The organism is Phaeobacter sp. HS011, from assembly GCF_018101215.1.
GTDB classification, from domain to species: Bacteria; Pseudomonadota; Alphaproteobacteria; order Rhodobacterales; family Rhodobacteraceae; genus Phaeobacter; species Phaeobacter inhibens.
This window is the reverse complement of record NZ_JAGEUF010000002.1, coordinates 343,083-457,422: the sequence shown is the minus strand read 5'-3', so window position 1 is coordinate 457,422 and position 114,340 is coordinate 343,083. Positions and strand designations below refer to the sequence as shown.

The 114,340-nt window shown below is 58.9% G+C and carries 106 protein-coding genes and 3 tRNA genes (2 of these 109 only partly in view); 51 read left to right on the top strand and 58 right to left on the bottom strand.

The features are described 5' to 3' along the window. From J4721_RS05665 to J4721_RS05655, 3 genes are all read left to right on the top strand, one after another. Positions 1-745, top strand: the 3' portion of a protein-coding gene (locus J4721_RS05665; protein ID WP_014874723.1) for a TAXI family TRAP transporter solute-binding subunit. It extends 221 nt beyond the left edge of the window; the window shows 745 of its 966 coding nt (coding positions 222-966); its start codon lies beyond the left edge, outside the window; its stop codon occupies positions 743-745. A gap of 178 nt (positions 746-923) precedes the next feature. Then, positions 924-3,533 carry a TRAP transporter permease gene (locus J4721_RS05660; RefSeq protein WP_102883460.1) on the top strand — a complete coding sequence of 870 codons (2,610 nt, stop codon included), beginning with the start codon at positions 924-926 and terminating at the stop codon, positions 3,531-3,533. Then, positions 3,530-3,961: a universal stress protein gene (locus J4721_RS05655; protein WP_014874721.1), complete on the top strand. Its 432-nt coding sequence runs from the start codon at positions 3,530-3,532 to the stop codon at positions 3,959-3,961. The genes J4721_RS05660 and J4721_RS05655 overlap by 4 nt, the downstream gene beginning before the upstream one ends. Before the next feature lie 91 nt (positions 3,962-4,052). Here the strand turns inward: J4721_RS05655 and J4721_RS05650 are convergent, their stop codons facing one another. From J4721_RS05650 to J4721_RS05640, 3 genes are read right to left on the bottom strand one after another with little or no spacing between them, the layout of a single operon-like run. Further along, a complete protein-coding gene (locus J4721_RS05650; RefSeq protein WP_211002257.1) occupies positions 4,053-5,159 on the bottom strand; it encodes a lipocalin-like domain-containing protein in 1,107 nt (368 codons plus the stop codon). After that, complete coding sequence (locus tag J4721_RS05645; protein ID WP_211002256.1) at positions 5,149-7,608, bottom strand: FtsX-like permease family protein; 2,460 nt, start codon at positions 7,606-7,608, stop codon at positions 5,149-5,151. The genes J4721_RS05650 and J4721_RS05645 overlap by 11 nt, the downstream gene beginning before the upstream one ends. After that, complete coding sequence (locus tag J4721_RS05640; protein WP_211002298.1) at positions 7,605-8,315, bottom strand: ABC transporter ATP-binding protein; 711 nt, start codon at positions 8,313-8,315, stop codon at positions 7,605-7,607. Before J4721_RS05640 ends, J4721_RS05645 begins: the two co-directional genes overlap by 4 nt. A 188-nt stretch (positions 8,316-8,503) precedes the next feature. Here J4721_RS05640 and J4721_RS05635 point away from each other — a divergent pair, with 188 nt between their 5' ends. Then, positions 8,504-8,884: a hypothetical protein gene (locus J4721_RS05635; protein ID WP_211002255.1), complete on the top strand. Its 381-nt coding sequence runs from the start codon at positions 8,504-8,506 to the stop codon at positions 8,882-8,884. A gap of 96 nt (positions 8,885-8,980) precedes the next feature. Then, positions 8,981-9,430: a potassium channel family protein gene (locus J4721_RS05630; RefSeq protein ID WP_014874716.1), complete on the top strand. Its 450-nt coding sequence runs from the start codon at positions 8,981-8,983 to the stop codon at positions 9,428-9,430. Positions 9,431-9,447: 17 nt separating this feature from the next. Here J4721_RS05630 and cls read toward each other — a convergent pair whose 3' ends face one another. Next, positions 9,448-10,866 carry a cardiolipin synthase gene (cls, locus tag J4721_RS05625; RefSeq protein ID WP_211002254.1) on the bottom strand — a complete coding sequence of 473 codons (1,419 nt, stop codon included), beginning with the start codon at positions 10,864-10,866 and terminating at the stop codon, positions 9,448-9,450. Positions 10,867-10,980: 114 nt separating this feature from the next. On the opposite strand from cls, the gene J4721_RS05620 reads away from it, so the two are divergent. Then, complete coding sequence (locus J4721_RS05620) at positions 10,981-11,844, top strand: YihY/virulence factor BrkB family protein (RefSeq protein ID WP_014874714.1); 864 nt, start codon at positions 10,981-10,983, stop codon at positions 11,842-11,844. A 409-nt stretch (positions 11,845-12,253) separates the two neighbouring features. On the opposite strand, the gene J4721_RS05615 is transcribed toward J4721_RS05620, so the two are convergent. Both J4721_RS05615 and J4721_RS05610 read right to left on the bottom strand, forming a co-directional pair. Further along, positions 12,254-13,009 carry an RlmE family RNA methyltransferase gene (locus J4721_RS05615; RefSeq protein ID WP_014880028.1) on the bottom strand — a complete coding sequence of 252 codons (756 nt, stop codon included), beginning with the start codon at positions 13,007-13,009 and terminating at the stop codon, positions 12,254-12,256. 70 nt (positions 13,010-13,079) lie between these two features. Then, positions 13,080-14,192, bottom strand: a complete 1,113-nt coding sequence (locus J4721_RS05610) for a Ppx/GppA phosphatase family protein (protein ID WP_014874712.1) — start codon at positions 14,190-14,192, stop codon at positions 13,080-13,082. A gap of 324 nt (positions 14,193-14,516) precedes the next feature. Between J4721_RS05610 and J4721_RS05605 the strand changes: the two genes are divergently transcribed. Genes J4721_RS05605 through J4721_RS05595 form a run of 3 tightly spaced genes read left to right on the top strand, consistent with a single transcriptional unit; the run spans position 14,517 to position 16,837 of the window. Beyond that, positions 14,517-14,813, top strand: coding sequence for a virulence factor (locus tag J4721_RS05605; protein ID WP_014874711.1), 297 nt, complete (start codon positions 14,517-14,519; stop codon positions 14,811-14,813). A 26-nt stretch (positions 14,814-14,839) separates the two neighbouring features. Beyond that, positions 14,840-15,772, top strand: coding sequence for a methylenetetrahydrofolate reductase (locus tag J4721_RS05600; RefSeq protein ID WP_211002253.1), 933 nt, complete (start codon positions 14,840-14,842; stop codon positions 15,770-15,772). 3 nt (positions 15,773-15,775) lie between these two features. Continuing rightward, positions 15,776-16,837, top strand: a complete 1,062-nt coding sequence (locus J4721_RS05595; protein ID WP_014874709.1) for a methyltetrahydrofolate cobalamin methyltransferase — start codon at positions 15,776-15,778, stop codon at positions 16,835-16,837. 330 nt (positions 16,838-17,167) lie between these two features. On the opposite strand, the gene J4721_RS05590 is transcribed toward J4721_RS05595, so the two are convergent. Next, positions 17,168-17,244, bottom strand: a tRNA-Arg gene (locus tag J4721_RS05590). 241 nt (positions 17,245-17,485) lie between these two features. Then, positions 17,486-18,055, bottom strand: coding sequence for a DUF882 domain-containing protein (locus J4721_RS05585; protein ID WP_027247302.1), 570 nt, complete (start codon positions 18,053-18,055; stop codon positions 17,486-17,488). Positions 18,056-18,428: 373 nt separating this feature from the next. Between J4721_RS05585 and J4721_RS05580 the strand changes: the two genes are divergently transcribed. Genes J4721_RS05580 through J4721_RS05565 form a run of 4 tightly spaced genes read left to right on the top strand, consistent with a single transcriptional unit; the run spans position 18,429 to position 22,715 of the window. Then, complete coding sequence (locus J4721_RS05580) at positions 18,429-20,063, top strand: murein L,D-transpeptidase (protein ID WP_102858554.1); 1,635 nt, start codon at positions 18,429-18,431, stop codon at positions 20,061-20,063. A gap of 38 nt (positions 20,064-20,101) precedes the next feature. Next, entirely contained in the window at positions 20,102-21,175 is a 1,074-nt protein-coding gene (gene lpxD / locus J4721_RS05575; protein WP_211002252.1) for a UDP-3-O-(3-hydroxymyristoyl)glucosamine N-acyltransferase, read from the top strand. A gap of 48 nt (positions 21,176-21,223) precedes the next feature. After that, on the top strand, positions 21,224-21,478 hold the full coding sequence (locus J4721_RS05570) for an acyl carrier protein (protein ID WP_014874705.1): 255 nt from the start codon (positions 21,224-21,226) through the stop codon (positions 21,476-21,478). A 28-nt stretch (positions 21,479-21,506) separates the two neighbouring features. Beyond that, positions 21,507-22,715: a beta-ketoacyl synthase gene (locus J4721_RS05565; RefSeq protein ID WP_211002251.1), complete on the top strand. Its 1,209-nt coding sequence runs from the start codon at positions 21,507-21,509 to the stop codon at positions 22,713-22,715. Between the two features lie 98 nt (positions 22,716-22,813). Here the strand turns inward: J4721_RS05565 and J4721_RS05560 are convergent, their stop codons facing one another. Next, a complete protein-coding gene (locus tag J4721_RS05560; RefSeq protein ID WP_211002250.1) occupies positions 22,814-23,455 on the bottom strand; it encodes an invasion associated locus B family protein in 642 nt (213 codons plus the stop codon). A gap of 545 nt (positions 23,456-24,000) precedes the next feature. Here J4721_RS05560 and J4721_RS05555 point away from each other — a divergent pair. Further along, on the top strand, positions 24,001-25,545 hold the full coding sequence (locus tag J4721_RS05555; protein ID WP_211002249.1) for a helicase HerA-like domain-containing protein: 1,545 nt from the start codon (positions 24,001-24,003) through the stop codon (positions 25,543-25,545). Between the two features lie 108 nt (positions 25,546-25,653). Here the strand turns inward: J4721_RS05555 and J4721_RS05550 are convergent, their stop codons facing one another. From J4721_RS05550 to J4721_RS05530, 5 genes are all read right to left on the bottom strand, one after another. Next, on the bottom strand, positions 25,654-26,976 hold the full coding sequence (locus J4721_RS05550) for a branched-chain amino acid ABC transporter permease (protein ID WP_102874293.1): 1,323 nt from the start codon (positions 26,974-26,976) through the stop codon (positions 25,654-25,656). Further along, complete coding sequence (locus J4721_RS05545) at positions 26,973-27,983, bottom strand: branched-chain amino acid ABC transporter permease (RefSeq protein WP_040169148.1); 1,011 nt, start codon at positions 27,981-27,983, stop codon at positions 26,973-26,975. The genes J4721_RS05550 and J4721_RS05545 overlap by 4 nt, the downstream gene beginning before the upstream one ends. A 3-nt stretch (positions 27,984-27,986) precedes the next feature. Next, positions 27,987-28,817, bottom strand: a complete 831-nt coding sequence (locus J4721_RS05540; RefSeq protein WP_014874699.1) for an ABC transporter ATP-binding protein — start codon at positions 28,815-28,817, stop codon at positions 27,987-27,989. Continuing rightward, positions 28,814-29,602 (bottom strand): ABC transporter ATP-binding protein, encoded by a 789-nt coding sequence (locus J4721_RS05535; RefSeq protein WP_014874698.1) that lies wholly within the window; start codon positions 29,600-29,602, stop codon positions 28,814-28,816. Before J4721_RS05535 ends, J4721_RS05540 begins: the two co-directional genes overlap by 4 nt. Before the next feature lie 99 nt (positions 29,603-29,701). Beyond that, the gene (locus tag J4721_RS05530; protein ID WP_014874697.1) at positions 29,702-30,895 is read right to left on the bottom strand and encodes an ABC transporter substrate-binding protein; all 1,194 of its coding nucleotides are present in this window, start codon (positions 30,893-30,895) and stop codon (positions 29,702-29,704) included. Positions 30,896-31,376: 481 nt separating this feature from the next. Between J4721_RS05530 and J4721_RS05525 the strand changes: the two genes are divergently transcribed. Continuing rightward, complete coding sequence (locus tag J4721_RS05525) at positions 31,377-32,480, top strand: PQQ-dependent sugar dehydrogenase (RefSeq protein ID WP_211002248.1); 1,104 nt, start codon at positions 31,377-31,379, stop codon at positions 32,478-32,480. Positions 32,481-32,508: 28 nt separating this feature from the next. Here the strand turns inward: J4721_RS05525 and J4721_RS05520 are convergent, their stop codons facing one another. Beyond that, positions 32,509-33,513 (bottom strand): GlxA family transcriptional regulator, encoded by a 1,005-nt coding sequence (locus tag J4721_RS05520; protein WP_014874695.1) that lies wholly within the window; start codon positions 33,511-33,513, stop codon positions 32,509-32,511. 180 nt (positions 33,514-33,693) lie between these two features. Here J4721_RS05520 and J4721_RS05515 point away from each other — a divergent pair, with 180 nt between their 5' ends. Further along, positions 33,694-35,064: a class II 3-deoxy-7-phosphoheptulonate synthase gene (locus J4721_RS05515; RefSeq protein ID WP_211002247.1), complete on the top strand. Its 1,371-nt coding sequence runs from the start codon at positions 33,694-33,696 to the stop codon at positions 35,062-35,064. A 281-nt stretch (positions 35,065-35,345) separates the two neighbouring features. Here J4721_RS05515 and J4721_RS05510 read toward each other — a convergent pair whose 3' ends face one another. Next, the gene (locus J4721_RS05510; protein ID WP_027247308.1) at positions 35,346-36,203 is read right to left on the bottom strand and encodes a PAS domain-containing protein; all 858 of its coding nucleotides are present in this window, start codon (positions 36,201-36,203) and stop codon (positions 35,346-35,348) included. A 245-nt stretch (positions 36,204-36,448) separates the two neighbouring features. Here J4721_RS05510 and J4721_RS05505 point away from each other — a divergent pair, with 245 nt between their 5' ends. From J4721_RS05505 to phoB, 11 genes are all read left to right on the top strand, one after another. Further along, positions 36,449-37,345, top strand: a complete 897-nt coding sequence (locus J4721_RS05505) for a YicC/YloC family endoribonuclease (RefSeq protein ID WP_211002246.1) — start codon at positions 36,449-36,451, stop codon at positions 37,343-37,345. A 42-nt stretch (positions 37,346-37,387) separates the two neighbouring features. Then, positions 37,388-38,029 (top strand): guanylate kinase, encoded by a 642-nt coding sequence (gene gmk / locus J4721_RS05500; RefSeq protein WP_014874691.1) that lies wholly within the window; start codon positions 37,388-37,390, stop codon positions 38,027-38,029. Beyond that, positions 38,026-38,547, top strand: a complete 522-nt coding sequence (locus tag J4721_RS05495; RefSeq protein ID WP_014874690.1) for a gamma carbonic anhydrase family protein — start codon at positions 38,026-38,028, stop codon at positions 38,545-38,547. Before gmk ends, J4721_RS05495 begins: the two co-directional genes overlap by 4 nt. Positions 38,548-38,574: 27 nt before the next feature. Next, a complete protein-coding gene (locus J4721_RS05490; RefSeq protein ID WP_102915052.1) occupies positions 38,575-39,732 on the top strand; it encodes a PLP-dependent aspartate aminotransferase family protein in 1,158 nt (385 codons plus the stop codon). Positions 39,733-39,781: 49 nt separating this feature from the next. After that, positions 39,782-40,822 (top strand): cell wall metabolism sensor histidine kinase WalK, encoded by a 1,041-nt coding sequence (locus J4721_RS05485; protein WP_102876650.1) that lies wholly within the window; start codon positions 39,782-39,784, stop codon positions 40,820-40,822. A gap of 243 nt (positions 40,823-41,065) precedes the next feature. Next, positions 41,066-42,121: a substrate-binding domain-containing protein gene (locus J4721_RS05480; RefSeq protein ID WP_027247312.1), complete on the top strand. Its 1,056-nt coding sequence runs from the start codon at positions 41,066-41,068 to the stop codon at positions 42,119-42,121. Between the two features lie 145 nt (positions 42,122-42,266). Then, the gene (gene pstC, locus J4721_RS05475) at positions 42,267-43,745 is read left to right on the top strand and encodes a phosphate ABC transporter permease subunit PstC (RefSeq protein WP_211002245.1); all 1,479 of its coding nucleotides are present in this window, start codon (positions 42,267-42,269) and stop codon (positions 43,743-43,745) included. After that, the gene (gene pstA, locus J4721_RS05470) at positions 43,745-45,115 is read left to right on the top strand and encodes a phosphate ABC transporter permease PstA (RefSeq protein WP_102874300.1); all 1,371 of its coding nucleotides are present in this window, start codon (positions 43,745-43,747) and stop codon (positions 45,113-45,115) included. Before pstC ends, pstA begins: the two co-directional genes overlap by 1 nt. A 12-nt stretch (positions 45,116-45,127) precedes the next feature. Next, positions 45,128-45,925 (top strand): phosphate ABC transporter ATP-binding protein PstB, encoded by a 798-nt coding sequence (gene pstB / locus J4721_RS05465; protein WP_076615293.1) that lies wholly within the window; start codon positions 45,128-45,130, stop codon positions 45,923-45,925. 14 nt (positions 45,926-45,939) lie between these two features. Then, a complete protein-coding gene (phoU, locus tag J4721_RS05460) occupies positions 45,940-46,650 on the top strand; it encodes a phosphate signaling complex protein PhoU (RefSeq protein ID WP_076615290.1) in 711 nt (236 codons plus the stop codon). Positions 46,651-46,652: 2 nt separating this feature from the next. Further along, positions 46,653-47,342 carry a phosphate regulon transcriptional regulator PhoB gene (gene phoB / locus J4721_RS05455; RefSeq protein WP_014874682.1) on the top strand — a complete coding sequence of 230 codons (690 nt, stop codon included), beginning with the start codon at positions 46,653-46,655 and terminating at the stop codon, positions 47,340-47,342. A 62-nt stretch (positions 47,343-47,404) separates the two neighbouring features. Here the strand turns inward: phoB and J4721_RS05450 are convergent, their stop codons facing one another. Then, positions 47,405-48,316 (bottom strand): LysR family transcriptional regulator, encoded by a 912-nt coding sequence (locus J4721_RS05450; protein ID WP_211002244.1) that lies wholly within the window; start codon positions 48,314-48,316, stop codon positions 47,405-47,407. A gap of 102 nt (positions 48,317-48,418) precedes the next feature. On the opposite strand from J4721_RS05450, the gene J4721_RS05445 reads away from it, so the two are divergent. Together J4721_RS05445 and J4721_RS05440 are read left to right on the top strand one after the other, a co-directional pair. Then, positions 48,419-49,639 (top strand): acyl-CoA dehydrogenase, encoded by a 1,221-nt coding sequence (locus J4721_RS05445; protein ID WP_014874680.1) that lies wholly within the window; start codon positions 48,419-48,421, stop codon positions 49,637-49,639. A 756-nt stretch (positions 49,640-50,395) separates the two neighbouring features. Continuing rightward, on the top strand, positions 50,396-51,169 hold the full coding sequence (locus J4721_RS05440; protein ID WP_211002243.1) for an SDR family oxidoreductase: 774 nt from the start codon (positions 50,396-50,398) through the stop codon (positions 51,167-51,169). A 41-nt stretch (positions 51,170-51,210) separates the two neighbouring features. Here the strand turns inward: J4721_RS05440 and J4721_RS05435 are convergent, their stop codons facing one another. The 6 genes from J4721_RS05435 to J4721_RS05410 all read right to left on the bottom strand — a co-directional run bounded on the left by J4721_RS05435 (position 51,211) and on the right by J4721_RS05410 (position 57,208). Beyond that, entirely contained in the window at positions 51,211-52,077 is an 867-nt protein-coding gene (locus J4721_RS05435; RefSeq protein ID WP_102874303.1) for an acyl-CoA thioesterase II, read from the bottom strand. A gap of 77 nt (positions 52,078-52,154) precedes the next feature. Further along, on the bottom strand, positions 52,155-53,366 hold the full coding sequence (locus J4721_RS05430; RefSeq protein ID WP_211002242.1) for a serine hydrolase: 1,212 nt from the start codon (positions 53,364-53,366) through the stop codon (positions 52,155-52,157). A 30-nt stretch (positions 53,367-53,396) separates the two neighbouring features. Then, entirely contained in the window at positions 53,397-54,149 is a 753-nt protein-coding gene (locus J4721_RS05425) for an enoyl-CoA hydratase/isomerase family protein (RefSeq protein WP_102858538.1), read from the bottom strand. Positions 54,150-54,290: 141 nt separating this feature from the next. Beyond that, positions 54,291-55,085 (bottom strand): IclR family transcriptional regulator, encoded by a 795-nt coding sequence (locus tag J4721_RS05420; protein WP_014874675.1) that lies wholly within the window; start codon positions 55,083-55,085, stop codon positions 54,291-54,293. Positions 55,086-55,109: 24 nt separating this feature from the next. Further along, positions 55,110-56,186: a phosphotransferase family protein gene (locus tag J4721_RS05415; protein WP_211002241.1), complete on the bottom strand. Its 1,077-nt coding sequence runs from the start codon at positions 56,184-56,186 to the stop codon at positions 55,110-55,112. Next, the gene (locus J4721_RS05410) at positions 56,186-57,208 is read right to left on the bottom strand and encodes a nitronate monooxygenase family protein (RefSeq protein WP_211002240.1); all 1,023 of its coding nucleotides are present in this window, start codon (positions 57,206-57,208) and stop codon (positions 56,186-56,188) included. The genes J4721_RS05415 and J4721_RS05410 overlap by 1 nt, the downstream gene beginning before the upstream one ends. Positions 57,209-57,371: 163 nt before the next feature. Here J4721_RS05410 and J4721_RS05405 point away from each other — a divergent pair, with 163 nt between their 5' ends. From J4721_RS05405 to J4721_RS05395, 3 genes are all read left to right on the top strand, one after another. Beyond that, positions 57,372-58,373, top strand: coding sequence for an NADPH:quinone oxidoreductase family protein (locus J4721_RS05405; protein ID WP_211002239.1), 1,002 nt, complete (start codon positions 57,372-57,374; stop codon positions 58,371-58,373). A 203-nt stretch (positions 58,374-58,576) separates the two neighbouring features. Further along, a complete protein-coding gene (gene aroQ / locus J4721_RS05400; RefSeq protein ID WP_014879997.1) occupies positions 58,577-59,026 on the top strand; it encodes a type II 3-dehydroquinate dehydratase in 450 nt (149 codons plus the stop codon). After that, entirely contained in the window at positions 59,023-59,778 is a 756-nt protein-coding gene (locus J4721_RS05395) for a LuxR family transcriptional regulator (protein ID WP_014874670.1), read from the top strand. The genes aroQ and J4721_RS05395 overlap by 4 nt, the downstream gene beginning before the upstream one ends. A gap of 455 nt (positions 59,779-60,233) precedes the next feature. Here J4721_RS05395 and tsf read toward each other — a convergent pair whose 3' ends face one another. From tsf to J4721_RS05370, 5 genes are all read right to left on the bottom strand, one after another. Then, a complete protein-coding gene (gene tsf / locus J4721_RS05390) occupies positions 60,234-61,109 on the bottom strand; it encodes a translation elongation factor Ts (RefSeq protein WP_014874669.1) in 876 nt (291 codons plus the stop codon). A 79-nt stretch (positions 61,110-61,188) separates the two neighbouring features. After that, positions 61,189-61,962 (bottom strand): 30S ribosomal protein S2, encoded by a 774-nt coding sequence (gene rpsB / locus J4721_RS05385; RefSeq protein WP_014874668.1) that lies wholly within the window; start codon positions 61,960-61,962, stop codon positions 61,189-61,191. A gap of 185 nt (positions 61,963-62,147) precedes the next feature. Beyond that, positions 62,148-63,011, bottom strand: a complete 864-nt coding sequence (locus J4721_RS05380; protein ID WP_211002238.1) for a 1-acyl-sn-glycerol-3-phosphate acyltransferase — start codon at positions 63,009-63,011, stop codon at positions 62,148-62,150. After that, positions 63,008-63,769, bottom strand: coding sequence for a GNAT family N-acetyltransferase (locus tag J4721_RS05375; protein ID WP_211002297.1), 762 nt, complete (start codon positions 63,767-63,769; stop codon positions 63,008-63,010). The genes J4721_RS05380 and J4721_RS05375 overlap by 4 nt, the downstream gene beginning before the upstream one ends. A gap of 105 nt (positions 63,770-63,874) precedes the next feature. Further along, complete coding sequence (locus tag J4721_RS05370) at positions 63,875-64,060, bottom strand: DUF3553 domain-containing protein (RefSeq protein ID WP_014879994.1); 186 nt, start codon at positions 64,058-64,060, stop codon at positions 63,875-63,877. A gap of 29 nt (positions 64,061-64,089) precedes the next feature. Between J4721_RS05370 and J4721_RS05365 the strand changes: the two genes are divergently transcribed. Continuing rightward, positions 64,090-64,686 carry a histidine phosphotransferase family protein gene (locus J4721_RS05365; RefSeq protein WP_211002237.1) on the top strand — a complete coding sequence of 199 codons (597 nt, stop codon included), beginning with the start codon at positions 64,090-64,092 and terminating at the stop codon, positions 64,684-64,686. Between the two features lie 94 nt (positions 64,687-64,780). Here the strand turns inward: J4721_RS05365 and J4721_RS05360 are convergent, their stop codons facing one another. The 7 genes from J4721_RS05360 to J4721_RS05330 form a co-directional block, all read right to left on the bottom strand. After that, on the bottom strand, positions 64,781-66,046 hold the full coding sequence (locus tag J4721_RS05360) for a glutamate-5-semialdehyde dehydrogenase (protein WP_211002236.1): 1,266 nt from the start codon (positions 66,044-66,046) through the stop codon (positions 64,781-64,783). Positions 66,047-66,119: 73 nt separating this feature from the next. Beyond that, complete coding sequence (proB, locus tag J4721_RS05355; protein WP_014879991.1) at positions 66,120-67,226, bottom strand: glutamate 5-kinase; 1,107 nt, start codon at positions 67,224-67,226, stop codon at positions 66,120-66,122. After that, positions 67,214-68,248, bottom strand: a complete 1,035-nt coding sequence (obgE, locus tag J4721_RS05350; protein WP_014874661.1) for a GTPase ObgE — start codon at positions 68,246-68,248, stop codon at positions 67,214-67,216. The genes proB and obgE overlap by 13 nt, the downstream gene beginning before the upstream one ends. Before the next feature lie 110 nt (positions 68,249-68,358). Next, entirely contained in the window at positions 68,359-68,898 is a 540-nt protein-coding gene (locus J4721_RS05345; RefSeq protein WP_014874660.1) for a GNAT family N-acetyltransferase, read from the bottom strand. 204 nt (positions 68,899-69,102) lie between these two features. Further along, on the bottom strand, positions 69,103-69,372 hold the full coding sequence (gene rpmA / locus J4721_RS05340) for a 50S ribosomal protein L27 (RefSeq protein WP_014874659.1): 270 nt from the start codon (positions 69,370-69,372) through the stop codon (positions 69,103-69,105). Between the two features lie 11 nt (positions 69,373-69,383). Further along, positions 69,384-69,977, bottom strand: a complete 594-nt coding sequence (locus tag J4721_RS05335) for a 50S ribosomal protein L21 (RefSeq protein ID WP_014874658.1) — start codon at positions 69,975-69,977, stop codon at positions 69,384-69,386. 252 nt (positions 69,978-70,229) lie between these two features. Further along, positions 70,230-71,081 carry a DUF2059 domain-containing protein gene (locus J4721_RS05330; protein WP_211002235.1) on the bottom strand — a complete coding sequence of 284 codons (852 nt, stop codon included), beginning with the start codon at positions 71,079-71,081 and terminating at the stop codon, positions 70,230-70,232. Between the two features lie 119 nt (positions 71,082-71,200). On the opposite strand from J4721_RS05330, the gene J4721_RS05325 reads away from it, so the two are divergent. Further along, positions 71,201-71,290 (top strand) — tRNA-Ser (locus tag J4721_RS05325). 233 nt (positions 71,291-71,523) lie between these two features. Further along, positions 71,524-73,122, top strand: a complete 1,599-nt coding sequence (locus tag J4721_RS05320; RefSeq protein WP_247655874.1) for a UDP-N-acetylglucosamine-peptide N-acetylglucosaminyltransferase — start codon at positions 71,524-71,526, stop codon at positions 73,120-73,122. Between the two features lie 170 nt (positions 73,123-73,292). Here J4721_RS05320 and J4721_RS05315 read toward each other — a convergent pair whose 3' ends face one another. The 10 genes from J4721_RS05315 to J4721_RS05270 form a co-directional block, all read right to left on the bottom strand. Continuing rightward, the gene (locus J4721_RS05315; protein WP_102874314.1) at positions 73,293-74,513 is read right to left on the bottom strand and encodes a cysteine desulfurase; all 1,221 of its coding nucleotides are present in this window, start codon (positions 74,511-74,513) and stop codon (positions 73,293-73,295) included. Beyond that, positions 74,506-75,087, bottom strand: a complete 582-nt coding sequence (locus J4721_RS05310; protein ID WP_014874654.1) for a YIP1 family protein — start codon at positions 75,085-75,087, stop codon at positions 74,506-74,508. The genes J4721_RS05315 and J4721_RS05310 overlap by 8 nt, the downstream gene beginning before the upstream one ends. Next, the gene (locus tag J4721_RS05305) at positions 75,084-75,569 is read right to left on the bottom strand and encodes a hypothetical protein (RefSeq protein WP_014879984.1); all 486 of its coding nucleotides are present in this window, start codon (positions 75,567-75,569) and stop codon (positions 75,084-75,086) included. Before J4721_RS05305 ends, J4721_RS05310 begins: the two co-directional genes overlap by 4 nt. Continuing rightward, positions 75,569-76,849: a SufD family Fe-S cluster assembly protein gene (locus J4721_RS05300; RefSeq protein ID WP_211002233.1), complete on the bottom strand. Its 1,281-nt coding sequence runs from the start codon at positions 76,847-76,849 to the stop codon at positions 75,569-75,571. The genes J4721_RS05305 and J4721_RS05300 overlap by 1 nt, the downstream gene beginning before the upstream one ends. Continuing rightward, on the bottom strand, positions 76,850-77,605 hold the full coding sequence (sufC, locus tag J4721_RS05295) for a Fe-S cluster assembly ATPase SufC (protein WP_211002232.1): 756 nt from the start codon (positions 77,603-77,605) through the stop codon (positions 76,850-76,852). A 68-nt stretch (positions 77,606-77,673) separates the two neighbouring features. Further along, a complete protein-coding gene (locus J4721_RS05290; protein WP_014874650.1) occupies positions 77,674-77,988 on the bottom strand; it encodes a heavy metal-binding domain-containing protein in 315 nt (104 codons plus the stop codon). Further along, positions 77,985-78,254, bottom strand: a complete 270-nt coding sequence (locus J4721_RS05285; protein WP_211002231.1) for a hypothetical protein — start codon at positions 78,252-78,254, stop codon at positions 77,985-77,987. Before J4721_RS05285 ends, J4721_RS05290 begins: the two co-directional genes overlap by 4 nt. A gap of 3 nt (positions 78,255-78,257) precedes the next feature. Then, positions 78,258-79,781, bottom strand: a complete 1,524-nt coding sequence (sufB, locus tag J4721_RS05280) for a Fe-S cluster assembly protein SufB (protein ID WP_014874649.1) — start codon at positions 79,779-79,781, stop codon at positions 78,258-78,260. Positions 79,782-79,796: 15 nt separating this feature from the next. Beyond that, on the bottom strand, positions 79,797-80,840 hold the full coding sequence (locus J4721_RS05275) for a cysteine desulfurase family protein (RefSeq protein ID WP_014874648.1): 1,044 nt from the start codon (positions 80,838-80,840) through the stop codon (positions 79,797-79,799). Between the two features lie 118 nt (positions 80,841-80,958). After that, positions 80,959-81,417: an Rrf2 family transcriptional regulator gene (locus J4721_RS05270; protein ID WP_014874647.1), complete on the bottom strand. Its 459-nt coding sequence runs from the start codon at positions 81,415-81,417 to the stop codon at positions 80,959-80,961. Positions 81,418-81,605: 188 nt separating this feature from the next. On the opposite strand from J4721_RS05270, the gene J4721_RS05265 reads away from it, so the two are divergent. The 6 genes from J4721_RS05265 to J4721_RS05240 all read left to right on the top strand — a co-directional run bounded on the left by J4721_RS05265 (position 81,606) and on the right by J4721_RS05240 (position 86,731). Beyond that, a complete protein-coding gene (locus J4721_RS05265; protein ID WP_014874646.1) occupies positions 81,606-82,259 on the top strand; it encodes an alpha/beta hydrolase in 654 nt (217 codons plus the stop codon). Continuing rightward, complete coding sequence (locus J4721_RS05260) at positions 82,259-82,507, top strand: hypothetical protein (RefSeq protein WP_076615216.1); 249 nt, start codon at positions 82,259-82,261, stop codon at positions 82,505-82,507. The genes J4721_RS05265 and J4721_RS05260 overlap by 1 nt, the downstream gene beginning before the upstream one ends. Continuing rightward, positions 82,500-83,672 (top strand): HD family hydrolase, encoded by a 1,173-nt coding sequence (locus J4721_RS05255; protein WP_211002230.1) that lies wholly within the window; start codon positions 82,500-82,502, stop codon positions 83,670-83,672. The genes J4721_RS05260 and J4721_RS05255 overlap by 8 nt, the downstream gene beginning before the upstream one ends. 57 nt (positions 83,673-83,729) lie before the next feature. After that, entirely contained in the window at positions 83,730-84,065 is a 336-nt protein-coding gene (locus J4721_RS05250; RefSeq protein WP_014874643.1) for a multidrug efflux SMR transporter, read from the top strand. A 148-nt stretch (positions 84,066-84,213) separates the two neighbouring features. Then, positions 84,214-86,034: a translational GTPase TypA gene (gene typA, locus J4721_RS05245; protein WP_014874642.1), complete on the top strand. Its 1,821-nt coding sequence runs from the start codon at positions 84,214-84,216 to the stop codon at positions 86,032-86,034. Between the two features lie 115 nt (positions 86,035-86,149). After that, entirely contained in the window at positions 86,150-86,731 is a 582-nt protein-coding gene (locus tag J4721_RS05240) for a VOC family protein (RefSeq protein ID WP_211002229.1), read from the top strand. A 79-nt stretch (positions 86,732-86,810) separates the two neighbouring features. On the opposite strand, the gene J4721_RS05235 is transcribed toward J4721_RS05240, so the two are convergent. The 3 genes from J4721_RS05235 to recA all read right to left on the bottom strand — a co-directional run bounded on the left by J4721_RS05235 (position 86,811) and on the right by recA (position 91,040). Then, entirely contained in the window at positions 86,811-87,098 is a 288-nt protein-coding gene (locus J4721_RS05235) for a DUF1330 domain-containing protein (protein WP_014874640.1), read from the bottom strand. A 3-nt stretch (positions 87,099-87,101) separates the two neighbouring features. After that, complete coding sequence (gene alaS / locus J4721_RS05230) at positions 87,102-89,762, bottom strand: alanine--tRNA ligase (RefSeq protein WP_247655872.1); 2,661 nt, start codon at positions 89,760-89,762, stop codon at positions 87,102-87,104. A 210-nt stretch (positions 89,763-89,972) separates the two neighbouring features. After that, on the bottom strand, positions 89,973-91,040 hold the full coding sequence (gene recA, locus J4721_RS05225) for a recombinase RecA (protein ID WP_102874321.1): 1,068 nt from the start codon (positions 91,038-91,040) through the stop codon (positions 89,973-89,975). Positions 91,041-91,244: 204 nt separating this feature from the next. Here recA and J4721_RS05220 point away from each other — a divergent pair, with 204 nt between their 5' ends. After that, positions 91,245-91,838 carry a hypothetical protein gene (locus J4721_RS05220; protein WP_027247334.1) on the top strand — a complete coding sequence of 198 codons (594 nt, stop codon included), beginning with the start codon at positions 91,245-91,247 and terminating at the stop codon, positions 91,836-91,838. Positions 91,839-91,902: 64 nt separating this feature from the next. Here J4721_RS05220 and J4721_RS05215 read toward each other — a convergent pair whose 3' ends face one another. The 3 genes from J4721_RS05215 to guaB all read right to left on the bottom strand — a co-directional run bounded on the left by J4721_RS05215 (position 91,903) and on the right by guaB (position 97,022). After that, on the bottom strand, positions 91,903-94,218 hold the full coding sequence (locus J4721_RS05215) for an ATP-binding protein (protein WP_014874636.1): 2,316 nt from the start codon (positions 94,216-94,218) through the stop codon (positions 91,903-91,905). Positions 94,219-94,311: 93 nt separating this feature from the next. Then, positions 94,312-95,523 carry an RsmB/NOP family class I SAM-dependent RNA methyltransferase gene (locus J4721_RS05210; protein ID WP_211002228.1) on the bottom strand — a complete coding sequence of 404 codons (1,212 nt, stop codon included), beginning with the start codon at positions 95,521-95,523 and terminating at the stop codon, positions 94,312-94,314. Between the two features lie 50 nt (positions 95,524-95,573). Further along, on the bottom strand, positions 95,574-97,022 hold the full coding sequence (gene guaB, locus J4721_RS05205) for an IMP dehydrogenase (RefSeq protein WP_014874634.1): 1,449 nt from the start codon (positions 97,020-97,022) through the stop codon (positions 95,574-95,576). Positions 97,023-97,286: 264 nt separating this feature from the next. Between guaB and J4721_RS05200 the strand changes: the two genes are divergently transcribed. The 4 genes from J4721_RS05200 to J4721_RS05185 all read left to right on the top strand — a co-directional run bounded on the left by J4721_RS05200 (position 97,287) and on the right by J4721_RS05185 (position 101,494). Next, entirely contained in the window at positions 97,287-98,462 is a 1,176-nt protein-coding gene (locus J4721_RS05200) for a CaiB/BaiF CoA-transferase family protein (protein WP_211002227.1), read from the top strand. A 161-nt stretch (positions 98,463-98,623) separates the two neighbouring features. Beyond that, positions 98,624-100,720 (top strand): ASKHA domain-containing protein, encoded by a 2,097-nt coding sequence (locus tag J4721_RS05195; protein ID WP_211002226.1) that lies wholly within the window; start codon positions 98,624-98,626, stop codon positions 100,718-100,720. 75 nt (positions 100,721-100,795) lie between these two features. Continuing rightward, positions 100,796-100,869 (top strand) — tRNA-Gly (locus tag J4721_RS05190). A gap of 112 nt (positions 100,870-100,981) precedes the next feature. Beyond that, positions 100,982-101,494 carry an acyl-CoA thioesterase gene (locus J4721_RS05185; RefSeq protein WP_371816058.1) on the top strand — a complete coding sequence of 171 codons (513 nt, stop codon included), beginning with the start codon at positions 100,982-100,984 and terminating at the stop codon, positions 101,492-101,494. Positions 101,495-101,528: 34 nt separating this feature from the next. On the opposite strand, the gene pgl is transcribed toward J4721_RS05185, so the two are convergent. The 3 genes from pgl to J4721_RS05170 all read right to left on the bottom strand — a co-directional run bounded on the left by pgl (position 101,529) and on the right by J4721_RS05170 (position 104,219). Continuing rightward, positions 101,529-102,200, bottom strand: a complete 672-nt coding sequence (gene pgl, locus J4721_RS05180) for a 6-phosphogluconolactonase (RefSeq protein ID WP_211002224.1) — start codon at positions 102,198-102,200, stop codon at positions 101,529-101,531. Further along, entirely contained in the window at positions 102,197-103,684 is a 1,488-nt protein-coding gene (gene zwf, locus J4721_RS05175; protein WP_211002223.1) for a glucose-6-phosphate dehydrogenase, read from the bottom strand. Before zwf ends, pgl begins: the two co-directional genes overlap by 4 nt. A gap of 265 nt (positions 103,685-103,949) precedes the next feature. Continuing rightward, the gene (locus J4721_RS05170; protein WP_102854597.1) at positions 103,950-104,219 is read right to left on the bottom strand and encodes an usg protein; all 270 of its coding nucleotides are present in this window, start codon (positions 104,217-104,219) and stop codon (positions 103,950-103,952) included. 194 nt (positions 104,220-104,413) lie between these two features. On the opposite strand from J4721_RS05170, the gene gyrA reads away from it, so the two are divergent. Together gyrA and J4721_RS05160 are read left to right on the top strand one after the other, a co-directional pair. Then, complete coding sequence (gene gyrA / locus J4721_RS05165) at positions 104,414-107,170, top strand: DNA gyrase subunit A (RefSeq protein WP_027247343.1); 2,757 nt, start codon at positions 104,414-104,416, stop codon at positions 107,168-107,170. Positions 107,171-107,300: 130 nt separating this feature from the next. Beyond that, positions 107,301-107,651, top strand: a complete 351-nt coding sequence (locus J4721_RS05160) for a DUF6614 family protein (protein WP_014874626.1) — start codon at positions 107,301-107,303, stop codon at positions 107,649-107,651. 97 nt (positions 107,652-107,748) lie between these two features. Here the strand turns inward: J4721_RS05160 and J4721_RS05155 are convergent, their stop codons facing one another. From J4721_RS05155 to J4721_RS05145, 3 genes are all read right to left on the bottom strand, one after another. After that, positions 107,749-109,218 carry a carboxypeptidase M32 gene (locus tag J4721_RS05155; protein ID WP_211002222.1) on the bottom strand — a complete coding sequence of 490 codons (1,470 nt, stop codon included), beginning with the start codon at positions 109,216-109,218 and terminating at the stop codon, positions 107,749-107,751. Positions 109,219-109,220: 2 nt separating this feature from the next. Next, complete coding sequence (gene ctaA, locus J4721_RS05150; RefSeq protein ID WP_027247345.1) at positions 109,221-110,369, bottom strand: heme A synthase; 1,149 nt, start codon at positions 110,367-110,369, stop codon at positions 109,221-109,223. Positions 110,370-110,460: 91 nt separating this feature from the next. After that, entirely contained in the window at positions 110,461-111,207 is a 747-nt protein-coding gene (locus tag J4721_RS05145; protein WP_014874623.1) for an RNA methyltransferase, read from the bottom strand. Between the two features lie 207 nt (positions 111,208-111,414). Between J4721_RS05145 and J4721_RS05140 the strand changes: the two genes are divergently transcribed. Further along, a complete protein-coding gene (locus J4721_RS05140; RefSeq protein WP_102854592.1) occupies positions 111,415-112,050 on the top strand; it encodes a thiamine phosphate synthase in 636 nt (211 codons plus the stop codon). A 67-nt stretch (positions 112,051-112,117) separates the two neighbouring features. On the opposite strand, the gene J4721_RS05135 is transcribed toward J4721_RS05140, so the two are convergent. Continuing rightward, positions 112,118-113,326 carry a HupE/UreJ family protein gene (locus tag J4721_RS05135; protein ID WP_211002221.1) on the bottom strand — a complete coding sequence of 403 codons (1,209 nt, stop codon included), beginning with the start codon at positions 113,324-113,326 and terminating at the stop codon, positions 112,118-112,120. On the opposite strand from J4721_RS05135, the gene J4721_RS05130 reads away from it, so the two are divergent. Further along, complete coding sequence (locus J4721_RS05130) at positions 113,325-114,170, top strand: DUF4198 domain-containing protein (RefSeq protein WP_211002220.1); 846 nt, start codon at positions 113,325-113,327, stop codon at positions 114,168-114,170. The genes J4721_RS05135 and J4721_RS05130 overlap by 2 nt on opposite strands. A 48-nt stretch (positions 114,171-114,218) precedes the next feature. Next, positions 114,219-114,340 carry the start of a PfkB family carbohydrate kinase gene (locus J4721_RS05125; RefSeq protein WP_014879962.1) on the top strand. It continues 838 nt past the right edge of the window, so the window shows 122 of its 960 coding nt (coding positions 1-122); it begins with the start codon at positions 114,219-114,221; its stop codon lies beyond the right edge, outside the window.

Here is a 114,340-nt window from a genome sequence, read left to right as displayed (position 1 = left end):
CATCCGCGAAGGCGAGCTGGAATTTGGTGTGGCACAGTCCGACTGGCAGTACCACGCCTACAACGGCACCTCCAAATTTGAAGAGCAGGGCGCCTTTGAAGGTCTGCGCGCGGTGTTCTCCGTGCATCCCGAGCCCTTCACCGTTGTGGCCCGCGCCGATGCCGGCGTGACCAGCTTTGACGACCTCAAAGGCAAGCGCGTCAACATCGGCAACCCTGGTTCCGGCCAGCGTGGCACCATGGAAGTGCTGCTGGAAGCCAAAGGCTGGGGCATGGATGCCTTCGCTCTGGCGACCGAGCTGAAAGCGGCCGAACAATCCGCAGCGCTCTGTGACAACCAGATCGACGCGATGGTCTACACCGTTGGCCACCCTTCGGGTTCCATTCAGGAAGCCACCACCGCCTGTGACTCCGTTCTGGTGACCGTTGATGGCGAAGCCGTTGAAAAGCTGATCGCCGACAACTCCTTCTACCGGACTGCAACCATCCCCGGTGGCATGTACCGTGGCTCTGACGCAGATGTAGGTACGTTCGGTGTGGGCGCAACTTTCGTCACCTCTGATCAGGTCTCCGACGAGGCGGTCTATACCGTAGTGAAAGCGGTCTTCGAAAACTTCGATGACTTCAAAAAACTGCACCCTGCATTCGCCAACCTCAAGCCCGAGGAAATGGCAACCGCAGGCCTTTCCGCGCCGCTGCATCCCGGTGCCGCGAAATACTACAAGGAGCAGGGCTGGGTAGAATAACCCATCTCTGATGATTGCAGCGGGGCGCCAATTGGTGCCCCGTTTTGCCCTTGCCGTGAAGGCTTTGCCCTTTGCCATGAGGCGCTGAAACTCCATCAGGGAGCAGGGCGCGTCGGGGCCAAGGGCAACACCCAAGAATAACCGGCCGCAGTGTCTGACGGCCTCAGGGGGATACTCCATGACATCCGATGTTCAAGGAAATCGACCGCTTACCGAAGAAGAGCTACAGGACCTCGTCGCATCCTCAGATGCCGGCGCGCGCAACCCGGTTGGGTCGGTTGGGCTGTTCTTGGCGATTGTAGCGGTAATATGGTCCGTCTTTCAGGTTGTGCTGGCCTCGCCAGTTTCAAATCTTTTGTTGCCTGGCAGCGTGGTCAACAACTCGCGCCAAATCCATTTGGCCTTTGCGATCTTCCTGGCTTTTGCGGCGTATCCCGCGCTGAAATCCAGCCCACGCAACTACATTCCGATTCAGGATTGGATCATGTCAATCGTCGGAGCAGCGATCGCGCTCTATGGTTACATTTTCTACCAGAAAATCGTGAATTCCGGCGGGCTTGCCGATGATACGGACAAATGGGTGGCCCTAATCGGGTTGCTGTTGTTGTTCGAAGCGGCACGCCGCGCGCTGGGGCCGGCGATGGCAATTATTGCCTGTATTTTTCTTGCCTATGTGTTCTTTGGCTCCTCCGACTGGGTGCCGGAAGTCATCCGCTGGAAAGGCGCGAGCCTGAAAAAGGCGATGAGCCATATGTGGATCACCTCTGAAGGGGTCTTTGGCATTGCGCTGGGTGTCTCCACCAAATTCGTGTTCCTCTTCGTGCTGTTCGGCGCGCTCCTGGATAAGGCAGGGGCCGGCAATTACTTCATCAAGATGGCCTTTGGTGCGCTGGGGCATCTGCGCGGTGGGCCGGCCAAGGCCGCTGTTGTTGGCTCGGCCGCCACCGGTCTGATTTCCGGCTCGTCCATCGCCAATGTGGTGACAACCGGCACCTTCACCATTCCGCTGATGAAGCGGGTGGGTTTCAGTTCGGAGCAGGCCGGTTCGGTCGAAGTTGCCTCTTCGGTGAATGGCCAGATCATGCCGCCCGTCATGGGGGCTGCTGCGTTCCTGATGGTGGAATATGTCGGCATTTCCTATGTCGAAGTGATCACCCATGCCTTCCTGCCGGCCGCGATTTCCTATATCGCGCTGGTCTATATCGTCCATCTTGAGGCGGTTAAGCGGAACATGCCCACGCTGGGCAACCGCGTGGTGTCTATGGGACGGACCATCGGCGGCATGGCCGCGTTTTTCGTTGGCTTCGCGGCACTTTGCTACGGCATTCAATATCCCATTAAGGCGATCACCGCCGCGATCCCCGGCGCCTCTGGCCTTGTGCTGTCGCTATCCGTGGTTGCAGCCTATCTGGGACTATTGTGGTTGGCGGCCGGGACCGATGATCTGGTGCCGGATGATCCCAATGCGGCTGAGGTCGAGCTGCCAGTGGTAGGAGAAATCTACAAGGCGGGCCTGCACTATCTGCTGCCGATCATCGTCTTGGTTTATTTCCTGATGATTGAGCAGAAATCGCCGGGCCTGTCCGCCTTCTGGGCAACTGCGCTACTGTTTGTGATCCTGCTGACGCAAAAACCACTGAAGGCGCTGTTCCGGGGGCAAAGCACTCTGGCGCACAGCTTCCTTGATGGGGTGCATGACCTGTGGAACGGGCTGATTGACGGCGCCCGCAACATGATCGGCATTGCCTTGGCCACCGCCACCGCAGGCGTCATTGTTGGGACTGTGACGCTGACCGGCGTTGGTCAGGTGATGTCGGAACTGGTGGAGTTGATGTCCGGTGGCAACCTGATCCTTATGCTGATCATGGTCGGTCTGCTGTCGCTGGTACTGGGCATGGGACTGCCGACCACGGCCAACTACATCGTGGTGTCCTCTCTGATGGCCGGCGTTGTGGTCGAACTTGGCGCGCAGTCGGGGCTGGTGGTGCCGCTGATTGCCGTACATCTCTTTGTGTTCTACTTCGGCATCATGGCGGATGTGACACCGCCAGTGGGTCTGGCCAGCTTTGCCGCCGCTGCGGTGTCGGGGGGCGATGCCATTCGCACCGGCTTTGTGGCGTTTTTCTACAGCCTGCGCACCGTGGCGCTGCCCTTTGTCTTCATCTTCAACACGGATCTGTTGTTGATTGATGTGACCTGGGTGCAGGGCATTTTGGTAGCGATTTCTGCGACCATCGCCATTCTGGCCTTCACCGCCGGTACGATGAACTACTTCCTGACTCGCAACCGCATCTATGAAAGCGTGTTGCTGGTACTGGTCGCCTTTGCCCTGTTCCGCCCGGACTTCTTCATGAACCGGTTGATGCCTCCGTTCGCCAGCACGGATCCAGCCGCATTGGTGGAAACCGTGGCCACGGCCCCAGCCGGTAGCGAGCTACGGATCACCGTGGAAGGGCCGGATTTCGACACCGGTGAGCAGAAGACCACAACGCTGATCCTGCCTGTCGCTGATGGTGGCGATGGTCAGGCGCAGGTTGATGCCTTTGGCCTGATGCTTCTGCCTGAGGATGGTGTGGTCAAGCTGGACGAGCCGATGTTCGGCACGCCCGCGCAGTCTGGCATGGACAGCTTCGACTTCTACGGTGACGAGCCTGTCCGCCTGCTGAGTGTGCAAGCACCGGCAGACCAGCTGCCCAAGGAATTGATCTTCATCCCGGCGCTGCTGCTACTGGCGATGATCGCCTTCCTGCAGCGCGCACGGGCCAGCAAGGAAGGAGTCCCGGCATGAGCAAATCTGTTCTCTGCGCATTGGAGCTGAGCGACAAAACCATTGACGCCAAGGTGTTGCGCGAAGCGGCACGGCTGGCGGATCTGGATCAGGCACAGCTGGATGTGGTCAATGTCCTGCCCGATTTTGGCGAAAGCTGGGTCTCGGGGTTCTTCGAGGATCATCACCATGACCGCGCGGTCAAGGAAACCGCAGATCACTTGGGTAAACTCTGTGAGGAGATCCTGGGGGCGGAGCGCAACGCCAAGGTGCGCCATGTGGTTGCCACCGGCAAAGCCTATCAGGAGATCCTGAAAGTCGCCGATAAGGCGGGGACCGATCTGATCGTGATTGGCGCGCATAAGCCGGAGCTGTCGGATTACCTGCTTGGCCCCAATGCGGCACGGGTGATCCGGCATTCGACCTGTTCTGTCTATGTGGTGCGCTGACCAACTGATCCGCAACCACTTCTAACCCATGTGAAAGGGGCGCTACAAAGGGCGCCCTTTTTGCTTCTGTGTGAGATGCTCTGGTCGCCCGCTAATCCGCCGGAGCGCCGTAGCCGGTCATCTCAAGATACCCCTTGCCAAGGTGGCTGCCGCTGAGGCGCACCGGCCCCTCCCAATAGGGAAAAGACATCGCCATCCATGCCTGCGGGTTGATAGCTGTAACACGGACATCCAAATCACGCGACGGCAGTCGCAGCTGCCACTCCGTCGGCACCTTACGACCGGCAACCAGAGTGAGCGTGACAGGGGTTGCCTGCAGACTGCCCGGCTCAAGCGGAGTTGGGGTTCCGTTGGCTGCAATCCATGTACCGGAGGTGAACAGGCTGGCACCGCGCAACTGGAATCCCATCAGCTTCTCACCACTGTCAAACCGCAGCGAAAACCAGTCCCAGCCGCTTTGATCTTCTGACAGGGGCTGACTGGACCACTCACGATCAAGCCAACCGTCACCCGTCACCGCCACCGGCCCATCCGGCAGATCCAGCGTACCGGCCACCTGATAATGCGGCTGGGAATAATAGTAGCTCGCCTGCCCATCCGCCGATTTCACCGAATAGCCCCCATCGCCCTGCATCACCAGCGGGCCATTGGCGCTCAGCGACAGGTCGTAGCGGAAGCTTTCACCGGTTGCGCGCAGGGACAGCTCCCGCAGGCTTTGGGCGCTGCTGCGCATATGCCAGTCGTCTATATAGGCCTCAAACGGCGCTGCGGCGACGCCAGCCTGACCGATGCCGCCGCGGGCCAGCCGCTCCGCGGAATAATGGGCGTTCGGCGTCGTTAGGCCAGCGTGCCCCATCCAGATCTGCGGATCTGTCCAGACTGAAGCCGTGTCAGCCTGCCTGTTGCCATCGGGGCGCAGAGCTGAGCGGAACAGCGTCCATTGCACGCCGTAGTCGCGCCCATCATCACCGGTCAGGTTGGCGGTCAGATACCACCATTCAATCCGGTAATCCGGATGGGCGGCGTGATCGCGCGGAAACACCAGTGGGCGACCCGGAACCGGCACGGCAAAGCCATCCGCCTCGGTTCCCAATCCGGCGTAGCCCTGTGCGGCAGCGGGAGCAGCAAGCGGCGCCAGCAATGTTACGGCCAGGGTGAATTTGCTGACAACTGCGGCAAGGGTGCGTTTAACGTTCATTTGCAAAGACCCTCAACAGATCGGCGGGTTTCAACTTCGACAGCCGACGGGCGGGCAGAGCAGCGGCCAGCGCTGCCGCAATCAGCGCCATCAGCAGCAACTGCAGCCAATCCAGCGGGAACAGGGACATCGGCAAACGCCAGCCAAAGGCCTCGACGTTGACGACGGCCAGAAGCGCCCAGCCCAGCAGCAACCCCAAGGGCAGCGCCAGCAATGCGGTCAGCCCCGCAAGGATCACACTGCGCAGGATTTCATACCGGGCCAGTTGTCCACGTGTCAGCCCCATGGCCCAGATCGGCGCCAGTTGCGGAAGGCGCTGGCTCCAGAGTGTCAGCAGGCTGGTGAGCATGGCAAATCCCGCTACACCAAAGGTCAGAAGGTTCAGCGCGCCCGTCACCACAAAGGTCCGGTCAAAAATCGCCAGCGATTGCGCCTTGAGCGCGCTCTGGTCGATAAACGCGCTGCGCGGCAAACCAAACTCACGTTGCAGCACCGCGCGGACCTCCGCGACATCGGCAGGCGGCAGCCGCAGACCAAACCGGCGGTTTTCAATCGACGGGCGATGCAGCAGCAGCGTCTCAAGCCCCACAATCGCCTGCGGGTTGGGGTTTCCGTAGTCGGAATAAACACCGGCAATCCGCATCCGCCAGTCCGGCGCGATCATCAGCGTATCTCCGGAACCGAGATCCGCGCGCCGCGCCAGCTGTTCGTTGATCAGCGCGCCACGTCCCTCGGCCAGCTGCTGCCAGACCGTCGGCTCAGCCTGCAACAGTGGCCAGTTATCGCGATAGGTGGCATCGTCCACCACACCGTAGACCTCCATCGGTGCGCCGGTTCCCTCCGTTCCCACATACCGCTCATCACTGTGGCGGATCGGCAGGGCGCGAATGCCCCTGTCGGCGAGCCACGGCAGCACGTCGTGTGCCATGTCCTCCTGCGGCAGCGTCATATACAGTTCTGACGCCAATCGCTGATCCAGCCAGCCCAGAAAGGTGAGGCGGAAGCTGGACACCATTGTTCCAACGCCGATATTCGTCGCCAACGCCAGGAGCAATGCCATCAGCGCCAGCGAAAGACCGGGCAATTGCGCCCGCATATCCGCCCAGAGCCATAGCGTTACCGGCCGGCGCGCCAGCTGCACACCAACCGACGCCAACCGGGACAGGGCCAAGGGCAGCAGTAGCGCGGCCCCCAGCATCAGCCCAGCGAGAAAGGCAAACCCCGCAAGCAGCCCGTCGAACAGTGCAGGCATCGCGGCCGCGCCCAATACAAGAAGGGCGCCGGACAAAGCCGAGAGACGATGCCCGCGCAGGGCCTGCTGACCGCGTGCCGCCGCAGCCGGAGCCGCCAGAATGGGCAGGCGCGACAGGCTGACCCAGCTCTGCGCCCCGGCAAGTGCCATTCCCGCCAGCGCCATTGCCAGGCCGGAAAACACCCAGCCGAGCCGCAGTTGCAGGCTGCCATCCAGCGATGCGCCATAGAGGCCTGATAGCGTCGCCCCAACGCCGGGGAGTAAGGCCGCAGCAATCAGGTAGCCCAGGAACAAGCCAAGCAGCGCCGCCAGTATTGTAATCACCAGAAGTTCTGCAAAAATAAGCCCAACCAGCGTATTAAGCGGCACACCTAAACTGCGCAGCGTGCGAAACAGGCCGCGTCGCTGCTCAATCCCCAGCGCGATCGTACCCTGTACGATGAATAGGCCCACCGCAAAGGACAACAGTCCAAAAGCCGTGAGATTGAGATGAAAACTCCGGGTCAACTGCGCAGTGTCCGCGCCAGTGGATGCAGTTTGCAGGCGCAGATGAGGGGCCAGTTCTGACAGTGGGCGCAGGCCGATCGGTTGTTCGTCAAGCACCACCAACCGGCTGATCAGAAATGGTTTTCCCAGAAGACGCGCGACAGTTGCGATATCGCCGACCACCACATCGCGCGGCACCGTAGTGGTGCGTGTTACAGGCGGCAGGCTACGCGACAACAGATCAAAATCACTATCAGGATGCGCAAACAGATGACCCGGGGCCAGAAGCAGGTCGGCAGGGGTCAACGCCTCTTGCGCGCCTTCTTCGGAGGATGTGTCGGTCGCAGCCAGCCGGGCCATCATCGGGTGCGACAGGATATCGATCCCGATCACCTCAATATCCGCAGGCCCCGCTTCAGCTGTATCCTCCGTGAGTGTTCCGATCAAAACCGGTGACAGCTGCCAACCTTCACGTCGAAGCTCAACATATTGACCCAGTTTGATATATCCATTCTGAGCGATCAGATATGTCTGCCCGGAAGGGGAGATGCGGGCCGCAGCCTCGGCGTAGCTGGCGCGGGCCTCTGCGTTGATGGCCTGCACCGCAGACCAGAGTGCCGTGGCCAGGGCTAGGCCGGTCACCAGCATTGCCAACTGTAGCGGGTGCAGGCGCCAATGAGACAGGATCGCCGAGAATGTTGCCCCGATCACGCCTTACCCTCGCGCAGGTTGCCATCGGACAAGGTGCCGTCACATGAGCGATCGCCCCGCAGGCGCCCCTTGCTAAGATGACGCTGCTGATCGAGCAGTTCAGCAATGGCCTGCGAATGTGTCACCAGCAACAGGGCCGCACCGGTTTCGCGCACCAGATCCAGCATAAGCTCCATCACCGAAGCACTTGAACCTTCGTCAAGATTTCCCGTCGGCTCATCCGCGAGAAGGAGCTTTGGTCGCATGGCGAGCGCGCGCGCAATAGCAACGCGCTGTTGTTGCCCGCCAGAGAGCTGCTCCGGGTAGCGCTCTTGAAACTCCGCCAACCCAAGTCGCTCAGTCAGTGCCTTTATCCAAACCGGATCAACGCGCCCGGCCAATCGGGCATGAAGGCTGATATTCTGCCCAACGGTTAGGGCGGGGACCAAATTGAATTGCTGAAACACCAATGAGACCTGCTGACGCCTGAGCGCGGCACGTCCCGTGTCATCCAGCTCTTCAAGAGAGGTGCCATCGACCATGATCCGCCCGCTGTCGGCCTGATCCAAAGCCGCCGCCAGATGCAGAAGTGTGCTTTTTCCAGAACCGCTATCCCCGGTCAGCGCTAGGCTGTGCCCAGATCCCAGTTGTAGTGATACCCCGTTCAGAACAGGAACATCACCGGAGGGGCCTTGATAGGATTTATATAGGTCCTCAATAATGAGCATCACTTTACAACCCCATGCCTGTACAACAGTTTTCTACGGCTCACGTTGTGTGCAACTCCGCACGGGCAGGGATCAAATCCCGGCGCCGAATACCCCGGCACACAGCACAACATTGACGCACGGGGATCTAGCCCCCATTTGGACAGTGCCCATGCAATTCTGCGGGGCTGCTTAAATTAGGTTTTGCCATGTTGCTGCTCTCACCGCCATCCCGCCACCGCCGTGAAATTGTCGCACTGGCTATGCTGGTGTTATGTCTGGGTGAACCTGCTCTGGCGGACTCTGGAAATACCAGTCGCGATGCGCTGTGCCGCAGCCGGGCGGAGGCCTACGCAGGGGCGCCCCGCAGCGACTCCGCCGACCACCTGAGACTGGGCAATGATCGCGTCGGGATCACGTTCTCCGGCACCGCCCGTATCGGGATCAGCGTGCAGGATGGCAAGGTCCGCAGCGCCGGCTCCCGTCGCGGGTCGGACGCCGAGGATCGTGACGATTATTTCAATACACCAGAGGCGCGCCGCAAACGACTGGTCAAGCAGCATTATCGCGATTGCATGTCCCAGCGCTGATTGAATAGACTGCGCGAAACAGCGATCTTGACCGATCCGGTCACAACAGATCCGGGCGCTGACCGCACGAAACCCGGCGCATGAGGGGCAGGGGGTATGACACTCATCCAACAGCTGCTGATGGGCAGCTTGTACCTTGGTATTTGTCTGGTGGTCGAAGCCGGGTTGCTGGTCTTCTGCATCCATATATTGCGCGAACGGCTGGGTATTCTACAGCGCAGACGACGGTTCTTGCAAATCAGCGTTGTACTTGCGGTGGCGATTGGTCTGATCGTCTTTGCCCATACCCTGCAGGTCTGGATCTGGGCCACGGCGCTGATTTTTTCCGGCGCTATAGGTGATTGGAATACTGCGATTTATTTCTCACTCGCCACTTATACGACGTTGGGCTATGGCGATATTGTTCTGGGCGAGGGCATGCGGATATTCGCGGCCTTTGGTGCGGTAACCGGGCTTTTTGCCTTTGGCATAAGCACGGCCTTTCTGGTCGCCGCCCTGCGTGAGGTTTTCCTTCTGGAAGAAACTGCGCCCGTGAAAGACCGCTGAGACGTCGCGAGCTGAGTTTACAGGACAGGGGCCAACAAACGGGCAACTGGCGCGCCAAAACGAATGCTGAGAGGTTGCGCCTCCAGGTCCGTCGTCAAAAGACGCGCAGAGGCCATGTCCTGCTCCAGCATATCGGCGACCTGATCCGCGGCCTCACTATCAAAACACATTGCCATACTCTCGAAATTCAACCGAAACGACCGGTTGTCCAGATTCATCGTACCCACTGCCGCAATGCTGTCATCCACCACAAACACCTTCTGGTGAAGAAACCCGGCCTGATATCGGTATATATCGATACCAACATCGCGCAGGTCATCGAAATACGCATAAGCAGCCAGCCACGTGGCGTAGTGATCCGCAGTATCCGGCAGCAGGATGCGCACATCGACGCCGCGCAGGGCGGCATTTTTTAGTGCAGCCATAACATCCTGATCCGGAACGAAATATGGCGAAGATAGCCAGATTCGCGACTGTGCGGCGGCAATTGCAGAGAAATACAGCATGGAGCCATTGACGGTGCTGTCGCCGGGGCCTGTTTCGATCACCAACGCAGGTTTTCCGCCCTCAGACACCGGCGCGCACTCCCACGTCAAAAGATCAAGGATCGGATCTTCTGTAAGCCAGAACCAGTCTTCGGCGTAGCCGAGCTGCAGTTGCTGGACTGCAGGCCCCCTGAGCCTCACCTGCGTATCGCGCCAGTCGCCAAATTTGGGATCGCGGCCCATGTACTCATCACCGATGTTCATCCCACCGGTAAAGCCGACCCGACCATCGACAATCACTGTCTTGCGATGATTTCGAAAGTTGAGATGAAAGCGATGTTTAGGGCCGGGTCGGGTGCTTGGATCAACCTGATTGACACCCGCTGCATCCAGATCCGCACGGTATTGCTGCGAAAGCCCATGGCTGCCGACCGCATCGGTCATAAACCAGACAGCCACCCCGCGCTCACGCGCCCGCAGCAGCGCAGATTTGAGCCGCTGGCCGATCTGATCGTCGCGCACAATATAGAAATGAACCAGAACATAGTCTTCGGCCGCATCAATGGCGTCGATAATCGCATCGCTGATGTCGGTGCCGTTGATCAGCAGCTCAAAGCTATTGCCCCGACAGACCGGATATCCGGCGAGCCGTTCGAAGGGCGCCTGATTCACCGCAAGCTGATCCCGGTCCTGAGTATACCGGGTGGAATAGACCCGCAGCGCGTTCAGCACCCGTTCTGCCTCACGCCGTGTCGCGCGGTAGCGGGAGAATTTACGCTGCCCGAAGAAGAGATACAGCGGCAGCGCCAGAAGCGGCGCTGAGAGCAAAAATACCACCCAGCCAATAGCGCCCTGCGGCGTGCGGGCAGTGCGCGCCGCCTTGAGAGACGCAAGCCCCGCAAGCCCCCACATCAACAGCAGCGCAGATGTGCTTATCACGACCTCGACCATCACAGCGCCCCTCTGTGGCTCATCTTGAGCCCGACCCTACATTCGGTAGGCGCCTTTGGCTATATCTCCCTGAAAGGGCTGGTTTTTCGATCCAAGCTATGAGACCGTTTCGCCATGAGCATCCGTCCCTATGTCAAGCCCGGCGCCTATGCGTTGTATCTGGCCGCCAAGCGGTTCAACGACAAGAATGGCTGGGTGCTGAGCAGCCACATCGCCATGTCGCTGATGCTGGCCCTGTTTCCGTTCATCCTATTCACTGTGGCGCTGACCGGCGCGGTGGCGGGAGCGTTTTCCGATGGGATTGATCTGAAAAACCTGGTCGAGCTGGTCTTCGGGTCATGGCCCGACAGCGTCTCGGATCCAATTGTGCGCGAGGTTTATTCCGTCCTTGCAACCTCCTCGACAGGGGTGGTGACTTTGGGCGGTGTGATTGCGATCTACTTTGCCTCAAACGGGGTGGATGCGGTGCGGCTGGCGATGGTTCAGGCCTATCATGAGCGAGACCACAGGCCATTCTGGAAAACCCGAGGCCTGTGCATCGGTCTGGTGATCCTTGGTGGTGCCGGCATCATGGCAGCGGCCGTGTTCGAACTGATCCTGCCGCTGTATGCGCGCCATCTGGCCAGCTTCTTCCCGCAGGTGCCCCTTGCTCGCAACTGGGAAAGTGGTCTGAATGGCATATTGGTCGCTGTAATCCCGTTGATTGCTGTTTGCGCCTTTCACATGCTGCTTCCAGCCAAGCGACACCGGTTCACGCAGGTGCTGCCCGGTGTACTCCTAACGGTGGTTCTGTGGTGGGCTGCGGGGCTGGCCTTTGCCATCTATATCAGCAGCTTCGCATCGTATTCAGCCACTTACGCTGGGCTTGCCGGTGCAATGGCGGCGCTCATCTTTCTCTACCTCAACTCTGCCATTCTGATTCTGGGAGCGGAGCTGAACGGCGTATTGTTGCACCCGACCTCCAAGACAAAAGTCTGACGGGCAAGATATGTGCCATCGCGCGTAATTGTTTCGCAAATTGCAACAATAAGGCAGCTTTGCCACAATTGGGTCACGATCACGGCCCAGTGATCAATGTATCCTCAGATCATATCGGCCACGACAGCTCAGATGGTATGAGGATCAGATGCGTCTCTTGCAAAACAAACTTCCGACCCGCCCATTGGTCCAGCGCTTGCTTGCGCCCCGTGCGGGGCTGAAACCATCCACGCACACGGACATGCCGCGTGTGACCCTACGCTCGGAAGGCACTTCGCTGGAAACGCTTGCCCTGCAGACGATGGCACTCCGCTCGTTTGGTGCTGCGGTGCAGCCGCGCTGAGCTGAAATGTGCCGCAGGGACCCAACAGGGCAGGGCACGATACCCCACCCTGATTACCAGTTCGCGTCAGTCTTCCGCCGCGTCTGACGCATCGCCGCGAAAACCGGTGGCGACCACGAATTTCTCGGAGCTGTCGGACCGCGAAGACGGTGGTTTGACATGGTAAACTTTGGTGAATTTCTGCTTCAGTAGTTTCTGCAACTCGCCCTCCGCACCGCCGGCCAGCACCTTCGCAACAAACGTCCCGCCATCTTCCAGCACATCGAAGGCAAAATAAGCCGCCGTTTCGCAAAGAGAGATGATCCGCAAATGGTCGGTCTGTTTGTGACCCGAGCTGGCCGCAGCCATATCCGACATCACCACATCCGCCTTACCGCCGAGCCATTCCTTGACCTTGTCATCGGCACCGTCGTCCATGAAATCCAGCTGGTGGAATTCGGCACCGGCCAGCGGCTCCACCTCTTGCAGATCGACACCAATGATACGGCCAACCGCCTTACCCGGTTTTTCGCCCAGGGCATTGATCCGCTTGACCGCAACCTGCGCCCAGCCACCCGGCGCACAACCGAGGTCAACAACCCGTGCACCATTGATGAGAAACCGAAACTTATCATCGACTTCCATGATCTTATAAGCCGCGCGCCCACGGTAGCCCTCGGCCTGCGCACGTTTCACATAAGGGTCGTTCAACTGCCTCTGCAACCAGCGGGTCGAGCTGAGTTTACGCCCCCGGGCGGTCTTGACCTTGACCTTCAGATCGCGCTGCCCGCGCCCGGAGGTGTTTTTACCAGTGGGTGTTTTTCCCGTGGGTGTCTTTGCCATATCCGCTGTTCCTTGTCGCCCGTGACCACATCTGGTCAGCTATCGGACGCTCATATCCTGTCTAAGGCCGTCAAAACGGCCCGTCTTCCAGTACGCCATCGGCGCTCATCTGTGCATAAAGCAGACCTTCGCGCAGGCCCCGATCCGCCACGGACAACCGATCTGTCGGCCAACACCGTAACAAGGCCTGCAGAATTGCCGCACCGGACATGATCAGCGCCTGACGGTCTTCGCCAATGCGCGGGTCACTGCGGCGCCCTTGAGGGCCGAGTTCTAGATAAGAGCGGATCACCTTGTCAATCTGATCGCTGGTCATCCGCAGCCCGTCCACCTTCGTACGGTCATAACGTTTTAGTCCCAGATGGGAGGCTGCAACGGTCGTGACCGTGCCGGAGGTTCCGACGATCTGAAATCCCTGCCGGGTCTGCTCATCCTTGTAGGGGGCAAAATCCGCAAGGTTTTCCTCAAAAAACCAGCTCATCAGCGCGAACCGCGCGGCATCATCCTCCACATCGTGGAACTGATCGCGCAGCGTAGCCACCCCCAGGGGGACGGATATCCAGTCCACCACCTTCGCCGCAGGGAAGGGGCTCTCTGCCGGGTGGAACCCCGCATGAAGCCGCATGATCGCCGAGGGACGATCGCGCCGGGGGATAGAAGAAATGTCGATCCAGACCAATTCCGTAGATCCGCCGCCGATATCCACCACCAGCAATTGATCCGTTTTGGTCGACACCAATGGCGCACAGGAAATTACCGCCAGACGGGCTTCTTCCTCTGGTTGGATAATTTCCAGCGTCAGGCCGGTCTCGCGGCGCACTTGGCGAATGAATTCGCGCGCATTCTTGGCGCGGCGACACGCCTCGGTCGCAACCAGCCGCATCCGTTTGACCCGGTTACGCTTGAGTTTCTGCTGACAGATGCGAAGCGCCTGAATGGTGCGCGCCATGGACGCGCGCGACAAACGCCCGGTCCGCTCCAACCCGGCGCCCAGTTGCACCGACTTTGAGAAGCTGTCCACCACATGAAAGCCGCTGCCCTTGGGTTGGGCAATCAGCATCCGGCAGCTATTTGTTCCCAGATCGAGCGCCGCATAGAGCGCATCAGGATCTGGGCGGGCCGGTGCAGGGCTCTCTACCGCTCGGGGAAATGCGCCCGCACCTTTGGAACGCCTGGGCGCCATGATTCACGCCCTCCGATAATCGTGTTGATACAAGCATATGTGGGCGCATCGCTGCGTGCAAGATGGGCCGAACGCTACAATGACGATTTGCAGCAGCAGGAATTGACGTTTTTTGAACAGTTTTGAACGCTTTGCCGACCAAATTCATAAAGCTGTTGAATATTATGAGAGAGCTACGCAGTAGCCAGCGCCGGGCCGCGTTGTTATCCAGAAGCGACCCGGAAAAAGGTCGCTCAGAACCAACGTCAGGTCGAAATCCGACGAACGCGCCCGGCGATGCCACACTAGAAACGCATTTACACAGACGCAAAGGAAGCCAAGGCAATGCCCGACGTCACCATCGTATACTGGCGCGACATCCCCGCTCAGATCATCGTCGGCAAAGGCCGTCGCGGGGCAAAACGCCAATTGGAAGAGCGGTTTGAACAAGCCATCGACCGTGCCGCCATGAAGGTGAACGCGAAGGACGCTGATGCCTATCTCGCAGAGTGGCGCAAGGCGGCGCCCTACGCGGTTGAAGGTGAGCCTGCAGACATCGCAGAGGCCGAGGCCAAGCGTCTAGAAGCGGATTATGATCAGGACCGTCTGAAGACACTGATCGCCAACGACGGATGGGCATGAGCCTGACATCTTTATGGGAGGCCACGATGGCTTTGTTGAACTTCAAGAAACGCGATGCCGGTGCAGTCCAGCCCAGCAGCCCCGAGGTCGAGGCCTTTCTGGAAAACTACTCGATCGAGGTGATGCCGCGCACCGCAGCCAAGGTTGAAAACTTCCGCGATCTGCTGCCCGCAGGCACCCGCGTCTACATCGCCCATATCGAAGGCACCCCAATTGAGGAGATGGTGGAGACCGCCAAGCGCATCAATGCCGAAGGATTCCCTGTGATGCCGCATTTCCCCGCGCGTATCATCCAGGATGAGGCAACGTTGGCTGATTGGATCGCACGCTATCAGGGCGAGGCTGACGTCAAACAGGCATTGCTGCTGGCCGGTGGTGTGGCCAAGCCACATGGCGCATTCGACAGCTCCATGCAGATCTTGGAAACCGGGCTGTTTGACAAGGCCGGTTTCAGCAATCTGCACGTGGCTGGCCATCCGGAAGGCAACAAGGATATCGACCACGACGGCAGCATGAAGAACGTCTCTGATGCTCTTCTGTGGAAACAGAAATTCTCTGATCGCACGGACGCAAAAATGGCGTTAGCCACGCAGTTCGCTTTTGAGGCAAAGCCGATTATCGAATGGGCAGACAGCATCAAGGCCGCCGGCGTTGACCTGCCGATCCATATCGGTATCGCCGGTCCGGCAAAGCTGCAGACGCTGATCAAATTCGCCATCGCCTGTGGTGTTGGCCCCTCCCTGAAGGTGCTGCAGAAACGGGCCATGGATGTCTCCAAGCTGCTGCTGCCCTATGAGCCGACCGATGTGATCGCCGAACTGGCCGCCCACAAGGCCGCCAACCCCGATTTCAACATCACCAATGTGCATTTCTTCCCGCTGGGTGGCATCAAGACCAACGCCACCTGGGCCATCAACAACGGCGGCGCAGCAGCGCAGCCGGTCAATTCCCAAGGATAAACAATGACCCGTACTGTCGTAGAATCTAAGACAAAAACCGCAATCCTGGGATTTGATGAGCCGTTCTGCGTGATCGGTGAGCGTATCAACCCCACCGGCCGTAAGAAACTGGCCGCCGAACTGGAAGCGGGTGATTTCTCCACGGTTGAGAAAGACGCGCTCGCACAGGTGATGGCGGGGGCCAACATCCTCGATATCAATGCGGGTGTTGTCTACAACTCCAACCCAAACCCGAATGAGACCGAACCGCCCCTGATGACCAAGATCGTCGAGCTGGTGCAGGGCCTCACCGATACGCCGCTTTGCATCGACTCCTCTGTCCCCGGTGCGCTTGAGGCCGGCCTGCAGGCCGCCGAAGGTCGTCCGTTGCTGAACTCCGTCACCGGCGAGGAAGAGCGTCTGGAGCACGTGCTGCCCCTGGTCAAAAAGTACAATGTTCCGGTTGTTGCGATTTCCAACGATGACACCGGCATTTCCGAAGATCCCGATGTGCGCTTCGCCGTCGCCAAGAAGATCGTCGAGCGCGCCGCAGATTTCGGCATTCCTGCGCATGACATCGTGGTTGACCCGCTGGTGATGCCGATTGGCGCGATGGCAACTGCTGGTCAGCAGGTGTTTGCCCTGGTCCGTCGCCTGCGCGAAGAACTGGGCGTCAACACCACCTGTGGTGCCTCCAACGTCTCCTTCGGCCTGCCAAACCGTCACGGCATCAACAACGCCTTCCTGCCGATGGCCATGGGGGCGGGCATGACCTCTGCAATCATGAACCCGGTTGCTCTACCGATCACTCAGAAGAAGATCGCAGAAAAGAAAGCCGAAGTTGAGGCCGCGGGCATCATCCTCCCCGAAGGTATGGAAGACGAGGCTTTCGTTCAGATGTTCGGTTTGGGCTCCACCAAGCCACGCGCTGGCAAGGAAATGGAGGCCATCCGCGCCGCCAACCTGTTGACCAACAACGACCCACATGGTGGGGAGTGGATCAAGGCCAACAAAGAGCCTGCCAAAGAGGGTGAAGAGGGCCGGGGCCGGGGTGGTCGCGCCGGTGGCCGCCGCCGCCGCGCCTGATCCGGGATCAGCGACAAAAACAACAGAGGTCAGGCTTCGGTCTGACCTTTTTTCTTGTCAGCCCCAGCAGGACAGCGTCCAAAAGCCCCAGCAGCTGCCACATGGTCAAAACTGCAAGATAAGGCAGAGGCAAAACGAGCGACCCACGGGTAAAACCATTCCTTCATGGACGCAGGCCGCTCTCTCCCGCCCCGGATTTGTCGGGATTAACCAATAATAGTGCGCGAGCAGAGCAGCGTCCACTTCTGCCGCTCGGACCGGCAAGCCCTTGCCGTCCAGCTGCACGCGGACATCGCGTCTGCTTAGAGATCAGTTTTGACTTGGGAAAAGTGGCGCACCTGAGAGGATTCGAACCTCTGGCCTCTGCCTTCGGAGGGCAGCGCTCTATCCAGCTGAGCTACAGGTGCCTATATGGGTCGTATAGCCGTCACAGGATGGGTCTGCAATGGCAAAAAACACCGGAACCATAATTCAATTCAGGCGTTTGTAGTCTGTATGTAGTTGCTTCGGATAGCCCATGACGCGCAGTGAATTCCTTTGCCCCCCCCCCCTTTCAAGCGGAGCTTTTGCACGCAGCAAAAAACCCATGTCGCGTCGCAACATGGGTTTGCAAAGCCTCGGGACAGGCGGTCAGGAACGGGCGTGGTATCAGCCGTTCCAGCTGCGGACGACGCCACAGTCCATATGGACAAAGTTGGACCGATTATATTTGCCAACACCACCCGCACGGCAGGCCTGCGCAGCCTTGGCCATCTGCGATACCGATCGCGATGAAAGCCGCAGATCTGCCGCCTGACCGCGCATGTGAAGTGAATTTTTCGCAACCCCACGTGACCGGCTGCGCAACATGGCGTTGGTTTTCGGGCTCCGATAGCCCGACAGCATCATATAGGGTTCGTTCACATCAAGGAGGTTGTGCGATGCAGCCATGATATCAATGGTGCGCAGATCAATGTCCTTGACCTGATCGTTGCGCCAATCGCGCATGAAGTGGTTCACTTCCTTCACCGCATCCTTGATGTATTTTCCGTCGATCCAATACACCATATCGATCCGCTCACCGGTGCGGCCTGAGAACATTCGGATCCGCCGAATGTCGCCCGCGCCGCGCAAGAAGCCAGCTGCATTGGAGAAGGTCGGAGCGGCGACCAAAGTTGTTGCCGCGAACGCACCCAAAAGGGCACGACGGGAGAAACCCGATTTTTCAGTAGTAGCCATTGTCACTGCGCTGTCCCGTACGCCTGATGTCTCTGCCTGTGCCCGATGTTACGGACATAGTGTGGTCCTGTTTCCACGCGAGAATGTATTGCACATACAGAATCGCGCGCCAAGTTTTGAATGTTGCAGCTCGACATGAACTGTGAATTTCGGCAATTTTTTGCGCAAAAGGGAAATAAATGGTTAATTTCCCCTCAATGTGTCGTGGCAGCCACGGGCTGTATGGGCCTTATTGCGGCCCATAAGACGCAGGTGCCTGTTGCCTGTTTGCGCTGATCAAAATGTGAATGGACAGCGAGGGCTGGCGTTTACCAGGATTTCATGTAGGCAACCGCAAACTGTGAAAAGCAATTCATTTGAGGACCGTACCCATATGTCGCCTGTCATTGTGACCCGTGCCATTTCGACTGTTGGCCCGACGCTGAAGGCGGGGCTGTTTGCGCTTGCGCTTGGCGGCTTTGTACTCAGCGCACCGCATGGTGCCGCAGCGCAGGTAACCGCGTTTAAGCAAGCTGTTGCCGAGGCGGCCTCGGCCAGCGATCCGGTTGCACAGTTCTACCGCGAGACGGGGTACACCGCGATCTGGACCGGGAGCGATGATGCCGCCCGCGCCCGTCGCGCTGCATTGTTCCGCGCTCTGGGCGAGGCGCCAATGCACGGGCTTCCGGATCGGACATCGGAAATCAACACACTGATGGACGTCCTGCGCACGGTCCAGACCACGCGTGATCTGGGTCGGGCCGAGGTTGCAATGAGCCGGGCCTTGGTCGGCTATGCCAGTGATTTGCAAACCGGGCTCCTGCAGCCGCGCCAGATTGACGATGGCATTGTCCGTAAGAAGCATCAGCCTGATTTTGCCGCTTATCTGGCGGGTATTCGCGATCAGGCGCCGGTTGCTTATCTGCGTAGCCTCGCCCCGCAAAGCGCCCAATATCAGGCCTTGCTGCGTGAGAAGATGCGACTGGAAGCGCTGCAGCGGGCCGGTGGTTGGGGACCGCAGGTTGCCGCCAAGAAACTGGAGAGCGGAGACAGCGGTCCGGCGGTCATCGCGCTGCGCAATCGTCTTATCGCCATGGGCTATCTGCCGCGCAGTGCGGCGCGCCGCTATGATGGCGCGCTGGAGCGCGCAGTTCAGGCGTTTCAATCTGATCACGGCCTGACAGCTGACGGCGTTGCCGGTGGTGGTACTCTTGCGGAAATCAACAAACCTGTCTCGGCGCGGCTGAAATCAGTGCTGGTCGCAATGGAGCGTGAACGCTGGCTGACGCCTGAGCGCGGCACCCGCCATGTTCTGGTGAACCAGACCGACTTCACTGCCAAGATCATCGACAATGGTGAGGTGACCTTTGTGACCCGCTCGGTCATTGGCAAGGACAATGCCGACCGACGCTCGCCGGAGTTCTCCGATGAGATGGAGCATATGGTCATCAATCCCAGCTGGTATGTCCCACGCTCCATCGTGACCAAGGAATACCTGCCCAAGCTGCGCAACAATCCCAATGCGGTCGGCCATATCGAAATCACCGACAGCCGCGGTCGCAAGGTGAATCGCGCCACCGCTGATTTTTCCAAATATACCGCGCGGACCTTCCCCTTTGCGATGCGCCAGCCGCCGAGCCGCAAAAACGCGCTCGGGCTGGTGAAATTCATGTTCCCGAACAAATACAATATCTACCTGCATGACACGCCGCAGAAGAGCCTGTTCCAACGCGAAGTGCGCGCCTTCTCGCATGGCTGCATCCGCCTCGCGCAACCCTTTGAATTTGCCTATGCTTTGCTGGCTCGCCAGACCGAAAACCCCAAGGACTTCTTTCACCGCATTCTGAACAGCGGCAAAGAGACCAAGGTCGTGTTGGATCAGAAGGTGCCGGTTCATATCATCTATCGCACCGCCTTTGTGACGCCTAAGGGGCAGCCGGAGTACCGGCGCGACATCTATGGCCGTGACGCCAAGGTATGGGCCGCGCTGGAACGGGCAGGGGTGGTGTTGCCGGGCGTACAAGGGTAATCCTCGGGCCTAAAGGCAACAGACCGGAAGGGCCCGACATGTTTACAGTCCGCGAAATCGCCACCTCGCTTCAGGCAGAGGCTGATGGAGATCTGGATCTGACGGTCCTGCGTGCCGCTGAACCTCAGGATGCCGGGCCGGATGATCTGGCGATGGCGATGGCCCCCAAATATGCCGAGAGCCTGGACGAGGGCAGCGCCCGCGTGGGCCTTGTCTGGGAAGGTGCTGACTGGCAGGCCATGGGCCTGCAGGCGGCAATCTTTGCACCGCGCCCGCGCTTGGCCATGGGCGGCATCACCCGGCTGCTGGATCCCGGACAGGGATTTGGGTCGGGCGTTCACCCCAGTGCTGTTATCGACCCGGAGGCCGAACTGGGCGACGGCGTCTGTGTCGGCCCGCTGGCAGTGATCGCTGCTGGCGCGCGCATTGGCGCAGGCTCGGTGATCGGGCCGCAATGCTACATCGGTGCGGATGTGACCCTCGGCCGGGACGCCCAACTACGCGAAGGTGTCAGCATTGGCGCGCGCGCGACTATCGGCAACCGGTTTCGTGCCCAACCCGGTGCGCGGGTTGGCGGCGATGGGTTTTCCTATGTCACCCCTGAGGTGTCAGGCGTGGAAACCGCCCGCAAGACCATGGGTGATCAAGGCGAGACCAAAGCGCAAAGCTGGCTGCGCATCCATTCGCTGGGAGCCGTGGACATCGGCGATGATGTCGAGCTTGGCAGCAACTGTACCATCGACAACGGCACCATCCGCAACACGGTGATCGGCAGCGGCAGCAAGCTGGATAATCTTGTACATGTCGGCCACAACACCCGTGTCGGCAAGGATTGCCTGCTCTGCGGGCAGACCGGGATTTCCGGCTCGGTCGATATCGGCAATAACGTGGTTCTGGGCGGACAGACCGGCGTTGCCGACAATATCTTCATCGGCAATGGCGTGATCGCAGGGGGTGGCACCAAAATCCTGTCCAATGTACCAGCGGGTCGCGTGGTGATGGGATATCCGGCTGTCAAAATGGAGACACATACCGAGATGTATAAGGGGCAGCGACGCCTTGGCCGTCTGATGCGCGACATTGAAGCGCTGAAGAAGGCGGTTTTCAAATAACGGCGCAGCAACTACATCACGCAGAATACCATTGATCAGGGGTCCCTTATGAGCACACAGGACAAGGTCATCGCCATCATTGCCGAACAGGCTGTGCTGGAGCCATCGGATGTGACACTCGACAGCACGCTGGAGGATCTGGGGATCGACAGCCTCGGCCTCGTCGAGAGTATCTTCGCCATTGAGGAAGAGTTTGATATCACCATTCCTTTCAATGCCAATGAACCGGAAAAAAGCGATTTTGACATCTCCAACGTAGCGGCAATTATTGCGGGCATCGACAAGCTGATTTCAGAAAAATGACAATGCGGATTCGGCTTGGAGACGACAAATGAACCGGGTTGTCATCACCGGGATGGGGACGATCAACGCGCTTGGACACACTGTGTCCGAGACGATGACCTCAATGGCCGAGGGGCGCTGCGGTATTGGCGAACTTGAGTTTCAAGATGTTGATCGCCTATCCATCCGAATTGGGGGTCAGGTGCGCGGGTTTGAGGCGGAGGGTCGCTTTAACCGCCAGCAGATGAGCCTTTATGACCGGTTTACCCAGTTCACGTTGACAGCCGCCAAAGAGGCGATAGACCAATCCGGTCTGGAGTTTCATGGCGAGCTGTCGCAGAAATCCGGCGTGGTACTAGGCACGGCCGGCGGCGGCGTATCGACCTGGGACGACAACTATCGTTCGGTCTATGAGGCGGGGAAGAACCGTGTCCATCCCTTCGTCGTTCCAAAGTTGATGAACAACGCCGCAGCCAGTCATGTCTCCATGGAACACAATCTGAAGGGGCCAGGTTTCACGGTGTCCACCGCCTGTGCCTCCTCCAATCATGCGATGGCACAGGCGTTTCAGATGGTCCGCTCCGGGATGGCGCCGGTGATGATCACAGGCGGGTCGGAGTCGATGCTGTGCTTTGGCGGGGTGAAGGCCTGGGAGGGGTTGCGGGTAATGTCACGCGATGCCTGCCGTCCCTTCAGCGCCAATCGTAATGGGATGGTGCAGGGCGAAGGCGCCGGCGTGTTTGTCTTCGAAGACTACGAGCACGCCCGCGCCCGCGGTGCCGATATCATTTGCGAGGTCATTGGCTTTGCGATGTCATCGGATGCCGCCGATATCGTGATGCCCAGCAAACAAGGCGCAGCGCGGGCCATTGCTGGCGCCTTGCAGGATGCGAAGCTGAACCCGGAGGATGTCGGCTATGTCAACGCCCATGGCACCGGGACCGCCGCCAACGACAAAACCGAATGTGCCGCGGTGGCCGATGTCTTTGGCCCGCACGCTGATAATCTGATGATATCTTCCACCAAGTCCATGCACGGCCACCTGATTGGCGGCACAGGCGCGGTGGAGCTGCTGGCCTGCATCATGGCTCTGCGCGACGGAGTTGTGGCGCCCACCATCGGTTATGAGGAACCGGATCCCGAATGCGCGCTCGATGTGGTGCCGAATGAGGCGCGGCAGGCCGATGTGACTGTCGCCCTCAGCAATGCCTTTGCCTTCGGTGGGTTGAACGCGGTGCTGGCCCTGCGAAAGATCTGAGCGCGCAGCCGGATACCCGGAAGTAAAACATAAAAAAACCGCCGCGATCCGGGCCCGGATCGCGGCGGTTTTCAGTGTGGGCATTTGTGCCTGGTGACTTACTGTTTCACCACATCCACAACGTTATAGCCGGCAGTAAAGCCACTCAGCGACAGCTCCATATTGATCACCTGATCAGGGGCAGGTGCCGGGCGCAGGCTCAATGTGGCTTTCTTGCCTTTCTTGAAGGCTGAGATGTCGGTCTCGGTAAGGCCGATCTGCGCCACACAGCCCATCGGGTTGCAGAACGAGTAATTATACCGCTTGCCCGGTGCGCCATCAATGGAGATGGTCAGTGCTGCGGGCAGCAGCGTTTCCAGCGGAACAATGACCGTGGCGCCGGCAACTGCCTGGCTGCCTTCCTGATTGATCCGGAACATCGAAAACTCTGCCATCGGGTTCCCGGACGTATCGGTCATGATCTGCAGCAGTGAGCAGGGGTCGCTTTCTTCTTCGCTCTTGACGCAGGCCAGATCCCAGTCGCCGTGAGTTTCTTTGGAATAGCGCTGGCCCAGTTGCGGGCCGTCCTGCACGGGCTGGCCCAGATCCAAGACGTCATCGGCCTTCGGGGCCTCCGTCGTGGCCTCTGCGGCGGGCTGGCTCTCTTCGGTCTCGGCCGCCCCAGCGGTGTCCTGCGCCATCACGGGCAGCGGCAGCGCCATCAGCGCGGCCAGGGTCATCGGGGTCAGGGACTTGATCATGATTGCCTCATCTATCCTGTGTTATCGGCCCGATGTAGCATGCCCTAAACCCGGTGTCAGTCCCATAACCATCTCAGGCCCCAGCACTGGCGGGGAATTGATCGGATTGCACGTCAGAGATGGAAGCCGCTGGATTAAAACAAAAAAGGGAGCAAAAAATGCTCCCTTTTTCGTATTTTTTCTCCCCGTCGGACTGGCCGACTTAGTTATTGGGAGGACGTTACGAAAGGGTCGGCCATCGGTCAACATGCAAAGAGAAAAAAATGTCGCAGTTGAGGGATTAATTGACGCCTTCGCATAGCGCGCGCGCAATGGGCACGAAACACGCCTGACATACAGGGGGACAGCCACCAGAATGCCCAATAACGCGGCACAAAAAAAGGCCGTGCGCGAAGCACGGCCCAGTCTGACAGGGAGGAAATGTCCGCCGAACCAACCGCATGATGGTCGACGGGCAATTATCACTCTCGCATTCAAAGGTTAATTTTGTATTTTCATTTCACAGAAACCGCAGTGTGCGGGATGACAACAGCCGGGGGCAGATCATGCAGGACAAGTTATTTATCGGGGGCGGTGGTGAAATCTATGCGGATCCACAGGCGCTCACGCTCAAATACGCCAATCGTCATGGGTTGATCGCAGGCGCAACCGGCACCGGCAAGACCGTTACCCTGCAGATCCTGGCAGAGAGTTTTTCCAATGCGGGCGTTCCGGTGATCCTGTCAGATGTGAAGGGCGATCTTTCCGGGCTCGCGAAATCCGGCAGCGCCTCGCATAAGCTGCACGACGCCTTTACCAGCCGGGCCGACAAAATCGGATTTGGCGACTATAGCTACCATGCCTGTCCGGTCACCTTCTGGGATCTCTACGGCCAACAGGGCCATCCGGTACGCACCACTGTCGCCGAGATGGGGCCGCTGCTGCTTGCGCGATTGTTGGAGCTGAGCGAGGCACAGGAGGGCATTTTGAACATCGCGTTCCGTCTCGCGGATGAGGAGGGGCTGGCGCTGTTGGATCTAAAGGATCTACAGGCGCTGCTGGTCTGGGTGGGGGAAAACCGCGCACAGCTATCGCTGCGCTACGGCAATGTCTCTACCGCCTCAATCGGGGCAATCCAGCGCCGATTGCTAGTGTTGGAAAACCAGGGCGGCGCGCAGCTCTTTGGGGAACCTGCGCTGGACCTTGCCGATCTGATGCGCTGCACGGCGGATGGGCAGGGCATGGTCAATATCCTCGCCGCGGACAAGTTGATGGCTGCACCGGGACTATATGCAACATTCCTACTGTGGCTGCTCAGCGAGCTGTTCGAAGAACTGCCGGAGGTGGGCGACCCTGACAAACCGAAGTTGGTCTTTTTCTTCGACGAGGCGCATCTGCTGTTTGATGATGCCCCCAAGGCGCTCATAGACAAGGTGGAACAGGTGGCGCGTCTGATCCGTTCCAAAGGGGTCGGGATCTATTTTATCACCCAGAACCCGGCTGACGTGCCGGAAGACATCCTTGGCCAGCTTGGCAACCGCATCCAGCACGCACTGCGAGCGTTCACCGCGCGCGACCGCAGGAACCTGCGCATGGCGGCGGAGACCTATCGAGAGAACCCGCGGTTTTCGACTGAAGAGGCCATCCGCGAGGTTGGCGTTGGCGAGGCGGTCACCTCTATGCTGCAAAAGAAGGGCATCCCCGGTGTTGTAGAACGTACGCTGATCCGCCCGCCCAGTTCCCAACTGGGACCAATCACCGCCGCCGAGCGTGCGGCGTTCTTGCAGACCTCGGATATGGCGGGAAAATACGATCAGGCCCAGGACCGACGCTCCGCTTATGAGATTCTGGCGGAACGCGCTGCCAAAGCCGCTGCTGAGGCTGAGGTCGCAGAGGAAGCGGCCGAAATCGCGCCGGAACCCATGGCGCGAGAGTATAACGCCGGGCGACGCTATTCAGGCAGCCGGGTCAGCCGGTCGTCATCGCGGCGAATGAAACCGCGCGACAGCTTTGCCTCCGCCATGTCCGAAGCGGTGATCAAGGAGCTGAAGGGCACAACCGGACGTCGGCTTGTCCGTGGAATTCTCGGGGGGCTGTTCAAGGGGCGCTAAGCCTCTCGCCCGATAGCCGGACCAAAAGAAAACGCCGCCCGGGATACCCACGGGCGGCGTTTCGATTTTTATGGGCCCGGTTATCAGACCGGTAGCGCATCTCCGAATTTAGCGTTCCGGGATCAGGCCACGGGGGCTGAAGCGTAACACCAGCAACAGGATCAGACCCATGGTCAGCAAACGCATATGCGACGCACTTTCCAACAGATGAACCTTGAGCGCGTTGGTGTCCGCCATGCCTGCGGTCAGCGTTTCGATCAGCAGAATGCCCATCGGCTCCACCTTGATCCACAGGAACCAGATCAGCAAACCACCCAGCACCGCGCCAAAGTTGTTGCCGGACCCGCCGACAATCACCATCACCCAGATCAAAAAGGTGAAGCGCAAGGGATTATAGGTGCCCGGTGTCAGCTGGCTGTCCAGCGTGGTCATCATCGCCCCGGCTATGCCACAGATCGCAGAGCCAAGGATAAAGATCTGCAGATGGCGGCGGGTCACATCCTTGCCCATCGCCTCGGCAGCCACCTCATTGTCACGGATTGCACGCATCATACGGCCCCAGGGGCTTTTCAATGCCATCTGCGCCATCCACAGCAGCGCCAGCAACACAACAGTGAACAACAGCGAATAGCCCAGTTTCACATAGAGCGTGGAAGCCAAAACCGGGTCCAGACCATAGTCCGCAGCCTTGGCGACAAACGCGGCATCGTTCTGCAGATCAACCTCATAGGGCAGGGGCCGGGGCAGGCCGACGACGTTCTTCACGCCGCGCGACAACCAGTCCTCATTCTTCAGAACCGAGATGATGATCTCGGCAATGCCAAGCGTCGCAATCGCCAGATAATCCGACCGCAGACCCAGCGCCGTTTTGCCGATCAGCCAGGCAACACCTGCCGCCAGCAGACCGCCTGCGGGCCAGGCCAGCAGCACCGGCAGGCCAAGCCCGCCAAGGTTGCCTTCAAGTGCGGGGTTGATCGCCTCGACGCCGGCCACCGCCGGGTCAAAAATCGCCCGGTACACCACGAAACCCAGGATCAGCACCGCCAGCAGCACCGCAATACGCAGCTTTCCGGCAGGCATCATCCGCATGGTTGCAACGGCCGCAACCAGCGTCATCGCCCCCATGGACAAGGCCATGATGATCCCGACACCGCCCTGGCTCCACGCACCCGGTGTTGGCGTGGTGGAGACCAGTACGACGGCCAGACCTCCCAAAGCGACAAAGCCCATGATGCCGACGTTGAACAAACCGGCAAAGCCCCATTGCAGATTAACGCCAATCGCCATGATGGCCGACACCAATCCCATATTCAGGATTACCAGAGCCGAGTTCCAGGACCCGGAGAAGAAGAGGAAATTGGTGCTGCCTTCAAGCAGGATCAGCACGCCAACAAACAGAAACAGCAGGGATGTTTTGACTGTCTCGCTCATACCACTTTTCCTTTGAAAAGGCCCGTGGGCTTGAACAGAAGCACGACCACAAGGATCGCAAAGGACACGGCGAATTTGTAATCCGTGCTCAGAAGCTGGACGAGGCCATCCGGTTTCATCGTTTCAGGCACAACATAGGTCAGCACCTTTTTCCACGCATAGGTGATCGTCACCTCGGAGAATGCGATGATGAAGCCACCCGCAATGGCACCCACCGGGCTACCCAGACCGCCAACGATAGCGGCGGCAAAGATCGGCAGCAACAGCTGGAAATAGGTGAAGGGTTTGAAAGATTTGTCCAAGCCATAAAGCACACCGGCAATGGTCGCGAGGGTCGCAACGATCAACCAAGTATACATCACCACCCGCTCCGGGTTGATGCCCGAGAGCAGCGCCAGATCTTCGTTGTCTGAATAGGCGCGCATGGATTTGCCGGTGCGGGTCTTGTTCAGGAACCAGAACAGCAGTGCCACAACCACAACCGCAGTGATCACGGTGATACCCTGCGTGGTCTTGATCGCCAGACCTTCACGCAGGCCGGTCAACGCCTTGAAATCCCGCGCAGAAATGATGAACCTTTCGCCGTCAGAAAACCGCTGGTCACCCGGCCCGATGATAAATCGAACAAGGCCGTTCATCATAAACATCACCCCAAGCGAGACCATGACAAAAATCACCGGCTTGGCCTTTTGCGCGCGGTAGAAACGATAAACGGTACGATCCGTAATCAGCATCAACAGCATACAGCCCGCGATACCGATAGGCAGCGCCAGCAGAGCAGTCGGTAGGGGGCCAAAGCTGATGCCCATCGACTGGAACCACCAGGTCACGAGAATGGTGATCATGGTGCCAAAGGCCATGGTGTCGCCATGGGCAAAGTTCGAAAACCGCAGCACCGAATAAATCAGCGTCACCCCCAGCGCACCAAGCGCCAGTTGACTGCCATAAGCGATTGCCGGAACCCCGACAAAATTGGTAAGCGCCACAAGGGCGTTGAGGAAGTCCATCTCTTAGCCCCCCAAGAAGGATTTGCGTACTTCGGGATCTGCGAGCAGTTCCTGACCGGTGCCGGTATAGGCATTGCGCCCCTGTACCAGCACATAGCCTTTGTCCGCGATCTCAAGCGCTTGTTTGGCGTTCTGTTCGACCATCAGGATCGGCAGCCCGGTGCGGGCGACCTCGATAATGCGGTCGAACAACTCATCCATCACGATGGGCGAGACACCGGCGGTCGGCTCATCCAGCATCAGGACCTTCGGTTTGGTCATCAGCGCGCGGCCTACGGCCACCTGTTGGCGCTGGCCCCCGGACAACTCACCGGCCGGCTGGTTGCGTTTCTCACGCAGGATCGGGAACAGCTCATAGACCTGCTCCATCGTGTCGGAGAAATCATCCGTGCGGATGAAGGCGCCCATCTCAAGGTTTTCCTCCACCGTCATTGAGGTGAAGATATTGCTGGTCTGGGGTACAAATCCCATGCCCTTCACCACCCGGTCCTGCGGAGTAAGCTGGGTGATATCCTCACCGTCCAGGCGCACAGCACCAGAGCGGACATCCAGCATGCCAAAGACAGCTTTCATCGCGGTGGATTTGCCGGCACCGTTGGGACCGACGATCACCGCAATCTCACCCTTGTCGACGGCAATCGTACAATCGTGCAGAATGTCCGGACCCTTGCCGTAGCCGCCGGTCATGGTGTCGCCAATCAGGAACGGTCCGCCATCGGCCTTCGTCGTCGGGCCGCTTTTGTTATGCGCTGGTTGCATCGTCCCAGCTCCATGCGCGTTGGTGATCGAGGCGTCGCGATTGCCGTGATCATTCTGGTAGGGGTTATCGCTCATGCGCCCGCCTCCAGTTTGTCTTTGTTTTTCAGACCGGTGCCGAGGTAGGCTTCGATCACCTGTTCATTGGCCTTGATCTCGCCCAATGTGCCCTGTGCCAGTTTCTTGCCTTCGGCCATACAGATGACCGGATCGCAGAGGCGGCCGATGAACTCCATGTCATGTTCGATAACAACGAAGGTATAGCCGCGCTCCTCGTTGAGGCGCTTGATCGCGTCGGCGATCGTATACAGCAACGTGCGGTTCACGCCGGCGCCGACCTCATCCAGAAACACGATCTTGGCGTCGACCATCATGGTCCGGCCCAGCTCCAGCAGCTTCTTCTGGCCACCAGAAACCTGTCCGGCCTTCAGATCGGCGATATGGCTGATGGTCAGGAACTCCAGCACCTCATCCGCCTTGGCCCGCAGGGCGCGTTCCTCGTCGGCGATACGTTTGCGGCCAAACCAGGTGTTCCACAGGCTTTCGCCCGATTGGGCACCCGGAACCATCATCAGGTTTTCGCGGCAAGTCATCGACGCAAATTCATGCGCAATCTGGAACGTCCGCAGCAGCCCCTTGTGGAACAGCTCATGCGGCGGCAGGCCGGTGATATCTTCACCATCCATGGTCACCCGCCCGGAGGTGGGCGGCAGAACGCCAGCAATTACATTGAAAAGAGTGGTCTTTCCGGCGCCGTTTGGCCCGATCAAACCGGTTATGGAGCCCTTAGCGATTTCTAGCGATGCGCCATCAACCGCGTGGAACCCGCCGAAGTGCTTGTGCAAGTCCTCGACGACGATCATGTCATTTCATCCCCCACCGTCTTTTTGACGGCTTTTGAATTTGGAACAGCCCGGGCAGAACCCGGGCTGATCATCTTGGTTTGATCCGGTGTTAAGGGATCAGCGGAATTTCACGGTGGCGTTGGCGCCGTCCTTGACTTCGATCTCACGGTAGGAGCCTGCGCTCTCACCGGGGCCGATCAGCTCCACGCCGGTGGCACCTTCATAGTCGATGTCGCCGCCGTTCGCGAGGATCTCAAGCGCCTTGCCCAGTTCACCGGGGTTGATTTTCTCACCCGGTGCGTTCGCCACTTCAAGGATCTTGGAGCCATAGTCGGCCGGATCCTTGGAGTTCGCGGCCTGCATGGCCAGCATGAATAGCGCCGCCGCGTCATAGCTCTCCGGCGAATAGGCGGAGGTGCCGTCAAAACCGGCGGCTTTTGCCAGCTCAGCATAGATGGCAGCGCCTTCGCTGTCGGAGCCTGCGATCTGGCCGAAGGAGCCGTCAAGATCCGAACCGATGTTCTTGGGCAGGGAGTCACCGATCATGCCGCCGGGCAGACCGAAGGTGTCATACGCGCCGGAGTCGAGCGAGGCCTGAATGATGCCCAGACCGCCCTGATCCAGGTAGCCGGCCACAACCAGAATATCGCCGCCGGCGGACGCCAGCGCTGCAACTTCTGCGGAGTAGTCGCCTTTGCCGTCTTCATGCGCGGTCACGATGGTGACTTCGCCGCCAACTTCCTCAAAGGACGATTTGATCGCGTCGGCCAGACCCTTACCATAGTCGTTGTTGGTATAGGTCAGTGCGATGGAGTTGATGCCACGCTCTTTCAGCACTTCTGCCATAACCTGACCTTCACGGGCATCAGACGGCGATGTGCGGAAGAACAGGTCATTGTCTTCCATCGAGGACAGACCAGGCGAGGTGGCGGAGGGAGAGATCATCACCATGCCATTCGGAATCGCAACGTTCTGCAGAATTGCGCCGGTCACACCCGAGCAGTCACCGCCGACAATTCCGTTCACGCCGTCAGCGACCAGTTTTTCGCCGTTGGCCGTGGACAGACCATTGTCGATGCAACCCGTGTCCGCGCGCACAGAAACCACAGTGGCTGCGTCAAGCAGCTTGCCGGATTTGGTTACTTCTTCCATCGCCAGTTCGGCGCCCGCACCCATGGCAGGAGCCAGCGATTCAATCGGGCCGGTAAAGCCGAGAAGCACGCCCAGTTTCACTTCCTTGGCGTGGCCACCTGCAAATGCGGTGCCAGCAGTCAGGGCAGCGGCGGCTGTGGCCATCATCAGTTTTTTCATTTTTGAAACTCCCATTTGTTGGAACTTATTTGTTCAAATCGGACCCTAGGCAAGCACGCCAAAAAAGAAAAGGCCTCTAGCGCCAACACTCGACAGGTTTTTTGGTGTGTTCGGTGACAATAGAATGTTCACAGCCACATACGCAGAAGAGCGGTTGCGCAGCTCCACCAGAGAGATGATCAGCCAACTTTCATTGACGTCGCAAGTGCCGACGCCAGCGTCGTTTTCCGTTCTGAGGCCCGCTGAAATTGGGTCAGATGCAAAACCGTGCTAGTCTTTGTTAAGGTGCCCTTTACCAGAGCAACAAGGGCGCATGGCCGATGGTTTGAACGAGAGGCGACTGCAGATGACAAGACCCGCTATTCGAATAATCCAAATCTGTCATTCATGTATATATCCCGGTCGGTCTTCGGCGGCTGCACTGAAGCGCTCCCCCATCCCGCTTGCCGGGCGCAGGTTGTCCGCTCGCAAGGACAGCGTCGTGTCGTGGCTTGCCAAGTTCACCTCTGGCGCGGCACTGCTACTGACGCTCGCGACAGGGGCATCAGCGGAGGCGCTGACCAGCAGTCAGGGCGCGCTGCGCATCGAGAAAATGGCGCAGGGGCTGGATATTCCATGGGGCTTCGACTTTCTCCCCGATGGTTCGGTGCTGATCTCAGAGCGGGCCGGCAATCTCCTCCTCCTGCGCGACGGCCGCCTGACGCGGATCAAGGGAACGCCGAAGGTGAGCGATCAGGGGCAGGGTGGTTTGCTTGATGTGATGGTACCCAGAACCTTCGCCAAAACCCGGCGGATATACCTAACCTATGCAAAACGGGTTGGACGCGGTTCTGCAACTGCCGTCGCCACCGGCCAACTGGCCCGGCGCAACACTCAATTGCAGGGGCTGCGGGATATCTTTGTTGCCGCGCCAGCCGTCAGCAGCGGCCGCCATTTTGGATCGCGACTGGCCGAGGGGCCCGATGGCCATATCTATGTCACGCTTGGGGATCGCGGTGACCGCCAATCAGCGCAGGTTTTGGCATCGCATCAGGGCAGCATTCTGCGGCTAACGCCCGAAGGCTCCGCACCGCGCAGCAATCCCCTGACCAAACGCCGCGGCGCCCAGCCCGAGATCTGGTCTTATGGGCACCGCAATCCGCAGGGGTTGACCTTTGCCGCCGATGGCAGCCTTTGGTCGGTCGAACACGGCGCCCGTGGCGGAGATGAGGTCAACCGCATCGAAAAGGGAGCCAACTATGGCTGGCCGATCATCTCTTACGGGCGGCATTATTCCGGGCTGACAATTGGCGAAGGCACCGAAAAACCGGGCCTGAAACAGCCCCAGTACTATTGGGATCCCTCGATCGCGCCCTCTAATCTGCTCGTCTACTCAGGCAAGATGTGGCCCGACTGGCGTGGCGACATCTTCGTCGGTTCGCTCAAATTCGACTACATCGCGCGCCTGTCCGGCTCCCCGCTGAAAGAAGTGGAGCAAGTCAAAGGCGAGCAAACCGGCCGTATCCGCGACCTGCGCGAGGCCCCGGATGGCAGTATCTGGTTTGCCTCGGAAACCGATGGCGCAATTTACCGACTGTCACGCTGATAGGCGCCGCCTTAGGTGTATTGGTGGATCACACCGCAGGCGGTGCCGACTTGCTGCCCCGCTCACGGTATGGCGTGGTGTCATAGTGGGCGCGATAGCATTTTGAGAAATGCGACGGCGACGCGAACCCACAGGCAAGTGCCACGTTGATCACGCTCATATCGGTCTGCATCAACAGGTTACGTGCCTTCTGCAACCGCAGTTCCATGTAGTACCGCTTTGGCGAGCGATTCAGGTAGCGGCGGAACAGCCGCTCAAGCTGACGGGTCGACATGCCCACGTTCTGCGCCAGGATCGATGGGCTGATCGGCTCTTCGATATTGGCCTCCATCATCTGAATCACCATGGAGAGTTTGGGGTGCCGCACGCCGATCCGCGTTGGAATCGACAGGCGCTGAGTGTCCTGGTCGGTGCGAATCGACGAATAGATCAGCTGGTCTGCAACGGAATTGGCGATATCCTCCCCATGATCGCTGGCGATCAGCTTCAGCATCAGGTCAATGGAGGAGGTCCCGCCCGCCGTCGACATCCGGTTGCCATCGATAACAAACACCGACTTGGTAAGCTCAACCTCGTCGAATTCCTCATTGAAACTATCAGCGTTTTCCCAGTGAATCGTCGCCCGTTTGCCATCCAGCAATCCCGCGCGCGCCAGCGAATAGGAGGCGGTGCACAAGCCCCCGATCTTCAGCCCCTTGCGGGCCTCGCGGCGCAGCCAGGACAGAAGCTTTTTTGTGGTGGCGTCCTGCACCGAAATGCCGGAACACAACAGAATTGTGTCATCGCGCTGCAACTCCACCAGATCATCATCAACCTGAAAGGATGTTCCTGCCGAACAACTCACCGTGCGGCCACCCTCAGCAAGCAATGTCCAGGTGTACACCTCGCGCCCCATCATCCGGTTCGCAATCCGCAGGCATTCCAGCGCAGAGGCAAACGACAGCATGGAAAAACTATCCAGCAAAACAAAGGCATAACGTCGAATTTGGGGGCCAGTGGCCGGGCTTGTCGTGGGCTTGCTTTGCGTCCGCATGGCCAGCGTCCTTATTCAAAATCTCTGTTTTTCGCAAAGCCGGATTTTGCGAAATTCGGGCACCGTGTTCACAGCTTCGCGGTGTCGTCAAGACTTTGCAAATCTAAACTGGTCAGCGCGGGTGCGATTTCGTATAGATGTCCCTCGTTAACCTAAGACCTCTTATGCGGAGACACAGCTATGAGTGAGTGGCAAAAATCGACCTGGCGCCAGAAACCGCGGGTGCAAATGCCAGATTATACCAACGCCGACACGCTGTCGGCTGTTGAGGCTCAGCTGTCCAAGTATCCGCCATTGGTATTTGCAGGTGAAGCGCGTCGGTTGAAACAGCACCTCGGTGCTGCGGGCCGGGGTGAGGCATTTCTGCTGCAGGGCGGCGACTGCGCCGAGAGCTTTGACCAGTTCAGCGCCGACGCCATCCGCGATACCTTCAAGGTGATGCTGCAGATGGCGATGGTGCTGACCTATGGTGCCAAGGTGCCGGTGATCAAGGTGGGTCGCATGGCGGGCCAGTTCGCTAAACCGCGTAGCGCACCAACCGAAACCGTGAACGGTGTGGAGCTGCCCAGCTACCGCGGGGATATCATCAACGATCTGGCCTTCACCGAAACATCGCGTGTGCCCGATCCGCAGCGTATGCTGCAAGCCTACACCCAGGCGGCAGCAACTGTGAACCTGATCCGGGCGTTTTCGACCGGCGGCTATGCCGATGTGAATCAGGTCCATGCTTGGACCCTGGGTTTCACCGAGGGTGAGAAGGCAGAAAGCTACCGTGAAATGGCGAATCGGATCACCGACACGCTCGACTTCATGAAAGCTGCCGGCATCAACAACGACACAGCGCATACGTTGCAGTCGGTGGAATTCTACACCAGCCACGAAGGTCTGTTGCTGGAATATGAAGAGGCGCTGACCCGTCTGGACTCCACCTCCGGCAAATGGCTGGCTGGCTCCGGCCATATGCTTTGGATCGGCGATCGTACCCGTCAGCCCGACGGCGCACATGTCGAATTCTGCCGTGGCGTTCAAAACCCGATTGGTCTGAAATGTGGCCCGACCACCACCGCCGAAGATTTGAAGGTGCTGATGGCCAAGCTGAACCCCGAAAACGAAGAGGGGCGTCTGACCCTGATCGCGCGGTTCGGTGCAGGCAAGGCCGGTGAACACCTGCCGCGCTTGATCAAGGCGGTTCAGGACGAAGGCGCCAAGGTGACCTGGGTCTGCGATCCGATGCACGGCAACACCATCAAATCCTCCTCCGGCTATAAAACCCGGCCGTTTGAAAGCGTGCTGCGTGAGGTCCGTGACTTCTTTGCGATCCACACCGCAGAGGGCACGATCCCGGGCGGCGTTCATTTCGAGATGACCGGTCAGGATGTCACCGAATGTACCGGTGGCGTGCGTGCGGTTACAGACGAGGATCTGAGCGACCGCTATCACACGGCCTGCGATCCGCGCCTGAACGCCAGCCAATCGCTGGAGCTGGCCTTCCTCGTGGCAGAAGAAGTGTCGCAGCTGCGTGCCCGCACCTCTGAGCGCCAGGTTGGCTGATCCTGTTTCTGGCGATATCCAACGACGGGGATCGCCAGTCGAAAACGACCAACCCTCATCCCGGATCGGGGTGAGGGTTTTTTATTTTCAACCACTTACCTGACGCTCCTCATGTCGCTCCAAGCCGTTGGGTGACATCCATGCAAACACGGGAGGACTACAGTTCAGGCCGCAAAAAACGGGAAACGCCCCGGACCTTCTGTCGCGGGGCGCTTGCTTTCTAGCTATGTCCAGTAGCGCGAAAGTAACTCGGAATATTATGGTATTGAGAAGGCCGTATTTCAGTCCTTGCTGACAATCAGACGCAGGTGGCTGCCGCGTTTCTTGGATTTTTCCTCAGCCTGCTCCGCCGCAGGGGCTGCCGGTGTCTCATTCGACATCTGGCGGCTGCGCTCAATCAGGGCACGGGCCTCGGTCATGACAGTAGGTTCGCGCTCAAACCGCGCCTGTGTTTCAGCAAAACCGGGGTTGGGCGTGTTGACGTCCTTCGCCGCAGGTACCGGGGCCGCAGGTTTCACCGGTGCGGCCTGATCTGCTGCGCGCGGCTTCGCCTTGAAGGGCGCATCGCCGGTCGGGCTGACCTGACGGATCTGTGTTTCAGTCACCGAGAACCGCTGCGAGGTTCCAGTTGGATTGCCTTCGGAGATGAAGACCCCAAGCGCCCGACTGACATCTCCCAGATCGCTGCGCAAAGGCAGCAGCAACATACGCGCCTCGCGGGCACCGCGCAGGCGGTTGTTCTCGGTCTGCAAGGTCAGCTCGATAATGGCAGGCGTGTCGAACATCGTCTCCAGCGCCGCGCTGACCTGTTTGCGGGCCGCCGGGGTGAAAAACGCAGTGATTGGCATCCCGCGCACTTCCATACCGGCCATTTCGTTAACCCGCTGGCCAGCGAGACGAAAACGGGCGATGCCGGGAGCGATCCGCTCCAGAATGAAGGTTTGAGGAAGGATGTTTTCCAGCCCACGCGGATCGATCTGCGAGCGGCTGGGGATATCGTCGCCACGGCGCAGAGCGGTCCAGTAAGCCTCCGCCTGTCGCATGGGCGACAGTGATCCCGCTGCGCGGAAGCGATCCATTGCCACAACCTTGGTTTGACCTTCGGTCTGATTGTTATCTTTGCGGCCGCCAAAAAACATCGCTGTCATCCTCGCTGGATCCGGCTGGGTCATGCGTCAAGCTAAAGTTGGTTGCCTAACGATTAATGCCGAATTGGTTATCCTGAAGTTAACATGCCACAATCTTATTCAATTTTGGACTATTTCTTTAATCAATGGTTAACACTTTAGGATAGGTCCCCGCGCTTATGGACTTGTCCGCTGGCCGTTTGTAAACCTGTGGCGAGGCGAAACAGCGCCTTGGGCGCCCGGGGAGGCAGCAGACAATGACCATCTATTCAATGACCGGCTTCGCCGCAGGGCAGGGCAGCACCGGGGCGCATAGCTGGTCGTGCGAATTGCGCTCCGTGAATGCCAAGGGGCTAGACCTGCGCTTGCGCATCCCTGACTGGCTGGACGGGCTCGAAACCAGCCTGCGCGGGCAATTAAGCAAGGCTTTGTCGCGCGGTAATGTCTCCATGACACTGAGGATCAGCCGCAGCGAGGAGGCCGCTGCCGCCCTTCAGATCAACCAACCAGCACTGGCAACGCTGCTGACAGCCGTTGCCGAGGTAGAACGACAGGCCGCCGCCGCAGGGGTCACATTGGCACAGACCTCTGCCGCAGATCTTCTGGCACAACGGGGCGTGCTGGAGCAGGCCAGCGGCAGCGATGATCCTGCCCCCATCGTGGCGGCTCTCAGCACTGATTTTGCCACAATCCTGTCCGACTTTGTTAACATGCGCGCCACTGAAGGGGCCGCGTTGAAAACTGTTCTGATGGACCAACTGGATCAGATCAGCACGCTGCGCAACGAGGCAGCACAACGCGCCGTGGCCCGCAAGGCCGAGGTTGCCACAACCCTGCGCAGCAATCTGGCGCGGGTGCTGGAGAACAGCGACGGCGTGGACGAAACGCGGCTGGCACAGGAACTGGCCCTGCTGGCGGTCAAAGCGGATGTCACCGAGGAGCTGGATCGGCTGACCGCCCATGTCGCGGCTGCGCGTGAACTGCTGACCAAGGGCGGCGCCGTCGGGCGCAAGCTGGATTTCCTGATGCAGGAATTCAACCGCGAGGCCAATACGCTCTGCTCCAAGGCGCAAAACAGTGACCTGACGGCGGTCGGGCTTGAGCTGAAAGCGGTCATCGACCAAATGCGCGAGCAAGTCCAGAACATCGAATAACGAACCAGAATAATAACGCATTAAGACAAAGGAGAGCACGCCATGGCAGATCGGCGCGGCCTGTTGATTATCCTTTCTTCGCCCTCAGGGGCCGGGAAATCCACATTGGCGAAACGGCTGCGGTCCTGGGATCCCAGCATTGAATTTTCCGTCTCGGCCACCACGCGCAATCCGCGTCCCGGTGAAACCGACGGGCAGGACTATCACTTCATCACCACTGATGCCTTCAAGACCGCCGTGAGCGAAGGCAACATGCTGGAGCACGCTCATGTGTTTGGCAATTTCTATGGCTCACCCAAGGGGCCGGTGAAGGCGGCGATTGATGGCGGGCGTGACGTGCTGTTTGATATCGACTGGCAGGGTGCGCAGCAGATCCGCAACTCAGACCTGGGTCAGCACACGCTGTCGATCTTCCTGCTGCCGCCCTCGATCGGAGAGTTGCGCCGCCGACTGGAGGGCCGCGCGCAGGATGATGCCGCGACCATCACCCGCCGGATGGAGAAAAGCTGGGACGAAATCAGCCACTGGGGCAGCTATGATCACGTGCTGATCAACGATGATCTGGATGCCACCGAGCTACAGCTGAAGACCATTATCACCGCCACCCGTCTGCGCCGCATACAGCAGCCGCATCTGGTCGACCATGTGCGCGGCCTGCAAAGCGAATTTGAGGATCTGTCATGACCATCTATGCCCTGGGCGACAAAACACCCGAACTCCACGCCGACACATGGGTCGCGCCGGACGCCAATCTGATCGGCCTTGTGGTGTTGGAGGAGGGGGCCTCGGTCTGGTTCGGCAGCACCATCCGCGCAGATCACGAGGAGATCCGTATCGGACGCGGTTCTAACGTGCAGGAGAACTGCGTCATGCATATTGACGCAGGCTACCCCCTGACCATTGGCGAGAACTGCACAATCGGCCACAAGGTGATGCTGCATGGCTGCACCATCGGCGACAATTCCCTGATTGGGATGGGGGCAACCGTCCTCAACGGGGCAAAGATCGGCAAGAACTGCCTGATCGGTGCGGGCGCCCTGATCACAGAGAATAAAGAAATCCCCGATAATTCTCTGGTCATGGGCGCACCCGGCAAAATCGTCCGCGATGTGGACGAGGCCCTGGTGCAATCCCTGCGCCAAAGCGCCGAGCACTACCAGGAAAACATGCGTCGTTTTCGCGACGAACTGACAGAGGTCTGACACGTGAGAAATTCCAAAGGGTCGCTGATGCGGCCAGATCCCTTGCCCTTCAGCGCGAGCCATCCGGTTGTGACGCCACTCAGCCCGTCGGTGGTCTATGCCAGCGAAACGCCGGATGCGCTTGACGACCAATACGAAGGGCGGGTGCACGGCTATACCTACTCCCGCGAAGGCCATCCCAACGCCGATGTCGTCGCCAAGCGGCTCGATGCGATGGAAGGGATGCCCGGTGGGGTCGTGACCGGGTCCGGTATGGCGGCGGTTTCTGCCGTTCTGCTGGGCCTGCTGAAAACAGGCGATCATGTGATTGGTGGCAATCAGCTCTATGGGCGGTCTATGCGCCTGATGGCCGAGGATCTGCCGCGTCTGGGCATCGAAACCACTCTGGCGGATCCCGGTAATGTGGCCGCAGTGGAGGCCGCAATCCGCCCCGAAACCAAGATGATCCTGGTCGAGGCGGTATCAAACCCGACTCTGGCCGTGGCCGATATCGACGGGTTGGCACAGCTCTGCAAGGACCGCGATATCCTTTTGGTGGTCGACAATACCTTCACTACGCCGCGGGGCTTTCAACCTTTTGATCATGGCGCCGATATCGTCATCCATTCGATCACCAAACTGCTGGCGGGGCATTCCGATGTGATGCTCGGCTATGTCGTGGCCAAGGATCCTGAGATCAACACCCGTCTCAGCGTCTATGTGGTCACCACCGGCATGACGCCCAGCCCGTTTGACTGCTGGCTTGCGGAGCGTGGCATGTTGTCATTTGAGCTGCGGTTTGAACGCGCGCAGGCCACGGCGGTGACGCTCGCCGACCATCTGGCAGGGCTGCCCGGGGTCAAGCGGGTGATTTACCCGACCCGCAAGGATCATCCCGATCACGAGCGCGCCATGGCGCTGTTGGACGGGAAAGGCTGCAATATGGTCAGCTTTGAGCTTGAGGGCGGGCGCGCTGCGGCCAATGCCTTTACCCGTGGGGCCGATGGGCTGAACTTTGCCCCGACCCTTGGCGATGTGGGCACGACGCTGTCGCATCCGGCCTCATCCTCACACCGCGCCCTCAGCACAGAGGATCGCGCCAAACTGGGGCTGAGCGAAGGGTTCTTCCGCGTCTCGGTCGGGCTTGAGGATCCGGAAACACTCTGCGCTGTCTTCACCGAAGCGGTCGCGGCTGCCACGTCATAGTTACAATCGGTTTGTAACACGACCGGCACAGCAACAAGGCGAGGGGCAGATGACACAGGATTTAATCGACGGTTTCATGGAAGCCATCCCCTTGCCAGCGGTGCTGGTCGATCAAAGCGAAAGGTTCATCGCCGCAAATGCGGCGGCGACCACACTGCTGGGTGCCAATCTGGTCGGACGTCATTTTGCCACCATCCTGCGCCAGCCCAATGTGGCCACGGCGATCGAAAGCTGTCTCTATGAACGCAGCGCCAAAACCGCCCGTCACCTGTCCAACGACGGCGCACAGGACACCACGTTCGAGGTCGCCTTGCGCTATATTCCCGGCATTGGTGCGGTAAATGGCGGAGCGGCGCTGATCAGTCTCACGGATATCACTGACCGCGAGCAGGCCAGCCAGATGCGACGTGATTTCGTCGCCAATGTCAGCCATGAACTGCGCACGCCGCTGACCGCGCTGATGGGGTTCATCGAAACGCTGCGTGGCCCGGCGCGTGACGATGCCCCGGCACGCGACAGGTTTCTCACAATCATGCAGGGCGAGGCAAATCGGATGAACCGCTTGGTCGGGGATCTCTTGTCGCTGAACCGGGTCGAGAGCGAAGAGCGGGTGCGCCCGCGCGAGCAGCTCGACTTGGGCGCGCATCTGGCCTCAACATTGAAATCACTGGAACCGGTGGCGGAGGCTGCAGATGTGCAGCTTATTCTGGAAATACCAGAGGAGCCGACGCTGGTCACCGGGGATCCGGATCAGCTGCAGCAGGTGTTCACGAACCTTGTTGAGAACGCCATCAAATATGGCGGCGATCAGGTGACCCTGCGCCTCAGAACACGCGACCGCGACCCTGCCGTCCGCGCCGCCGCCGTCCGGGTTGAGGTGATCGACAATGGCGCCGGGATCGACCCGGTGCATTTGCCCCGGCTCACGGAACGGTTCTACCGCGTCGACACGCACAGATCGCGTGAGCAGGGCGGCACCGGGCTGGGGCTGGCGATCGTCAAACATATCATCAACCGCCATCGCGGCCGGATGCGGGTGGAAAGCTCCGCTGCGACGGGCACGGTGTTCACCGTGATCCTTCCGCGCTGACACGACGGTGAGGCGTTGGCGCACTGTATGTGACAATAAACTGCGCGCCCACCGCGAAATTCGTCGCGAAAAGTTAAGAAAACCCACCGCCGCCCGACCGATTTGTCACAAAAAACGGGGCAACAACCGGGTTTGTCATACAGCTGTTACATAGCCGTCACAAAAGGCACATGCATCGCCCTTAGGTGAGGGCGCAAGATCATCACGGGATGATCCTGAAAATTGACACCCAAGGAGACACAGATGTCCTTTGTGAAACTCACCGCTTCCGCCCTGGCCATTTCGGCTGTTTCTGCCACTGCTGCGGCAGCGCGCGATCAGGTTCAGGTTGCCGGTTCCTCGACCGTTCTGCCCTATGCCTCCATCGTGGCCGAAGCCTTTGGCGAGAACTTCGACTTCCCGACACCGGTCGTTGAATCCGGTGGGTCCTCTGCCGGTCTGAAGCGGTTCTGTGAAGGTGTGGGCGAAAACACCATCGACGTGGCCAACGCATCGCGCCGCATCAAGGACAAGGAAATCAAGGCCTGCGCAGAAAACGGCGTGACCGACATCATCGAAGTTCAGATCGGTTATGACGGCATCGTGTTTGCCAATGACATCAAGGGCAACGCCTTTGAATACACGCCGACCGACTGGTTCCTGGCCCTGTCCGACGAGATCCTGGTTGATGGCAAAATGGTCGCCAACCCCAACAAAACCTGGGCCGATGTGAACAGCGCCTTCCCGGCGCAAGACATTCAGGCCTTCATCCCCGGCACCAAGCACGGCACCCGCGAAGTGTTCGAAGACAAGGTGATCCTGGCAGGCTGCGAAGCCACCGGCGCCTTCGAGCATCTGCTGGCCCACGCCGAAGGTGACAGCGACAAAGCCAAGAAGAAAGCCGCAGAGAAAGCCTGTATCTCCCTGCGTACAGACGGCAAGTCGGTCGACATCGACGGCGACTACACCGAAACCCTGGCCCGCATCGAGAGCAACAAGGACGGCATCGGCGTCTTTGGTCTGGCGTTCTACGAGAACAACACAGACAAGCTGCAGGTTGCCACCATGTCCGGCATTGTACCCACCACCGAGAGCATTGCCGAAGGTGAATATCCGGTATCGCGCCCGCTGTTCTTCTACGTGAAGAAAGCCCACATCGGCGTGATCCCCGGCCTGAAAGAATACGCTGAATTCTTCGTCGCAGACGAAGTAGCCGGCCCCGATGGCCCGCTGGCAGAGTATGGTCTGGTTGCCGATCCTGAGCTGACCAAGACTCAGGCTGTGGTCTCCGAAGAAGAGGTCATCGGCGGCAACTCCTGATCGCCCGGCCAGAATGACACTGCGGGCCGGGGCATTTGATATTGCCCCGGCCCAATTCATGACCACCACAAGACACCCCTTTGCAATCCGGCGTGGTCGGCTCTTGCAGAACCGGATTTTCCGTCTCACTCAAACGGAGTAGCTGATGCCGACAGTTTGGCTCGTGATTGCCCTTCTTGCCCTTTCCGGGCTGGGCTTTGTGCTGGGGCGCAACCGCGCGCTTGCCTCGGCAGGAGGGAACGCCAAGGCGTTGCACTCGTTGCCCGCTTACTACGGTCACAACGTGGCCTTCAGCGCGCTGGTGCCTGCACTGGCGGTGCTGGCCATATGGTCGCTCGCCCAGCCCATGGTCATTGAGAACCGTGTATCCGCCATGATCCCTGCGGAACTGGTGCCGGAGAATTCCACGCTTGGCCTCGTGATGAGCGACGTGCGCCGTCTGGCCGAAGGGCTGGACCTGGCGGTAGAGCAGGGCGTTCTTTCCTCGACCGAAGCCCGCAACCTCGACAGTGGTGAAACCAATATTCGCGCCCGTCTCGGCGATATCGGTGTTGCCCTCGGCTCTGAAGTGCGCCCAGAGGTGCTAAACGCAGCCCAGAGCTATCGCAACCTTTCCAACAAGGGTCAGATCATCATGTCGGTGATTGTTGGCCTCTTGGCTATGGTCGGCTTTGCCTGGGCCTATGGCCGCACGCACAAGGATTTCCGCGCCCGTAATGTGGTGGAACAGGGGATCATGGCGCTGCTCATTCTTGCTGCCAGTCTCGCGATCCTGACCACCGTCGGCATCGTCTTCTCAATGCTGTTCGAGAGCATCAACTTCTTTGGGCTGCATGCCTGGAGTGACTTCTTCTTTGGCACCACATGGGCGCCGAACTTCCGCGGGGACAGTGACCTGTCGATCCTGCCGTTGCTGTGGGGAACGCTGTATATCTCCGCTATTGCGCTGCTGGTCGCGGTGCCTGTCGGGCTATTTGCTGCGATTTATCTCTCTGAATATGCCAGCGGTACCACCCGCGCCTTTGCCAAGCCGCTGCTGGAGATCCTCGCCGGGATCCCGACCATCGTCTACGGCCTCTTTGCGCTGCTGACTGTTGGTCCGCTGCTGGTGAAATTCTTCGGCCAGGGCGAAGATGGTATTCTGGGGGTCGAATGGATGAGCGGGGCGACCTCGGTGCTGACTGCTGGTCTGGTCATGGGCATCATGCTGATCCCCTTTGTGTCTTCGCTGTCCGATGACATCATCAACGCAGTGCCTCAGGCGATGCGCGATGGCTCGCTTGGACTGGGTGCGACCAAATCCGAAACCATCCGTCAGGTTGTCATTCCGGCCGCGCTGCCGGGTATCGTCGGCGCTGTCCTGCTTGCGGCATCGCGCGCCATCGGTGAGACGATGATCGTGGTTATGGGGGCAGGGGCGATTGCGAAATTCTCTCTCAACCCGCTGGAATCAATGACCACGATCACCACACGTATTGTCAGCCAGTTGACCGGCGATACGGATTTCGCCAGCCCCGAAACGCTCGTTGCCTTTGCCCTTGGTCTGACCCTCTTTGTCCTGACCCTCGGCCTCAATGTCCTGGCGCTTTATATCGTGCGCAAATACCGGGAGCAGTACGACTAATGACCGATATCAGCCAAAACACACCCGGACCGAACACCGCCGGATCCGACGCCCGGCACGCAGGTTCCCTGCTGCAACAATCGGATCGCACCCGCAAACGCAACGCCGCAGAGCGCCGGTTCCGTGGCTATGGTATTGCCGCCATCACGGTCGGCCTGCTGATGCTGGCGGTGCTGGTCTTCACCATTGTAAGCCGCGGGACCGGCGCGTTTCAGCAGACCTTCATCACGCTGGATGTGGAGCTGCTGGAGAGCAAACTGGATAAATCCGGCACCCGCGATCTGGACGCGATCAAGAAGGTGACCACCTTCGGGTATGCGCCGCTGATCAAAAACGCGGTGCAGGCGAAAGTTGCAGAGCTGGAGATCGACACCGATCTGAAAGCCAAGGCGATGGCAGGTATCCTGTCGAAAAACGCCGCCGCCCAGCTGCGAGCCTATGTGGTTGAAAACCCCGATCAGATCGGTCAGACGGTGACATTCCGGTTCCTCGCCTCCAGCCGTGTTGATGGCTACCTGAAGGGCCGTGTCAGCCGCGACAGCATTGTCAACGACAAGAGCATCTCGCCCGCGCAACTCGATCTGGTGGATGCACTGGTGGCAGCGGAGGTCGCGGCGAAGACTTTCAACCTGGATTTCATCACCGGCGCCGATGCCTCTGATGCGCGTCCAGAAGCGGCCGGCATGGGCGTCTCCATGATGGGCTCTCTGTTCATGATGCTGGTGGTTCTGGCACTGGCGCTGCCTATTGGGGTTGCCGCCTCGATCTATCTTGAGGAATTCGCCCCCAAGAACTGGATCACCGATGTGATTGAGGTGAATATCTCCAACCTCGCAGCCGTGCCATCAATCGTGTTTGGTATTCTGGGCCTTGCAGTATTCATCAACTACATGCACCTGCCGATGTCAGCGCCGCTGGTGGGTGGTCTGGTGTTGACGCTGATGACTCTGCCGACAGTGATCATCTCGACCCGCGCCTCGCTGAAATCCGTGCCGCCCTCTATCCGGGATGCCGCACTGGGGGTCGGGGCCTCGCGCATGCAGGCGGTGTTTCACCATGTCCTGCCGCTGGCCGCACCGGGTATCCTGACCGGCACCATCATTGGTCTGGCGCAGGCCCTGGGTGAGACCGCACCGCTGCTGCTGATCGGCATGGTCGGCTTCATCGCCTCCAATGCGCCGGAAACGATTGCCGACGGCCTGTTGGCACCGAACTCGGCCATGCCAGCACAGATCTATGAATGGGCCAAACGCGCAGATCCGGCATTTTACGAACGCGCCTGGGGCGGTATCATCATCCTGTTGATCTTCCTCGTCACCATGAACACAGTGGCCGTAATCCTGCGCCGCCGCTTTGAACGCCGCTGGTAAGAGGGGGCAATTATGAACCAGATGACTGCATTGGACAAAGACGTGCAAACTCAGAAAACCAAGATCGCCGCCAAGAATGTGAATGTCTATTACGGCGAGTCCCACGCGATCAAGGACGTGAACGTCGAGATCGAAGACAACACCGTCACCGCTTTCATCGGCCCGTCGGGCTGCGGCAAGTCGACCTTTCTGCGCTGTCTCAACCGGATGAATGACACGATTGATATCTGCCGGGTAACTGGCGATATCTCCATTGATGGCGAAGATATTTACGACAGCCGCGTGGATCCCGTGCAGCTGCGCGCCAAGGTCGGCATGGTGTTTCAGAAACCGAACCCGTTCCCCAAGTCGATCTATGACAACGTCGCCTATGGTCCGCGCATCCACGGCCTGGCCGCCAATAAGGCGGAGCTGGACGAGATCGTTGAGAAATCCCTGCGCCGTGGCGCCATCTGGGATGAGGTGAAGGACCGTCTTGATGCGCCCGGCACTGGTCTGTCTGGCGGCCAGCAACAGCGCCTGTGCATTGCGCGCGCCGTCGCGACCGAACCCGAAGTGCTCTTGATGGATGAGCCATGTTCGGCGCTGGACCCGATTGCAACCGCCCAGATCGAAGAGCTGATTGACGAGCTGCGCAACAGCTATTCGGTGGTGATCGTCACCCATTCCATGCAGCAGGCCGCACGGGTGAGCCAGAAAACCGCCTTCTTCCATCTTGGCAATCTGGTGGAATTTGGTGCGACCGGCCAGATCTTCACCAATCCCGAAGATCCCCGCACCGAAAGCTATATCACCGGCCGTATCGGCTGATCGAGGACTGACCCATGGTAGAACAACATATTGCATCCGCGTTTGACCGCGACCTCGAAGCTATTCAGGCTCAGATCATGAAAATGGGGGGCCTTGTCGAGGCTGCCATCATGGACGCGGCCCGCGCGCTGGAAACCCGGGACGAAGAACTGGCCCAACAGGTCCGCAAGGGTGACAAGGCCATCGACGGTCTGGAAGAACTGATCAACGAAGAAGCCGCCCGCGTTATCGCCATCCGTGCGCCCGCCGCCGTTGACCTGCGGCTGGTTCTGTCGGTGATGAAAATCTCCGGCAACCTTGAACGCATCGGCGATTATGCCAAGAACATCGCCAAACGGACCGCCGTTCTCGCGCAGGGGCCGAATGTCTCCGAAAGCGCCGCCGCCATGCGCCGTATGGCCCGCGAAGTCGAGCTGATGCTGAAGGATGCGTTGGATTCCTACATTCAGCGCGATGTGGAATTGGCGCAGGACGTGATCGCCCGCGACCGCGACGTCGACCAGATGTACAATGCGCTGTTTCGCGAATTTCTGACCTTCATGATGGAGGATCCGCGCAACATCACCCCCTGCATGCACCTGCATTTCATCGCCAAAAACGTCGAACGCATGGGCGACCATGTCACCTCGATTGCCGAACAGGTGGTCTATCTGGTGACCGGCGATAAGCCCGAGGATGACCGGCAAAAAGCCGACACCACATCGTCTGTACCGCAGGAGGTCTGACCATGGCTGCCGACCAACCCACCGTTCTGGTGGTCGAGGACGAATTGGCCCAACGCGAAGTTTTGGCCTATAATCTGGAGGCAGACGGCTTTCGCGTACTGCGCGCAGAACATGGCGAAGAAGCGCTGCTGATCGTCGAAGAGGACATGCCGGATATCATCGTACTGGATTGGATGATGCCCAATCTGAGCGGGATTGAGGTTTGCCGCCGTCTGAAAACCCGCACGGAAACCCGCAACATTCCAATCATCATGCTGTCGGCCCGCTCGGAAGAGGTCGACAAGGTGCGCGGGTTGGAAACTGGCGCGGATGACTATGTGGTGAAGCCCTATTCGGTGATCGAGCTGATGGCGCGCGTACGCACGCAGCTGCGCCGGGTCCGTCCCTCAACCGTTGGTGTGCGGCTGGAATTCGACGACATCATATTGGACGCTGAAACCCATAAGGTCAGCCGCGCAGAAGCGCCATTGAAGCTGGGGCCGACAGAATTTCGCCTGCTTTCCACCTTTATGGAAAAACCCGGTCGGGTGTGGAGCCGCGAACAGCTTTTGGATCGGGTCTGGGGACGGGACATCTACGTCGACACCCGCACTGTGGATGTTCACATTGGCCGCCTGCGCAAAGCGCTGACCCAACACGGCGGCAGTGACCCTGTGCGCACGGTCCGTGGCGCGGGCTACGCGTTAGGATAAAGCGTTAAGTAACTGAGAGAAAACAAAACCCCGCCAGAACGCGGGGTTTTGTTTTATGATATCTACCTTGGCAGCGGATCTTCGGGCTGCGCTTGCCCAGCCAACCAGTTGCGGAACTTGATCAGGGCAGGGTCCTTGGCCCGGGCCTCAGGCCAGACGAGGAAATAGGCACCCGGGCTTTCGGTCGCAGTTGGGTGCAACGCAATCAATCGCCCCGTCGCCAGATCTTGCTCCACCAGATAATCCGGCATCAAGGCCACACCCAAACCATGTAGTGCCGCCTGAGTAATGGTTGCGAATTGATCATACATGGTGCCGGACAAACCGTCCTGCAGCGCAATGTCATGGCTCTCAAACCAGTGCTGCCAGGCCTGAGGGCGGGTCTGGATATGCAACAAGGGCAGGGCGGCGATATCAACCGGGGTGCTGATCTGGCGCCCCTCTAGCAAGTCGGGCGCGCAGACCGGCAGCATCTGTTCGTGTTTCAACAGCAGCGCCTGGGTTCCAGGCCAGTCAGCAGTTCCAAAATGTATTGCAGCATCAAACCCTTCACTGACGAAGTTGAACGGCTCAAGTCGGGTCGACATATTGATCGTCACATCCGGATGCAATCGCGCAAATTCCGGCAGCCGGGGCATTAGCCAACGCATCCCAAAAGCGGGAAGGATCGCCAGATTGAGACTGCCCGCCAAGGGCGCCGCCTGCACGCGCAGCGTTGATTGGGCAATCTGGTTCAACGCCTGGCGAATATCTGCGGCGTAGGTCTGCGCCTCCGGTGACAGCGTCAGCCGCTTCTGGACCCGGCGCACCAGGTCCACGCCCAATTGGCGCTCCAGCGCCTGCAATTGACGGCTGACTGCACCTTGTGTCAGCGCCAATTCATCCGCCGCCGCCGAGGCGCTGCCCAAACGGTCCAGCGCTTCCAGCGCCCGCAGCGCAGCAATTGAGGGGAGAAAACGTCTCGGGGTGGCCATATATGAGCTTTTGTAATGTTTGCTTGTGGTTCTCTCGCTGTCCATCCTCTTACCGCAAGGTTAAGGTCGGCGGCAAGTTGAGGATCAAAAAGGTGACGAAAAATGACCGATAGACCTGCTTTGCGCGCCAAGGATGCCCCGGATCTGGGCCAGTTCAACTGGGATGATCCTCTGCGGCTGGATGACCAATTGAGTGAAGATGAGCGGATGATTGCGGCCTCGGCACGTTCCTATGCTCAGGAAAAACTTCAACCGCGCGTTCTAAATGCTTATGAGAACGAAGAAACCGATCCAGAAATCTTTCGCGAGATGGGCGAGATGGGCCTGCTTGGAACGACCATCCCGGAACAATACGGCGGCCTAGGTGCGGGCTATGTTTCCTATGGGCTGGTGGCGCGCGAAGTAGAGCGCGTCGACAGTGGTTACCGCTCGATGATGTCCGTGCAAAGTTCGCTCGTGATGTATCCCATTTACGCATATGGCAGCGAAGAGCAGCGGCAGAAATACCTACCAAAACTCTCTTCCGGCGAATGGATTGGCTGTTTCGGCCTGACCGAACCGGATGCGGGTTCGGACCCCGCCGGCATGAAAACCCGTGCGGAAAAAACCGATGGCGGCTACCGCCTGACCGGGTCGAAAATGTGGATCTCAAACGCGCCGATCGCGGATGTTTTTGTCGTCTGGGCCAAATCCGAAGCCCATGGCGGCAAGATCCGAGGTTTTGTTCTGGAAAAAGGAATGAAGGGCCTGTCCGCACCGAAAATCGCCAATAAGGCATCGCTGCGCGCCTCTATCACCGGCGAGATTGTCATGGACGGCGTCGAGGTTGGTGACGACGCGTTGCTGCCCCATGTTGAAGGGTTGAAAGGCCCATTCGGCTGTCTGAACCGCGCGCGCTATGGTATCAGCTGGGGCGCAATGGGCGCCGCAGAAGCCTGCTGGCATGCCGCGCGCCAATATGGTCTTGACCGCAAGCAATTCGGGCGGCCTTTGGCTAATACGCAGCTGTTTCAGCTGAAACTGGCCAATATGCAGACCGAAATCACGCTTGGCCTACAGGCCTCCCTGCGCGTGGGGCGTCTGATGGATGAGGCCAATGCTGCGCCGGAGATGATTTCCATCGTCAAACGCAACAACTGCGGCAAGGCACTCGAAATTGCGCGCCATGCCCGTGACATGCACGGCGGTAATGGGATCAGCCTGGAGTTCGGCGTCATCCGCCACATGGTCAACCTGGAAACCGTGAACACCTATGAGGGGACTCATGATGTTCATGCCTTGATCCTTGGACGCGCCCAGACCGGTCTTCAGGCTTTTTTCTAAGCGCATCTGCCCAACAGCTGATCAATAAAACCATTAAAAAGCGCACCGTTGCCGGACAACGGTGCGCTTTTTCGTTAAGATCGTAACTGAGATGTAAATCCCTGTGGTGGTTAACGTTCATGGCGTATGCCGCATTCATGCAAATTCAAACTGCATTTTTGCAAAGCACGCCCATACCTACGACAACGCAAAGGAAGGCAGGTATATCTGGCGAAATTTTCTGCTCCGTCTGGCACCGAATGGTAAAGAGCGTAAATCTGAACCTTTGTGCATTCACTGGCCAACAGAGGACAGCACGCAACGGCAGGGTTAATGCCTACCTGAACCTACGCAGTACGGAGAGCAAAACAGCTGCTCTACACGAGGGGTTCTGCAAACGGTGTTACAGCACCGCTGGACAGTCCGCTAAACTGCGATTTTACAAAATCGCGCGGGAAAATCCGATCAAGAGACCAGAATGGCGGGTTAATCGCGCTGCGCAAACGCAATCTACAGCAGCTTGATCCAGTCAGATCATGCGAATATCCCAAAGCACAGATGAAATCCCGCAGGATCACCCGTGTAGATACGCCAAACGCGTCAACCTCAATCAATGAAAGGTAAAAGCGGTGCGAGCTCAATTTGCTTAGCATATCTTCGCCTCATTATTATGCCTGTAATCAGTATTATGTTGTTTATCAGTGATGTAGCGTCACTGTTGCAGGTCTGGCCCATACGCGAGACACTTTCGCTGAACATACGTCAGCTGAGGCCCACATGGATCTGCAAGGCAAAACGATTGTCATCACCGGCGCAGCAACGGGTATCGGGCGCGCCTTGGCCATGGCGATGGCAAGGTTCGATCCCAAGCATATCGTCTGCGCCGATATGGACGGAGCGGGTGCACAACATACTGCGGATGAAATCGGTGGCAGCGCTTATACTGTTGACGTCGGATCGGACTGCGCCATCGCTGATATGATTGATGTGATCGAGCGTGATATCGCGCCGATTGATCTGTTCTGTTCCAATGCCGGGATCCTTCGGATCGGCGGACTCGAGACCTCGCTCACCGATTGGCAGAAAAGCTGGGATATCAACGTGATGGCCCATGTCTCAGCCGCGCGCCATCTGGTGCCGCGGATGATCCAGCGCGGTGGCGGATATTTTCTCAATATCGCGTCAGCGGCAGGATTGTTGAACCAGATTGGCGCAGCGAGCTACGGGGTGAGCAAACACGCCGCTGTCGGGTTCTCCGAATGGCTTGCGATCACCCATGGCGATCAGGGTATCGGCGTCTCCGTGGCCTGTCCGCAGGCAGTGAAAACCGCCATGACCGAAGGTATGGAGCACAGCGCCGCGGCGGTGGATGGCATGATCTCGGCCGAGGATGTTGCCAATAGCTGCATTGAGGCCATTGAAAGCAATCGCTTTCTTGTTCTGCCCCATGCAAAGGTCGAAGGTTATATTCAGGCCAAGGCCGCAGATTATGACCGCTGGATCACTGGCATGCAGAGACTGCGCGATAAGTTCGACCTTCCAAAAATCTGACTGAGGTTTTTCAGGATTTTCCACATCAGAACACGGCAATTTCAGGACTTGGAGATCGGACGCATCAGCCCTTCTTGTGCAACACTGGCGACCAGTTGGCCGTCTTGCGTGAAAATAGAGCCCCGGTTGAACCCGCGGCCGCCGCCGGCAAAGGGCGAGTCCATCGTGTAAAGATGCCAATTGTCAAATTGCACCGGCGCGTGAAACCACATCGCATGATCAAGGCTGGCGGTCATCGCCTGACCTTTCACGAAACTCAGGCCATGCGGTCGCAACGCTGACCCCAACAGACCATAGTCGGACACATAGGCCATCAACACATGCTGAAGCTGCGGCGTGGCGCCTTTTGCCGCTTTCATTCTGACCCACATATGATTGATATCACTACATTTATCCGGGCTTATCGGATCTCGTGGCTCGACATCGCGGATCTCAAACGGGCGCTCTCGTGTGAATTCGACCCGCAAACGGCCGTCCAGCTTCGGGGCAAGCTGGCGCAGGAGAACATCGCGCGACACCAATGCGTCTGGCGCTTTGACTTCGGGGATCTCATGTTGATGCGCCCAGCCCGGCTCATCAATGTGAAACGAGGCCGCCAGATTGAGGATTTGTTTGCCGTTCTGCAAAGCCGTCACGCGCCGGGTTGTGAAGCTGCCGCCGTCGCGCGCAGGATCGACGGCATAGATCACTGGTTTTGACGGATCCCCCGGGCGGATGAAATAGGCATGCAGCGAATGGCACAACCGATCCTCAACCGTGGAATAAGCCGCCATCAAAGCCTGTGCAATCACCTGACCGCCGTAGATCCGCGTCGGTGTTTCCCCACCAGACCCAATCCCGCGATAGAGATTCCGGTCAAGTTCTTCCAGGTCGAGTAAATTGAGCAAAATCTCAGCTGGGTCAGGCATCTATTGGTCCCTGTTGATGTGCGCGCGGGCGGGTAGTCGCGGTGAACCGCCCTGCCCTGATCGGCTGGACAGCAGCATTAGCTGGTTACGGCGCCATGGACCAGCGCCTTCAGCTCCGCCCGCGACGGATAAGAACTGGACGGTGCGAGCTGAGTAAAAAAGACCACACTCAAATCCAGAACCGGATCAACCCAGAAGAAGGTCGAGGCCATTCCCCCCCAGCTGAAATCCCCAACAGATCCCGGGCATCTCGCCCTGGCCGGATCCAGCACAACCGCACCGCCAAGGCCAAACCCCATACCATCCATCGGCTGCTCCGCAAAACTCTGCGGACCCATCGATGCAATGTCACCGGGCAGATGATTTTGGCACATAAAATCAATGATCTGCGGGCTGATCAGGTGATCCTTTCCCAGCGCGCCGCGCAGCCGGATCAGCTCTGCAAAGCGCATATAATCGTCGATCGTACTCAGAAGACCGCCGCCGCCCGAGTGCATCTCGGCGGTGTCAAACGGGGTGTCGTCATATGAGTCAATCAGACGCAAACTGTCGGCACCTTGCTGCGCGTCATTTAGGGCCATGGCGTCGCCACTCAGCGGCGAATAGAGCGATGCCAGTAAATTACCGGTTGTTTCCTCGCTGCGAAATCCAGTTCGCTCCATGCCGAGAGGATCAAAGATCTCCCGCTTCAGCATGGCGCCGAGGCTCTCCCCGGTCACGACCTCAATCACCCGGCCAATCACATCGATACCAACGGAATACTCCCACCGCTGACCGGGTTCAAAGGCAAGCGGCAGCGCTGCCAGCTCTAGCACCTGCGCCGCAAGGGGGCCCTGGCCGGGTTTGAACATCAAATCCGTCTTTGACATTTCTTCGGACAGAACACCGGGATTGAATGGATAGCTCAGCCCACTGGTATGGGTCAGCAGCTCATGCAAAGTTGGCGGCCGACAGAATCTGGTCTGCGTAATGTCAGTTGCACCGTCAACAAGACAGCGCATACCATTGAATTCAGGAAGAAACTCAGACACAGGCATGTCCAGGTGCAACAGCCCCCGTTCCAGCAACATCATCAGAGCCAGCGAGGTCACCGGCTTCGTCATTGAGTAGATGCGCGCCACGGTATCGCGGGTGAATGGCAGATTCTCGACAATGTTTCGCTGGCCCGCAGCGTGGAAATAGCGCTCTTTACCATTGCGATTGATCAGCAGCGAACTGCCGGCGTATTTGCGTTGGTCCACATAGCGGTGTTGCCATGTCCTGATGTGCTCAAGGCGCGCAGCGTCCATGGGGGCTCCTGTTGTCGGTGATCTGGCAGCTTAGCCGATGATCTTGGTCATCGCCGGGACAGTCTCTGCGGTGAACCAGGGCTGATCCTCAGCCTCTGCTTCCATTGCGGTCCTGATCTTTGCGATCGTTTCTCCGCGCAGTTGCTGTTTGATTGCGGCATAGGTCTCGGATGGCAGCTCTGCCAGCGCACGCGCTTCTTTCAGCGCATAGCCCAGCAGATCTTCTGCATCATCCGCAATGATGTCCACGATATTAAAGTTCCGCGCAGCGATGGGGCCGATGGTTTGCCCTGTCATCATCAGTCGTCGCTGGATATTCGGGTTCAATGTAGCGCGGGCGATCTCCAGCGGCGCAATCGGGAAATCAACTCCGGCTTGTACTTCTGCAAGACCAAACTTGGATTTCACCTGGGCAACCCGTACATCACTGCAAAGGACAAAGAACAAGCCACCCGCAATTGCCGCGCCATTCACAGCGGCCACTACCGGCTTCGGGCAGGCATACAGCGCAAGAAAGGCCTCATTCAGCCCTCGCACCGCGGCGCGCTGTCCGGCCAGATCGAAGTCCCGCGCCACCTTCAGGTCCAGCCCTGCGGAAAACACCTTGAAAGCGCTGGTCAGAAGCAGCGCCCGAACAGTCGGATCTTCGCGGATCTCCTTGATAGTACGCGCGAAATCCATCAGGAACTCCGAAGATAGCGCATTGACCGGCGCACGCGCCAGTTTGATTTCAACAACCCCGTCGCCATGTTCGTGCCGGATCAACCAATCGCTCTCAGTCATCTTTGGGTCTTCCTTTGGACACTGACACTGCTGCCAGCCGTTTCGATTATCATGCGCGGTTTGCCCACCAAGGTCGAGTATTTTGACCTACGTAGAACCACGCATGACACCTAACATTACAGCTTTTGCAAAGCGTTACCGCTACGGTCGCATACTCAGGGTTTCTGCAGCAGACATCAGCTGATCCGCATAGATCGTCTCAAGCACATTCGGGCTCACATGAAAGGACGGACCACCAACGTTCAGCCCATAGACGCGCATTCCGTTCAGCGACACCACTGGAACCGCAATTCCGTTCACATCCGGCCGCCAGTCGCCATAGCCAGTACAAAAACCACGGGCGGCATATTCGTCCTGCGCCCGGCCCAGACTGTCCTGACGTGAGAGCCTGCCGTCCGGATCAAGCGCATCCGCGATCTTCAGGCTTTCGGCCCGTTGATCCGGGGACATACCAGCAAGGATCGCGCGCCCCACGGCCGAGAAAAACAGCGGCAACCGCATCCCCACATGGGCTGCCAGCGACACATCCTCGCGTGAGCGATGCACGGCAATATAGATGACATCCGCATGATGTGCCTCTCCCAAGGCACTGGTAATATATGAATTTTCGCCATTTCGCAGATCCCTGAGGATTTGCGACGCACGGTCGCTGATATCCATCCCGGCCAGGACACCATAGCCCAGACGCAACACCCCTGCCCCCAGCCGGTAGCTGCCGGATTGCGGATCCTGAATCAGGTAGCCCAGCTGGCACAGCGTATAGGTCAGGCGTGAGACTGTCGGTTTAGGCAATCCCGTCCGTTCAGCCAGATCGGTGTTGGTCAGTTCCAGCTCATTGCGGCGAAACGCGCGTAGAACATCAAGCCCCCGCGCCAGGGCGGTGACAAAATTTCGATCTTTTTCGCCATCCGCTGACGCTGTGTTGTCACTGTCCATGTCACGTTCCGTGTCAGATGCGCTTCAGTCAAAACTTGCAGACAAGGCCGCCAGCCCGGCGCGCGCGAAGTCCGGCACAAACGCCCCAAGGCGCGCCGCATGTTCCGGGTTTGAGGCGTTGCCATCAAGCCCTCTTTTGCGTACCCCCTGAAGGATTGCAGCCATCCGGAAGAAGCTGAAAGAGAGGTAATAGCCAAAATCCTCAACACCCGGCAAATTTCTGCGGTTGCAATAGCTTGCAACGAACTCCTGATCCGATGGCAGGCCAAGTTCCCGCCGGTTGACACCGGCCAATCCACGCCCCTCACGTCCGGGTGGCATCTGCCATTGCATAATGACACCGGCAAGGTCTGCATAGGGGTGGCCGATGGTCGACAGCTCCCAATCCAGAACCGCCCGGCAATTTGTCCCCTCGGTCGCGTAGATCATATTGTCGATGCGGTAATCACCATGCACCAATCCGCGCTGACCATCGTCTGCGGGCATCTGTACGCCCAATGCCGCGATCAGATCATCCATCTCTGCGATGACCTCCACTTCACTGGCGCGATATTGCTTGCTCCAGCGACCGTGCTGACGCTCGAAATAATTGCCCTCAGGCCCGTAGTCGGCCAGCCCAACGGTGGCGACATCCACATCGTGCAGCGCCGCCAGAACGCGGCTCATCTCATCCATTACCGCAGCGCGCTCGCTGGCGAAAACATCGGGCAAGGTCGGATCTGAGAAGTTTCGCCCAACCACATGTTCCATAACGTAAAATGATGATCCGATCACGGTCTCATCCTCACAGAGATGATGCATCTTTGCGACCGGAACCCCGGTTTCCCGCAGCGCCATCTGCACGCGAAACTCGCGCTCCACCGCATGGGCAGATTTCAGCAAAACACCCGGCGGTTTGCGTCGCAGAACATATGCGCCCGCCTCGGTCTGTAGCAGATAGGTTGGGTTAGACTGGCCGTTCTGGAATTTCCGGGCCGTGATTTCCGTGTCAAACCCCGCCAGACGCCCCCGCATATACCGCTGAACAGCTCCAAGATCGAGCGCAAGGGACTCCTCCCCGACGCTTTCATCAGGGTTTCCAGGTGATATCTGCGACGCCATCAGTGCCCTCCAACCGGAGTAAACTCAGCCGCCAGCCGCCGCCCGGCAGCGTCATATTCTCTGGCAATCTCATCCACCAGTGCCCCGGCCGCACGCACATCCCTAATGGCGCCAATACCCTGACCGGAGCCCCAGATCTCTTTCCAAGCCTTTGGCTTGGAAGAGCCGCCAGAGAAGTTCATCGCGCTTGCGTCAGCACTCTCCAGATTGTCGGGATCAAGACCTGCGTTCTGGATAGATCCGCGCAGGTAGTTCCCAGAAACCCCTGTAAATAATGATGAATAGACAATGTCATCCGCAGCGCTGTCGACAATCATCTGCTTGTAGCCCTGCTGCGCATTCGCCTCTTCTGTGGCGATAAACGGTGATCCTACATAGCCGAAATCGGCCCCCAACGCCCGTGCTGCAAGCAGTGACGGACCATTGGCAATCGCACCGGAGAGCGCAAGGGGGCCCTTAAACCAGCTGCGAATTTCGCTGATCAGCGCGAGCGGTGATTGCTGACCGGCATGGCCACCTGCCCCGGCGGCGACCGCGATCAGACCATCGGCGCCTTTTTCAATAGCTTTGCGGGCAAAACGGTTATTGATCACATCATGCAGAACAACACCGCCGCAGCCATGGGCAGCGTCGTTCACCTCAGGACGCGCCCCAAGCGACGTAATCCAGAGGGGAACCTTCCAACGGTGACAAATCTCAAGATCGCGTTCCAACCGAGTATTGGAGCGATGCACAATCTGGTTCACCGCAAAAGGTGCGGCGGGACGATCCGGGTTGTCCTGGTTGTGACGATCCAGCTCTTCTGTGATCTGCTGCAGCCAGGCCTCCAGGAGTGGTGGTTCGCCATCCGCTTCACGCGCGTTCAATGCCGGAAAGGATCCAACGATGCCAGCCTTGCATTGCGCGAAAACCAGCTCTGGCACCGATATGATAAACAAGGGCGCACCGATCATCGGCAGCCGCAGTCTCTGCAGGGCTGTTGGCATCGGCTGCCCACCCAGTGTGAGGCGAGTTTCCTTCATTTCCAATCCTTTATCCAGCATATCTCACGCCGCTTCCCGGTCGGAAAACAGATCTATCGCAGAGCAGAATTGCATTTCGCAATTTCATTGACAACGTAAGATCCGCACAGAAGACTTGACGTCACAACGCGCCCATTCGGGCATCATGACAGGACACTCAGCTATGCACGCCATGCTCTCAACCGCCCCCGGTGGTCCCGAAACCTTGCATTGGAGCGCGCAAGAGTGCCCCGAACCCGGCCCGCAGGAGGTGGTGGTCAAAATCCATGCCGCCAGCGTCAACTACCCGGATACGCTGATGATTCAGGATCTTTATCAGATCAAACCACCCCGTCCCTTTGCGCCCGGTGGAGAGATCGCGGGAGAGATCATCGCGCTTGGTCGTGAGGTTCAGGACCACAAGATCGGAGATCGTGTGCTGGCGCTGACCGGCTATGGCGGCTTTGCCACTCATATCGTGATCCCGGCTGGCACTGCGATCCAGATTCCGGATCAGATGCCCTATCTGGATGCCGCCGGGTTCGTCTTCACCTATGGTACGTCCTACCATGCCCTGAAGGAGCGCGCCAATCTGCAATCGGGTGAAACCGTCCTTGTCCTCGGCGCCGCCGGTGGTGTGGGATCTGCCGCGGTCGAGCTGGCCAAAGCCGCTGGCGCACGCGTTATCGCAGCTGTGTCCTCCGCCGAAAAGGCTGCGTTTTGCCAGGAGATCGGTGCTGATGCCACGGTAATCTACGGCCATGCGCCGGACAAGGAAGACCAGATCAATTTTGGAAAGAATATCAAAGCCCTGGCAGGGAAAGCGGGTGTGGATGTGGTCTATGATGCGGTGGGAGGTCCCTATGCGGAACCAGCCCTGCGCGCCATGGGGTGGCAGGGTCGTTATCTCGTTGTCGGCTTTGCAGCAGGTATCCCGAAAATCCCTATGAACCTGCCCCTGCTGAAAGGCTGCCAGATCGTTGGTGTCTTCTGGGGCGCGGCCGTGCAACGCGACCCAGCGCAGCACCTGCGTAATGTGGGGGAGCTGTTCGAGCTCTATGGTAGTGGCAAGATCCGGCCCCGAGTACATGCAACATATCCGATGAGCGAGGCAGCAGCTGCACTGACGGAAATGCAAAACCGCAATGTGCTGGGAAAGATCATCCTGACAAATACGCCTGAGTGACACGGGCAAACCCACGCAACGTTAGCGATAGCTGGCTTGCATATCATTCTGAAAGATATATCAATATGAGCCAATTACAGGAACCTGACCGCCAATCGTGGATGCTGCCGCCCGTCGCTGGAAACCTGCGGCCAGCACATAGCCCTGCGGCCCTCTCCGCACCGCTGACGGCCAGGGCATCTTAAGAGCAAGTGGATATCGATATGCACAACATCTTGGTTTTGAACGGACCCAATCTCAACCTGCTTGGCACCCGTCAACCTGAGGTCTATGGCCGCGAAACACTCGCCATGGTCGAACAGCGTTGTGTTGAACACGGGCACTCCATTGGCCTCTCCGTGAGATGCGAACAATCGAACCATGAGGGGGCCCTGCTTGACGCGCTGCATGGCGCGCGCGGCGTTTACGCCGGTGTGATCCTCAATGCGGGCGCCTATACTCACACCTCCATTGCGCTGATGGACGCAATTTTCTCCATTGAGCTGCCCGTGGTTGAGGTTCACCTCTCAAATATCCATGCGCGTGAAGATTTTCGCCACCGCTCTTATCTATCGCGTGCGGCACTGGGACAGATCTGCGGCTTTGGCGCGCAGGGGTATATTATGGCACTGGACGCGCTCCGCGCCCATCTGGACGAAGACAACGCGGGATGAAACTTCGGGCCTATCTCAACTTTCTGTGCGGCGCACGGACACTTGAGGAGTTGTGGCTGGAGCATGTCGAGCAGATGAAGGCCTATCGGTTTGATCGGCTGATCTACGGCTATACGCGTCACAAAACCAAAACCTCACTGGGCGATCCGGAAGATTTCGTCATCCTTTCAAACCATTGCGCGGAATATGTGCAGGGGTTTGTCAATTCCGGTCTCTATTTCGACGCCCCCATGCTGCAATGGGCATTAAACAACGAAGGCGCCGGCAGCTGGCGGATGGTGCAGGAGCAACTGGCGCAGCAAACGCTGACACCACAGGCGCAGAAAGTTATCGATTTTAACAAGGCCATGGGCGTGCGGGCTGGCTATACGGTAAGTTTCTATTCAGCCTCTCAGCGCTTCAAAGGGGCAATCTCACTCGCGGCTGAGGAAGATCTGAGCCAGGATGACGTTGATGAGATCTGGGCGAAGGACGGGCATGACATCATATTGATGAACAATGTTGCGCATCTGAAAATCCTGACGATGCCCTACGATCCACCGAACCGTGGCCTGACAAAACGTCAGCGTGAGGCATTACAATGGGTTGGCGACGGTAAAACCACTCAGGACATCGCATTGCTGATGGGGCTGACACCCGCAACCGTAGAAAAACACCTGCGTCTGGCACGTGAGGCCCTCGCTGTCGAAACAACAGCCCATGCGGTCCTCAAGGCCGCTCTTCACAACCAGATGTACGTTATGGAAAATTGATAAAATCAAAAAATATACATTCCATAGATTGTTTAACGTATCTTTTGCAAATCCATTAACCTATTTTTCATAATTGGGTATGGAATTCATTACTTCCAGAATGCGCGAATTACATGCACAGTCACAACGTTCCGTGAGTGGGGCTTTGGCCTGGGACGGCGCAGGGCATGACCCTTGGGATTTCAAGGCTCTCTAACCTGTCCGGTCGCTGCGTGTATTGTTCCGCGCCAGCGCCGGGATATTCTGAGGGGCTCTGCAAAACAGCAGCGCCCCTCAACATTTTCCAATCTCAGATACGTATCATGATGTTACAGGGCCGCTCCATCTCCCCACGTAGCCCTTCAGATTGATCCGAGACCAACGCAGCGCCTTCGCGTCAGCGCAAAGAAAAAGGCCGGTGAAGCGATCGCTTCACCGGCCTTCCCATTGCTCAAACGAGCGTAGCTCGGACAGGATTAGCCCTGTGCGGCCTTGGCAACCTCAGCGGCGAAGTCTTCTTTTTCGACTTCGATGCCTTCGCCCACTTCCAGACGCACGAAACCAGTGATGGTCGCGCCTGCTTCTTTGGCGGCTTCTTCAACGGTCAGGTCAGGGTTCACAACAAACTGCTGGTTCAGCAGGGTTGCTTCGGCGACGAATTTCTTCATGCGGCCGACGATCATCTTCTCGATCACCTGCTCCGGCTTGCCAGATTCGCGGGCGATGTCCATCTGGACCTGCTTTTCTTTCTCGACAACCGAGGCGTCCAGCTCAGCTTCGCTCAGCGCGGCGGGATTTACAGCGGCGATGTGCATCGCAACCTGCTTGCCGATCGCCTCGTCACCACCGTTCATGGCAACCAGAACACCAATTTTGCCCATGCCGGCAGTCGCAGCATTGTGCACGTAGGACACAACGGTGTCGCCTTCGAGCGACGCCATGCGGCGGACATTCATGTTCTCGCCAATGGTGGCGATTTTGTCGGTCAGCGTGTCAGCAACAGTCTTGCCGCCCATGTCAGCCGCCAGCAGCGCGTCAACGTCAGCAACGTTCACAGCGGTCTTGGCGATGCCGGAAACCATTTCCTGGAATTCAGCGTTTTTGCCGACAAAGTCAGTTTCCGAGTTCACTTCGACAGCAACACCTTTGTTGCCCTCGACGACCACGGCGACCAGGCCTTCTGCAGCCGTACGACCGGATTTTTTGGCCGCTTTGGCCAGACCCTTGGTGCGCAGCCAATCAACGGCGGCTTCCATGTCGCCATTGGTTTCGGTCAACGCCTTCTTGGCGTCCATCATGCCTGCGCCGGTGCTGTCGCGCAGTTCCTTAACCATGGATGCGGTAATTGCCATCTTAGGCTCTCCTCAATTCAAAAACGGATTTGGGGCAGGTGATACCCTGCCCCTCATGTCAGTTCCGTGACGGGACGGATCAGGCTTCGGCAGCAGCTTCTTCAGCAACGGCTTCTTCAACCGGTGCATCTTCCAGTGCGCCGAGATCAACGCCTGCCGCACCCAGCTGAGCGGACATGCCGTCCAGAGCTGCGCGAGCAACCAGATCACAGTAGAGCGCAATCGCGCGCGCTGCGTCGTCGTTGCCGGGGATGATGTAGTCAACACCATCGGGCGAGCAGTTGGTGTCGACGATGGCCACAACCGGGATACCCAGTTTGTTGGCTTCGGCGATGGCCAGCGCTTCTTTTTTCACGTCGATGACGAACAGCAGGTCAGGAACGCCGCCCATATCACGGATACCGCCGAGGGACGCTTCCAGTTTCAGCTGGTCACGCTCCATGCCCAGACGCTCTTTCTTGGTCAGGCCTTCGGCGCCGGACGCCATTTTCTCGTCGATTTCCTTCAGACGGTTGATCGACTGGGAAACGGTTTTCCAGTTGGTCAACGTGCCGCCGAGCCAGCGGTGGTTCATGAAGTATTGAGCGGATTTCTCAGCAGCATCTGCGATTGGCTGAGCCGCCTGACGCTTGGTGCCGACGAACAGAACGCGGCCGCCTTTTGCGACGGTGTCACGAACAGCATTCAGAGCTGCGTCGAGCATCGGAACTGTCTGGGTCAGGTCCAGAATGTGAATGCCATTGCGCGAGCCGTAGATGAACGGCGACATACGCGGATTCCAGCGCTGGGTTTGGTGACCAAAGTGTACGCCTGCCTCAAGCAGCTGACGCATGGAGAACTCGGGAAGAGCCATGTATCTTTTCCTTTTCCGGTTTCGTGCCTCGGCGGGGGTCTCAGAGCGAATGCTCCAACCGGCGGTCTGCCGGGGATGTCTCCCCCGGTCAGGCCAATCCCCACCTGCGGATTGAATGGCGCGCGTATATGCCAGCGCTTGGGATTGCGCAAGAGCAAAAGTCTGACCGCCATCCCATGCGCCACTTAGGTTATAGCGGTATCCTGCCCGTTTGCGGGCACATCGCCCGACCGAAGCGTGGTATGTCCCGCCCTGACCTCAGCCTCGCAGGCGGCGGCCAGAGCCTTGCGGTCTGGAAAGTCAGACACCTGAAGCGGATCATGATAGTGTAGAACAACCTGACCTTGACGCGCTGCCGCAAGGGTTTTCAACAGATGCGGGCCGAATTCCATGTCTCCCCACCAGCCGTAGAAACGTGGCTCTTCGCCTTTGGGCGGGAGGAACACGACAGACACGGGCTGGATCGAAATGTGATCGCGCAGTTCGGGATGGAAAAACGCCGCAAAAAGAGTGGTTTTAAACGGCAAGACCCGCAAACCGTCGGTCGATGTACCTTCTGGGAAGAACAAAAGCTTATGGCCCAGAAGCAGACGTTTCTGAAACACCGCCGTCTGTTTCCGCGCCTCCCTCGCGTCCCGCTTGATAAAAACCGTGCCGGTTGCGCGCGCCAGCCAGCCAATACCAGGCCAGCCCGCAACCTCGGCCTTGGAGACAAAGTAAATCCGTTTGCGCGCATTCAGGGCAAAGATATCCAGCCACGATGTGTGGTTCGCCACCACCGCGCCGCGGTTGGTCATCAAGGCCCCCTTGGTGCGAAACCTCATACCCAGAACGCGAAACGCATTGCGGCAGACCCACTGCGTGATGAAGGGCGTGACGGGTCGGTTCAAGCCGCAGAGAGGACGTTCGACCAGACGAACCAACAGCAGGATCAGCAACCCGCCAAAAACCAATATCCCCAGCACCAATCCGCGTGCAACAACCCGCAACCACCCCATGGCGGTGATCTTAATCGGAGCCGCAGCGTCTCCACCTTCCCAGGTGCTCATGTGGTGCTCCGCCCTGCGCCATAGATCCGCTTTTGCCGCGCATTCATCCGCGCAGTGTCGAGCACAAGGCAGACATCGGTGGTATTGAACTCATAATCGACAAACGCGCCATCTCCGACGCAGCCGCCAAGACGCAGATAGGCTTTGATCAGGGCCGGGGTGTCCAGCATCGCCTGACGGCGGTTCAAATCCTCTGCTGCGATCAGATCCATCGACTGATACTCCCGCGCAACCGGGCGTAGCGCCTCAGGTGCCAGGTGATTGTGATAGAGCATCGACAGCGCATTCGCTAAAGGAGTGATCTCGGTTCCATGGAAGCTTGCGACACCAAACAGGATCTCAATATCATGCTCCGCCACATAGTCTGCCAATGCGGACCACAGGTGGAACATGGCGGTGCCGCCGCGGTAATCAGGATGCAGGCAGGATCGCCCTAGTTCCAACAGCCTACGACCCGAAGCTGTCAGCTTCGAGAGATCATATTCCCCCTCAGAATAAAATTGCCCAGCCCGCAGGGCCTGATCGCTCCGCAGCAGGCGATAGACACCCACGACCATGTCGCGCTCAAGATCCCAGAGCAGCAGGTGATCGCAGTACGCGTCAAAATGATCCCGCTCCAACCTGACATCGTGATCCACCAAAGCGCCACCACCGCCCAGCTCGCTGACAAAGACCTCGTATCGCAGCGCTTGCGCCGCGCGTAAATCCGCCGATGTCTGTGCCAGTTTGACCTGAAACGCAGGAGAACTGCCGCCCATGACCTTGCTCAACAATGGTTTGCCTTGCGTGCAGCTAGCCTATAAGGCACGGCATGTGCAAGTTTCGTTCAAATTGGTGAACAGGCGTTAACCGTTCATCAACGCTTATGACGGATCAAAGACTGGAATAAGGGCCACCTGAGCGCCGTTGAACACCACCTTACCCTGATCGGGGAAATTCACGGTGATCTTGCCGGCAGCATTGGACTGGACCTGCCCGGTGCCCCACTCGGGGTGGTCGGGATGGGTCACGAACATGCCAGGGGCAAGTATAGCGTTAAGGTCGTTCATGCGTGAGGGGCCCACTTCGGAGGAAAGATATGTCAGTAGATAACGCTAATCTCGCGGCTTTGATAGGGTCGCGCATTTGCCACGACCTGATCAGCCCGATCGGCGCGATCAACAACGGGCTGGAACTTCTTGGAATGTCTGGGGATATGTCCGGCCCCGAGTTGGAGCTGATCTCCGACAGTGTGGCCAACGCCAATGCCCGTATCCGGTTCTTCCGGATTGCCTTTGGCGCAGCAAGCGATCAGCAGATCAGCCGGGCTGAAGTGGTGTCCGTCCTCGAAGATATCGGCAAAGGCGGTCGGTTGAAATATCAATGGGCCCCGCAGGAGGCCTCCAGCCGGACAGAGGTGCGGCTCGCCTTCCTCGCGGCGCTGTGCCTGGAAACCGGCCTGCCCTATGGCGGCACGGTCAAGATCCTCTGTGCAGATGGCAAATGGACCGTCATTGGCGAGGGCAGCAAGCTGAATATTGATGATGATCTCTGGGCGCGGGTCAGCGGCGGCACCTCCTCGGCAACGGTGACACCCGCGCTGGTTCAATTCGCCATGCTGCCAGAAGCTGCAAAAGATCTGGGTCGCACGATCCGTGTGGAACAGACCCTGGAACGCGTCACCGTCCATTTTTAATCTGGCCGCTGCTGATCCGGACTTACCGCTGAATATAATGAAAGCGCTGCAATCACTTGCAGCGCTTTTTTAATGTCAGACCGGTTCTTGATCTTTAGCTGCGCAGAGCGCCATGGCCACGCACCAGATATTTAAAGCTGGTGAGTTGCGCCGCCCCGACAGGGCCGCGCGCATGCATCTTACCCGTCGCAATGCCGATCTCGGCCCCCATGCCAAATTCGCCGCCATCGGCAAACTGGGTTGAAGCATTGTGCATCAGGATCGCGCTATCCAGCTCTGCGAAGAACTGCGCTACAGCACCATCGTTTTCGGTGATGATGCAATCGGTATGCTGCGAATGATGGGCACGGATATGGTCAATCGCGGCGTCAATATCATCAACCTGTTTGGCCGCGATGATGGCATCCAGATATTCACAGCCCCAATCTGCGCTTGTGGCGGCGGTCATGCCATCCGGCCCCGGCAAACCAGCCTCAGCCCGGATTTCCACCCCCGCTGTCGCCAGCGCAGTCAGCACATCGCGGCCGATTGTCTCGGCGATATCGCGGTGGATCAACAAACATTCCGCAGCCCCACAGATACCGGTCCGGCGGGTTTTCGCGTTCAATACGATCTCCAGCGCCTTTTGCGGATCTGCATCTTTGTCGAGGTAGATGTGAACGATCCCCTCCAAATGTGCAAAGACAGGCACCCGCGCCTCGCGCTGGACCAAACCGACCAACCCCTTACCACCACGCGGAACAATCACATCAACCGTATCGGTCATGGTGAGCAGTTCCTGAACCGCAGCTCGGTCACGTGTCGGCACCAGCTGAACGGCGTCCTCGGGCAGGTCGGCGGCACGCAGGCCCGCAGCCAAACAGCCATGAATGGCCTGACTGGAATAAAAGCTCTCCGATCCGCCCCGAAGGATCACCGCATTGCCCGATTTGAGGCACAGCGCGCCGGCATCCGCTGTCACATTGGGGCGGCTTTCGTAGATCACGCCGATCACCCCAAGTGGGGTGCGCACACGCTGAATGTCCAACCCGGACGGTTGTGACCATTCGGCCAAGACCTCTCCCACGGGATCAGGTTGCGCGGCAACCGCACGTAACCCGGCGACGATACCGGAAATCCGGTCCTCATCCAGCGCCAGCCGGTCCATCATGGCGGGCGATAGCCCCTTATTGCGACCAAAATCGAGATCCTTGGCATTGGCTGCCAATATCTCTGCCCGAGCGTCCCAAACCGCATCCGCGGCGGCATTCAGAGCATCGGCTTTGCGTTCAGCGGTGGCAGTCGCCAGTTTTGCGGCGGCTTGCTTTGCACGTTTGCCGATGTCAACCATCAGTGCAGCAATATCTTGTGTCTCATTCATTCGTTGAAACCCTTTGTAGCCCCTTTTGACACATCTGGTGGTCAGGCCGGGTCAGCCCTAACATGGATTGCAGCTACAGCGCCATATCATCACGGTGGATGACAGCCGCGCGGCCTGCATAGCCAAGGATTGCCTCGATCTCGGTCGACTGGCACCCTTTGATGGCAGAAGCTTCTTCAGCCGTATACCGGCTGAGCCCCTGCCCCAGTTTTCTCCCGTCTGGACCCAGGATGGCCAGCGGGTCACCGCGGCCAAAGTCTCCTTCGATATGTCGGATGCCAGCTGGCAAAAGGCTTTTGCCGGAGCCGAGCGCCCGTGCAGCGCCTTCATCCACAGCGACAACACCGCGCGTCTTCATTGCCGCGATCCAGCGCTTGCGCGCAACCTGCGGATCATCCTGCGCGGTGAACCACGTGGAAGGCGCGCCATTTTCAAGCAATTTCAATGGATTATTGGGCGAACCTTCGGTGATGGCCATAGCGCAGCCCGCCGCCGTCGCCATTTTGGCCGCCAGCAATTTGGTGATCATACCACCTTTGGAAAGGCCTGAGACACCGTCCCCCGCCATTGCCTCGATCTCGGGCGTAATCCGGTCAATGATGTCATAGCGCCGGGCCGTCGGATCCAACACAGGGTTGGCGGTGTAGAACCCATCAACATCCGACAGCAGAATAAGCGCATCCGCGCCAACCGTCACCGCCACCTGCGCCGCCAGCCGATCGTTATCACCATAGCGGATTTCATCTGTGGCGATGGTGTCGTTTTCATTGACGATGGGCACAACGCCAAGGCCAATGAGAGTCTCCAATGTGGCGCGGGAATTCAGATAGCGACGTCGATCCGCGCTGTCTTCCAATGTGACCAGCACCTGTGCGGTGGTGATCTCATGCGGGGCGAGCGCCTCCTCATAAGCGCCTGCAAGCCGGATTTGACCGACGGCCGCCGCTGCCTGTGACTGTTCCAACGGCAGCTCCTGTGCCGCCAGCCCCAGCACCCGACGGCCCAACGCGATAGAGCCGGATGAGACAAGGATCACATCCTTGCCCATGGATTTCAACCAGGCGACATCCGCCGCCAAGGCCCGCAACCAATCCGCCCGCAATGCACCGCTTGTCCGGTCCACCAAAAGGGCGGACCCGATTTTAACAACGATACGCTGGGCGTCGGTCAGGGTTGCCACGTGTCCTGCTCCTCTTGGGGCTGCTGACGCAGGCGATCTTCATCGATCTGGGTCCGCATGGACCGCAACACCTCGTTCAGACCTTCGCGGCTGACACCTGACATCATAAAGACAGGCCCACCCACGGCAGCCTCAAGTGCGGCTTTTGCCTCTGCGCGTTCCTCGTCGTCCAGCGAATCGATCTTGTTCAGCGCCGTGATACGGGGCTTCTCCGCCAGCTCGCCGCCATAGGCCTCCAGCTCATTGATGATCGTCTGGTAATCCTCGGCAACCGTCTCTGAGGTGCCATCGACCAGATGCAACAGGACCGCACAGCGTTCGACATGGCCCAGGAACCGATCCCCAATACCACGCCCTTCATGGGCGCCAGCAATCAGACCGGGAATGTCGGCCACCACAAATTCAACCCCGTCGATACCCACAACGCCGAGATTTGGGTGCAATGTGGTAAACGGATAATCAGCGATCTTGGGTCGCGCATTGGATGTGGCCGACAGAAAAGTCGACTTGCCCGCGTTCGGCAACCCCAAAAGACCGACATCGGCGATCAGCTTCAAGCGAAGCCAGATGGTCCGTTCAATTGCATCCTGACCGGAATTGGCACGTCGTGGCGCTTGGTTTGTTGCACTTTTGAAATGCAGGTTACCAAAGCCGCCGTTACCGCCCTTGGCCAAAAGGAAGCGTTCGCCCACCTCTGTGAGGTCAGCCAGAACCGTTTCCTGATCTTCATCCATAATCTCGGTTCCAACGGGAACGCGCAGAATGATGTCATCGCCATCCTTGCCGGTGCGCTGACGGCCCATGCCGGACTGACCATTCTTGGCAAAGAAGTGCTGCTGATAGCGGAAATCAATCAGCGTATTCAGCCCCTCGGTCACCTCAACCCAGACGGAACCACCACGACCACCGTCGCCACCGTCGGGACCGCCATATTCCATAAACTTTTCACGGCGAAAGCTGACGCAGCCGTTCCCGCCCGCGCCGGAGCGAATGTAGACTTTGGCCAGATCGAGGAATTTCATGTCAGCTCCTTGCTGATGACCTGCCGCCAAGGGCGGAGGGATAAGAGGGGGCGTACCGACGGTGCCGGGGCTTGCTGCCCCGACTTAACGCAAACCGCGCGGCGCGCCAATCACAGTTTTCGGCTGTAGGTCCATGTTGGTACGGTTGCATCGCGCGCCACGGAAAAGGTCTCCGCATCGCCAAGATACTCAAACCCGCAATGGGTCAGCACACGTGCGGAGGCCGGGTTATCCTGAAACGCGCTGGCAAAGAGCGCGTTGCACCCTTGCGGATTGGTTTCGACCAAAGCGCGCAACGCGTCTGAGGCGAGGCCATTGTTCCAAAACACCGGGGCAATCCAATAGCCGACTTCGCTCTGGTCGCGATCAAGCCGTTTGAGGCTGATAATGCCCTTCAGCTCTTCGCCACCGTCTGCAGTGCCATCAATGGCCCAGACATCTTCTTCGCGTTCCTCGTCCAGGGCGCGGGCAACAAAAGCCTCAATCGCGCCGGGTGGCAGCGGATGCGGAATAGCGGTCGTCATACGGGCAACGCGTTCATCGCTGACATAGTGGGCAATCAGCCCCTCGTCAGATTTGCGCAACGGGCGCAGAACAAAACGCCCCGCATCGATCACGGGCTGTTCTGTTCTTTTATGATCCAAACTCATGCCCTTGCTCCTCTCGAAGAATACCAACACTCATCTTGCTGCCGGATTGCTACCGGACAAAACCGCGGGGCCTTAACAAACTGTTGCGCCCTGCCCTAACGCAAAGCCGTTGAGAACTGGTTAGGTTTTGCCACCGGGACAAAATAAAAAAGGGACCGGCGATGTCGCCGATCCCCTGATTGTGTCTCACCTTTCAGGTTCGGCTTATTCAGCGGCCTCCGCCACTGGCAGAACCGAAATAAAGGTGCGGCCCTTGAGGCCCTTGTGGAAGGTTACAGCACCGTCCGTGGTTGCAAAGATGGTGTGATCTTTGCCCAGACCAACGCCTTCGCCCGGCCAAAACTTGGTGCCGCGCTGACGTACGATGATGTTGCCAGAGATGGCTGCTTGGCCACCATAGAGTTTCACGCCAAGGCGGCGACCGGCTGAGTCGCGGCCGTTACGTGAGGAACCACCAGCTTTCTTATGTGCCATTGTCTATCTCCTTAGCCTTTAGCCAATTCTTTGGCCTGCTCAACCCATTCGGGCTTCACTTTGACCGCGTCGATAGCAGCAATGTCAGCATCCGACAAGGCCGCGATCTGGGCAAAGCTGGTCAGACCGGCTTCTTCCAGCTTCTTGGCAGCAGCGGGACCGACACCGGTCAGCTCGGTGAGGTCATCACCAGAGGCAGCAGGTGCAGCCTTTTTCGCAGCCGGAGCGGCTTTGGCAGCAGCAGGTGCATCGCCCTGGCCGCTGGCAGCTTTCACGCCGGACTTGTCAGCGCCGGAGGCCAGGATCTCGGTGATCTTGACCAGAGTCAGCTTCTGACGGTGACCCTTGGTGCGCTTGGAGGAGTGCTTACGACGGCGCTTCACAAAGTGAATGACCTTCTCGCCTTTGATCTGGTCGATGACTTCGGCCTGAACCGCAGCACCATCAACAAAGGGCGCACCCACAACCGGTGCATCACCACCGAGCATCAGGACGTCGTTGAACTGGATTGTTTCGCCAGCATCAGCAGCCAATTTTTCCACGCGCAGCATATCACCGGCCTGAACTTTGTACTGCTTGCCGCCGGTTTTGAGGACCGCAAACATATGCGTCTTTCCTTTTCTACCCGCGTCCTACGGTCCCTTTCGCATCAGATGCGTCCAGCGTTTCGACCCGAAGGCCACCTCGAACAGCGCGCCCCTTGGGGGCGTATGACAAATAAACCCCGGCACAGAGAATCCGGGCCGGGATGCGGGCTTATGCGGCGAAACGGGGGAGCTGTCAACCCTGGGCGGTCATCGCCAATGCAGCCTGAATAGACGTCCGGATATATAAAGGTCGCAGCGCAGTTACCTGCCTCAGAGATCCTGCGCTGGTTCCAACTCTTTCAGCCGGTAGGCCAGCACCTCAAAACGGTTGGCAGTAATTTCGAATGTCACCGCATTGAGCAACTCATAAACCCGCTGCATCAGCGGATGCTCCAGCGCCATGATATACTCTTGCAGTTCATCATCGCTGAACGCCTGATAGGTATAAGCATTCGCCGCCATGTTTGCGGCCTGCAGTGCCATCTGGGTCGAGGCCTGCTGATCCTTCATAAAGGCGCGCAACCCGTCCGCGTCCAGCTGCAGATCAATTACGCCGGCGGCACTGGCCGCCATCAAGAACCGAAACTGGATTTCCTGCACCGCCTTCACGCTTGTACCGTCGGCATCGATTGCCTGCCCCATGCGCTGAAACAGCTGCGGGCGATCACTGCCTTCAGTCACTAAGTCAGAGATGATGCGCAGCCCTGCCTGCTGCTTGGTCTCATCATCCTCAACCATATGCGAGGCATTCTCTGCCTGCACCAGACGCGCGCCCAGCGGGCTGGCGTAGAACTCCGCGGCATGGGCCAGCGCGTCCTCTTCCAGCGTTTCCTCCAAAATCCCGAGTGCAATCTCGCGCATTTCCTGACGGTCAAACACATCCTGCGACAGCCGCCCCCAGGCGACACCGAAGTCACCAGCATCCACCCCCAGCATATCCGGCGCCATTTCGGCCGACAGGGCTATACTGTCCAGCGCCACGTCAAACCCAGTGGTCTCAAGAAAGGCGAGCACCCTGCCCCGCTCTGCGGCCTGAGCGGCGGAGATTGCAAATAACGATGCAAGAACAAGACTGAAGAGCGCTTGCATCACACGGGTTCGGAACGACATGAGCTGTATCATACTCCAAAACCTAAGCGTTTTCCGGCGCGAGACAATGAAAAATCCGTTTTCCCGCTCAATGCGCAAAATCCCCCTTGCGCGCCTGCGAATTCCACTTTAAACGCCCTCTCACCCCCCGCGGAGAGGTGCCGGAGTGGTCGAACGGGGCGGTCTCGAAAACCGTTGTTCCTTCACGGGAACCCAGGGTTCGAATCCCTGTCTCTCCGCCATTATTATCTGAAAAATCTGATCACTCCTGATGTGGCCCGGCAAGTATTGCGGCGGGCTTCTCTGCCATTGTCGCCGCAATGTCGGCAGGAATGCCTGTCATTCGGCGCGGGTCCACACCTATCATTAAGTATTTTCGGTAAAAAAAGGACTGAGGCTGATCAGGAGTTGCGATTTGACTATTGCGTTCCCAAACGGATTTAACTGTCCGCTCTATACGCGCGCGGTTCTTCTTATGCGAAACCGTCACTTCGCAGACGCCGAACAGGTGATGCGCAGCTCTCTCGCGTATGAGGGGGAGACTGCGCTCAGCTATCACTATCTGGCTGAAATCGTCGCCTCCCGTCCCGGTCGCATCGGCGAGGCAATCACCCTTCAGGAAACCGCCCTGTCCCTGGCCCCGTCAAATTCGGTTTTTATTGCCGCTCTTGGATCCCGCCTGAAAGATGGCGGATTTGACAGGCAAGCCCTAGAGACCCTGGAAACCGCTCTATCGATCGATGAGAACAGCCCGATCGCGCTCCCTCTGATCATGAGGCTTCGGCGCAAATTTCTAGCATGGGAGAGTGCGGCGCAAGAACAGCGCTGCCTTGAGAGCGTGAAGCAGGCCGGGCACACCCCGGACCCGCTGGCGTTGCTGACCTATCTTGATGATCCGCAGGTCCAGCTCGACAATGCACGACTACGGGCTCCCAAACCCAAACGGGCCAAACCGACACCCCATGATCCCGGTGCCAAGATCAGAATTGGGTATTTCTCCAGCGATTTCTATGAGCACCCGACGATGCATCTGTTCAGAGGTGCACTGAAGGCGCATGACAGGGAGAAATTCGAATTCTTCGTCTACGATCTGTTGCCAAAGGATCGATCAGAAGAAAGCGCCTTCGTTCGCGAATTCGCAGATCACTACAGGGTCGTCTCAGACCTGACGGCTGAGGCGATTGCCAACCTGTCTGTCCGCGACAAGGTTGATATCGCCATCGACCTGAAGGGGGACACGTTCGCCTCAAAACAAGAGATCTTCGCCCATGGTGCAGCCCCGGTCCAAGTCTCGTTTCTTGGGTTTCCAGGTACAACCGGTATGGACATGATAGACTATATGATCGCGGATCATGTCACCATTCCCGAAGGCGCCGAGCGCTATTATAGCGAAACCATCCTCAGACTGCCCAACTGCTATCAGCCCAACAGCAATTGCCGCCACGTCCCCGAGGTCCGTAACACAAGATCTGACTACAACCTGCCGCAGGACAAATTCGTTTTCGCCAATCTGAACAACACCTACAAGGTCGGCCCGCGAGAGTTCGCCACCTGGATGAAAATACTTAAAAGAACTCCGGAGTCGGTGCTGCTCTTTTACATGGGCAAGGATGATCTCTGTGATGTCATCGCTCAAAAGACCGAGGCCCATGGCGTGGATCCGGATCGGATCATCCCCTGCGGTGCGTTACCGCAGGCTGACCACCTTGACCGGATAGCACAGGTCGATCTGTGCCTGGATTGTTTCAGCTACAATGCCCATACAACCGCGTCCGACGCCCTGTGGGCCGGGGTTCCGATACTGACACTTGCTGGCAAACAGTTCGCAGCCCGCGTAGCCAGCAGCATACTGAGCGCAGCGCATCTGCCAGACCTGTCTGTGAAATCCGAAGAACTCTTCATCGACAAGGCTGTCAGCCTAGCAAAGAACCCAGATGAAATGATGCGGATCAAACACCACCTGAGAGAGCAGAGATTTGCCCTGCCGTTGTTTGACACCGAAGCCTGGACGAGGGATTTCGAGAACGCGCTTCATCAAATTTATCACGAGACCCAGTCCGCAGCTGGAAGCTGAAATCGTTGCGCAAACGACAACATTCCAAAACTCGCCGATTGCAGCGCCTGTGGCTGTGGCGCCTATAATAGGAAGTCTGTCAGCACCACGAGACGCTGGCGCCGTGCTGACAGATGAACACTTAGGGTGACCAAGGCAGCGGCTGAAATTGAGGCGTCTGCTGGCCCATGTCAGCCAAACAGCTCATGCGCCAACTCCAGCGCATCGATCAGCACATCGACCTCTTCCTTTGTGTTGTACAACCCGAAAGAGGCCCGACAGGTGGCGGCTACGCCAAGGTGGTCCATCAGCGGCCCCGCACAATGCTGCCCTGCGCGCACGGCCACGCCCTTTTTATCAAGAATAGTGGAAATATCATGCGCATGGGCGGCACCCTCAAGCGTAAAGCTGAAAATCGCTGCCTTGTCAGCAGCTTGCCCCTGAATATTCACCCAATTCAAACCGCTTAGTCGCTCGTTGGCATAGGTCGTGATGGCGGTCTCATGTGCGGCGATATTCTTCATGCCGATGTCCATCATGTATTCTAGCGCCACGCCCAGACCGATCATCTGAACAATTCCGGGCGTGCCAGCCTCAAACTTCATCGGCGCATCATTATAGATCACCTGATCACGGGCGACTTCCTTAATCATATCGCCGCCGCCCATAAAGGGGCGCATCTCTGCCATGCGCTCGGGCCGAATGTAGATCGCACCGGACGAGGACGGCCCATAGAGTTTGTGCCCGGTGATGGCGTAGAAATCACAACCGATATCCTGCACATCCACCGGCATATGCACCGCGCCCTGCGAGCCGTCGACCAAGACCGCAACCCCCTGTTCACGCGCTTCATGGCAAATGGTTTTCACATCTACAATGGTTCCCAACACATTGGAACATTGGGTAATTGCGATCAGCTTGGTCCTGGGGCCAATCGCATCCAATACCGCCTGCGGATCAAGGCTACCGTCAGCAGAAGTCTCAACCCACTTCAGCACCACCCCCTGACGCTCACGCAAGAAATGCCAAGGCACGATATTGGCATGATGTTCCATCACGCTCAGGATAATCTCATCCCCGGCTTGCAACTGCGGCATCGCCCAACCATAGGCAATGGTGTTGATGCCTTCGGTGGTGCCGGAGTTCATCACAATCGTGTTTTCATCCCCGGCATTCAGAAAACGGGAGATGGTGCCACGCACACTTTCATATTTCTCGGTCGCCAGGTTAGAAAGATAATGCAACCCTCTGTGAACGTTCGAATATTCCTCTGAATATGCACGGGTAATTGCATCAATCACCACCTGAGGTTTCTGCGCCGACGCGCCATTGTCCAGATAGGTCAGCGGCTTGCCGTTCACCTGGCGGGACAGGATCGGAAAATCGGCGCGAATTTTTTGGACGTCATACATGGTCGGGAAGTCCCAATAGTGCCGGGGCATGGGCCCCCAAGAGCAGAGAGAGAAGGAAGACGATCAAAATCGCCGACATCAGAACCGAGCCGATGGCTCGCCAGACAGATGTAAACTGATGTGCTTCTTTGATGAACAGCAGAAAGATCGCCAGCATGACGAAATTTGCCACCAGCGCAATCAGCGAGGCCGCCAACGGCAGGACCAGATGCAGCAGTATCACCGCAGCCAAAAGCACAATCTGCACCGCGTTCAGCCAGACGTTGACCGCAAGTATATCAACAAAACGCGCCTGCCCGCCGATCCACCGACCCGTCCAGGTCAGCAGCGCGGTAATGCCAAGATGCAGGGCAAAAACCGCACCCGCATAGGGCAGCGGGGACATGCTGGGCAGGAGACTGCCGTCGCTAGGCAGCATCGCATCTGCCACTTCAAGCATCAACGTGTTCAGCACCGCCGTCAGCAACAAAGCCAAAACGAGCGCCTGACGGGGCCAGTCAACCGACAAAAGCACCCGCGCCGCCGCAGTCGGCGCACTGAAGGTCAGGCTCGCAAGTGTTTGATAGGGTATCATTTTTTACCCCAATAAGACTGCGCCATACCGCTGATCCAGAACCAGAGAAACAACATAAACCAGAGCCCGCCGACCAGTGTTAGTTCAAATCCTGAACCGATAAAACCGGCTACGAGACCGTTCAGCAGCATCAGCGGGCTGGCAGCCAGAAAGGCCCAGAACAACGCCAGACGTGCTTGTGCGCTGCCGCCCGAGCCGCCAAACATCCGGGCAAACCCATGGGCCAGGAACGCCAGCACATACAGCAACAGCGGCGCCATGAACAGCAATGCAAGCAGCGATCCGCCCAGCAGCATGTTCAGCTCTTGCCCGGTTAGATGTGCCTCCCGCGCCCGCACCGGCATCTGCGCGATGAACGCCAGAGCACAGCCAGCCATCAGAATGGCGAGCAGCCGGTCTTCATGCAGCCCCATGGCAAGACGCCGCGCAAAAACTTTGCGCGGCCCCTTATAGGTGGCGACAATGTCCTGACTGACGGACATCAGCGGCGCCGGGCCAACCAGCCTTCCAGCCGGTCCACAACATTTGCCGCGATATCAGCGTCTTCGATCTCCTCAACGGCTTCGGCGAGAAACGCGAGTGTCATGAGATCCGTCGCTTCGCCGTGCGGCACACCACGAGACCGGAGATAAAACAGCCCTTCTTCGTCGATCGCACCTGAGGTGGAACCATGCGAACAGGCCACGTCATCGGCGTAGATTTCAAGCTCAGGTTTGGCGAGGAACTGGCTGTCCTCGTCCAACAGCAATGACTGGGAAATCTGATACCCATCAGTCTTTTGCGCGCCTTCCTTCACCAGGATCTTGCCTTGGAAGACACCGGTGGCGCCGTTGCGCAATACCTTCTTGAAGACCTGACGGCTCTCGCAGTTCACAGCGTCATGGGTGATGAAAACGGTGTCGTCGTGGTGGAAATCCCCGTCGCCAACACAAGCGCCAGCGATATGGGCCACGGCGTCATCGCCGGTCAGCTCGATCACCGCCTCATTCCGTGTCAGGACACCGTTCACGGTCAGGGTGAAGGATTTGAACACAGATTCAGTGCCAAGACGCGCAAACAGATGTGTTGCGGCGCGACGCTCATGATCGCGGCCCTGTGCGCGCACCAGATGCAGGGAGCCACCGTCAGCAACGTCAATTTCCATGCATTTGTTGAACCGTGAGGCAGCAGGCCCGTTTTCCAGAATGGTCGCGGTGGCCCCGCTTTCGACACGGATCACGTGGTGCAGGATCGCATCCGAGTCTTCCGACGCGTGACGATAAATGAGGCTGACCGGTTTCGAAGGTGTCCCGGTGACGCGGATCGCGACACCATCCTGCGCAAACGCGGTATTAAGCGCCGCCAGCGGACGTGCGACAGGTGTCTGGCCGCGGGCTTCAAGAACGCCGTACAAGTCCTTGGCCCAATGAATATCTTTGGCACAGATGTCCGCAATGCGGTCAATGCTGATCCCCTCAAGCGCCAGTTCATCTGAGGCATCTGCGTCAAAAACGCCATCCACGAACACGATCTTGATACGATCAAATTCGCTGAACATCGGCGCCTCGCCCGCATCAAAAACGGCGGCCCTCGGTGCCTCAGCCGCAGTCAGCGTGTCGGGGCGGGTGTATTTCCAATATTCATCGCGACGACTGGGCAGACCGAGCGTCTGAACGCGGGACAGCGCAGCCTTGCGCGCCTCTGTCAGACAGCCGCCCTCCGGCATCGTCAGCGTGGCCAGACGCGCCTCTGTTTCGCTTTGTTTTCTGTCAGCAAGCGCCATTTATACACCCTCTGCCAGAATGTCGGCGTAGCCGTTGTTCTCAACTTCCAACGCCAACTCCGGGCCACCGGTTTTGACGATGCGACCATCGGCCATGATATGAACGACATCGGGTTTGATGTGATCCAACAGACGCTGATAGTGGGTGATTACGAGGAAGCCACGGCCCTCATCCCGCAGGGCATTCACACCTTCGGAGACCAGTTTCATCGCGTCCACATCCAGACCCGAGTCGGTCTCATCAAGGATGCACATTTTGGGCTCAAGCATAGCCATCTGCAGGATTTCGTTGCGCTTTTTCTCACCACCGGAAAAGCCGACGTTAACTGGACGCTTTAGCATATCTGCGTCGATCTTCAGGGTTTTCGCCTTGGCGCGGACCTCTTTCAGGAAATCGGAGGCGCTCAGCTCTTCTTCGCCACGGGCCTTGCGCTGTGCGTTCACTGCGGTGCGCAGGAAGGTCATGTTGCCAACACCGGGGATCTCAACCGGGTACTGGAACGCGAGGAAAACGCCAGCGGCGGCGCGCTCTTCCGGCTCCATGTCCAGCAGATCTTCGCCCGCCAGCGAGGCCTCACCGTAGGTCACCTCATAGCCGTCGCGTCCGGACAGCACATAAGACAGGGTCGACTTGCCGGAGCCATTGGGGCCCATGATGGCGTGCACTTTACCAGCTTCAACGGTGAGGTTGACGCCTTTGAGGATCTGCTTGTCCTCTTCTTCAAGTTTGACGTGCAGGTTTTTGATTTCGAGCATTTTTTCCTCGTTTATATCTCTTCGGGGATAGACCCCGGTTGTTCCTGTGCCCCCAAGGGGCGAATTCGTTAGCCGATCACTACGGCTGTTCCGCTGGCGGACACCATCAACATGGACTGGCCCACCACCTCATAATCCAGATCGACGCCAACAACGGCATTGGCGCCTTTGGCGCGGGCGCGGTCTTCCAGCTCTGCCAGCGCGGTTTCGCGCGCGTCCTGCAGCTTGCTTTCATAGGCGCCAGAGCGACCACCGACGATGTCGGTAATGGACGCAAAGACATCGCGCACCACATTGGCGCCCATGATCGCCTCACCCACCACGATGCCCTTGTATTCGGCAATCTGGTAACCTTCGACGTTTGGTGTGGTTGTGATGATCATTTTTTCCAATACTCCAGCACTTTTTGTCCTTGCCGGGAGGTGCCCCCCCAAAGCAACAAGGCCGGTCCTCCAAAAATCGCCAAGCAGACCAGCCCAGCGACAACTCCATTCACGGCAAAGGCCAAGATAACGGTAATCAGGAAAACGAAGAAAAGAGGTGCGGCGATGCGCTGCAAGAACCAGATGAACGCGACAGCACGAACGCCTTCTTTCGCGTTGTATTCAAAGGTCTTAACTTCAGATTCCGCCCTCTCTTCCATGTTCACGGATTACCCTACCGAGCCTTCCAAAGAGATCGCAACCAGCTGCTGCGCTTCCATGGCGAACTCCATCGGCAGCGCCTGCAGCACGTCTTTGCAGAAGCCGTTCACAACCAGGGCCACCGCCTCTTCCTCGTCCATGCCGCGTTGGCGGCAGTAGAACAGCTGGTCGTCATCGACCTTGGAGGTGGTCGCCTCATGCTCCACACGCGAGGAGTTGTTCTTAACCTCAATGTAGGGAACAGTATGCGCCCCGCATTTATCGCCAATCAGCAGGCTATCACACTGGGTGTAGTTGCGGCTGTCCTTGGCTTTGGGGTGCATCGACACCAGACCGCGATAGGTGTTCTGCGCCTTACCAGCCGAGATGCCCTTGGACACGATGCGCGACTTGGTATTCTTGCCGAGGTGGACCATTTTGGTGCCGGTGTCGGCCTGCTGCATGTTATTGGCGATGGCGATTGAGTAGAACTCGCCCTGGCTTTCCTCACCGCGCAGGATGCAGGAGGGGTATTTCCATGTCACGGCAGAGCCGGTTTCCACCTGTGTCCACATCACCTTGGACCGGTCACCCCGGCAGTCGGCGCGTTTGGTCACGAAGTTGTAAATGCCGCCTTTGCCGTTCTCATCGCCCGGATACCAGTTCTGGACGGTGGAATATTTCACCTCGGCGTCTTCTTCGATGATGATCTCCACGACGGCCGCGTGCAGCTGCGCGATATCGCGGGCCGGTGCAGTACAGCCTTCCAAGTAGCTGACATAGCTGCCTTTATCGGCAATGATCAGGGTGCGTTCGAACTGGCCGGTGTTTTCCGCGTTGATGCGGAAATAGGTCGACAGTTCCATCGGGCAGCGCACACCCGGCGGCACATAGACAAAGGAGCCGTCAGAGAATACCGCGGAGTTCAGCGTGGCATAAAAGTTATCGGAGACCGGAACCACGGTGCCGAGGTATTTTTTGACCAGCTCGGGGTGTTCGCGGATCGCTTCGGAGATCGAGCAGAAGATGACGCCTGCCTTTTTCAGCTCGGCCTGGAAGGTGGTGCCGACCGAAACGGAGTCGAACACCGCGTCAACTGCGACCTTGCGGCCTTCGGCAGGCATGTTCTCAGCCCCCTCGACACCTGCAAGAATCATTTGTTCTTTCAGGGGGATACCCAGCTTTTCGTAGGTAGCGAGCAGTTTTGGATCGACCTCATCCAGCGATTTCGGCTTCACCTCCATCGATTTCGGACGGGCATAGTAATACTGGTCCTGAAAATCGATTTCAGGATAGTCGACCATCGCCCAGGTCGGCTCTTCCTTCTGCAGCCAGCGGTCATAGGCCTCAAGCCGCCAGTTCAGCATCCACTCCGGTTCTTCGTTCTTTTCTGAGATCAGCCGCACGATATCGGTGGTCAGGCCCTTAGGCGCGTATTCCATCTCGATATCGGTTTCCCAACCGTACTTATAGGCGCCGCCCACCTCGCGGACCGCATCGACCGTTTCCTGGTCGACGCCTTCTTTTACCTGAACATCATCCAATGCTGTCATGGTCATCTCCTGCACTCACGCCACCCGGGCGCGATGTTTCTTTTGTTTGGCGCACCAGCTTTCGGCAAAGCGCAGCACATCCGTTTCTGTTGTGTCCGGCCCAAGCGAGACGCGTACGGCGCTCTGGGCGGTTAACTCGTCATATCCCATGGCGGTCAGCACAGCGCTGGCGCGCACTTTGCCGCTGGAGCAGGCACTGCCTGCGCTGATCGCAAAACCCGAAAGGTCCATTTGCATGACCTGGGTCTCGCCCTTCCAGCCCGGGGTTGCAAAACAGCTGGTGTTGGGAAGGCGTGATGCCGATGTCCCAACAAAAATAGTATCGGGACTGCCAGCTGCAAGGGCCGCTTCCATTGTGTCGCGCAGCATTGCAACCCGCTCCCATACACCATTGGCCAGCGCCTGTGCCGCGGCCTCGGCAGCGGCCCCGAAGCCGGCGATTCCGACAACATTCTCCGTGCCGGAACGACGGCCCATTTCCTGGCCACCACCTTTGATCTGCGCCGCCAGATCGGTGCCCCGTTTCAGAACAACCGCGCCGATCCCCTTGGGGCCGCCCAGTTTATGCGCCGAGATCAGCGCCATGGTTGCGCCCATCCAGTTGAAGGCTACGGGCAGCTTGCCAAAGGCCTGTGTCGCATCAGTCACCGCCAGCCCCTGCGGTAGCGTTTGGATCACGCCGGTTTCGGAATTGGCCAGCTGCAGGGTGGAGGAAACCGGGTCTGTCACATGGACCTCCCCCTCAGGCGAAACCTGCAAATCTTCGACAGCCCAAGCCCTTACCGCGTCATGTTCAACCGATGCAGCATGAAGATCACGGCCACTCATCGCCAAGGCGGCCCCCTCGGTAGAGCCCGAGGTAAAGACAATATCTGCACCATCCGCCCCAAAGGCCGAGGCGATCTGCGCCCGCGCCTTCTCTACCAGCGCCTTGGCGGCCCGCCCCTCAGCATGTACCGACGACGGGTTTCCGCAAATCTCCATCGCAGAGACCATCGCAGCCTTCGCAGCATAGCAAAGCGGCGTGGTAGCGTTGTGATCAAGATAGACGCGCGACATAGGCAGTGTTGGTCCTTGCTCTTACCCCTCGCCGCCGCTCAGAGCAGGCATGCGATAGTTGATTTCGTCGAAACAGCGCATCAGCACCAGTATAAATTTTCCAAACGTGCGGGTCAGATCAGTCATCCACAACTGAGAACAGCGTCGGAACCGCCGGACAGGGAACCAGATCATTTTCGATCACGTCCGACAGGCGGGTCTGATGCAGGAAAACATACACATGGGCGCTCAGCCCTTCCCACAGACGGTTGGTCAGCGATTGCGCCCGACTTCCTGATAGCCCGCCAGAGGCACCTGCCCCTTTGTGCATGGCGTCAACGGTTTCATCCACCGCACTCAGCACATCGACCACCCGGATGTCCGAGGGCGGATGCGCCAGCCTGTAACCCCCGCCGGGGCCACGCACCGACACAACAAGGCCGCTTCGACGCAGCTTCACAAACAGTTGCTCGAGGTACGGGAGCGAAATATCCTGACGTTTGGAAATATCACCCAACACCACCAGACTGCCCTCCGGCTGCAAGGCGATATCCGCCAAGGCCACCATCGCATACCGCCCTTTGGTCGAAAGTTTCATATTTTCAAATCCTCAGACCCTGACAACACAGCGAAAAGATTGACCTCGAACGCTGCAATGCGTATCTCAGCGGGACGGCAGCGAAACTTGGCCTCTGCCACCAATTAGAACCGTTCTAAGGTGCCCTACGGAATTCGTCAAGTATTCCCGGCGGCATCCCCGAAAATAAGAGTAGGATTCACCCACACATGCCTGAGGTCATTTTTCCCGGACCCGAAGGCCGCCTGGAAGGCCGCTATCACCCGCAAAAAGAAAAAGACGCGCCCATCGCCATCGTGCTGCATCCGCATCCGCAGTTCGGCGGGACGATGAACAACAAGGTCGTCTACAATCTGCATTATGCGTTCTACAACATGGGCTTTACGGTGCTGCGGTTCAATTTCCGCGGCGTTGGCCGGTCGCAGGGCGAATATGATCAAGGTGTGGGCGAATTGTCCGATGCCGCATCGGCGCTGGATTACCTGCAGTCGATGAACAACAACTCCAAGCATTGCTGGGTTGCAGGCTTCTCCTTCGGTGCCTGGATCGGTATGCAGCTGCTGATGCGCCGCCCTGAGATCACCGGCTTCATCTCGGTTGCGCCACCGGCCAATATGTATGATTTCTCGTTTCTAGCGCCCTGCCCGTCTTCCGGTCTGATCATCAACGGGACAGCCGACCGCGTGGCGCCGCCTGCGGATACGGTGAACCTGGTGAACAAACTGCATGAGCAGAAAGGCATCACCGTCACCCATACCGAAGTCGAAGGCGCTGATCATTTCTTCCAGGACCCTCATATGGATCCGATGATCGACAATGTCTCTGATTACGTCAAACGGCGGCTCACCGAAAGCTCCCGCTGATGGGCACGATTGAGACGCTGGCCCAGAAATTGGCCGCCGACACGCTAAAGGTACAGGACGCCACCGGCGAAGAACGCCTTTATATGGAGGTGAGCCAAGTTCTGGGAGCGGCGTCTCAATCCCTTGAGGAAGCTTTCCTCACCGAAATGCGGGTGCGCCTTGCCGAACGCAAGGCGCGCGCTTTCCTCAACAGCAAAATCAGCGCCGCCAAGGCCAAGATCGCATCCAAGGCCCCAGACCATGACTGACACCTCATCGCGGCTTGAAAGCCAGTTCCGTTTCTTGCTGGAGGCGGACAAGTTGCGCCGCGTGGATCGTCAGAACCTGATCCTGGACGGCTCGCGCTGTGAAAATTCCGCCGAACACAGCTGGCATCTGGCTCTTTATGCGCTGGTGTTGGCCCCGTTTGCCCCTGCTGATGTCTCGATTGAACGGGTGGTACAGATGTTGCTGCTGCATGATCTGGTTGAGATCGATGCAGGCGACCATCCGATTGACGGCGATGTGGACTGGGAGGCTGTTGCCAGCGCCGAAGCCGTCGCGGCGACCCGGTTGTTTTCGCTGTTACCAGCAGATCAATCCGCTTTTCTGCACGGTCTGTGGCGCGAGTTTGAAGCGAGCACGACACCGGATGCACAATGGGCCAAGCGCATTGATCACTGTCAGCCAATCTTTCAGACGCTTTATAATGCGGATGTGCCTGCTGCGCATATCGAGGTGGTCCGCGGCAATCTCTATGGCGGGCGCGCCGCCGCGTTGAAAGACGCGTTCCCCGAGGTCTATAGCCATGCGGTCGCAAAGCTTGAGGGGAGCGACCCACAGGATGTGCTGACACCGCCCCTGGCCTTCCTTAATGAGGTCGACGCCCTGAAGACGGTTCTGCGCGCCACCACGCTCGGCGATGGTAGCCGCCACGAGAATTCCGCCGAACACAGCTGGCATATCATGCTCTACGCCTGGGTGCTGGCCCAGCACAGCCATGCGCCAGTGGACATGGCCAAAGTCCTGCAGATGCTGATGCTGCACGACATTGTCGAAATTGATGCAGGCGATGTGCCGATCCACGCAACCCTGTCGGAGGCTGATCACGCTGCCATTGCCGCAAGTGAACAGGCCGCAGCAGAACGGATTTTCGCCCTTCTGCCAGAAGATCAGGGCCAGGCGTTTCGCAGCATCTGGGAGGAGTTCGAAGCCGCCGAGAGCGCCGAAGCGGTCTATGCCAAGGCCATCGATCGCGTGCAGCCCGTCTTGCTGAACCTGATGTCCGGCGGCGGCAGCTGGCGGGAGTACAACGTGACTCTCGCGCAGCTGGAGGCCCGCGTTGGCCAGAAAGTTGCCCGCGGCGCGCCCGCAGTCTGGGACCATGTCCGCGCCACTGTTGCCCCTTGGTTTGCCGAAAACACCAGCGCCTGATCCGGGCGCTGTGTGGGCGGGCTGCGCTCGCAGCTGATCTTCACCGGAGGTCTGATCATGCCACTTCACTATCTTTATCTTGTTCTGGCTGTTGCTGCAGAGACGATCGGCACCACCGCGCTGCAGGCCAGCCAGCAATTCACCCGCCTTGGCCCGTCACTGCTGGTGGTGGTCGGCTATGGGCTGGCCTTTTATCTGATGGCCCTGACGCTGCGCCACATGCCCGTCGGGATCGTCTACGCGATCTGGTCTGGCCTCGGGATCTTCCTCATTGCTATCATTGGCTGGGTCGTCTTTGGCCAACGGCTTGATTTGCCAGCGGTTCTGGGACTGCTATTGATCCTTGCCGGTATTCTGGTGATCCATCTGTTTTCCAACACCGCAGGACATTGATTGCGATCAGTATAGCTTCGCGAATGGCTGACGAAACGCCACACCCCGGGCCGGATCGGCGCCACGCGGGCAAAAAGATGTATTTCCTCTGGTCTTTGGTGGCCTATCACGCTATGCGCGCGTCAACTTCCTTACAAAGGCTGACGTCATGGACCTGCGCAACATTGCGATCATTGCTCACGTGGACCACGGGAAAACCACCCTGGTTGACGAGCTTCTGAAACAATCCGGCGCCTTCCGCGAAAACCAGGCTGTGGCGGAACGCGCCATGGACAGCAACGATCTGGAACGCGAGCGGGGCATCACAATTCTGGCCAAGGCCACTTCGGTGGAGTGGAACGGGACCCGGATCAACATCGTCGATACCCCCGGCCACGCCGATTTCGGCGGCGAGGTCGAGCGGATCCTGTCCATGGTGGACGGTGTTGTCCTGCTGGTGGACGCCGCTGAAGGCCCGATGCCGCAGACCAAATTCGTGACCTCCAAGGCTCTGGCCCTTGGTCTGCGCCCGATCGTGGTCGTGAACAAAGTCGACAAACCTGATGGCGAACCGGACCGCGCGCTGGACCAGTGTTTTGACCTCTTCGCCAACCTCGGCGCGGATGACGACCAGCTGGACTTCCCGACGATGTATGCATCCGGTCGCTCTGGTTGGGCTGATATGGAGCTGGACGGTCCCCGCAAGGATCTTTCGGCCATGTTCCAATTGATCGTTGATCACGTTCCTGCCCCCAAGCAGATCGAGCATAAGAACGAGCCGTTCCGCATGCTGGCAACCACTTTGGGCGCCGACCCCTTCATGGGCCGCATCCTGACCGGCCGTGTTGAATCCGGCACCCTAAAGGCAGGCGACAACCTCAAGGCGCTGAGCCGCGAGGGCGACCTGATCGAGAACTTCCGCTGTACCAAGGTTCTGGCCTTCCGCGGTCTGGGTCAGCAGGCCATCGACGTAGCCGAAGCCGGCGATATCGTCTCCATTGCGGGGATGACCAAGGCCACCGTGGCGGACTCGCTGGTGGATACCTCGGTCAGTGAAGCCCTGCCCGCGCAGCCGATTGATCCGCCCACCATCACCGTAACCTTTGGCATCAATGACAGCCCGCTGGCGGGTCGCGATGGCAAGAAGGTTCAGTCCCGCGTCATTCGGGATCGTCTGATGAAGGAAGCCGAATCCAACGTCGCGATTCAGATCTCCGACACCCCCGGCGGCGAGGCCTTTGAGGTCGCCGGTCGCGGCGAACTCCAGATGGGTGTTCTGATTGAGAACATGCGTCGCGAGGGCTTTGAACTGTCGATCTCCCGTCCGCAGGTTCTGTTCAAAGAAGAAGACGGCGTCCGCATGGAGCCGGTTGAGGAAGCCACCATCGACGTCGATGATGAATATTCCGGCGTTGTCATCGAAAAATTGACCGGTCACCGCAAGGGTGAGCTGGTTGAGATGAAACCCGCAGGCGTTGGCAAGACCCGCATCATTGCGCATGTGCCCTCCCGTGGCCTGATCGGCTATCACGGCGAGTTCCTGACCGACACCCGCGGCACCGGCGTTCTGAACCGTGTGTTCCACGGCTGGACCCCGCACAAAGGCTCCATCCCCGGCCGTCGCGCTGGTGTTCTGATCTCCATGGAGAACGGCACCTCGGTCGCCTACGCCCTGTGGAACCTCGAAGAGCGTGGCAAGATGATGATCGGCGCGCAGGAAGACGTCTATACCGGCATGATCATCGGCGAGCACAGCCGCGATAACGATCTGGAAGTGAACCCGCTGAAGGGCAAGAAGCTGACCAACGTCCGCGCCTCCGGCACCGATGATGCCGTGCGTCTGACCACACCGATGAAGCTCTCTCTGGAAGAGGCGATTGCCTATATCGACGATGATGAGTTGGTGGAGGTGACCCCGAACTCCGTGCGTCTGCGCAAGCGCTACCTCGATCCGCATGAGCGCAAGCGGATGGCCCGCGCCAACGCGTAAGCCCCCTTCGACACTGAGACCATCAAAGGCCGCCCACAAGCAGGGCGGCCTTTTTGCTATCTGTTTACCGCGTGCTACCCTTCGGGAAACAGGGATTTATCCAAGGGAAGACAGCATGCGCAAACTACAGGTTCAGGGCGTTCATCATATCACCTTGACCGGTGCCGACCGGCAGACGTCAATCGATTTCTGGGAGGGCGTGCTGGGCATGCCATTCATTTTCGACCAGCCCAATCTGGATGACCCGGACGAAGGACATCTCTACTTTGATCCCGGCGATGGTCGACTGATCACGGTCTTCACCAATGAGACCCGAACGGCCGAGCGTCGCCGCACGCCGATGGATCCCGGCTGTGTCCACCATCTGGCCTTCAACGTCTCAAAGGCGACATTTGCCCAAGCCGTTGAGCGGCTGGACGACCGCGGCATCGGGCATTCGGGACCAAAGGACCGGGGCTTTATGGATTCGATCTATTTCAAGGACCCGATGGGGCTGCTGATTGAGCTTGCCTGCTATAAATTCGAACCGCCAATGGGATGCTCCCATGCCGATGTGATGATCACCGCACATCGAATTCGGGTCGCCGCCGGAGACTACAATATTCAGGAGAAACACCTGGCCGACGCGATTGAGCAGTTGGTCGAACGTCGGCAACAGACCCTGTCTGAGGACCGCAGCCCCCGGAACCCCTATTGAAACTGCACAGGCATTCTGACAAACGAAAAAGAGCGGCCAACGGCCGCTCTCCTCACATCTTCAACAGGCTGATCAGTGGCTATTCGCTGATCTCAACCACCATCAGCTCCCGCTCAGAGGCGTCGCGCGCATGGCTTAGCGCCTCTTGATATTCGGGGCTGTTGTAGCAATCCACGGCGGCATCTACGCTGGGGAACTTTGCCACCACGTTACGAGGGCGTTCCTTGCCTTCCAACTGGACAAACCGGCCACCACGGGCAATGAATTGCCCTCCATGTTTGGCAACGGCCGGTCCCGCCAGCTCGGCGTATTTGCCGTAGGCCTCGGCATCGGTGACGGTAACATGCGCAATCCAGAGTGCTGGCATCATTTATGCTCCATATAGCTTGTTGTCGATGAAAGAAGTCAATTCGGACAGGGCCTCATTGAAACCGTCAGGCTTTGCTACACCAGCTTGCGCAAAATCGGGGCGACCACCGCCCTTGCACCCGATATATGGCTCAAGAAACTCCAGTACAGATTTCGCTGGTAGTTTGTCGGCTAGATCTTTGGTAACGCCAACAGCGATCCCAGGTTTCAATCCGTCGTCACTCATCAAGATAACGAAACCTGAACCGACTTTTTGTTTTTGTCGATCGACCAAAGCTCGCAGGTCCTTTGCAGAAGTGCCTTCAAGTCTAGCGGCTGAGTAAGAGATCTTTTTGTATTCTTTTGGCGCAAGATCCGCTTCAGCTTTAGCCGCGGACAAATCTGCCCGAATTAACTGTAGCTCGTTCTGCAGCGCCTTGCGTTCATCCATCAGCGCCCTGAGACGGTCCATGACCTCCTCGGGCTGTGCCTTGAGGCTATTGGCGATCTCCGCCATCCGCAGGGCCTCGCGGTCAAGATGGGCAAAGGCCTCGGCGCCTGTCAGTGCCTCGATCCGACGCACCCCGGCAGAGGACGCACTGTCGCTCAGGATCACAAAGGTGCCGATATCCCCGGTCTGGCGCACATGAGTGCCGCCGCACAGCTCGATCGAATAGGTGTTGCCATCCTGGCCCTTGCCGGTGGCGGCTTCCCCCATGGAGACCACGCGCACTTCATCGCCGTATTTTTCACCGAACAGTGCCTGCGCGCCTAGGGCGCGGGCATCATCCGGCGTCATGATCCGGGTTTCAACGACGGTGTTCTGGCGAATAAACCGGTTCACATCAACGGCCACCCGGCGCAGTTCTTCCGCGCTCAGCGCCTTGTTATGGCTGAAGTCGAACCGCAGGCGATCATCCGCATTGAGCGAGCCGCGCTGCGCCACATGATCCCCCAGCGCCTCGCGCAGGGCCTCGTGCAGCAGATGCGTGGCGGAATGGTTCGCACGAATGGCGCCACGGCGGAGGTGATCCACCTCCAACTGGGCTGCGGCGCCTTTGGTGATCATGCCGCTCTCGACCTTGCCAAAGTGAATGAAGACGCCAGCGGCTTTCTTGGTGTCCGTCACCCGAACCACGCCGCCGTCGACACGGATCTCACCACTGTCGCCGACCTGACCACCGGACTCCGCATAGAACGGGGTCTGGTTCAGGACGACCTGCACATCGGTGCCGACACCGGCTTCGGCAACCTGAGCGCCATCAACCACAAGCGCCATGATCTGACCTTCAGCCGCCTCGGTCTCATAGCCAAGGAAATCGGTGGTGCCAGCCTGATCGGCAACATCAAACCAGATGGTGCTGTCCGCCGATTCACCCGACCCTGACCATGCCGCGCGCGCCTTGGCCTTCTGCTCCGCCATAGCGCTGTCAAACCCGTCGGTGTCCACGGTCCGGCCCTTTTCGCGCAAGGCGTCCTGGGTCAGATCCAGCGGGAATCCGAAAGTGTCATAGAGCTTGAACGCCGCAGCACCGGGCAACGGAGCGCCCTCATCCAGACCGGACAATTCGTCGTCCAGCAGCTTCAGGCCACGATCCAGCGTCTGCTTGAACCGGGTCTCTTCCTGATGCAGCGTCTCTTCGATCATCGACTGTGCGCGGCCCAGCTCAGGATAGGCTGCCCCCATCTGCTGCACCAGCGCTGGCACCAAGCGGTGCATCACCGGATCCTTGGCGCCCAGAAGATGCGCATGACGCATCGCGCGGCGCATAATGCGACGCAATACATAGCCGCGCCCGTCGTTCGACGGCATCACACCGTCGGCCATCAGGAAGGATGTCGAACGCAGGTGGTCTGCAATCACCCGGTGGTGGACGTTCTGGTCACCATAGGGATCCACATTGGTCACATCGGCAGAGGCTTCGATCAAGGCCTTGAACAGGTCGGTGTCGTAGTTGTCGTGGCTGCCCTGCAAGAGCGCGCCGATCCGTTCCAGCCCCATGCCGGTATCGATCGACTGCATGTCGAGCGCCTTCATCGTGCCATCTTCGAACTGCTCGTTCTGCATGAAGACGACATTCCAGATCTCGATGAACCGGTCGCCATCTTCATCGGCACTGCCCGGAGGGCCGCCCCAAATGTGATCGCCGTGATCATAGAAAATCTCGGTGCAGGGGCCACAGGGGCCGGTCGGCCCCATCTGCCAGAAATTGTCGGAAGTATCGATGCGAATGATCCGGTCTTCGGGCACGCCGACCTTCTTCCAAATCTCAAACGCCTCGTCATCGGTGTGATAAACCGTGGTCAGAAGGCGGCTCTTGTCGATGCCGAATTCCTTGGTGATCAGCTCCCAGGCAAAGGGGATCGCCTCTTCCTTGAAGTAATCGCCAAAGGAAAAATTCCCCAGCATTTCAAAGAACGTATGGTGACGCGCGGTATAGCCGACATTGTCGAGGTCGTTGTGTTTACCGCCTGCCCGCACACATTTCTGCGAGGTCGTCGCGCGTTTGTAGTCGCGGGTTTCTACCCCGGTAAAGCAGTTCTTGAACTGAACCATGCCCGAGTTGGCGAACATCAGGGTCGGATCATTGCGCGGCACCAGCGGGCTGGAGGACACAATCTCATGCCCCTGCTTGGCAAAGTAGTTCAGAAAGGTTGAGCGGATATCATTGAGCGTCGGCATAATCGGATCTCTCGGCTGGCTGTCTCAGCGGTTCGGGAAGATGTATCCGCCCCCAGAGAGCCTGTCCAGCGCTGCGGTGCGGAAAGCCAACATGAAAAAGGGCGCGGAGAGGTCCGCGCCCTGATTTGATCAGATTTTCCCAGCATTATCTGTGCTATGAACGGGTATATCGCGTCTTGGCACATAACAGGGCCACCTGCGCCCTCATTGTCAGGCTTCTAGGATATCGTCGTCCGCGCCTTCCGGTCGGTCAAACTCAAGCCCATGAGCCGCGCGGATCTTATCCTCGATATCATAGGCGATATGGGAGTTTTCACGCAGATAGGTTTTGGCGTTTTCACGCCCCTGCCCAATGCGCTCATCCCCGTAGGAGAACCAGGCACCGGATTTTGCCACAACACCTGCGGCAACACCCAGATCCAGCAGTTCGCCCATCTTGGAGATGCCTTCACCATACATGATGTCGAATTCCACCTGTTTGAACGGTGGGGCCACTTTGTTCTTCACGACCTTCACGCGGGTTGCGTTACCGACGACCTCATCCCGGTCCTTGATCGCGCCGATACGGCGGATATCCAGGCGGACCGAGGAATAGAATTTTAGCGCGTTACCACCAGTTGTGGTTTCGGGCGAGCCGAACATAACGCCAATCTTCATCCGGATCTGGTTGATGAAGATCACCATGCAGTTGGAACGGCTGATGGAGCCGGTCAGTTTGCGCATGGCCTGGCTCATCAGGCGGGCCTGCACGCCGACGCTGCTGTCGCCCATGTCCCCTTCCAGCTCCGACTTGGGTGTCAGCGCCGCAACAGAGTCCACGATCACCATGTTCACCGCCCCGGAGCGCACCAGTGTATCGGTGATTTCCAGCGCCTGCTCACCGGTATCGGGCTGCGAAATCAGCAGCTCGTCCAGATCGACACCCAGCTTGGCCGCATACTGCGGGTCCAGCGCGTGCTCCGCATCCACAAAGGCGCAAACGCCGCCTTTCTTCTGCTGCTCTGCAATACAATGCAGGGTCAGCGTTGTCTTGCCCGAACTTTCAGGGCCATAGATTTCGACGATACGCCCCATCGGCAAGCCACCGATACCCAGTGCGATATCCAGCCCCAGCGACCCGGTCGAGGAGGCCTCGATCTCATTCAGGGGGTTTCCGTCGCCGAGCTTCATAATGGAGCCCTTGCCGAACTGCCGCTCAATCTGCGCCAAGGCGCTATCAAGCGCCTTTTGTTTATCGCCGCTCTTCTTGTTGTCTTTCATGGTCAAAAGATCCGCCATAGTCCCTTGTCCCTTTCTATGTGTCACACCCGCGAGCGGGCGGCAATCACTGCTTTGTTCGCCTCTTGTTCTATATGAGATCAAAAGGAGAACATTGCAATGAAAATCTGACGTGGCCACTCCTGCCCCGATCTGGTGGCCAAGAGGGTTAAGAGAGTGTTATCCAAGGAAGACCCTTCGTCTTAGCCGCGGATTTTTCACGCTATGCTGATCTTTTTCAAGGAACGACTGGCGCTGCTGAGCGTGCCAAAAACCGGCACCACGGCCTATCAGGCGGCGCTGAGCGCCCGCGCCGATATGGTATTTGCCAACCCGCCACAGCTGAAACACGCCCCTGTATACCGCTACAACCGCTGGATTCGCCCAATGTTGGCCAAGGTTTGCAACGCAGAAATGGAGCTGGTCGCTGTCATGCGCGAACCGGTCAGTTGGCTGGGCAGCTGGTACCGGTTCCGGCAGCGCGACGATCTGCGCGGCCATGCTAACAGCACGCTGGGGGTCAGTTTTGACGATTTTCTGCGGGATGCCTGCAAGGGGAAGCCGCCGCCCCATGCCGATGTCGGCAGCCAGGCCAAATTTCTGGAAGCCCAGCCCAATGGCTGCGCCGTCAGTCATTTATTCCGCTATGAGGACCCAAACGCGCTTCACGGGTTCCTCAAGGAGCGTCTCCAGACCGAAATCGACCTGCCCCGCCTCAATGTCAGCCCGCAGGCTGATCTGGCTCCCAGCAGTGCTGCGCTGGAGGTTGTCAGACGCAAGCGAGCGGATGAGTTCGCACTCTATGCAGGCCTGAGCTGACGCCAGCACACTCGCTACCGGCCGGACTACGGGCACAACCGTACCAGGGTCCGAACGCCGCCTGTTAATGCAGCTGTTCGTGAACAGTTTCTGTCAGCTGGTTGAGCGAGAAGGGTTTGGGCAGGAAGACCGAATTCGGAACCGATGGCTCGGCCTCGCCAAAGGCCCCCTCGGCATAGCCAGAGACAAAGACCACGCGGGTATCCGGACGCGTCTTCAGCGCCTCACGCACCCAGCTGGGCCCATCCATACCCGGCATCACCACATCAGTGACGAACACATCGACTGTCAGACCCGGATCCTCCAGAGTGCGCAGCGCGTCTTCGGCAGATTCCGCCTCAAGCACCGTATAGCCCCGCATCCGCAGCGCACGGGACGCAAAGGCCCGTACGGGCGCTTCATCCTCCACAAGGAGGACAACCCCTTCGCCATGCTGAGCGGCAACCGGCTTTGCGGTTGCATCGACGGTGATCGCGGCAGCGGCTTCTGCCTCCACCTGCGTGTTCACAGGGAAGAACAGAGTGAACTGGGTGCCCTGATCCTTGATCGAGTCGACAAAGATATAGCCACCCGTCTGTTTGATGATGCCATAGGCTGTCGAAAGACCAAGCCCGGTCCCCTCACCCGTCCGTTTGGTGGTGTAGAAAGGTTCAAACACTTTTTGCAGCTTATCCGGGGATATACCGACGCCTTCATCGGAAACCTTGACGGTGACCCAGTCGCCAGCAGGTACAACCGCGCGGTTGCGTTCCAGCGGTTGATCCAGCACCACGGCCTCGGTCTCGATACGGATCTCACCGCCCTGCGGCATCGCATCGCGCGCGTTCACGACCAGATTCATCAACACCTGTTCCAGCTGACGTTTGTCCGCCCGGATGGACCGCATGACCGGATCATGGCTCAGCGTCAGCGTTACCTTCTCACCGACCAGTCGGTTTAACAGATGGGTAAGATCAGACAGGGTGTCGCGCACATCAAGCACTTCAGGCTGCAAAGTCTGCTTACGCGAGAATGCCAGCAGCTGGCTTACAAGAGCCGCCGCGCGATTGGCGTTTTCATGGATCTGGATCAGGTCGCCAAAATCCTGATCGCCCTGATCATGGCGCAACAGCAGCAGATCGCAATGCCCCGAAATGGCCGTCAGCAGGTTGTTGAAATCATGCGCCACACCACCAGCCAACTGGCCAATCGCCTGCATCTTCTGGCTCTGGACGAATTGCGCCTCCAGCGTTTTAAGCTCAGTCGCATCGTTCAGCACAGCGATGAGTACGGTTTCCCCTTCCTCAATAACCCGCGTAAGGGTCACCTGCACAAAGACTTCCTTGTCACGACGTGTCAGGCGCAGAAACTCGGATTTATGCGAGGCCTGCCCGTCAGCAGTGTCGCGCAGCCAGTCCGACATCGGGCGGCCCAGGCCATCCATCAACTGGCCGATATTCAGATTGCCGCAGGAGCTGATGCCAAGCAGATGCATCCCCAGCTTATTCGCCGAGAGCAGTGTTCCTTTGGGGTCCACCTTAACAAACGGTACCGGCAGGCTCTCGAGAGAGGCCTGACCGACCGAGGTTTCGTTGTCAGCCAGTTGCAGGAAATACAGTTCGCTGCGTCCCTGACTGCGGTTCTTCTCGCAGACCAGAACCTCAATCAACCCGCTTTTGGTGCTCATGGTGTTGATCTGTCCGGACAGCACCGGCAAGGATGTGAAAAGACGATCGGTGGACTTCACCCGTTCGCCAATCAGACTGCGGGCCGCCTCGTTCATGAACAAAACCGCCCCGGTCCGACCGACCGTCAGCATCGGAATCGGCACCGCATCGGCGCCACGGCTGGTGGTGGGACGATCCGTGATCTCCTCCACCCGCCAAAGAAAGCTACCGCCCTGCATCTGATGGACGGCCAGCCGCACATGGCCGCGGCGCGTCACGATATCTTCGCGCGCGGCCCCGTCAACACGGGCGCGGCTTTGCAGGCGGAACAGAACCGCAGAGGGATTGGCGAGGATTGATCGCAACGTGCCCGCAAGCGTTTCGGTATCGGCATCCGCAAAGCGTTTCAGCGCCGCCCCGTTGGAGGCGTGGATCATCCCGTCATCATCGCAGACGAAGGTCGCGGTCGCATCTTTGTCGATGAACCCCGTGAGCAGAGCAGCCGCCATTGACCGGGCTCGCAGCCGGGTACGCGCCTGCACCAGCATCATCAACGCCACGGCAATCAGCGTCAGGCCAACAGCCACAAGCCCGCGCGTGATCCACTCCGGCGTCTGAAACAGCCAGGGCGCGGTGATAACCATGCCCGACAAAAGCAAAACCGCCGCCAGGCGAGCATGTTCCGGCGTGTAGACGCGCAACTGTGGAACGGGTGAAGCATGGCGACCGTTCATTGCGGCTCCCTCGATGAATTTATGTGCTTATATCGAGACGAATTAGGTTAAAACTGCGTTAATACCGCAGGATCCGAATTGCCTTAAAGTCGATCAATCGTCGCCGAAACGGGACAGAACAGCAACATAGAAACCATCTGTTCCACCGTGGACCTGCCAGCCGTGATCCTGTTGCAACTGCCAATTAGGGTTCCTGGCCAGGAATGCCGCGACCTGATCGCAGTTTTCCGCATTCAGCATCGAGCAGGTCGCATAGGCCAGCGTTCCACCGGTTGCCACCAACTGGCTGGCGTCGTTCAGGATCTGCGCCTGTGTCTGGCACAGGTCATCCAGCCGCGCCTGCGTCAGGCGCCATTTGCCTTCGGGCGCGCGCCGCCAGGAGCCGGAGCCGGAACAGGGTGCGTCGCATAGCACCAGATCAAACGGGGCTTTGGCAGCAACATCATCAGGCGCCAGCACTGTGATCGCAGCCCCAGCCCGGTCTGCGCGTGCAGGAAGGTCTTTCATCCTTTGCGGCGCGATATCATGGGCAAAAACTGCAAGATTTCCTCGCGCTGCGATGGCGAGGCTCTTACCTCCGCCACCAGCACAGAAATCAAGAACCCGCTGACCGTCAGCCAGGGGCAGTGCTTCGATCACCGCCTGACTGGCGGCATCCTGCAATTCGACCAATCCGGTCAGATAGGCCGAACTGTTGCGCAGCTTGCGCGCCCCTTCGGTCACTGACAGCGCCGTATCCGCTGCGGGGTGCGCTTCGGCAAGGATCCCCTCCTCCGACAGCGCGATAAAAGCTGCGTCGCGATCGATTTTTCGCTGGTTGACGCGCAGATGCACTGGCGCGCGCTGCTGCAACGCCCGCGCTGCCGCCTCTGCGGCATCGCCAAGGCTGGCCGCAAACGCAGGCCAGAGCCAGTCCGGAATATCAAGCGCCTCCGTCGGCTGCATCTGAGGCGCAGTGCTGATCGCAGACTCCTCGGCGGGTTCAAGCGGCGCAGGCGCATGGCCTACTCCGTTGAATATCTCAGCCACATCAACGCCTTCTGCCCGCAGAGCCCCCAACATCAGCTGCCGACCCGTTGTGTTGGAATCAGAGATCTCCCCCGCGCCACCACCGCCCCCAAGGGCTGCATAAGAACGCAGGCACCGCAGGGCCGCAAAAACATGGTCACGCACCGCTGCGCGATCTTTGGACCCGGCAAAGCGGCTGCGCCGCGCCCAGGCCGTCAGTGCTTTTTCGGCAGGTTCTCCTGTCAGGATGTGATCGAGGATTTCGATAGCGGCCTGACGGCGGGCAGCCGGGGTCATACCCCGGCCTCTTGGTGATGCGTCACAGTCATTGGGCAGCGCTCCTGTCTTTAGCCGATACGATAGTTCGGCGATTCACGGGTGATCTGCACATCATGCACGTGGCTTTCCTTCAGGCCCGCGCCGGTGATGCGGACAAATTCGCAGTTCTTGCGCATCTCATCCACCGTCGCACAGCCGGTATACCCCATGGCCGCGCGCAGACCGCCCACCAACTGGTGGATCACCGCACCGGCCGAGCCTTTGTAGGCGACCTGACCTTCGATCCCCTCGGGCACCAGCTTGTCGCTGGCGGCATCTTTCTGAAAATAGCGGTCTGCGGAGCCGCGCGCCATTGCGCCCAGCGATCCCATGCCGCGATAGGACTTGAAGGAACGACCCTGATAGAGGATCACCTCGCCCGGACTTTCGTCAGTGCCTGCAATCATCGAGCCAACCATGGCGCAGGACGCCCCTGCCGCGATGGCCTTGGCAAAATCGCCAGAGAACTTGATGCCACCATCGGCAATGACCGGGATGTCACCGGCGGCGCTGGCGCAATCCATAATCGCAGTGAGCTGCGGCACACCAACACCCGCAACCATACGGGTCGTGCAGATGGAGCCCGGGCCGATCCCGACCTTCACCGCATCGGCACCCGCATCAATCAGCGCCTTGGTCGCCGCAGCGGTTGCGACATTGCCCGCCACCACCTGCACACCGGACGACAGCGCCTTGATGCGTTTGACTGCCTCGATCACACCTTCGGAATGACCATGGGCTGTATCGACCACGACAATATCAACACCGGCATCAATCAGCGCCTCGGAGCGGGCAAAGCCGCTGTCCCCAACGGAACTAGCTGCCGCAACCCGCAAGCGCCCCAGATCATCCTTGCAGGCGGTGGGGTTCAAAACCGCCTGTTCGGTATCCTTCAGGGTGAGCAGGCCAGTCAGCTTGCCATCACCATCAGTCACCAGCAGCTTTTCGATGCGGCGCGCCTTCATCATCGACTTGGCTTCTTCCAGCTCTGCCGGCTCATGCAACAGTGCCAGATTGTCGGAGGTCATCATCACTGAAACCGGCGTGTTGTCATCGGTGGCGAACCGCATGTCGCGATTGGTCACGATGCCGACCACGCGGCCCTCCTTGTCCACCACCGGGAATCCGGTGACGCGGTAGCGCTCCTGCAAAGCCTTGGCATCGGCAAGGGTCTGATCCGCGGTCAGGGTGATCGGGTTGTAAACAATACCGCTCTCGAAGCGTTTGACCCGGCGCACCTGACGGGCCTGTTCTTCCAGATCCAGGTTCTTGTGAATGACGCCCATACCGCCGGCCTGCGCCATTGCGATGGCCATCCGGGATTCCGTCACCGTGTCCATCGCCGAGCTGAGCAAAGGAATGTTCAGAGAGATGCCGCCTGTGACGCGCGTGCGCGTGTCAGCCGTGTTCGGCAGAACGCTGGACGCTGCCGGAACCAGAAGAACATCATCGAATGTGAGAGCCTCACGAATCTGCATTTGTCATCCCCATGCATAACCCCGTTTGGCGATGACCCTATGGCACAGAAGCCGAAGGGGGAAAAGAGGTGGCGCCGGAAAAACGGGAGAATTGCGATGGTTTCTCAAGCAGGCAATGAGCCGTCGGCTGTTCTGTCTGGAAGTATCTGCCGACCGCCCATCCTGACGCTCCCCCCTGTCAGCGTGCAACTGATCTGTATCAAGGCACCCTGCCAGCCAATCCGCCACCAAGAGCGCGCGAACAGATCACCTAGGAGCCTCATCATGATCCGCCCCCTCAGCGATATTGTTGTTCTCGACCTTACCCATGTGCTGGCTGGCCCCTATGCCTCCATGACGCTGCGCGATCTTGGCGCGCGGGTGATCAAGATAGAACGACCGGGCCATGGCGATGACACCCGCGCCTTCCCGCCCTTCAAAGATGGCGACAGCGCCTATTTCGCCACTATCAACCACGGCAAGGAAAGCATCGCCCTGGATCTGCGCGCCGAGGAAGATCGCGGCATCTTCGAACAGCTGTTGACGCAGGCCGATGTGATCCTCGAAAATTTTCGCCCCGGCGTGATGGAGCGGCTCGGCTATGGCTGGGAGGCGCTCCATGCCCGTTTCCCGAAACTTGTCTATGGCGCGGTCTCCGGCTTCGGCCATACCGGCCCCGACCGGCTGCGTCCGGCCTATGACATGGTGGTGCAGGCCCGTGGCGGGGTGATGTCAATCACCGGCGAGCGCGACCGCGAACCAGTGCGCGTCGGCGCCTCCATCGGCGATATCGCAGCGGGTATGTTCCTGTGTCAGGGCGTATTGGCGGCGCTCTATGCGGTGCGAGGTGGCGCGCCCGGTCAAAAGGTGGATATCGCCATGCTCGACAGCCAGCTGGCGCTGCTGGAGCACGCGGTGGCGATCACTTCGGTAACGGGCGAACCCCCACGCCCATCAGGGGCGCGCCACCCGTCGATCACCCCGTTTGAGACGTTCCACGCCAGCGACGGATTGTTTGTGATCGCGGCTGGCAACGACACGCTGTTTGCGACCCTTTGTACAGCGCTGGACCTGCCGTTGGCCACAGATGCGCGCTTTACCAGCAATCAGGCGCGCTGCGAAAACGCGCGCCTTCTCAAACGCTTGATTGAGGCAGTGACCCTGGACCAGCCCGCATCCTATTGGATCGACCGGCTGCAGCGCGCCGGCGTGCCGACCGGTCCGATCCAATCTGTGGCCGAAGTGATGCGGGATCCCCAGATCCTGGCCCGCAATATGCTGGTGGACGTCTGCGATCAGGAGGGCACCCCGCGGTTCAAAGCGGCGGGCAATCCGGTCAAACTCTCTGCCCTGCCCGACGAGACAACACGCCCGCCTGCGCCGATGCTCGACGAACACCGAACCCAGATTCTGAATTGGCTGGGTGAAATCGCGTCAGGTTCACCAGACAATGCCACCTGAGGCCGACTGATTTAGATCACCAAACCACCGCCCGGAGCTGTCTTTTCCTAAAACCAGGCAGAAATGACGCCACGAGACTGCAAAATGACGCGCGCCGCCTTTCCTCGCGCCGAAAACGCCATATGCTCCGCCCAAACCGCGCAAGCAAGATAGGTACAGGCATGGCAAACGATCCCGCCCCCGAGATCTCGACCGAGACCGCAACTGATCCCGCATCGCATCCGCTGGTGGTCTTCACCCCTTCCGGCAAACGTGGCCGGTTTCCGGTCGGCACTCCGGTCCTGACCGCGGCGCGTCAGCTGGGGGTCGATCTGGATTCGGTCTGCGGCGGGCGTGGCATCTGTTCGAAATGTCAGATCACGCCCTCTTATGGTGAGTTCTCCAAACATGGTGTGACAGTCGCCGACAACGCCCTGACCGAATGGAACAAGGTCGAACAGCGCTATAAGGACAAACGCGGCCTGATCGACGGGCGGCGACTGGGGTGTCAGGCGCAGGTCCAAGGCGATGTGGTGATCGACGTCCCGCCGGAAAGCCAGGTCCACCGCCAGGTCGTGCGCAAACGCGCAGAGGCCCGCGACATCACCATGAACCCCTCCACCCGACTTTATTATGTCGAGGTGGAAGAACCCGACATGCATAAACCCACAGGCGATATGGAGCGGCTGATCGAGGCGCTGGATGCGCAATGGGATCTGAAAGGTGTCAAAACCGACCTGCATATCCTGAGCGTGCTGCAACCGGCCCTGCGCAAGGGCGGCTGGAAGGTTACCGTGGCCGTGCATCTGGGCGATGAAAACCACCCACCCAAGATTATGCACATCTGGCCCGGTTTCTACGAAGGCTCAATCTATGGTCTGGCGGTTGACCTTGGCTCAACCACCATCGCCGCGCACCTGTGCGATCTGAAAACCGGCGACGTCGTGGCCTCCTCCGGCATCATGAACCCGCAGATCCGCTTTGGCGAAGACCTGATGAGCCGGGTTTCCTATTCGATGATGAACAAAGGCGGCGATCAGGAGATGACCCGCGCGGTACGCGAGGGCATGAATGCGCTGTTCACCCAGATCGCAGCAGAGGCAGAAATTGACAAGGCGCTGATCGTGGACGCAGTCTTTGTCTGCAACCCGGTGATGCACCACCTGTTCCTCGGCATCGATCCGTTTGAACTGGGTCAGGCGCCCTTTGCGCTGGCGACCTCCAATGCGCTGGCACTGCGCGCGGTGGAGCTGGACCTCAATATTCACCCGGCCGCCCGTGTCTACCTCCTACCCTGCATTGCCGGCCATGTGGGTGCCGATGCTGCGGCGGTCGCCCTGTCGGAAGCGCCTGACAAATCCGAGGATCTGGTGCTAGTGGTGGACGTCGGCACCAACGCGGAAATCCTGCTCGGGAACAAGGACAAGGTGCTGGCCTGCTCCTCCCCCACCGGGCCGGCGTTTGAGGGCGCGCAGATCTCCAGCGGTCAGCGCGCTGCTCCCGGTGCAATTGAACGAGTCGAGATCAACCCGGAAACCAAGGAACCGCGCTTCCGGGTGATCGGCTCCGACATTTGGTCGGATGAGGACGGTTTTGCTGCGGCAGTCGCCACCACCGGCATCACTGGTATCTGCGGATCCGGCATCATCGAGGCGATTGCCGAAATGCGCATGGCCGGGTTGCTGGATGCCTCTGGCCTGATCGGTTCGGCAGAACAAACTGGCACGACACGCTGCATTCAGGACGGACGCACCAATGCCTATCTGCTGTGGGACGGCTCTGTCGAGGGTGGCCCGACCATCACCGTGACCAACCCCGATATCCGCGCAATCCAGATGGCCAAAGCGGCGCTTTATTCCGGCGCGCGACTCCTGATGGACAAATTCGGCATTGATACCGTCGATCGGGTGGTGCTGGCGGGCGCCTTTGGCGCGCATATCTCAGCCAAACACGCGATGGTGCTGGGCATGATCCCCGACTGTGTGCTGGACAAGGTGACCTCGGCTGGCAACGCCGCCGGTACCGGTGCCCGCATTGCGCTGCTCAACACGAAGGCCCGCAGCGAGATTGAGGCCACTGTGCAGCAGATCGAAAAGATCGAAACCGCAGTGGAGCCACGGTTTCAGGAGCATTTCGTCAATGCCTCTGCGATCCCGAACTCTGCCGAACCCTTCCCGATCCTGAACAGCATCGTCACCCTGCCGGAGGCGAATTTCAACACCGGAGGTGGCGACGGCAACGAGGACGGCGGACGCCGTCGGCGGCGGCGCCGCGGGTAAGTCGATTTTGCCGGTAGCGGGGGTTGTTGGGCGCTTGACCCTCCCCCGCGAAACCGGTAATCACCCCTTATTGGCGCGGGTATGGTGAAAAGGTATCACGGCAGCTTCCCAAGCTTTAGTTACGAGTTCGATTCTCGTTACCCGCTCCAAAATCTCCGACATTAGAGTGTTACATCAACCCACTGAATTTGTGGTGCCATCTTCCGTTTTCCGTCACCTTTCGAATGCTTCCTGTGAGACATCTTGTTGAGGAGTGCCGACTTGCACCTTGGCACCAATCTCTCTACCGACTGCTGCATGGACCTGATCTTTCACACCCCGCTCAGCCCTGACGCTCAACGCTATCACGGGCTCAAGGACCCGCAGCCGCTGGCGATGGCGGATAGGGTGCGGTTTTCCGAGCTGGATATCCTCCATCATGTCAACAACAAGGCCTACCTGAGCTGGTTTGAAACCCTGCGCGTGGCCTACTACGACCGGTTTTTCGCACCGCATTTCAGGGGGATGCCAGCGCCTCGCAATGTGCTGCGCAACGCCAATGTACATTATGTGAAGGAAATGCTGCTGGAGGAAGATTATATCACCACGGCCCGCGTCGTGTCCTTCCGGCGCACCTCATATGTGATGGAACAGCAGATCTGGTCTGGCGACCTGCGTGCGACGATGACCGGTATCATGGTTCTGCGCACGCCAGATGGGCAGTCCGGTTATCCGCTGCCAGACAGCCTGCGCGCCGCCCTGAGAGAGCGGGACGGCGCAATTGCAGAGGGGTAGGCGACGGATCTCAGCCTTCGACGGATTACCTTAACTAAGGCGCCCAATGCACGGTCATTTCTGACAAAACTGCCTGAATAGGCGCCTCCTCCGGGGGCAGAGACCTGGCCGTTTCAAGCGCCTCACGCTTGGCCTCTCCGTAGATCACCAGATGTTTGGCAATCGCAGCGTCCAATACGCGCGCCGACAGGCTGACGCGCGGTTCCGGCTGACTGTCAGGTCGCATCACTGCCAACACCGGCGCGTCTGCCGCAAGTGCCTCACTCAGCCCGCGCACGCCGGGAAACAGGGATGCGGTGTGCATGTCTTCCCCCATGCCTAACAGGACAACAGAAAGCGGCAGATCCGGCTCAATCAGGCTTTCGACCTCGGCCAGCACATCCTCCGGCGCCCGCGCAGGCACATGAAACGGCACAAATGTCGCTGACGCCGCCCGGTTGACCAGCAGACGCTCGCGGATCATCCGCGCATTGGAACGATCACTTTCGACAGGCACCCAGCGTTCATCTGTCGCCATCAGCCGCACCCGCGCCCAATCGATATCAGCGGCACAGAGGTCGTCAAAAATCGGCGCTGGGGTGGTGCCACCTGCGACGGCAAAGGATGCGCTATCATGATGCAATAGATGGGTCTTCAGATCGCCGGCCAGTTGATTGGCTACATTAATCGCCAGCATATCGCGATCTGCATATTCGATAATATTCATGGGTTGATCCCCCGCCATTCCCGTTCGTCGCGCCGCATCAGGAGATCCGCATCTCCCGGTCCGGTGCTACCGCTATCATAGGGTTTTGGCACATCTCCGCGCGATGTCCAGCCCGCAATAATCGGATCCGTCCAGGCCCAGGCCGCCTCCACCTCGTCACCGCGCATGAACAGCGTCTGATTGCCTCGGATCACATCGGTGATCAGCCGCTCATAAGCATCGGGTGCGCCGTCGATATCCGCCCCCAGCGCCTGCGCAAAGCTCATATCCAGCGGCACGTCGATCAACCGCATACCGCCGGGTCCGGGCTCCTTGATCGTCACCTTGAGCGTGATGCCCTCGTCTGGCTGCAATCGGATGGTCAGCAGATTGGCATGACGCCCGGCATCTGCACCGAAAATCGAATGCGGCGCGTCCTTGAAGAAGACGTTGATCACGGAGGAGCGCGCCACCAGACGCTTGCCAGTGCGGAGGTAGAATGGTGTACCTGCCCAACGCCAATTGCTGATATGCGCCTTCAGCGCCACATAGCTTTCGGTGGAGGAGCGCGGATCACCCACGGTTTCGCGGTAGGACTGGTCCTCGTCGCCCCCTTCCCCGTCCTCTGCCAGCGCATATTGACCGCGCACAATATGGTGGGGTTCCACCGGCTCCAGCGCCCGGATCACCTTCAGCTTTTCGTCCCGTACGGCATCGGGATCGAACTTCGCAGGCGGTTCCATTGCGATCAGGCACAGCAGTTGCATCAGGTGGTTCTGCATCATGTCACGCATTGCACCAGATTTATCATAATACGACGATCTACCGCCTACACCGACCGATTCAGCCACAGTAATTTGGATATGATCCACATATTGACTGTTCCAGAGCGGTTCAAACAGCATATTGCCAAACCGGATTGCCATCAGGTTCTGGACCGTCTCCTTACCCAGGTAATGGTCAATTCTGTAGATCTGGCTTTCATCGAAGTGGCCCGCCAGAGTGCGATTGAGCGCCTTCGCTGACGCCAGGTCATGACCGAAGGGTTTTTCAACCACAATCCGGGTCTGGTCATCCGCCAGCTGATGTGTCCAGATCTGTTCCGCCAGCGGCGCAAACAGCGCCGGGCCGACGGAAAAATAGAACACCCGCACACGATCCGACGTTGGACAACCAAGCATCTGCTTAAGCGCCGCCCAGCCATCGCGCGCCTGAGCATCAATCGCCAGATACTCCAGCCGTGCCAGAAACCGCTCCAATTCCGCACCACGCGCGGCCATATCCGCTCCGCTCAGCTCATTCTGCAAGGCATCGCGGATCAGGTCACGATACCCGTCGCTGCCAAGCGCCCCCCGCGCCGCGCCCAAAATCCGAGCATCCTGCGGCAACTGACCCGCGCAATGGCGCCGGAACAACGCAGGCAGGATTTTCCGCCGCGCCAGATCCCCCGTGCCACCAAATATCACCAGATCGAAGGCCTGAACCGGAATAACTCGGGAAACCATATTGCGCTTTCTCTTAACCAGGAGGGGTCACATCCCAACCTCAGGCACATAAAACGCACCCCACAGGCCAGCAGCTGTCACCGCAGCACCCAGCCTGCATGTTGTAAGAGCAGCTGCCAACGGATCCATTCAGCGCCAGTATAAGCAGTTGTCGCAGAAAGAAAACAGATCTCCGCCCATCGTCATCGCGACGCGCAGCGGAGCCTCGTACATCGCGCATTCCACGGACATAATTTACAGCTTGAACTGGTCATTTGGGACGCAATCAGTGCAGATGCAGCACACCCTTCACATTGCGCCATTCGCCGGGGCTGATCATCTTGCGATGGGTAAAGCGGACGGAATGCAGCGGGCCCTCAATCTCGCGCTGCCAATACTCGATAAACTCAAACAATCGCGGATGATCCGGCGCCAGATCATACTCCTGCCAGACGAAAGTGTTCAGGACGTGGGTGTAGTCCGGCATATGATAGGTCATCTCTGCTGTGGTCAGACCGTAGCCCTTCAGCATCAATTCAGTTTCGCGTGTCTCCATTTCAGGTCTCCCTTACGGATCCCCCCACAGACAGCTTAGCATAGGAAAGGTTAATTCCGAACAAATACAGCCCGTTGGAAGAAAAGCTCCGGCACGGGCGCGCTCCGCAGCCCTGCTTGCTTGCGCCTTATATGCCCTGTCTGTTATGGTGCAGACACAATATATAGACCCAATAATAACAACGGGCAGCCAACGTGAACGATACGCCGGAAACTCCTGAAAACATGGACGAAAACAAACCCGAACGGCCAAAGTATGACGGCCCGACGGTGTCCATCGAATCCGAGATGCGCACTTCGTATCTCGACTATGCGATGTCGGTTATTGTCAGCCGCGCCATTCCTGACCTGCGTGACGGTCTGAAACCGGTTCACCGCCGGATTCTCTACGCCATGCATGAGGTCGGCAATTCGCATGACAAACCCTATCGCAAATCGGCGCGTCCGGTTGGTGATGTCATGGGTAAGTACCACCCCCATGGTGACTCCGCGATCTATGACGCCTTGGTGCGGATGGCGCAGGATTTTTCCATGTCGCTGCCGCTCTTGGATGGTCAGGGCAACTTCGGCTCCATGGATGGCGATAACCCAGCCGCCATGCGCTATACCGAAGTGCGGATGGACAAACCTGCCGCCTCGATCCTGGCCGACATTGAAAAAGATACGGTCGATTTTCAGGACAACTACGATGGTAAGGACCGTGAACCCACGGTGCTGCCGGCGCGGTTCCCCAACATGCTGGTCAATGGCGCTGGTGGTATTGCCGTTGGCATGGCGACAAATATCCCGCCCCACAATCTGGGCGAAGTGATTGATGCCACGCTCGCGTTGATCGAAGACCCGGATCTGACCAGCGAACAGTTGATCGACTATGTACCCGGCCCGGACTTCCCAACCGGCGGCGTGATGTTGGGCCGTTCCGGCGCGCGCAAGGCCTATCTAGAAGGACGCGGCAGCGTCGTCATTCGCGCCAAGACCCGCGTTGAGGAGATCCGCAAGGACCGCTATGCAATCGTGGTCGAAGAAATTCCCTATCAGGTCAACAAGGCCGCGATGATCGAAAAGATCGCCGAACAGGTGCGCGAGAAAAAGATCGAGGGTGTCAGCCACGTACAGGATGAATCCGATCGCAACGGCGTACGGGTTGTTGTCGAGCTTAAGCGCGATGCCACGGCTGAGGTGGTTCTGAACCAGCTCTATCGTTTCTCACCCATGCAGACGCATTTTGGCTGCAACATGCTGGCCTTGAACGGTGGTCGTCCCGAGCAGCTGACCCTGCGCCGATTCCTGACCTCCTTCCTTGATTTCCGCGAAGACGTGATTGCGCGGCGCACCGCCTATGACCTGCGCAAGGCGCGGGAACGCAGCCATATTCTGTGCGGTTTGGCCGTCGCGGTTTCAAATGTGGACGAGGTGGTCGCAACCATCCGTGCCTCTGCTGATGCAGCCGAAGCCCGACATAAGCTGATGACCCGCCGCTGGCCTGCGGTCGACATCGCACCTTATATCCGTCTGATTGACGATCCGACCCACACCATGAATGACGATGGCACCTATAACCTCTCTGAGGTGCAGGCCCGCGCTATTCTCGAACTGCGGTTGCAGCGCCTGACACAGATTGGTGTCAAAGAAGTCACCGATGAGCTGGAAGAACTGGCGGGCAAGATCAAGGAATACCTTGAGATCCTGTCCTCGCGTGAGCGGATTCTGGGCATCATCTCGGACGAGCTGCGCGAAGTGCGTGATAATTTCGCCGTTCCCCGCCGCACCGAGATCGTGGACTGGTCCGGCGACATGGAAGACGAGGATCTGATCGAGCGCGAAGACATGGTCGTGACGATCACCAGCGGCGGCTATATCAAGCGGACCCCACTGGTCGACTTCCGGGCGCAGAAGCGCGGCGGCAAGGGGCTGTCTGGCATGCAGACCAAGGAAGAGGATGTTGTCACCAATCTCTTTGTGGCCAACACCCACACCCAGCTGCTGTTCTTCACCACTGACGGCATGGTCTACAAACTGAAGACCTGGCGTCTGCCACAGGGTGGCCGCACGTCCAAAGGCAAGGCGATTGTCAATATCCTGCCAATTCCGCCCGGCGTCTCCATCGCCGCGATCATGCCGGTCGATGTGCCGGATGACGAATGGGAAAACCTGCAGGTGGTCTTTGCCACCTCGGGCGGGGATGTACGTCGCAACCGTCTGTCGGATTTCACCAACGTCCGCCGCAACGGCAAGATCGCGATGAAACTGCCCGAGGATGGCTCGGTCAAACTGGTGAACGCCCGCATCTGTTCCGAGGACGATGATGTGATGCTGGTGACCAATTCCGGGCGGGCGATCCGGTTCCGCTCCACCGACGTCCGCGTCTTCAACTCCCGTGAATCGACCGGGGTGCGTGGGATCCGGCTGGTGAGCGAAGGGGACGAGGTCGTCTCGATGTCGGTGATCCGCCACTTCAGCGCAGAACCCTGGGAGCGCAATGCCTTCATCAAGCGGTTCCGCTCCGAGCTTGGCGGCGAGGTTGCCGAAGACGAAAATGGCGAGGAGTCCGAAGGTTCACTGTCCGAGGAGCGGTATCAGGAAATGCTGGCGGCCAATGATCTCCTGGTGACCATCAATCGCTCTGGAGTGGGCAATCTGACATCGGCCCATGACTACCGTGTCAGCGGACGTGGCGGTCAGGGTGTTGGTGCCATGAAAGGCGGCGCCATCGTCGCGACCTTCCCGGTCGAGCTTGAAGATCAGATCATGCTGGCCACCTCCAAAGGTCAGTCGATCCGCTGTCCGGTCAACGGGATTTCTTTCCGTTCCCGCAGCGCCGGTGGCGTACGGGTGTTCAACACAGCTAAGGGCGAAGAGGTCGTCTCGGTTGCCTGGATCGCGGAACGCGACGACGAAGATGCAGAAGTCCCCACCTCTGAGGGTACCAGCGAACCTGCCGAGACAACCTGATCTCCTCGCTGCATAGCCCGATGACCATCAATAAAACGCCGCCCCTCGGGGTGGCGTTTTTCGTTAATCGAAACCTAAGCAGTTTCTGCCAGCCTGAGAGCGATACACGCGTCGCCAAGGGAGGCCTGACATGAACCTCTATCACTGCTCGATCGATCTACACCACGAGGCAAAAGCAATTGCCTTTGCCAATGCCGTGGACCAATGGATGTCCTATCTGCGCGAGCGGGATGTCATTCAGGGCTGGCGACTTCTGCGCCGCAAACTGAACCTTGCCAGTGACAAACATCGCGATTTCCTGCTGGAAATCGAATTCGCCAATATGACCCAACTGGATCAGGCGTTTCGGGTGCTGGGTGAAATGGATGAAAACGTCGAGCGGCTCTATGCGAATGTAAATGCGCTGATCGCCTCGGCTGATTTTGGCCTCTACCGGCCCTTCCCCGATCCTGAGCGCGCCGAGCGTATGGCGCTGATCTGACCAAGCCTGCGCCGACGAAACACGGGCGCCGCACCGCAACGGAAAATCCCCCGCCAGCGATTGACGGGGGATTTGCTAATTTTTGCAGCGCGTCGACTTACAGTCCGTAAAGCGCGCCGAATTTGTCTTCCAGATAGCTCAACAGCGGCTCCGGGGTGGGCGCCATGCCTGCTGCATGGGTGATGGTCTCAACCGGGCTGCGCAACCCGCCATGGGTTTGCAGATTATCACGCAGCCAGCTGGTTGCGGCGACCGTATCACCCGCCGCCAGCTGCGTATCCAGATCCGGCACTGCCTGACGCAGCGCGTCATAAAGACAGCCGGCATAGACATTGCCCAGCGAATAGGTTGGAAAATAACCAAACAGCCCCACCGACCAATGCACGTCCTGCAAGCAGCCATTGGACGGTTTATCAACGCCATAGCCAAAATCAGCGGCAAAACGGTCATTCCAGGCCGCTTCCAGATCCTGTACCTGCAAATCGCCCGACATCAGCGCGCGCTCCAGATCAAACCGCATCATCACATGCAGATTATACTGCAGCTCATCGGCCTCGGTGCGGATGTAGCCGTTGTGAACCGCATTCACAGCCGCGTAGAACGCATCGGCATCTGCAATGCCAAAGTCACCAAACTGCGGCACCATCTGGTCAAACAGCCACCCGGTAAAGGCACGGCTGCGGCCCAGCTGGTTCTCATAGATCCGGCTCTGGCTTTCGTGCACCCCCATAGAGACACCCCGACCGAGTGGTGTCAGCAGATAGGCCTGATCAATGTTCTGCTCGTAGGCAGCGTGCCCGACCTCGTGAATGGTGGAGTAGAAACAGTTGAACGGATCATCATCGCTGGTCCGCGTGGTCACGCGGACATCCAGACCGCTGCCGGAACAGAAGGGATGCACCGCCTTGTCGACCCGACCATGGCGCATCTGATAGCCAAAGGTCTCGGCCAGCGTGGTGGTCAGCGCCATCTGCTTGTCTGCATCGAAATGACCGCTGACGCCCTTTGGCGCGGGTTTCTCCAAAACCCGGGCGCGCAGATCAACCAAACGCGGGCGCATGGCATCAAACAGCGCAGCGATCTCGGCGGCGGTGGTGCCATGTTCGTAATCGGCGATCATCGCGTCATAGACGTCACCCCCGGCGGCCAACGCCTGCCCCTCTTCGCGTTTTAGCGCGACCACTTCCTCCAGCACCGGCAAGAAGGCTGCAACGTCCTCAGCAGCACGGGCCGCTGCCCATTTCCCCTGCGCCTCGGAGGTGACGCGGGCGATGCGTTTCGCCAGATCACCGGGCACTTTGACAGCGCGCTCATGACTGCGAAGAATCTCGCGCAGCTGGGCGGTACCCACCTCATCCGGGGCCTCGGCTTCTGACAGCCAGTCGGCCACCTGCGGGTCAGAGCGACGGGCGTGCAGAACGGCCTCAATCGCCGCCATTTCTTCGCCCCGCTGGGGGGCGGCACCGCGTGGCATCATGGTTTCCTGATCCCAGCCCAAACGGCCGGCAATCTGGCCAAGCGCCTGGGTGTCACGCTCATAGGCCATCAAGTCGTCAAATGCGCTCATTCTCAGTGATCCTTAATCGAAGTTGCAATGGGATAACCCGACAGATACCGCGCCCTGAGGATCAGGACCCAGAGACAGACAGCCATCAGCTGATGCAGGATCGCGATCTGCCAGGGTGCGGCATAGAGCACGGTGACGATACCAAGGACCATTTGCAATAACAGCGCCGCAAAGACCGCGTTAAAGGCAAAGCGCGTGCGCGGATGGGCGCTGCCACGGCCCCGCAGCCAGACCACCACGCCAAAGGCCAGCAAGAGATAGCCGCTGACCCGGTGAATGAACTGCACAAGGCCGGGGTTTTCAAAAAAGTTGGTCCAAAGCGGCTGCAACATAAACGGCTCAGGCGGCAGAATTTGACCCGCCATCAGTGGCCAATCAGTATAGGACCGGCCTGCATCAATGCCCGCCACCAGCGCACCGAGGATGATCTGCAAAAAACTGAAGTGCAGTAACCCGGTGGAGAGACCAAACAGCTTGGCCTCCTTCGCCCGGCGGGCCTGCATCAGATCGCGCTCTTCGCGCCCCAGCAGGAACATGTACCAGGCGATGAATCCCAGAATGACAAACGCCAGCCCCAGATGGGTCGCCAAGCGGTAAGACGCAACCGAGGTCATACCCTCGCCCTGCGTTACACCAGAGGCCACCATCCACCATCCGATAGCCCCCTGAACAGCGCCCAGAAGGCCGGGCAACGCCAGTCTTCCGGCCCACCCAACGGGGATCTGCCGTGTAACCGCAAAGCCGAGGAACCCAAGCGCCCAAACCAAGCCAATCACCCGTCCCAATTGGCGATGGCCCCATTCCCACCAATAGATTTCCTTGAAATCCGCCAGCTGCATCCATTGATTTTCAATGCGCCACTGGTCGATTTCCTTGTATTTGTCGAACTCTGCCTGCCAATCTGCCTCGCTCAGCGGTGGCATGGCACCGGTCACAGGCCGCCATTCGGTGATCGACAGTCCACTGTCGGTCAGTCGGGTCAGCCCGCCGACAACAATCATCGCCACCACCAGCGCAAAGAGCACTGCCAGCCACGCTCGAATGGCACCCCTTGCGCCGCGACGGGTGCGGTCAATACCGCCGGGGGTCGCCTGTGGGCGTTCTTGCGGCTCGTTGCCAGAGACCTCTTCGAAAATGCTGCGCTTGCTCATGCTTGCCTCTTCCAATTTCCCGTCAAGCTAGGCCGCATGTTCGGCCCCGTCCAGTGGGCGACTATGGTGCAAATCCGCCCGAAGTCGCGCCTCAGTCGCGTTTTTCCTTCCAGCGGACCATCTGTCGCATGATCCCATGCAACATCTGAACGTCTGCGCGGGTGAGCGGCATCCGGCTGAACATATTGCGGAACACGGTTTTCATGCTGGGCGCCTTGTCGGGCGGAAAGAAAAACCCTGCGTCGTCCAACCGGTCCTCATAATGATTGACCAGCGCGTCTACATCCGCGTGGCTGGCCCAGTCGGATTTGCCAAGGTCAGTCACGACGGGGGCAACTTCAGTCACCTGGCGGCGCCATTCATAGGCCGTCAGCAGTACACATTGGCCAAGGTTAAGCGAGGCAAATTCAGGATTTACGGGAACAGAGATAATGGCATTGGCCCGGGCGATATCCTCGTTCTCGAGGCCTGCTCGTTCGGGGCCGAACATCACCGCAACCTTCTCACCTGCCGCGATCTTCTCAGCGGCCAGTTTCATGGCTGCTTCCGGGCTATAGACCGGTTTGGTCAACTCTCGTGGGCGCGCCGTGGTTGCGAAGACGAAATCGCAATCCTCAATCGCACCCGCAAGATCCTCAGCGAGCCGCGCCTCATCCAGCAACCGCCCCGCGCCCGAGGCCATGGCAACGGCCTTGGGGTTAGGCCAGCCATCGCGTGGCGCCACGATGCGCATCCGGTCAAGCCCGAAGTTCCACATCGCGCGGGCGGCTGCGCCGACATTCTCACCCATCTGCGGGCGTACGAGCACAAAGGCGGGCTGAGGGGTATCGCTGGGCATCCGTCTCTCCAAAAAACCTGCTCTGCTCTAGTCGGCACAGGCGTGATGGGCAAGGCCGCGCGGGGCGACTTCTGCGGGAAACCCGCTATATTCCATATATATCAGCGCTGCATCACACGGAAATAACCCGCTCGGGATGTCGCCAAATCCTTGCGTCCAGTGGCAAATGCGCTAAACACCGACAACCACTGAACAGGAGCCCTCCCCATGGACAGCCCCGCTGACGCCCCCGAAACGCCGCAGATCTATCTGACGACGCCCCCCAGTTTTGAGCTCGGCCGCTTTCCCGACCAATTGGCACGGGTGCTGGATTCGGTGGAAATTGCCTGCGTTCGTCTTGAGCTGGCCAGCCGCGATGAGGACACGCTGAGCCGGGCCGGTGATGCCCTGCGCGCTGTGGCCCATGCCCGCGATGTGGCAATTGTGATCGCGGATCACCAGATCCTTGCGGAACGCCTGGGCCTTGATGGGGTTCACCTCTCGGACGCGGCCCGCCCGGTTCGGGCGGCGCGCAAGGCGCTTGGCACCGATGCGATTGTCGGCAGCTTCTGCGCGGCGTCGCGTCACGATGGTCTGACCGCCGCCGAAGCCGGTGCAGACTACGTCAGTTTTGGCCCCGTTGGGACCTCAGGTCTGGGCGATGGCAATCAGGCTCAGAAAGAGCTCTTTGAGTGGTGGTCCCAGATGATCGAAGTGCCAATCGTGGCAGAGGGTGGCCTCACACCTGAGCTGGTCCGTGATCTGACCCCCTATACGGATTTCTTCGGTATCGGAGATGAGATCTGGCGCGAAGAAGATCCGCTCATGAGCCTGCGCAACCTGCTGGCGGCGATGGAGGGCTAAAAGCCCCGCATCCGAATGTAGCGCAACAAACGCCCATGACAGAACGCCTGAGCGGCTTCACTTCCCGTCAGAGGAACAGCCGCTCTACGCACCAGTACCCACCGATCAGCGCAATGGTGAAACTGGCCGGGATGGCGACCCTACCCCGATATTTCGGATGCCGCCAGAACCAGAACCCGAGGAGCGCATAGGCCGCCCCGACGACGGTCAGCTGCCCCAGTTCGACGCCCACATTGAACCCCAGCAGTGCCGGCAGGAACTGCGCATCCGGAAGACCGAATTCACCCAGTACCGAGGCAAACCCCAGCCCGTGCAACAACCCGAACCCAAAGATCACCAGCGTTCGCCAGCTGTGCAATTTACGAGCAAAGATATTCTCGACCGCAACAAACACAATTGATCCGGCAATCAGTGGCTCCACAATGGCAGGATTGATCTGCACCAGCCCCAAAGCGCCAAGCGCAAGAGTAATCGTATGCGCCACCGTGAAGGCGCTGATCTGCCATATCAGAGGCCGCAGCCGGGTGCTGAAGAAAAACAACCCCAGCACAAACAGGATATGATCCAGCCCCTTTGGCAGGATATGGGTGTACCCAACGGGGATATAGTCGATGAACGCCTCGCTCGGCGTCTGCGCCAGCCCGCCTGACAGGGGAATGGTCGGGGTGGTTTCACCACCTTGCAGGTAGCCGGTGTAGGGACCTTCAACACCGTTTTGGCGCAGGACCACGCCGCCCGACCCTTTTGGCCAGCCCAGTTTCAGCCCCCGCGCACCTTCCGGGATTACCCCCGAAAGCCGCAGCAAGGTACTGCGTGGCAGGGCAATGTCCCCCGGCTCCGGGATTTCAATCGCGGTCACCTCCATTGCGATAGCGCCGCGCGCTTCCACCTGCAGACTCTGCAGCCAGTCTTCTGCGAACAGCTGCACCATAGGCGCCAGCTCATCCGGTCCAAGCGCCCGCAGGTCATCATAGTCCTGCGCCTGAATGGCCGTATCGGTATCAACCATGCCATCCAGATCAATACCTGCCACAAAAGCCTCAGCGTTGATCCGCAGATCCATGGTCAGCTGATCGCCGGAAATCTCAAAATCCGCAATCGTCGGCGTGACTTCATGGGCGAAGCCGCTAGAGTGTGAGACGCTCCAGAAGAGCAGGACCAGCAGCAGACGCCTCAGGTGATGCCTCCAGCGGATCGACCTTCCGCGCGGCACCTGCGCCACCCGCTGCCAATGTCTGTCACCAACCGTCCCAGCCAGAGGTCTCATCTGCGCCATGCGTTTTGCCCGCCCTGTTGCTTTTTTTCTGCTCGCGCTTGCCGCAAACACCGTCGGTCGCGCTGCCCTTGCTCACGAGTTTTGGATTGCGCCAGAAAAATATCAAGTAAAATTAGGCGCCTCGGTTCAGGCAGATCTGCGCAACGGGCAAATATTTAGCGGTGCCCGGTTGCCGTATTTCGATCGAAATATCGCCCGGTTCGAGACCTGGGATCAGGCGGGGGTCCGCCCCTATGGCGGACGGATGGGCGACATGCCAGCACTTCAGTTGGAGCCCCCTGCGGAGGGGCTTCTGGTTGTGGTTCACGAGACCACGCCGGACCATCTGACCTACGACAGCTGGGAGGATTTCGCCAAATTCGCAGCCCACAAAGACTTCCCCGATATCGAACAGCGCCATAACGCCCGCGACCTGCCCCGCGAAGGGTTTGTGGAGCGTTACACCCGCCACGCAAAATCGCTGGTTGCTATTGGCAGTGGCGCAGGAGCGGACCGCGCCGTTGGCATGCTCACCGAATTTGTCGCATTGGCCAACCCCTACAACGATGATCTCAGCAGCGGTCTGCCAGTCGAACTGCAATTCCGGGGCCACCTACGCGCAGACGCCCAGATCGAAGTTTTTGAGCGGGCCCCGGATGACACTGTGTCCGTCACACTGCTCCGCACTGACGCTGGTGGCCGCGCCGTGGTGCCTGTGAAATCAGGCCATACCTATCTCCTGGACGCGGTGGTCCTGCGCCCCGTGGATCCTGAGGCTGCATCCCGGACTGATAGCGCAACCACAGGCAAGCCCGCGCCGGTCTGGCAGACGCACTGGGCTGCTCTGACTTTCGCCATTCCCTAGTTCGGTTGCGGCTTGCGGGGGGCGAAAAAACGCGGCAATACGGGTTTTATGACACAGCCTCCGCATGTTCCCGCCTCGCATCAATCTGACGCCACGCCCCTGTCCGGTGGTCCCGCCTCAGCGCAGCCTGATATCCTCTGCATCGGATCGGTGCTCTGGGATATCATTGG

Bases quoted from the DNA above. Each gene is read 5' to 3' on its own strand.
- J4721_RS05660 (WP_102883460.1), top strand. From the start codon at position 924: ATGACATCCGATGTTCAAGGAAATCGACCGCTTACCGAAGAAGAGCTA.
- J4721_RS05655 (WP_014874721.1), top strand. From the start codon at position 3,530: ATGAGCAAATCTGTTCTCTGCGCATTGGAGCTGAGCGACAAAACCATT.
- J4721_RS05650 (WP_211002257.1), bottom strand. From the start codon at position 5,159: ATGAACGTTAAACGCACCCTTGCCGCAGTTGTCAGCAAATTCACCCTG.
- J4721_RS05640 (WP_211002298.1), bottom strand. From the start codon at position 8,315: ATGCTCATTATTGAGGACCTATATAAATCCTATCAAGGCCCCTCCGGT.
- J4721_RS05635 (WP_211002255.1), top strand. From the start codon at position 8,504: ATGTTGCTGCTCTCACCGCCATCCCGCCACCGCCGTGAAATTGTCGCA.
- J4721_RS05630 (WP_014874716.1), top strand. From the start codon at position 8,981: ATGACACTCATCCAACAGCTGCTGATGGGCAGCTTGTACCTTGGTATT.
- cls (WP_211002254.1), bottom strand. From the start codon at position 10,866: ATGGTCGAGGTCGTGATAAGCACATCTGCGCTGCTGTTGATGTGGGGG.
- J4721_RS05620 (WP_014874714.1), top strand. From the start codon at position 10,981: ATGAGCATCCGTCCCTATGTCAAGCCCGGCGCCTATGCGTTGTATCTG.
- J4721_RS05615 (WP_014880028.1), bottom strand. From the start codon at position 13,009: ATGGCAAAGACACCCACGGGAAAAACACCCACTGGTAAAAACACCTCC.
- J4721_RS05610 (WP_014874712.1), bottom strand. From the start codon at position 14,192: ATGGCGCCCAGGCGTTCCAAAGGTGCGGGCGCATTTCCCCGAGCGGTA.
- J4721_RS05605 (WP_014874711.1), top strand. From the start codon at position 14,517: ATGCCCGACGTCACCATCGTATACTGGCGCGACATCCCCGCTCAGATC.
- J4721_RS05600 (WP_211002253.1), top strand. From the start codon at position 14,840: ATGGCTTTGTTGAACTTCAAGAAACGCGATGCCGGTGCAGTCCAGCCC.
- J4721_RS05595 (WP_014874709.1), top strand. From the start codon at position 15,776: ATGACCCGTACTGTCGTAGAATCTAAGACAAAAACCGCAATCCTGGGA.
- J4721_RS05585 (WP_027247302.1), bottom strand. From the start codon at position 18,055: ATGGCTACTACTGAAAAATCGGGTTTCTCCCGTCGTGCCCTTTTGGGT.
- J4721_RS05580 (WP_102858554.1), top strand. From the start codon at position 18,429: ATGTCGCCTGTCATTGTGACCCGTGCCATTTCGACTGTTGGCCCGACG.
- lpxD (WP_211002252.1), top strand. From the start codon at position 20,102: ATGTTTACAGTCCGCGAAATCGCCACCTCGCTTCAGGCAGAGGCTGAT.
- J4721_RS05570 (WP_014874705.1), top strand. From the start codon at position 21,224: ATGAGCACACAGGACAAGGTCATCGCCATCATTGCCGAACAGGCTGTG.
- J4721_RS05565 (WP_211002251.1), top strand. From the start codon at position 21,507: ATGAACCGGGTTGTCATCACCGGGATGGGGACGATCAACGCGCTTGGA.
- J4721_RS05560 (WP_211002250.1), bottom strand. From the start codon at position 23,455: ATGATCAAGTCCCTGACCCCGATGACCCTGGCCGCGCTGATGGCGCTG.
- J4721_RS05555 (WP_211002249.1), top strand. From the start codon at position 24,001: ATGCAGGACAAGTTATTTATCGGGGGCGGTGGTGAAATCTATGCGGAT.
- J4721_RS05550 (WP_102874293.1), bottom strand. From the start codon at position 26,976: ATGAGCGAGACAGTCAAAACATCCCTGCTGTTTCTGTTTGTTGGCGTG.
- J4721_RS05545 (WP_040169148.1), bottom strand. From the start codon at position 27,983: ATGGACTTCCTCAACGCCCTTGTGGCGCTTACCAATTTTGTCGGGGTT.
- J4721_RS05540 (WP_014874699.1), bottom strand. From the start codon at position 28,817: ATGAGCGATAACCCCTACCAGAATGATCACGGCAATCGCGACGCCTCG.
- J4721_RS05535 (WP_014874698.1), bottom strand. From the start codon at position 29,602: ATGATCGTCGTCGAGGACTTGCACAAGCACTTCGGCGGGTTCCACGCG.
- J4721_RS05530 (WP_014874697.1), bottom strand. From the start codon at position 30,895: ATGAAAAAACTGATGATGGCCACAGCCGCCGCTGCCCTGACTGCTGGC.
- J4721_RS05520 (WP_014874695.1), bottom strand. From the start codon at position 33,513: ATGCGGACGCAAAGCAAGCCCACGACAAGCCCGGCCACTGGCCCCCAA.
- J4721_RS05515 (WP_211002247.1), top strand. From the start codon at position 33,694: ATGAGTGAGTGGCAAAAATCGACCTGGCGCCAGAAACCGCGGGTGCAA.
- J4721_RS05510 (WP_027247308.1), bottom strand. From the start codon at position 36,203: ATGTTTTTTGGCGGCCGCAAAGATAACAATCAGACCGAAGGTCAAACC.
- J4721_RS05505 (WP_211002246.1), top strand. From the start codon at position 36,449: ATGACCATCTATTCAATGACCGGCTTCGCCGCAGGGCAGGGCAGCACC.
- gmk (WP_014874691.1), top strand. From the start codon at position 37,388: ATGGCAGATCGGCGCGGCCTGTTGATTATCCTTTCTTCGCCCTCAGGG.
- J4721_RS05495 (WP_014874690.1), top strand. From the start codon at position 38,026: ATGACCATCTATGCCCTGGGCGACAAAACACCCGAACTCCACGCCGAC.
- J4721_RS05490 (WP_102915052.1), top strand. From the start codon at position 38,575: ATGCGGCCAGATCCCTTGCCCTTCAGCGCGAGCCATCCGGTTGTGACG.
- J4721_RS05485 (WP_102876650.1), top strand. From the start codon at position 39,782: ATGACACAGGATTTAATCGACGGTTTCATGGAAGCCATCCCCTTGCCA.
- J4721_RS05480 (WP_027247312.1), top strand. From the start codon at position 41,066: ATGTCCTTTGTGAAACTCACCGCTTCCGCCCTGGCCATTTCGGCTGTT.
- pstC (WP_211002245.1), top strand. From the start codon at position 42,267: ATGCCGACAGTTTGGCTCGTGATTGCCCTTCTTGCCCTTTCCGGGCTG.
- pstA (WP_102874300.1), top strand. From the start codon at position 43,745: ATGACCGATATCAGCCAAAACACACCCGGACCGAACACCGCCGGATCC.
- pstB (WP_076615293.1), top strand. From the start codon at position 45,128: ATGAACCAGATGACTGCATTGGACAAAGACGTGCAAACTCAGAAAACC.
- phoU (WP_076615290.1), top strand. From the start codon at position 45,940: ATGGTAGAACAACATATTGCATCCGCGTTTGACCGCGACCTCGAAGCT.
- phoB (WP_014874682.1), top strand. From the start codon at position 46,653: ATGGCTGCCGACCAACCCACCGTTCTGGTGGTCGAGGACGAATTGGCC.
- J4721_RS05450 (WP_211002244.1), bottom strand. From the start codon at position 48,316: ATGGCCACCCCGAGACGTTTTCTCCCCTCAATTGCTGCGCTGCGGGCG.
- J4721_RS05445 (WP_014874680.1), top strand. From the start codon at position 48,419: ATGACCGATAGACCTGCTTTGCGCGCCAAGGATGCCCCGGATCTGGGC.
- J4721_RS05440 (WP_211002243.1), top strand. From the start codon at position 50,396: ATGGATCTGCAAGGCAAAACGATTGTCATCACCGGCGCAGCAACGGGT.
- J4721_RS05435 (WP_102874303.1), bottom strand. From the start codon at position 52,077: ATGCCTGACCCAGCTGAGATTTTGCTCAATTTACTCGACCTGGAAGAA.
- J4721_RS05430 (WP_211002242.1), bottom strand. From the start codon at position 53,366: ATGGACGCTGCGCGCCTTGAGCACATCAGGACATGGCAACACCGCTAT.
- J4721_RS05425 (WP_102858538.1), bottom strand. From the start codon at position 54,149: ATGACTGAGAGCGATTGGTTGATCCGGCACGAACATGGCGACGGGGTT.
- J4721_RS05420 (WP_014874675.1), bottom strand. From the start codon at position 55,085: ATGGACAGTGACAACACAGCGTCAGCGGATGGCGAAAAAGATCGAAAT.
- J4721_RS05415 (WP_211002241.1), bottom strand. From the start codon at position 56,186: ATGGCGTCGCAGATATCACCTGGAAACCCTGATGAAAGCGTCGGGGAG.
- J4721_RS05410 (WP_211002240.1), bottom strand. From the start codon at position 57,208: ATGAAGGAAACTCGCCTCACACTGGGTGGGCAGCCGATGCCAACAGCC.
- J4721_RS05405 (WP_211002239.1), top strand. From the start codon at position 57,372: ATGCACGCCATGCTCTCAACCGCCCCCGGTGGTCCCGAAACCTTGCAT.
- aroQ (WP_014879997.1), top strand. From the start codon at position 58,577: ATGCACAACATCTTGGTTTTGAACGGACCCAATCTCAACCTGCTTGGC.
- J4721_RS05395 (WP_014874670.1), top strand. From the start codon at position 59,023: ATGAAACTTCGGGCCTATCTCAACTTTCTGTGCGGCGCACGGACACTT.
- tsf (WP_014874669.1), bottom strand. From the start codon at position 61,109: ATGGCAATTACCGCATCCATGGTTAAGGAACTGCGCGACAGCACCGGC.
- rpsB (WP_014874668.1), bottom strand. From the start codon at position 61,962: ATGGCTCTTCCCGAGTTCTCCATGCGTCAGCTGCTTGAGGCAGGCGTA.
- J4721_RS05380 (WP_211002238.1), bottom strand. From the start codon at position 63,011: ATGAGCACCTGGGAAGGTGGAGACGCTGCGGCTCCGATTAAGATCACC.
- J4721_RS05375 (WP_211002297.1), bottom strand. From the start codon at position 63,769: ATGGGCGGCAGTTCTCCTGCGTTTCAGGTCAAACTGGCACAGACATCG.
- J4721_RS05370 (WP_014879994.1), bottom strand. From the start codon at position 64,060: ATGAACGACCTTAACGCTATACTTGCCCCTGGCATGTTCGTGACCCAT.
- J4721_RS05365 (WP_211002237.1), top strand. From the start codon at position 64,090: ATGTCAGTAGATAACGCTAATCTCGCGGCTTTGATAGGGTCGCGCATT.
- J4721_RS05360 (WP_211002236.1), bottom strand. From the start codon at position 66,046: ATGAATGAGACACAAGATATTGCTGCACTGATGGTTGACATCGGCAAA.
- obgE (WP_014874661.1), bottom strand. From the start codon at position 68,248: ATGAAATTCCTCGATCTGGCCAAAGTCTACATTCGCTCCGGCGCGGGC.
- J4721_RS05345 (WP_014874660.1), bottom strand. From the start codon at position 68,898: ATGAGTTTGGATCATAAAAGAACAGAACAGCCCGTGATCGATGCGGGG.
- rpmA (WP_014874659.1), bottom strand. From the start codon at position 69,372: ATGGCACATAAGAAAGCTGGTGGTTCCTCACGTAACGGCCGCGACTCA.
- J4721_RS05335 (WP_014874658.1), bottom strand. From the start codon at position 69,977: ATGTTTGCGGTCCTCAAAACCGGCGGCAAGCAGTACAAAGTTCAGGCC.
- J4721_RS05330 (WP_211002235.1), bottom strand. From the start codon at position 71,081: ATGATACAGCTCATGTCGTTCCGAACCCGTGTGATGCAAGCGCTCTTC.
- J4721_RS05320 (WP_247655874.1), top strand. From the start codon at position 71,524: ATGCGAAACCGTCACTTCGCAGACGCCGAACAGGTGATGCGCAGCTCT.
- J4721_RS05315 (WP_102874314.1), bottom strand. From the start codon at position 74,513: ATGTATGACGTCCAAAAAATTCGCGCCGATTTTCCGATCCTGTCCCGC.
- J4721_RS05310 (WP_014874654.1), bottom strand. From the start codon at position 75,087: ATGATACCCTATCAAACACTTGCGAGCCTGACCTTCAGTGCGCCGACT.
- J4721_RS05305 (WP_014879984.1), bottom strand. From the start codon at position 75,569: ATGTCCGTCAGTCAGGACATTGTCGCCACCTATAAGGGGCCGCGCAAA.
- J4721_RS05300 (WP_211002233.1), bottom strand. From the start codon at position 76,849: ATGGCGCTTGCTGACAGAAAACAAAGCGAAACAGAGGCGCGTCTGGCC.
- sufC (WP_211002232.1), bottom strand. From the start codon at position 77,605: ATGCTCGAAATCAAAAACCTGCACGTCAAACTTGAAGAAGAGGACAAG.
- J4721_RS05290 (WP_014874650.1), bottom strand. From the start codon at position 77,988: ATGATCATCACAACCACACCAAACGTCGAAGGTTACCAGATTGCCGAA.
- sufB (WP_014874649.1), bottom strand. From the start codon at position 79,781: ATGACAGCATTGGATGATGTTCAGGTAAAAGAAGGCGTCGACCAGGAA.
- J4721_RS05275 (WP_014874648.1), bottom strand. From the start codon at position 80,840: ATGTCGCGCGTCTATCTTGATCACAACGCTACCACGCCGCTTTGCTAT.
- J4721_RS05270 (WP_014874647.1), bottom strand. From the start codon at position 81,417: ATGAAACTTTCGACCAAAGGGCGGTATGCGATGGTGGCCTTGGCGGAT.
- J4721_RS05265 (WP_014874646.1), top strand. From the start codon at position 81,606: ATGCCTGAGGTCATTTTTCCCGGACCCGAAGGCCGCCTGGAAGGCCGC.
- J4721_RS05260 (WP_076615216.1), top strand. From the start codon at position 82,259: ATGGGCACGATTGAGACGCTGGCCCAGAAATTGGCCGCCGACACGCTA.
- J4721_RS05255 (WP_211002230.1), top strand. From the start codon at position 82,500: ATGACTGACACCTCATCGCGGCTTGAAAGCCAGTTCCGTTTCTTGCTG.
- J4721_RS05250 (WP_014874643.1), top strand. From the start codon at position 83,730: ATGCCACTTCACTATCTTTATCTTGTTCTGGCTGTTGCTGCAGAGACG.
- typA (WP_014874642.1), top strand. From the start codon at position 84,214: ATGGACCTGCGCAACATTGCGATCATTGCTCACGTGGACCACGGGAAA.
- J4721_RS05240 (WP_211002229.1), top strand. From the start codon at position 86,150: ATGCGCAAACTACAGGTTCAGGGCGTTCATCATATCACCTTGACCGGT.
- J4721_RS05235 (WP_014874640.1), bottom strand. From the start codon at position 87,098: ATGCCAGCACTCTGGATTGCGCATGTTACCGTCACCGATGCCGAGGCC.
- alaS (WP_247655872.1), bottom strand. From the start codon at position 89,762: ATGCCGACGCTCAATGATATCCGCTCAACCTTTCTGAACTACTTTGCC.
- recA (WP_102874321.1), bottom strand. From the start codon at position 91,040: ATGGCGGATCTTTTGACCATGAAAGACAACAAGAAGAGCGGCGATAAA.
- J4721_RS05220 (WP_027247334.1), top strand. From the start codon at position 91,245: ATGCTGATCTTTTTCAAGGAACGACTGGCGCTGCTGAGCGTGCCAAAA.
- J4721_RS05215 (WP_014874636.1), bottom strand. From the start codon at position 94,218: ATGAACGGTCGCCATGCTTCACCCGTTCCACAGTTGCGCGTCTACACG.
- J4721_RS05210 (WP_211002228.1), bottom strand. From the start codon at position 95,523: ATGACCCCGGCTGCCCGCCGTCAGGCCGCTATCGAAATCCTCGATCAC.
- guaB (WP_014874634.1), bottom strand. From the start codon at position 97,022: ATGCAGATTCGTGAGGCTCTCACATTCGATGATGTTCTTCTGGTTCCG.
- J4721_RS05200 (WP_211002227.1), top strand. From the start codon at position 97,287: ATGATCCGCCCCCTCAGCGATATTGTTGTTCTCGACCTTACCCATGTG.
- J4721_RS05195 (WP_211002226.1), top strand. From the start codon at position 98,624: ATGGCAAACGATCCCGCCCCCGAGATCTCGACCGAGACCGCAACTGAT.
- pgl (WP_211002224.1), bottom strand. From the start codon at position 102,200: ATGAATATTATCGAATATGCAGATCGCGATATGCTGGCGATTAATGTA.
- zwf (WP_211002223.1), bottom strand. From the start codon at position 103,684: ATGGTTTCCCGAGTTATTCCGGTTCAGGCCTTCGATCTGGTGATATTT.
- J4721_RS05170 (WP_102854597.1), bottom strand. From the start codon at position 104,219: ATGGAGACACGCGAAACTGAATTGATGCTGAAGGGCTACGGTCTGACC.
- J4721_RS05160 (WP_014874626.1), top strand. From the start codon at position 107,301: ATGAACCTCTATCACTGCTCGATCGATCTACACCACGAGGCAAAAGCA.
- J4721_RS05155 (WP_211002222.1), bottom strand. From the start codon at position 109,218: ATGAGCGCATTTGACGACTTGATGGCCTATGAGCGTGACACCCAGGCG.
- ctaA (WP_027247345.1), bottom strand. From the start codon at position 110,369: ATGAGCAAGCGCAGCATTTTCGAAGAGGTCTCTGGCAACGAGCCGCAA.
- J4721_RS05145 (WP_014874623.1), bottom strand. From the start codon at position 111,207: ATGCCCAGCGATACCCCTCAGCCCGCCTTTGTGCTCGTACGCCCGCAG.
- J4721_RS05140 (WP_102854592.1), top strand. From the start codon at position 111,415: ATGGACAGCCCCGCTGACGCCCCCGAAACGCCGCAGATCTATCTGACG.
- J4721_RS05130 (WP_211002220.1), top strand. From the start codon at position 113,325: ATGCGTTTTGCCCGCCCTGTTGCTTTTTTTCTGCTCGCGCTTGCCGCA.
- J4721_RS05135 (WP_211002221.1), bottom strand. From the start codon at position 113,326: ATGGCGCAGATGAGACCTCTGGCTGGGACGGTTGGTGACAGACATTGG.